Source organism: Paraburkholderia sp. SIMBA_030, from assembly GCF_046535245.1.
GTDB lineage: Bacteria > Pseudomonadota > Gammaproteobacteria > Burkholderiales > Burkholderiaceae > Paraburkholderia.
In genome coordinates, this window is the sequence record NZ_JAWRXB010000010.1 from 57,672 (window position 1) to 173,014 (window position 115,343).

Genomic DNA, 115,343 nt, shown 5'->3' on the forward strand with positions numbered 1-115,343 from the left:
CAACAGCTAACAATCGATTTCGTCTCCGATATCGCATGCCCATGGTGCGCGATCGGCCTGTCGTCGCTGCAGCTCGCGCTATCGCGCCTGGGCGAAGCGGTCGACGCTCGAATAGTCGTCCATCCCTTCGAGTTGAATCCGCAGATGGGGCCGGACGGCGAGGCCATTGTCGATTATCTCGGCAAAAAATACGGACGCACGCCGGCACAGATCGCCGAAACGCAAGCCATGATCCGGGAGCGTGGGGCGAGCGTTGGTTTTGCCTTCGGCCCGCGTACGCGCGTCTATAACACCTTCGATGCGCACCGCCTGATGCATTGGGCCGGTATCAAAGGCACGCAGTTGCCACTCAAACTGGCGTTGCTGCGGGCTTATCATTTCGAGGGTAAAGACCCGAGCGATCACGACGTTCTGGTCGAAGCGGCCCAATCCGTCGGGCTCGACGCTGTGGAAGCACGTGAAGTACTGCGCCGCGGCGACTATGCCGATGAGGTTCGTGCGGAAGAGCGGGAATACCAGGCGGCGGGTATCCAGTCAGTGCCTGCGATCATCTTTAACGGTCGCTATCTGGTGAGCGGCGGACAACCGGTGGAAACCTTCGAGCAAGTCATCCAGCAGATTCTGGCCGAAGCGTAGCGCGGCGACCGCGCCAACGCAGCGGCTCGGCAAGGTGGTACTTCATGCATGGGTCAAAAAAATCATTCAACCTTGTCCATGGCAGCCGTTCGCAAGCGTGTAGCGTCGCAGGCGATGGCTGTATGCTTCGGCCGGACAGCAGCCTGACCGGAACGTCCGCAATCGACATCCCAGCCCCAGCAGTCACAAGCGGGCATACTTTTTCTTTTAGTCAGGATGGCGAAAGCTTCCTGCTCGACGGCGAGCGTTTCCAGATCCGTAGCGGGGAGATGCATCCCGCCCGCGTCCCCGCCGAATACTGGCAGCATCGCATCCTGATGGCCAGGGCGATGGGGATGAACTGCATCGCCCTCTACATCATGTGGAATTACCACGAAACGAGTCCAGGCGTTTTCGATTTCCGCACAGAGAACCGCGACATCGAAGCATTCATTCGACTGTGCCAGCAGGAGGGGATGTGGGTGTTGCTGCGGCCGGGTCCCTATATCTGCGGCGAATGGGATCTGGGCGGCATTCCGTCGTACCTGTTGAGTTATCCGGACATCCAGCTCAGGACCGACTCCGCTAACGATCGTCGCTACATGTCGGCGGTCGCTAGCTACATCAAGGCGCTGAGCCCGCGCATCGAACCACTGCTGGCGAGTAACGGTGGACCGATCCTGATGATTCAGATCGAGAATGAATTCGGCTCGTACGCCGGCAACCCGGTTTACCTCGAAGAGATAAGGCAGCTCTGGCTTCAGGAAGGGATACAGGGGCCGTTCTATACCGAAGACGGCATCAGGCAGCTTGAACAGAATCGCACGAACGTCACCGGCGGCGCGATCGCATTGAGCAATGGCGATGCAGAGCAAATCGCGGCCGTCCGGCGGGAATTTCCGGCCGTCCCGGCGATGGCCGGCGAAGTGTATCCAGGGTGGCTCACCCATTGGGGCGACGAGACGCTCAAAGGCACGGCCGTCGATATCTCCGGCACGCTGGACGCGCTCATGCAATTGAAGCTGTCGTTCAACCTCTATGTCGTTCACGGCGGCACCAGCTTCGGCTTTTATGCCGGCGCAAACGTGGATGCCGATTCAGGCGAATATCAACCCGACATTACCAGCTACGACTACGCAGCGCCGATCAGCGAGCAAGGCGTGGCGACGTCGAAGTACATGAAGTACCGGTCCGCTATTTCTCGCTATCTATCGACGCCGTTGCCCGATATACCCGAACCTGTTCCGACGATCACACGCAAAGGCAGCCAGGCTTTGATGCCGGTTCTTTACGCGTCCATTTGGGACAACCTGCCTGCCGCGCTCCCAGCTGCACAAACCGTCCATCCGCAGCCGTTCGAGATGGTTGGGCAGGCGTTCGGTTTCGCGCTGTATCGCAAGAAGCTGCAGGGCCACCGCGGTGGTGTGCTGGATATCAGGCATGTTCACGATTACGCGACCGTTTTCGTCGGCGAGCAATATGTGGGCGGCGTGTCGAGAGCGCTCATGCCAGAGCGCTGTGCGCAGCCGCTGAATGTCACGCACCATGCGCCGCTTGCATTGCCGGTCCCGCCGTCGTCGCCGGACGGTGCCGTATCACTGGAGATTCTCGTGGAGGGCATGGGGCGTGTGAATTACGGCCACGCGATGATCGACCGCAAAGGCATTCTCGAACCGGTCACGCTGCAGGATGCGGGAGGCTCGAGCGACACGCTCACCGGCTGGGAAGTCTTCCTGTTGCCGATGGATCCCGCGTTTATCGCTAACCTGCGCGCCGTCTGTGCGAATCCACGCAAGGCCGGACTGTTCTTCAAAGCCACTTTGCCGTTGGACAAAGTCGGCGATACCTATATCGACATGAGCGGCTGGACCAAAGGCCTGGTCTGGGTCAACCGGCACAATCTCGGCCGCTACTGGAATATCGGCCCGCAAAAGCGTCTGTATTGTCCAGCACCCTGGCTGCGGCAGGGGGACAACGAGATCGTCATCTTCGATCTCCACCAGATCGAAGCGAAACCGGTCGAACTGGCGCGCACGCTATCGTAAAGAAGCCGCCGGAAGCCAACGCCGGGAAATCCATGGCCACCCCGATTACCCTTCGCCGTCGGCCGGCACCAGCTCCAAAGTGAGCACCTCGAAAGGCGAGAGCCGGATGGTCTGCCGCTGGTCCGCGTCCAGCACCGATGGACCATGCGAGGTATGACCGTGCCATAAGCTGCGTGTCTGGAATCGTCCCGCCGCGCCGGCCGGTAACTCCAGTTGCCGCTGCAAATCGAGCACGAAGCCCTTCGCCTGGCTGTCGGGATTGCGCAGCGTGACGATCGCCTTGACCGGCGACCATGCAGCCCAGCCGTACACCTCGAGCGCGTCCGGCGCACCGCCAATCCAGTGGCTGTCGCGCAGCACGTCGGCATTCGCCCGGGCCCACCTGGCAGACTCGGCGAGAACGTCCCAGTCGCCGTCGCTCAGCAGCGACGGTGTGATGTACAGCTCCTGCAGTTGTGTGCCGCTGCCGAAATACGAATGCACTTCATTGGCGAAGTCCTGGCCTTGAGCGGTGTTCAACCGATCGTTGCACTGCGCGTAGATGATGCCGTGGAGCATCAGCGAGTTGAGCGGAAACAACGGATTCCTGACTACGACGTTGCGGTAGGTCTGTGCGTCGCGATAGGTCATCCAGCGTTCGCGGTTGCTGCCTACGCCGGCCAGATCGTCATCCTTGCCGCCGCGCCAGATCGAGTCGGCGTAGCGCAGCCAGAACGGCGACGGATACGTGCCGACGGTGAGGTTGACGAAGGTATCGGGCCTGGCTTCGCGGATGTCCTCGATCAGCTGGATCGCCGCGTCCCAGTCGCTGCTGAAGCGGCTGCCCGGGACCACCTTGTCGACATTGCCGGCGCCGTCGAATTTGAACTGATTGATACCGTGCCGCGTGAGCAGTTCCATCACGACCTCATGGAAGCGTCGATAGTATTTCGGCCCGGACAGCGCGAAGCAACCGTCGATGATCTCGTATCCGGCGGCGTGGCCCCGCGTCACGCGCGCCTGCCGCGTCGAGCCATAGCCACCCCACGGTGACAGCCACACGCCGGGCGCCGCGCCGTACCGGGCGGCAGCGTCGCGCAGCGGCACGAATCCGTGCGGAAAATCCTTGCCGAAATGCCAACTGCCGCTGTAGTCGTCCCAGCCGTCATCGAAAAGGAAGGCGTCGAGTTGAACGCCGCGCTTGTCGTGCAACTCGCGGCCGATGTCGTCGATGCGTTCGAGCGCTTGCTGCTGTGTGTACGGTGTGAGGTAACCGATGTCGTACCAGCAGTTGTAGTGCAGGAACGGGCGGTACGGATGGGCTCGTTCGCGTTCGAGATAGGCCGCGAAATCGCGGCGTAGCTGGCCCTCGCGAGCCACACCCGCGACCGCCGAGAAGACATTGGTCTTGCCCTTTTCCAGCGGCAGGCCCCGCGACAGGATGAACCTGACGGTGTTGCCGCGTACCTGGCTTTCGGACATGGGAAGTTCGAAACCGAGGTAGACGTTGCCCGCGACCACAGGTGTTCCTTTGCACTCGCCGCTGGTTTGCGCACCGGACGCCCGCGTCTCCAGCAACGAAACGGTGGCAATGTGCTCGTCCTGGCTGATCGCGGTAATCGCCACCTGCAAGCGCAAGTACTGGGCGCTTTCGCGTTGCTCCACGCTCCACGCCACACGCAGGCGACCCTGTTCGTCACCGAGGATGGCGTGCACGCGTCTGCCTGCAATCCGTTCGGCCAGTCGAGACGCATTGGGATTTGCACTCAGCATTTCTTCGCGCGGCGGCGCAAGCAGCTTCAGGTCGGCAATGCCCAGTGTGCGACCGTCGGCCAGCGATAGTGCGAACGGCGCGGTGACCGGCAGCGTGCGCACGTGCATGCGGTCGGTCAGGGCGAAACCGGCCAGATGCTGGTGCCTGACGGTCCAGTTCAAGGCGATCGCCGCGTTACCGAAGGAATGCCTGTCACCGTTCGTCTGGAACACGGGCATGCCCGGATGCGTGGACGCAGTTTCTTTGGTGTGCATGGACGAAGTCCGGGATGGGGCAGGTGCGTGATCCATAGCGTACTTCGGGAGCACGGGTGTGCCACCTGCCTATTGTTCCGTCTGCTGGCGCTCGTATTCCTTGTATTTCATCTGGATATATTCCTGCCGGCCCACCTCGTGCAGTTGTCGCGGATACTGTTCAGTTGCATCGAACCAGTTAGTCAGGCGTTGCTCCAGACGCTTGTCGGGCGAGCTGGACAGCGCGCCGAGATAAGCGTCTATCGCCAGGTAGTAGCGCATCGTATTGCGTTCCACCAGGCCGCGAACCCCGCCTATGTATTCAGTCTGTTCGGAGGCTGGACCGTCGACGGCGGTAAAACCGACCTTGTCGCTGCCAATGGTCGCCAGATAGGTTTTCATGGCGATGCGTCCCGCCATGCCGTAGCCGTACGAGTAGGTCAGGTGCAGAAAGGTCTGGTTGCCACTTATGCCTACCGCTTCGAGCACGATACGGTAATCCTTTGTGCTCAGCGGACCGCTGTCGGCGTTGAGGTCAACCCGGAAGTATCCTGGGCTCGTGGCGGCTGTGCGGTAATGGAATTGCACGCGGTAGGTGTCGGCGAGTTTCTGTTCGACTTTTCTGCCGATATTCACGCTCACCATGTCGCCATTGCTGCTGGTCGAGGCGTGGCAATACTTGGTATTGAGGTGCAGTATCAGCACATCGCACCAGTTGGCAGGGCCGTGCGCGGGGTCATCGAGCGTGCCGCTGACGGTAGCGAACGGGTAGTCCACCACGGCGTAAATGTCGCCCTTGAGCGCGGAGGGTGACTCCGCCGATTCAAGATATAGCGGACGCCGGAACGGGTTATGTTTGAGCTGTTGCGCGAGGCTCTGGTATTTGTCGCGCAAGCTCGAAGCGTCGTCCGCGCCCAACGCGAGCAGGCCGTGGCACAGCCAGCACACGACCAGGATGGCTAACATCAGCCTCGATTTCCGGGGCCTGTCGTTGCCTATGCCTTTAGCAAGCGCGACCATCAACGTGCTTCGGCCTCCCGCCTCAGGTTGTTGGCACCTACCGTGCAGCATACTCCATCGATCGTTGCAGTATTCGCGACACCAATGCTGCCCACGCCGGGCTTTTCATCTAGGTTTGACCGAAACAAAGCTGCGTGCGTTGTTGCGCTGTATGAGCACCGCTATCTCCTTGCCTGCCTTTGCTTCCAGCGCTGCCACGTCCGCCTGAGTTTCGACTAGCGTGCCATTGAGCGAAAGGACGATATCGCCGGGCTGGATGCCAGCGCTTGCCGCCGGCCCCTCGACCCTGTCAACCATCAAACCGATGGGAAGGTCGCGGGCGTGCAGCTCGTCCTGACTCAGCGGATGCATGATCAAGCCCAGGCGATCCGTTGCGCCACCTTCGCTTTGTCGAGCCTGAGGGCTTTCCGCGGACGCGCCGACCATGACCTTCGTCGTCAGCGGTTTTCGATTGCGGATCAGCTTGAGTGTGGTTATCGTCCCGGGCAGCAGTTCAGTAGCCGCCTCGCCGAGTTCGGCCGAGCGATCAATCGTCTTGTCGCCGATCTGCGTGATGACGTCACCTGGCTTGAGGCCGCTCGAGGCGGCCGGTGTGCCGGGCGCGACGGAATTGACCAGCGCACCTGCCGGTCGCGGCAGGCCAAAGGCCACCGCCAACCCGGGGCCGACGTCCTGTACCTCCACGCCAAGGCCGCCCGGAGATGTCGCGCGCAGGGCCAGCACCTGCGATCGCACCTTGGCCGCCAGGTTGATCGGGATGGCGAAGGTCAGGCTGGGGTACTTGTCCGAGTCCGCATAAATCTGCACGTCGATGCCGATCACCTCGCCTGCACGGTTGAACAGTGGGCCACCCGAATTGTCCGGGTTGGCGGAGACATCGGTTTGAAAAAACGGAAAACTGCTCCCGTCCGGGAGTGTGCGAGAGGTGGCGCTGACTATGCCGGCGGTAACGGTATTCTCGAAGCTGTCGGGCGAGCCGATCGTCAGAACCGGTTCACCGACGCGTACCCGCGACGAGTCCCCAAGTTTGACGGTCGGAAGCTTCGTGGCATCGACCTGAATCACCGCGACGTCGCTCTGGGTGTCGACCGCCAGGACCTTCGCTTTGAATTCGCGTCGATCGGTCAGTCTGACCGTCACTTCGCCAGCTTGATCCACCACGTGAGCGGTAGTCAGAATGAGACCGTCGGGGCTAACGATGAAACCGGAGCCGGTACCCGTGATGGCGCGTGGCGAACTGTCCTGAGATGCCGGCGATCGCGGCACCATGCGCTTGACGAACGCCAGAAGGGGATCGTCAGCGTCGATTGCCGCGGGGGCCGTCAGCGACGATTGCTGCTCCGGGGCAGTCGCGCTGATATTCACGACGGCGGGTCCGTATCGCTCTGCGATGGTCGGGAAGTCGACCAGTGCCGAAGCGTTGGCCGATGAAACCCGCTTTTCCTTCGCAGGCGGCGCAGCCGCGCCCGCGGCGTGTGCCGCCGGCTGCAGGCAAGGAGAGCAAGAGATAAACACAGCTATCAAGGCAGCGTGGAACAAGATGCGAGCAAGGGTCTGGTCAAACACAGTGCGCCTCCGTGGCGGGTGTGATGCCCGCGCCGGGCGCGTGAAGCGCCGGTGCGAAAAAGCGAGACCCTCGCCTATTAGGATTTATAGCGGAGCAACAGGAAAATTGCACATAGCGCTATTCCTGGGGAGCGCTTGCGACTGGCGCAGAGACCCCCGCAACGAACGTTTGCGTCGAGCCCGGTGCTGTCGGCACATTTTCGAATCGACGTCAACTAAGTAGCACGTTGAAAGGACGACAATTTTTGACCGAAAACTTTCCGCGCCTTACGGGTGGCCGAGATGGGGGCGGAATCCACCCCTTACCAGGCATTTGGAAGTGTTGTCATCACTTACCCTGAGTGCTCAACCCGTAAGGAGATCAAGCATCATGAGCATACAAGGTGTAAGCGGTTCGCAAACCAGCACAACCCTGCGCATAGACTAGACTGGTAAATAACTTCTGGCGTCAATCGAAAGGAAGACATGAAAATGGCACGCGTCCGAGTTGAGGGCTTTACCATCTCGCTTGACGGATACGGAGTTGGTCCGAATCAGGACATCAGGAATCCGCTCGGCGTGGGCGGGACAGATTTGCACCAGTGGTTAGTCCCGACACGCACGTTCCAACGGACCCTATTTGGCGCCGACGGTGGCACAACGGGGATCGATGACGACTTCGCTGCGCGGGGCTTCAAGAATGTTGGCGCCTGGATTCTCGGAAGAAACATGTTCGGACCGATTCGCGGTTCCTGGCCCGACATGAACTGGAAAGGCTGGTGGGGGGACAACCCACCCTATCACGTTCCAACTTTCATCTTGACTCATCACGCGCGCCCGCCCATCCAGATGGAAGGCGGAACGACATTCTACTTCGTCACGGGCGGTATTCACGAGGCGCTTGACCGGGCGCGCGACGCAGCCAACGGAATGGATGTGCGCATTGGCGGCGGACCTGACACTATCCAGCAATATCTTCGTACGGGCCTCATCGACGAGCTGCACGTCGCTATCTCGCCGGTCCTGCTGGGCGGGGGAGAGCGACTGTTCGAGGGGATTGACGTGCGCGCTCTGGGATACGAATGCGTTCAGTTCGTTGCGTCGGAGAAAGCCACCCATGTTGTACTCCGTCGCCAAGGGCGCAACGACGCCTAACAACCATGAAGCGTCATTCGCTCGCGCCTTCGCTCGGACATTCAGACGTCGGCTCCGCCCAGCAAACGGCCATTCAATTCGCGAAGTCAAAAGTTGCGTTATCGGCCAGAGCCGCCATTCGCGAGGCTGCAAGTCTGGGCCTCCGCGAAAGTCCGCTATCCGGAAATTGGCTTTATTGTCCGTTTTTTGAAACGCCCCCTACATCTGCAGGATGTCGATCAGCGACTCGATTGTCGCGGGCAGATTACCGCCGTTAGTTGAACATTTCCGGCCGCAAATCGCTGACTTCGACGATCACATCGGCCGGCAGGTTCAAGCGACGTGCGGCAGCGCGGATGGCTTCGCCGTCGGGTGCCTCGTACAGGCAATAGGTTTTCTTCTTATCTGCGCTAAGAAAGGAGAAAAGCCATTTAACCCCCTCCTCGTCGTTGACCCGTTTGACGAGTTCTGCGGAATCTCCGGTAACCTCGAGCTGCCCGGCGAAGTTTCGTTCAATCATGAAACGCGGCATGGTGTTCTCCCATAATCGTGTCTGCTTGCTGGACTTCCGGCTGTGCAATATGAGTATGTAATACCCCTGTGCTAATTCCTAGGCCCTGAGCTGCTCGCGGCGCCGCCGATACGCTCCAGAAGTGCGAACATCTTTAATTCTTTAGCCGTCGCAGTCGCGGTGGCGAGCAGATCTGCCGCCCATGCGCGGTCTCCCTGGCGATTGCGGGCCGACAACATGACAGCGAATTCGTGCCGGCTATGCGCCAACCATGGCCAGGCTCGCAAGCGCTCATCCATACGCAACGCGTATTCGAAATGCTCTTCGGCGGCCGACCAATCGCCAAGGGCGCCGGCGAGCATGCCGAGATACCGTGCCGCCGATCCGCAGCACACGGTGAACACAGGAACGGTTACTACCTGATCCCGGAAAGGCAGAAGAAACGCATAGACGCGCTCGGCGTGCGCGGTATCGCGGAGCCGGGCAGCAACTTCCGCAAGGTAAGTCAACGTGACGAGCCGCCTGCTGTCCATGGGGATGCACGATTCGGATTCCGCCAGCCGATCGAGAATGCGGCGGGCCTGCGCCTCGAAGCCGAGATCGCTGGCAATCAACATCAGGCCTGGCCGCCAGGTCGCGTCCTGGGGATGTTCGTCGAGAAACCGCTTGAGCAGCGGCGCGACCTCAGCGAGCCGGCTTTGTTCGCGGCGTATCGTGAACATCTGCATGCCGTGGACGCCCGCCGCGAAGTTCGCATCGACGCTCTCCGCCATTGCTAAAGACTCTTCCGCCTTACGCTCCGCCAGCGCGAAGTCACCGGCGAGGATAGCCTGCATCGCCTGCGTACCAGTCACACACCACTTGTCCACGAAGTGTTGTCCACTTGTGGCAACTTCCTGATACCTTTCCAGGGCTTTCTCGAAGCCTTGGACCTCTCCGATCTCGAGGTAGCCCGTGAGACTTCGCGCGCATGCGTGACCAATGGAATGCTCATCACCGAGATCCTCGGCGATCTGACAGAGTTCCTCCAGCACGCTTCGACGCTCTGGGAATTTCGCCGCCGGCAAATCGCGGGCGCCGACATGCATCACCTCGCACAGCAAGGCGTCGAACAAGCTTTGTCGATCTCCCAGGCGTCTCGCGAGTGCGACTGCCTGGCGAGCCATTTCGCCTCCTGGTTGGAATGCACCGGTCATGTGATGGGTGCGGACCAGTCGGCTTAACAGGCGAGAACGCTCAACTGTTTCCTCGGTGCCGATCGAAGCGAGCGCCTCTTCCAACAAGGCAATCGATGCCGCTCCAGAGCCTGCGAGAAACGTCTCCGCAGTGTCGAACCCCAGCGCCGCCTGCACGAGATACGACGATAGCTTCTCTACTCGAGCAATTTGAGCGGCCTGCCTAAAGGTTTCAATCGCATCCCGGCGACCCAATCTTTGCTCCGCCGTGCCCCGTATCAGAAGCAGAGGCAACGTACGGGTGGCCCGATCGCGCTCACCGAGCGAGAGACCTTTTGCCAATTGAAGCCCGCGCTGCGCATGGGCGATAGCCTCTTCGCAGGCTGCGCGCGCAAGCGCCCGTTCGCCGGCACGCTGCCAATAGCTGACCGCGCGATCCGGCAGATCGGCGGCAGCGAGATTCTGGGCGATCAGTTCCGGCTGCCGCTCGACTATTTCCGGGTAATGGTGCTCGAGAGCAGCGGCAATCAGACCATGGTACTGGCGGCGGCGCGCAAGCAACAGAGATTGATATGCGATTTCCTGAATCAGCGCGTGACGGAACAGATACGCGCCCCCGTCCGCTGGCGCGCCTGGCGCCGGTAGAATAATTTCCGCAACAATCAGGCGATTGAGCGTTTCCTGCAGCTCATTTTCGGGCTTGGAGGCGATCAGAGCGAGGAGCCTCCGGCCGAATTCCCGCCCGACTGTCGCCGCAATCTGGGCGGTCTCCTTGACACTCGGCTCCAGTCGATCGAGCCGGGACAGCAGCGAGCCCTGCAGCGTGTCCGGAATCGCAATCGCCTTCGGCGCCTCTTTCAATTCGTAGCTTCTGCCGGCATCGTGCAATAAGTCGCCTTGAAGCACGGTCTTCGTCAGCTCCTCAACGAAGAGCGGCACGCCGTCCGTCTTTGCGACGATCTGATCCAGCACCAGGCGTGGAAGCGGCTTGCCATCGGTCAGCCGTTCGATCATCGCGATGCAGTCCCGTCGCGAAAGCCGATCGAGATTGACCTGCACGAAATGAGGGTAGGTCCATCCCGGCTTGAACTCGGGCCGCGCCGTGAGCAGCACCAGCAGTCGCGCCGCCACTAGTCGCTCCAGCATCAGCTGCACGAACTCCAGCGAGGACGGATCGATCCAATGCACGTCTTCGACGACAACGAGAACTGGCTGAAGATGCGTCTTCTTTTCGATCATGGCGACGAGCACATCGAGGGTTCGCCGTTTGAAGGAAGAGGAGGAAGCGTCGATCGACGGATACCGTTCGGCCGTCGGAATCCCGAGCAAGGTCGTGAGCACGAGGATCGTCTCCTCGATATCGACACCGAGCGTGCCGAGCCCGGCCCCCAGCCGGTCGACATCGGAAGCGGTGAGCGCCTTGGGATCCAGGTCGAAGGCGCGCTGTAGCTGTTGTAACACCGGCCAGAACGGGCTGTTGCGATAGTATGAGGAACAGTGGAACGAAACAACCTCATGCGCATCGGCACTGATGCTGTCGCGGAAAGCCCGCAGCATGCGAGATTTTCCGATCCCCGGTTCACCGGTCAACAGCACGCAGCGCATTTCGCCGTCGGAGCTCTGCGTCCAGCGCTGCCGAAGCATGTCGAGCTCGGCCGTTCGGCCGATAAGCGGCGTCATCCCGTGGCCCGCCCTGATTTCGAAGCGGTCTACAGCATCTGCCTGCGCCAGCACACAATGGACCTGGATGGGATTAGAGACACCCTTCAGCTGGCGCCAGCCGAGGTTTTCAAGCAAAAACAATCCTTGGATCAACCGCTCGGTGCCCGGGCCGACGACGATCGCGTCGGGCGGAGCCAGAGATTGCAGCCTTGCAGCGACGATCGGGGTCTCTCCGACGACCGCCTGGCGATCCAGCGAGGATCCGGCGCCGATTTCGCCGGCGACGACCAAACCGGTCTCGATCCCGATACGCAACTGCAGACGCACGCCGGTCTCGGCTTCGATACGATCATTAGCCTGACGAAGAGCTGAGATGACGGCGAGGCCGGCGAGTACCGCGCGCACGGCATCGTCTTCATGCGCATTGGGGTAGCCGAAATAGACGAGTAGCCCATCACCAATATACTGCGCAATATGGCCCTCATGGGCTTCGATCGCGCTGGCGCAGGCTTGGTGAAAGATCCCGAGCACGCGTCGCATGTCCTCGGGATCAAGCCGCTCTGTTAGCGGCGTCGAGTCGATCAGGTCGACGAACATCACGGTGAGCTGTCGCCTCTCAGCCTCGAGGGCCCCGGCCGCAGACAACGGAGGCTGTTCCTGCCGCTCAAATACGTGTTCGCGCGATGGAGTCCGTGCGTCGGTCAGCGCCGCAAGCGCTTTCAGCAGCCGCTTCCGGTCGCCCAGAGGCAGACCAAGCTCTTTTAGGTCATGTTCCGAGAGGTCGCCAAGCACATCCCAATCGATCCCTTGCGAGGCGAACGTCGCGGCGTGCCCACCGAGCCCAACCTGCACCAGCCATCTCGTCAGATCGTCGGCCATCGCGTGATCTCTTGTCGAACCACCACACCACCAGGGCGTGTCGTCTCGATCTACTCCATCGCGGTTCTTTGCCTGCCAGGGCTCACGGTCCTGGACGGCCCAATGCGTTGGGGCGCCCTCGCGGCAAATTGCTCGACGCATGGCTTCCACAGTCAGCCTTGGTCTTGCCTCTCGTCGCCTATACTCCCGTCCACGACTATGATCCGCGAGGTGGCGCAACTTGTCCAGGGCACTTGCACGCAGTGCACAATCCGCGATCGGAGTGCTTCCGCAGTCAGAACAACGTCTGCGCTCGACTCAAGTTGGCCCGAAGCGGCCGATCACGGATCTTGCGTGGATCGGCTCACATGGGTCGTCCCGAGCCGGCCGTCATCCATCTTGGCTTCGCCAGGAAGGCACGGTCGTCTCCACACCCTCTGCCGATTCAATCGTCGTACACATGCTCCGTCACCGGGCCGTTTTCCGCTAGAGCATTGCATCCTTCGGCAACTGTGCGTACGCAAACGCGCGTACATGTGCCACAAACTTCTTCACCAGCAACGAAGGCGGCCGTTGCGACGGCAACAGCACGGAGAAATCCGTCCCGATCACCGGCTCGAAGCGCCGGAACACGACATCCGTGCCGCGATACTCAAGCGCCGCGACCGGATCGATAATCGCGATCCCCATCCCCGCTGCGACAAAGGAACAGATGCCCGCGGACGTCTGCGTCTCCACCATCAGCTTGCGCTCGATACCATGCGAGGCGAACAGCGCGTCGATCTCATAGCGCGATTGCAGACCGCGCCAGTGCGACACGAACGGCTCGTTGCGAAAATCTTCAGGCACTAGCGTGACTTTCGCGGCGAGCGGATGGGCTGCCGGCAGCGCGCAGACCATGCGGGTCGACATTAATAGTTCGCCGTGTGCACTCGGTGTAGTCAACGCGAGAATCACGAAGCCGACGTCGCAGCGATGTTCGACCACCATGTCGAGCACGGTGCGCGACGCATGCGAGGCGAGCGATATTTCCACGCCCGTATGCAACGCGCTGAATTCAGCAATCGCGCGCGGCAGAAACGATAGCGCCAACGCGGGCGCACTCGCGATTTGCAGCATGCCGCGCTGCGATGCGCGAATCTCCAGCGCGGCGCGCTCGATCCGCTCCACGCCGACCAACGAACGCTGCACCTCCTCATGCAGCGCAAACGCCTCCGGCGTCGGCTGCAAACGCCCGTGCGTGCGGTCGAACAGCGCAAAACCGGTGCTCTCCTCCAGATCGCTGACGAGCCGAGTCACCGCGGGTTGAGACACGTGCAGCATTTCTGCCGCCCGCGTGACGGTGCGGCACACCATGACAGCGTTGAACGCTTCCAACTGACGGATCTTCATGAGGATTGCCGCTGAAAAGGCATAAGTGAATGTTATACGACACAGAAAAAATTCGATTTCACGCTGCTTTTTTTTCTCAATAAGCTGGCTCCACTGCCGGACGCGTAGCGTATTCGCGACACGGCAGGGCGATAACCTGGTGATATCCCCGATTGAGTTGCGTGCGCTATGGGCGCTGGTGAGGAGAAAATAGAATGGCTACACGTTTGTTATGGTTGCTGGGTGCTGTGGGCGGCCTCGCCGCCAGTTGCGCGTTGCCCGCGCTAGCGGCGCCGACGCTGTATCTCGGCTCATACGGCGGTTCCACGCAGGACCTGTTTCAGAAAAAAATCATCCCGGCGTTCGAAGCCAATCACGACGCCAAGATCGTCTACGTGCCCGGCAACTCGACCGATACGCTCGCGAAGCTGCAGGCGCAAAAGTCTAAAGAAGAACTCGACGTCGTGCTGCTGGATGACGGCCCGATGTATCAGGCCACGCAATTCGGCTTTTGCGACAAACTGCAGGATGCGCCGGTCTACAAGGACCTTTACGACATCGGCAAGATGAACGCGAATGCGACGTCGGTGGGCGTGGTCGCTACCGGCCTCGTCTACAACACGGAGGCCTTCAGGAAGGCCGGCCTGCCGAAGCCGGATTCGTGGGAAGTGCTAACCGACAAACGCCTGCGCCAGAAGATCGCGATTCCGCCGATCAATAACACCTACGGTCTGCAAACGCTGCTCACCTATGCGCGGCTGCGCAACGGCAGCGATCACAACATCGATCCAGGCATGACGGCGCTGGCGAGGGAAGTCGGCCCGAACGTACTGGCTTGGGAGCCGTCGCCGGGCAAGATGACGGAAATGTTCCAGAACGGCGACGTTACGCTGGGGGTGTGGGGCAGTGGCCGCGTCGCGGCGCTCAAGGCAACCGGCTTTCCGGTCGAATTCGTCTATCCGAAAGAAGGCTCCCCGGCGATGTTCACCGCGGCGTGTCCGGTCGTGCATAGCGATGTCGCCGCGCTCTCGCAGCAGTTCATCCAGTTTCTGCTGTCGCCGCAGGTACAAGCCTGGCTCGCCGAAGGGCAGGGCTGGGGCCCCGTCAACCGGAACACCAGGCTCACGCCGCAGGTTGCCGCGACCGTGCCATACACGCCGGAGCAGATCGGCCGGCTGGTGAAGACGGACTGGACCTTCGTCAACGAGAAGCGCTCCGACTGGACCAATCGCTGGAATCGCACCGTCGAACGGTAAGGCACGACACCATGAGCTTCCTCACTCTGGATGGCCTCGGCAAGGCCTACGGCGAATTCAACGCGGTCGAGAGCATCAATCTGTCGATCGAACGCGGTGAATTCGTCTCGCTGCTCGGACCGTCGGGCTGCGGCAAGACCACCACGCTGCAGATGATTGCGGGTTTCGTCGACCCCACGCGCGGCCACATCTTGCTGAACGGTGCGGATATCACGCGTGAGCGGCCGGAAAAGCGCGGCATGGGCATCGTGTTTCAGAGCTACGCGCTGTTTCCGCACATGACGGTCGGCAATAACGTCGGCTTCGGTCTGGACATGCGCAACGTGACGCGCGGCGAACGCGCCACGCGCATTGCCGAAGTGCTCGAGATGGTGCGGCTCACCGGCCTCGACAAGCGCTATCCGCGCGAGTTGTCCGGCGGACAGCGCCAGCGCGTCGCAATTGCCCGCGCGCTGGCGATTCGACCGCAAGTGTTGTTGCTCGACGAACCCATGTCGAACCTCGACGCGAAGCTGCGCGAAGACATGCACGTGGAACTGCGCGCGATCCAGAAGAAGCTCGGCATTACGACGATCCTCGTCACGCACGATCAGGTCGAAGCGATGACGATGAGCGACCGCATCGCAGTGATGCACGGCGGTCGTATCGTGCAGACCGGCTCGCCGTTCGATGCGTACGAGAAGCCGGAGTCGGTGTTCGCTTCGGGTTTTCTCGGCAAGACGAATGCATTACGCGGCACCGTCGAGCAGATGAACGACCGTTGCGCGGTAGTACGGGTCGGCGCCAGCGTGATGAAGGTGCCGCATGGCGGCCGCCGCTTCGAGGGCGACGTGCAGCTTTATGTGCGGCCCGAACGCGTCGCGCTTACCGATTCGTCCGCTGCCGATGCGACGTTGCAAGGCCGCGTGACGGCCTGTCTGTTCCTCGGCAACCACTGGATGCTGCAGATCGAGACGCCGCTCGGCACGGTGCGCGCGAGCCTGCCGAATCTCGGCACCGCGCCGCCGCCCGAAGGCGAAACGGTGGGCGTGCACTGGTCCGACGACGCCGTGCGTATCCTCGCGGAGACCGCACATGGCTGATTCCTCGCATTCCCCACTCCCGGCGCCGGTTCGGGCTGCGCCACGGTCGAACGCTGAGCGGGCCAACGCCGCGCCATGGCTGCTCGCCGGTCCCGCCTTGTTGCTGTTCTGTGGACTGCTGCTCGTGCCGTTGCTTTTGACGGCCGTGCTGTCCTTCCACGCATTCGACGGTACCCAGGGCGTGTTGCCGAGCTTCACGCTGTCGAACTACGTGGAAGTGCTGAGCGACGGCTACTACCACGAGATTTTTTTGCGCACGGGCGGTATGGCGCTTGCGGTGACGCTGCTGTGCGTGGTGCTCGGCGTGCCGGAGACCATTATCCTCGCGCGGATGAAAAGTCCATGGCGCTCGATCTTTCTGATCGTGATTCTGGGTCCGCTGCTGATTTCAGTCGTGGTACGCACACTCGGCTGGGCAATCCTGCTCGGCAATAACGGCTTGCTTAACGACGCACTGCAGGCGCTCGGCATCACCAGCGAACCGGTCAAGCTGGTGTTCACGATGACCGGCGTGATCATCGGCCTCACACACGTGCTGGTGCCGTTCATGGTGATCGCCGTGTGGGCCACGCTGCAAAAGCTCGATCTGCAAGTCGAAAACGCCGCGCGTTCGTTGGGTGCGCAACCGTTCGCGGTGTTTCGCCGGGTGGTGTTGCCGCAGTTGCTGCCGGGCGTGCTGTCCGGTTCGATCATCGTGTTCGCGCTGGCGGCGTCCGCGTTCGCTACGCCCGCGCTGCTGGGGGGCCGTCGTCTGAAGGTTGCAGCCACCGCGGCCTACGACGAGTTCCTCAACACGCTGAACTGGCCCCTCGGCGCGACCATCGCGGTGCTGTTGCTGATTGCGAATATCGTCATCATTCTCGGCTGCAACCGTTGGATCGAGCGGCGTTTCCGCGCGGTTTTCGAGGGCTGACGTCATGCGCAAAAACAACTGGCTCGCGCTGTGTTATCACACGCTCTTCGTGCTCTTCATCGTCGCGCCGCTGCTGGTGGTGATCGCGGTGTCGTTTACCGATAAGGGCTACATTTCGATGCCCACCACGGGTCTGTCGCTGCGCTGGTTCCGCGCGATCGCCGACGCGCCGGACATTCTCGATGTACAACCAGATCGCGCAAACCATCGATCCGCTCGTCGCCTCGGTGTCGACCGTGCTGATCGTGGGCACCGCGATTCTGATGGTGGTGATGGACCGCATTGTCGGCCTCGATCGCGTGCTGATCGGCAAAAACTGAAACAGATGATGAACTCTTCCGATGTACTGGTGATCGGCGGCGGCCTGGTCGGTACGGCCGTTGCCTATGGACTTGCCCGCGAGGGGCTGAAGGTCGGCGTACTCGACGAAGGCGACGACGCTTTCCGTGCTTCACGCGGCAACTTCGGCCTCGTGTGGGTACAGGGCAAGGGCTACGGCATGTCGCCGTACGCGAGATGGACGCGCGGTTCGGCGACGCGCTGGCCGATCCTGCGCGAATCCCTGCTCGACGAAACCGATATCGACGTCCAGCTGAAGCAGCCCGGCGGCTTCCATTTCTGCTTCAGCGAGACGGAATGGCAGGAACGCGCGGCGCGTCTGCAGGCGATCCGCGCCGATCTGAACGGCGACTATCCGTTCGAGATGATCGGTCACGCCGAATTGAAACGCCGCTTGCCGGCCATCGGCCCGCAGGTGATCGGCGCGAGCTATTCGCCGATGGATGGTCACGCGAATCCGCTCAAGTTGCTGCGCGCGTTGCATACCGCGTGCGGCAAGCGAGGTGTGAAAATGACGCCGGGTGTGCGGGCGCAGCGTATCGAACGCGATGGCAGCGGCTTTGTCGTCGAAGCAGGTGGACTGCGTTTTCATGCGGGACGTGTGGTGCTGGCCGCGGGGCTCGGCAATCGGGCGCTGGCGCAGCAGGTCGGCATTCATGCGCCGGTCGCGCCGAACCGCGGGCAGGTGCTGATCGCCGAGCGGGTCTCGCATTTCCTCGATTTCCCCACGACCTATGTGCGGCAGACCGATGAAGGGACCGTGCAGATCGGCGATTCGATGGAAGACGTCGGCTTCAACGACGGTGTGACCGCCGATGTCGTGAGCCATATCGCATGGCGCGGCGTGCGCAGTTTCCCCGCGCTGGGCGAAGTGAAGCTGGTGCGCGCATGGGGCGCATTGCGCGTGATGAGCCCCGATGGCTTGCCGATCTATCAACAATCATCCACTTGCCCGGGCGCGTACGTCGTGACCTGCCATAGCGGCGTCACGCTCGCGGCCGCTCATGCATTGCACGTCGCGCCGTGGATTGCGAAAGACCTCACGCCTGCCGGCATCGAACATTTCTCCGGCGAGCGCTTCTTGCAGACCGACAAGGTATTCACACATGGTCACTGACAGTCTTTTCAAAGTGCTGCCCGCCCAGGCCAAAGACGACACAACCGGTACCGTCACCATCTCGTTTGACGGAAAGGCGCTGCGTGTACCGCAGGGCGCGAGCGTTGCCGCGGCCTTGCTCGCGGCCGGGATCGAACGTTTTCGCACGACGCCGGTGAGCGGCACGGCACGCGCGCCGTATTGCATGATGGGCGCGTGCTTCGAATGTCTCGTCGAAATCGACGGCGTGGCGAACCGGCAGAGCTGTCTCGTGCCGGTAGCCGAAGGCATGATCGTTCGTTCGCAACTCGGCATGCGCGAATTGAACGACTTCATTACGTTGGCGGGAGGCACGCGCGATGAACGCTAATTACGTGGATCTGGTGATCGTCGGTGCGGGGCCGGCCGGCATGGCCGCCGCAACCGTCGCGGCGCAACGCGGTTTGAGCGTGACCGTGCTCGATGAGCAGGCCGCGCCCGGCGGGCAGATCTATCGCGCGATTACGCAGACCAATGCGCGGCGCCTGAACATTCTCGGTCCGGACTATGCCGCGGGCAGTGAATTGGCAAGCGCCTTCGCCACGAGCGGTGCGAAACACGAACGCGGTGCATCGGTATGGCAGGTGACGGCGGAACGCAGCGTCGATTACGTGCAGGACGGCGTGGTGAAATCGCTGCAAGCCGGCTCGATCATCCTTTGCAGCGGCGCGATGGAGCGGCCGTTTCCGATTCCGGGCTGGACGCTGCCGGGCGTACTGACGGCCGGTGCCGCGCAGATTCTGCTGAAGAGCGCCGAAGTCGTGCCGTCGCAGCCGGTCGTGCTGGCGGGCTGCGGGCCGCTGCTGTATCTGCTCGGCTGGCAGTATCTGCGCGCGGGTGTGCCGATCCGCGCCATCGTCGATACGACTGCGAGTGCCGACTATCGCCGTGCGCTCGTGCATCTGGGCGGCGCACTGAAGGGTTGGCGGCAGCTTGCGAAAGGGCTGAGGCTGATGCGCGCGTTGAAACGCGCTGGTGTGCCGTTTCATCAGGGCGCGACGAACCTCGCGCTCGAAGGCATGGACGTGCTCGCCGCGGTCCGCTTCACCGTCGACGGCAACGCGCGGCGCATTCCCGCCGAGGTCGTGCTGCTGCATCAGGGCGTCGTGCCGAATACGCAGATCAGCTGGTCGTTGCGCGCGCAACATAAGTGGGACGATGCGCAACTGTGCTGGGTACCCGTTACCGACGCATGGGGCGAACTCGACGTGCCCGGCATCTACGTCGCGGGCGACAGCCGCGGCATTGGCGGTGCGCAGGCTGCGGCGGAACAGGGCCGGCTCGCGGCGCTGGAGATCGTGCAGCGGACCGGCCGCATCGACCGCGCGACGCGTGACTCGCTGGCCGCACCTGTCGCACGGGCGTTGCGGGAGACGCTGCACCTCCGGCCGTTTCTCGATGCGCTCTATCGGCCGAAGGATGCCAATCGCATCCCGGCGGACGAGGTCACCGTTTGCCGCTGCGAAGAGGTGACCGCAGGACAGTTGCGCGGCCTCGTGAAGCTCGGCTGCCTCGGCCCGAATCAGGCGAAGTCGTTCGGCCGCTGCGGCATGGGGCCGTGTCAGGGCCGTCTTTGCGGGCTGACCGTTACCGAGGTGATCGCGGATGCGCGGGGCGTGTCACCCGCCGAGGTCGGTTATTACCGAGTGCGTCCGCCGATCAAGCCGGTCACGCTCGCCGAACTCGCGGCCGCGCATGAAGCGGCGCTGCAGCGCGCGGTGCAACCGGCCGGGACGTCCGCCGAAGCCCACGGCACCGCTGCACGATGAGCGGCACGGTCGGAGCCGCAGGTGCCGATGTCGTGGTGATCGGCGGCGGCTTGCATGGTTTGTCGAGCGCGCTGCATCTGACGCGGCGCGGCGCCCGCGTGGTCGTGCTGGAGAGCGACGTGCAATGGCACGGTCGTGATCGGCGGCGCGCTCGAATGCACCGCCGATATGAAAGCCAGGCAGTGCGTGCTCGATTTTCCGCAGTTGGGCAAAAGCGCGCGTACGGTCACGGATCTGTTTCCGCATTTGCGGCACGTCGTGGTCAATCGCGCATGGGCCGGTATCGAAGGTTTCATGCCCGATGGCATTCCGGTGATTTCCCGCAGCGGCACGCATGACGGTCTCGTGCACGCGTTCGGTTTCTCCGCGCATGGGTTCGAACTCGGACCGATTGTCGGCAGCGTGGTGGCCGATCTGGTGTGCGATGGACGCAGCACGCACGACATCGACGCATTCCGGATTGGACGCTTCGCGGCGGCGGCGCGGATTTAGTCGCTTCCATAAACTGAGCCGTGATATCCCGGCCATGGGAATTGCGATCAAGACATCCTTTCAGACGGCGATAGCGGTTATAGAAGCAGACGTTCGAGCTGCTTCGATACGGGTCCCATCCGTGCGACAATTTCAGGCGGATCGTGCGCCAGACCTCTCGCGCAAGCCGGCGAAGGGCAGCAGAAACGCGCCGTCCCATCTATTGAAAAACTTTCCAGCGGGAGCCAATCGTGATCAGCGTACCAGTCGAGGCCACAGCGCCGGGCGATACGGCTGTGTTTGTGGCGCGTCAACCGATCATGGATCGGACGGGTCGCGTTGTCGCGTACGAACTTCTGTTCAGGGATGGACCGACCGGGGTGGCCCGGATCGACGACGACCTGCGCTGTACGACAGCGGTGGTGGAGCGCGCGGTGGGTTCGATCGGTCTCGAGCGGCTTGTCGGGAACAAGGCCGCTTTCCTCAACTGCCCACATGATTTTCTGTTCTCGGACTACCCCGATGTGCTGCCGGCGTCGCGTTTCGTGCTGGAGATCCTGGAGTCGGTCGAACCGAGTTCGGTCCTCTCGCGACGATGCAGCGAATTACGAGGTGCGGGTTTCCAGCTGGCACTGGACGACGTCCGGACCATGACCGACGATATCCGGTGGTTTCTTCCGTGCGTCGACATCGTCAAGATCGACTGGCCGTTCGTGGAGCGTGCCGAGTTACCGGAACTGGTCGGCCAGCTCAAACGGGCGGGAAAGGTCGTGCTCGCGGAGAAGGTCGAGTACGCAGAGGATGCGGAGCTTGCACGGCAACTCGGTTGTGATTTGCTGCAGGGCTATTATTTCGCGAAGCCGCAGATTCTTTCCGGGAAGCGCTCGATGCCTCCGGTGAAGGCCATCCTTCAAGTATTCGACCTGGCCGGCAGCGATGCCCCCCTGGGCAGTATTGCCGGCGCGCTGAAAGAGACACCCATGCTGGTCGCTCAACTGTTGCGGCTTGCAAACAGCAGTGAACAGCTTAACGGCAAAACAGAGCGCGTTTCGTCGCTGAAGCAGGCGCTTTCGATAGCCGGCAGCCGCCGGCTGCTGCATTGGTGCGGACTGTTGCTTTACGCTAACCGGGACGGGCTTCCGGTTGAGGAGGATCCGCTCGCATTGCTCGCACAGCGACGGGCACTTTTCATGGAAGCGGCGATCGACGCGATGGCGGACGGACCGCCCTCGCTGGTGGCCACCGCGTATCTTACGGGCATGCTGTCGCTTCTACATGTTGCTTGTCACATGGAGCTTCGTGCCTTTGTCGATGAGTTACCCGTTTCTGATTCCATCCGCGAGGCCATCCTGAACGGCGGCGGCGTACTCGGCGAGTTGCTGTCGATTGCCGCGCTGCTCGAACGGGGCGATGCGGACGCGGCGGCTGCGAGGCTTCAACGGCTGGTGGTCACTCCCGACAAGCTTCAGAAGATCATCGAGTGTTATTGACATGATTCGCTAAGGAACCAGAGCAACAACGCTTTCTTGCATGGCGTGGCACAGTACCGGCAGGTCAGCTTCAGGCGAAGACGAACCAACAGGATTGAAAGTCATGAACGACAAGCGAGATGCAGCGCCGGACAGCACGGCAGCGCGAGTCGCCTTGTGGCGCGCTCTGCATGTCGAGGCCGACCCCCCGCCGCATGTGCTGGAAGACGACATCGGCCTCAAGCTGTTGGCCCCGGACAAGGACTGGCGCGACCGGGGGGACATGGACCCGCAGTTCACGCGGCCCTTTCGCGCCTCGATCGTGGCTCGTGCCCGCTTCATTGAGGATCTGGTCGTGGAACAGGCCGGCCGCGGGCTGAGTCAGTATGTCGTCCTCGGCGCCGGCCTCGACAGCTTCGCACAGCGGAGGCCGGAGATCGCCTCTCGACTCGCGGTGTTCGAGGTCGACCGGCCAGTTCCTCAGGCATGGAAGCGTCAGCGTCTGATCGAGCTCGGTTTCGGCGTCCCGGACTGGCTGCGCTTCGTGCCGGTCGATTTCGAGGCGGGGGGAAGCTGGCGGGACGGGCTCGTGATTGCCGGCTTCGATGACAGCAAGCCGGCAATCGTGGTCTCCACGGGCGTCAGCATGTATCTCACCAGGGATGCGAACGCGGCCACGCTGCGCCAGGTCGGAACCCTTGCCCCAGGATCGACGCTCGCCATGACGTTCCTGCTCCCGCTGGAGCTGGCGGACCCAGAGGTTCGTCCGGGGCTTGAGATGGCGGAGAAGGGCGCGCGAGCAAGCGGGACACCGTTCCTCAGCTTCTTCACCCCGCCGGAGATCCTGGCGCTGGCCCACGAAGCTGGCTTTAGAGAGGCACGGCACGTCTCGGCAGCCGATCTCACCCGGCGCTACTTCGCGGGCAGGACAGATGATCTGCGCCCGCCAAACAATGCGGAGGAACTGCTGGTAGCAAATACATAGCTGCCCGCACACTTTCCGGTCGACATGACCGCACGACACACGCGAGACGAAGCTATAGCTTCATGTTGTTGTACTTTTGGGTACTTTCGCTCGCGTACCCGCAGGCGCATTCTTCTTCAATGTGCTCTGGTTGTAATCGATAGCGGCGCGGACGAGATTTTTTAAAGCACGCGCATCAATCCTGTCGCCCTCGAAAAAATCGATCGCCCGTCTCATGTTGCCTTCGAGGCCCGCGTTGAAGAGCTTGTCAGGATCGGCAAGGCTCGCCCCGTGGGCAAAGGTCAGCTTCACCTTCCCTTTGTGGGCGTTGGCGACCGCGATCATGCCGTCGCGAGACCACACCGGGCTTCCCATCCACTTCCATTCCTCGATTATCTTTGGGTCGGCCTCGAGGATGATCTTGCGGATGCTGGCGAACGTTTTGCCACGCCAGTCTGTGATTTCTGCGATCAGCTGGTCAATACGTTCCGATGGATTCATTGGATCTTTTCGCATTGAATTCCGGTCTCGTTTCATGCGACCACAATGTGGTGCGGGCGGGCGCCGTTTCAGCAGGACCTAGATTACTGCCGGGATAGGTATGAGGCAAGCAGGAACGTGGAGCGCCGCAACGATTCCTGTCCTTACCAAGATAGGGAATATCGTTCGATATCGCACAAAAGATCATCCTGCCGTCCGGCTAGGATCGGAACACTTTCGCGGCTGGCGTTTGTTCAAGCTTTGCCGCTGGACAAGCCGATAGCCTCAACAGTCCTGAATATTCGCATTAGGCGCGGACGGAACAGCTAGACACGCTGTGCGATCGGTCAGCACCAAATGCATTTGAGTGGCCGCTTTTCGCAAGTTTGAGTACCTCTTCAGGGTCAAAAACTGAGGCGGTCGTCATCCGTCTCAGTGCGGCCAGCGGACCCCGCAGTGTCGATCGTTGACAACTGGTATCGTGTTAGACCGAACCAACGGAGCGTGCGATGAACAAATCGAAGAAATTCGCTCTTCTTGCCTTGGTATTCACGGTATGGGGTCTGTATAAATTGTTTGTCGTCTTTCAGGACGCGCAAACTGGTTGTATCCAGTTCCGAACTCATCAGACATGCAGCTTTGAAAATGCGGCGAATTTTCAAAGCTTGCTCGATCTCGAACTGATGTTCGCGTGCGGTTGGGCTGCGGGTGCGGTAGTCTGCTGGATGGTCGCTGCACAGGCGAAAAAGAAGGAGCGGTAATCGTCGCACGTCGGCCGAGAGCGGCAAAGTCCTGACGAAGGGTATCGCCAAACTGGTGGCTCAAGGTGACGGAGCAGTCGAAACAATGACCCGCGCTGGTGTTGCCAATATGTCGGACGCAGAACTTATACACCTCCTTTCGATCTATCGCGATCCAGTTCTCGTCAAATACGTGACTACCATGTCGACTCCTGTCGTTCAGACTCAAATTCGCAAGCCACCATGGCCACTGGACTCCGGGTGAGCGCCCTGATCAATCTGGGCCGACACGGGTCCTTGCTCCTTGTTGGATGATCGCGCGGCGGATCAACACTCAGGCGGGAGGCCGATCGCCAGTATCATTCCTTTTTCGTCTTCGGTTGTTGAGGTTGCTGCTGCGGGTCAGGTCCGCGTTGCGTCGGAGCCCTTGTACATGCGTCCGGGGGCGATACATAGCGCACGTCGTCGCAGCAGCACGCATAGACCGGAAATCCGTGCGCGTTCGTGCGGATGATGGTCGTTGGCCCGTGCAGCGGGCACACCGCTTTCATGGCGTCTCCTGAGACTCACCTGTGAACTATCTATCGTACACGCAGCTCGTCACTTCGACACGACCAAACACCGGTTCGGGCGTGTAGCAGCCGATTTTCCCGACCGACGGTGCATGTTAAGCGTACGCTCGACGCCTGCCATTAAATGCTCAACCAATCTGGAGGCAGGCAAGGTCATAGCTGTGCGATCGCGCACGCAGAGTACGAAGCCCCGTCGGCCCATGCTTCTGCAAGTGGAATGACTCCTGGATGCCTTGCCAGTCGTGTGCTTGCCGACCATGCAACAACTTTAGGCTTTCCACAGAAACCATAAAGAGGTATTTTGGAACCTCTATGTTTCCATTCTGGAAATTCAGGATCGGACGGACGTATGCGCGATATCGATCTCAAGACATTGCGGCTGCTGGTGGCCGTCTGCGAGCACCGCAACATGGCGCGTGCCGCTGAGGAAGAACACATCGAACCGTCGGCGATCAGCAAGCGGATCGCACAACTGGAAGCCGACCTCGGCGTGCCTTTGCTCACGCGATCGCGCCGCGGCGTGCAACCCACGCCGGCGGGCATTGCGCTGCTTGAGCACGCGCGTAATGTACTCTTTACGATGGACCGGATCGCGAGCGATGTCGCGGCGTTCGGAAGCGGGCTCAGGGGCAGCGTGAGTGTCTGCGCGTCGGCCTCGGCGATCGCGGAAGCCCTGCTGGATGACATTGCGTCGTTCATGCGAGAGCCCACCAATCAGAACATTCGCGTAGATGTAGAAGAGCGACTGTCTCTCGACCTCGTGCGACATCTGCGTGAGGGGGCCGCGTCTGTGGGGGTGTGCTGGGACAACGTCGATCTTGAAGGATTACAGTATCGGCCGTACCGGCACGACCGCCTGGCATTGGCAGTCCATCCAGGCCATCCGCTGGCGGGCAAGAAGTCGCTCATTTTCGAGCAGACGCTCGACCACGAGCACGTCGGCCTGCCGCCTTCGACCGCCGTTCATACGATGCTCCAGCGTGCGGCTGCGCGCGCTGGGCGTACCGTGTCGTACCGGGTGATCGTATCGAATTTTGACGCAGCGTTTCGCGTGGTCGCGGCAAAACTCGGCATCAGTGTCGTTCCCATTGAGGTCGGCGAGACTTATACGCGTATCCTCGACGTCGAGATCGTTCCGCTTACAGACTCATGGGCGCAACGCAGATTCGTTGTGTGCTTCCGTGACTTCGACATGTTGCAACCTGCGGCGCAGCGCATGGTCGATCACCTCGTGAATCGGGCGGAGCGGGGAGAACCGCAGACTTGACGCTTGCGAGTCAAGCAGCGTGGAAGACGCTTCCTCGAAAAACCACCGTGTTTCGCGCGCTACGAACTCACGTTCGTTGTCCATCGTAATGATGTGATAACAGTCGTCGAGAAAAATCTTTCGTTTAACCGTCGAGCCGATCCGATTGTGGACGAACTCGGCGTTGGCGATGGTCGATGTATCGTCGTCGATCGAGTGTATCAGCAGGCAGTTCGCTTTGATGTGAGGCAATCTTGCCTTGACGTGTTGTGCAAGTGAATGCGCTTCATAGATATGCCGCAAGGAAAGACGCGCGGCGCCGATCTCTGATTCGCCTTTCTGCCGCATGCTCTTCGCGACTTTCGCTCTTAGCGCCTTATTTTTCAGGCCGTAAGGCTCTCGTTCGCTGAAAGAGTAGAAATGGCGGAGCGGCGTATGATAGGCGAGATTGAGAAAGCATTGATACCACGGAATGGTCCAGCCGTCGTAAAAGAGCGTGACCGATAGCAGCGACAGCGCAGCGACGTCAGACTCTTCCGCTGCGAGCGCCAGCCCCAACGTGGCGCCGATACACAGTCCCGCAACGGAAACAGTCCGATAGCGTCGGCGCAGTTTGCTGTAGTGTGTCCGCACCTCTGCGAGCCATTCTTTCCACGATGTACAGGGACTGTCCAAGCCATAGCCTTCGATATACGGCGCCAATACCCCGAACCCGCCCTGACTCAAACGTCTGGCGATATAACCCATTTCCTGGGGTGTACCGCGCAATCCGTGCAGCAGTAGCACGGCGTGGTCGTTACCCGCGTAGCTGATATCCGTCGTCAGCGAATTGCGCGCCTTCATGCTGCATCCTCGTTCATCGATCTCATCACAACGTAGTCCCCGTCCGCGGTCGGGAAGGTCTCGACCTGACAGGCCAGATCGCCAAGACGTTTGTTTCTGCGCGGCAGACGCATTTTCAATACGCGACCGGTCGTCTCGCCGGCTGTTTGTAAGTGCAACGCCAGGCGCTTCGCGTCCTCCGGATAGAGCGCCGCCAGCAATCGTTCGGTTTCAGTCCCGGTGTCGCATGAATCGCCATCGAGTTCGCGGCTCAGTAGCTCGCTAACGTATTCGTAACGTGATCCGACTCGCCCGATATACAGCACATTGGCGTGATCCTCGGTAAGGTTGCGCAGCAGGCGATTCGAAATCGATATCGATTTTTCAGCGCGGACCCGGCGTTTTTCTGCGCGTAGCAACATGTCGTGCCGCGACTTCGCCACCTCGGCGATGAGCCGCGCTTCATATTGTGTTCTTCGCAGCCGTTCGATCATCATCAGAAACAGGAGCGTGACGGAGGGAAACGCGAGCATCAGGATTACGTCGTCTTTGTCGAGATAGGCGAGTTCTTCGAAAGGAGGAACGAAGAAATAGTCTGCCAGCGGCCAGCCGAGTATCACAACCACGATCGCCGGGCGAATGCCCAGGTTGAAACCTACAGCCACTGCCGCGATCGTGAAGAACAGCGCAGGCATGTGCGATTCAAGAAATGGATGGAGCAACTCGCGTGCACAAAAAGCGATAGCCGCGGCGCCTACTGCTACCCCGTATGGCCATAGGCCACGTGGTCCCCACCGTTTGGCATTGTTAACCATTTCATACCTTTCTTAGACAAGTGCCTCGACGACGTGTACTGCGTAACATAGCCAATTCCAATGCTCCGAAGATGGCTGCATTAGTCTCGAACTATTGCGCCTTTAGCCTTTGCTAATTGGTCGAAAGCAGCACCGGCCGGCAAATTCGGAAGCTTATTGTGGCCTGCGAAGCCCAGCATATTTGCTTCATTCGTATTGTCAATGTTCACCTCTGAAAACCACGTGGCGAGAAAATGTCCTTTTTGTCATAGAACGCTCGCGCGCGCGGCACCTGGATGCCGAAACGTTGCATACGGCATATACCAGAGCCTCTGGTTTCGACAGGTCTCTCCCAAAGCGGAGATGAAGTCTGCAGTGCGCCTTCATCTGTGCCGGCGATATCCTCCGCTAGCTGTCACAAGCGACGCCGGCTCAAACGCGCTTGGGAATAACTCGCGGTGGCGCCGTTCGTCGACATCCCCGATCCTTCAAGCGGTCCCGGAATCATCACTCAACTATGCGATCGGATCGAAGACAGGAGGCGAGAAATTAGGAGCAGTTTTAATGTGGCTTACAAACCGGTCGACGATTGGAGCCTCACAGCTATTCCAGATCAGACTCGTTTCGATTGAAACGGGCATATCTTCCACCTGCCGATACGCCACACCGGGGCGGGCAAAACGCGCGAAGACCTGGGGCACCCATGCAATGCCCATCCCCGCTGCCACGAGGCTCACGATAGTCTGCATCTCGATAGCCTCCTGCGCGATATGAGGGGTGATCCCCTTCAGGTGGTAGTACGACAGTAATGCATCGAAGAGCGACGGCATAATTTGGCGGGGAAAGATGACAACCGGGTCCGACGCGATGTCTGCGAACGAAACCGACCCACGGTTTGCAAGCCGGTGATTGACCGGAAGCGCAACGAGAAACGGCTCGACCAGCAATGTTAGCGCCGAAAATCCGACCGGCGCAGCGCCCAGAGCGTGCAGGATAAAACCGGCATCCACCTGGTCTGCGCCAAGCGCATCGAGCTGCACATCGAGCGTTGCCTCGCGAAGCTCCAGCAGAACGTCCGGGTTCGCGTGCCGGAAACTACTGACCCAGCCGGGCATCCTGCCATAGGCCACCGTTGAGGCGAAGGCAAGGCGTAGACGGCCGGTCTGTCCTTCCGCAGCCGCCTTGACGATCCTCGGCAGTTCGTCGGAGGCGCGAATCAGGTTCCGTGCATAGGCAAGAAGTGCTTCGCCGCCCGGCGTCAACGTCACCCTTTTCCTGGTGCGATCGAACAACGCCACCTCAAGAGACGCCTCAAGGCTGTGCATCGCCTGCGTAAGCGGAGGTTGCGTCATGTGGAGCCGCTCGGCTGCACGTCGAAAATGTAACTCCTCCGCAACGGCGACGAATTGGCGTAGCTGGCGTATGTCGGTCATTGATATGTGTCGCGTATCAAATATGCGTGTGCAATATATTGGACCCTCCAATTTTGATTCTCAATACTTTTCTCGGCGAGCGGGATTCAAGTCCGCGCCGATGTGCTGCCTGCGTGCCGTCTTTGCTGCAGTTGATTTCAACTAGCTGTCGGTTCGTGCGTTAAACCGTTACCTCGACTTTTGCCAACCTTTCAGGATCTGAAGATGACCAAGCTTTCAAAGGCCGTAGCCGCCCGACGCCGCGCTCTCGCCGCGATGTTGCTTCCCCTGGTTGCGTGGGCAACCATCGGCACTGCGCACGCAGCGTCCCTCGAGGAAATCCAAAAGCGCGGCTACATTGTCGTGGCCACCGAAGACGACTACCGGCCCTTTGAATTCGTCAAGGACGGAAAGCCCACGGGCTTTGACAATGAAATGGTCGATGCACTGCAGAAGTACGCGCCCTTCGAGGTCCGTCATGAAATTTTGCCCTTCACCGGCATCCTCGCCGGCGTCGCGACGGGCAAATACGACATTGCGATCACAGGGGCAACGATGACGAAGGAACGGATGCAATCGCTCGACTTTGCGAGCCCGATTGCGGACGCGACCGACTACTACGTCAAGCGAAAGAACGACGACTCGATCAAGTCGATCAAGGACCTGAGCGGCAAAACCGTCGGTGTTCAGGCCGGCAGCGCGCAACTCGCTCACCTGTCTCAACTGCAGGCACAGATCGAGAGGAGCGGTGGCAAAATGGGCAAGATCGTGCAGTACACCTCGTATCCCGAGGCATACCAGGACCTGGCGCTGGGCCGTACTGACTATGTCGTGAATACGATCGTCAACCTCGCCACGCTCGTCAACCAGAAGCCCGGTGTCTTCGCGCTGGGACAACCTGTAGCCGCTCCGTCGATGGCGGCATGGTCCGTGCAAAAGGGCAATGCCGACCTGCTCGCGTACATTAACCAGTTCATCGCCAAGGAAACGGCAAACGGTACGGTGACGACCCTGCAGAAGAAATGGTTCGGCCAGTCATTCAATCTGCCGGTAACCTTCAAGCCTGAATACTAAGCGAGCATGAGTTACTCCGACGTGCTCTCGATTTTTAGCGGAGCGTTGACCACGCTCCTGCTGTCGGTCGCCGGCATTGCTCTTGGCCTGCCTATCGGACTCGGCCTGGCGTTGCTGCGCTGGGGGCGCGTACCTGCCGTTGCGCGCTTCGTCGCCGTCTACGTGAGTTTGCTGCGGGCTTCCCCGTTGGTCACTCTTCTTCTGCTGCTGTTCTATGGATTGCCCGATATGGGCATTGAAATCGGTCCGATCGCCGCCGGAGTGCTTGCGCTCACGATGAACACGTCGGCGTTCTACTGCGAGATCTGGCGCTCTGCACTCTTCGCCTTTCCGCGGGAACAACTGGAGGCCGCGCGGGCGGTCGGCATGCGGCGAAGCATGTGTCTTCGCCGTATTGTGCTCCCGCAGATCGCACGCACGAGTCTGCCCGCGCTGGTCAACGAAATGTCGCAATTGATCAAGGTCACGCCGGTGCTCGCCATTGTCGGCGTGGTCGATATCACGCGAGCTGCGGTTCGCGTCGGCGCGGACACCTATGATCCGTTGCCGCCGTTCGGCGTCGCCCTTGCGATTTACATACCGATCATCTTCGCGCTCGTCAGCGTTCAGCGCTGGATCGAGCGCAGACAGGCTCGCCTGGAGGCATCGGCGTGATCCACGATTTCAGCATTGTCTGGTTGCACCGCGACCTGCTTTTGTCGGGGCTTGCGAACACCGTCGTTTTGTCGGTGTCGGCCGCATTGAGCGCGCTCGTAATCGGCGCGCTGATTTCGACGGTTCTCGTCCGGCGCGTGCGCACCGCCGGCAATATTGTCCGCGTCCTCATCGACGTCGCACGCTGTACGCCGTTCCTGCTATTTGCCTACGTTATCTACTACGGCCTGCCATCGCTCGGATTGCGTTTCGACAACTGGGGCGCAGGGGTGATGGCATTGATCGCCTACCACTCCGCCTACATGGCCGAAATTCTAGGGTCGGCCTGGCGTTCCCTGCCGCGCGACCCGATCGAAGCGGGCCATGCGTTCGGATATAGCGGCCTGCGTCTCTTTCACCGCATCGTGCTGCCGCCGCTCGCCCTGAATGCCGCACCGGTGATAGGCAACCAGATCATTCAGATCGTCAAGGACAGCGCGTTCCTCACGATCATTGCGCTACCGGAACTCACGCACGCGGCGAGCGCCATTCAGTCACAGTATTTCGTCCCGTTTGCGGCCTTTATCACCGCCATGTTGCTGTATTGGGCGCTTTGCCTCGTCGTCGAAGCCTGCGTATCGGCGCTAGGTCGGATGGCGGAGGCGCGCCGGTGAACATGATGCACTCCCCTACGAAAATGGATGATTCCCACGCCGTTCTGAACATTATTGGACTCTCGAAGAGCTTTGGATCTTTGCAGGTGCTCGACAACGTCAGTTTTAGCGTTGCCGCGGGAGAGACAGTTTGCCTGTTGGGACCATCCGGTTCAGGAAAATCGACGCTGTTGCGCTGCGTTAACTGGCTCGAGCGCCCAGACCAGGGGCGCGTTCTGCTGAATGGAGAACAGGTCGGCATCTCAAACGCCGGCGTCATCATGAGCGACCGCGATCTCGCCAGGATGCGCATGCGCATCGGCATGGTGTTCCAGCATTTCGCGCTGTGGCCCCATCTGACTGTTTTGCAAAATGTGATGGAGGCGCCAGTGCACGTGCAGCGCCGCCCTAAAGATATGGTGCGCGAAGAAGCAGAAGCACTCTTGCGCCGCGTTGGAATGCATGAGAAGAGAGACGCGTTTCCGGCGCGTCTTTCGGGCGGTCAAAAGCAACGGATTGGAATCGCAAGAGCGCTGGCAATGAAACCGGAACTGCTCCTCTTCGATGAACCGACCAGTGCGCTCGATCCCGAACTCGTTGGCGAAGTGCTTGCCGTTATGCGGGATCTCGCAAGCGAGGGTATGACCATGATCGTCGTTACCCACGAAATGGCTTTTGCAAGGGACGCCGCAAGCCGCATTGCCTTTATGGATCGAGGCTCGATTGTCGAAAGCGCGCCGCCTGACGTTTTCTTCTCCGCTCCTGCCACGGAGCGCGCACGCCAATTTCTGCAGCGCTATTCCGCTGCATCCGACCGTTCGTTGGCAACCAGTTGACCACGAGCACTGCTAATCCGCCACGCTAGGATCCCGAGCGATGACATCTACAGAACTGCTGGCATGACTATCCATTCGAATACCCCAATGGCCGAGCGCGAAGCGCATCGAGCTCGCTACGAGGCACTTCGTACCGAAGGGCAAGGCGCATCGGCGCAAGCGCTGCCGCCGCTTACCGCGCGCGATCAACCAGTGCATGACGATACCGTCCTGCACCGCGAACACGTGCCGGGCGGCTGGTACTGGACCACACGTCTGGCGCGTGGCGAAGCGCTGCGCATTGTGAACACGGCGGGCACCTCTGCTGTTTCGATGGTGGCGTGGTGCGAAACGGATCCCTCTGAGCGCCTGAATACCGCGGACACGATGAAAGTCCAGTGGAGCACCGGGCTGCGCAAGGGTCGCGTGATTTATACGGAAATGGGACGGGTAGCGTTCTCCATTGTCGAAGACACCTCCGGCGCCCACGACCCGCTCGTCGGGCCAACCACGAGAGAATCGATGGAGAAGGCACTCGGGGCCTCGGCGGCGAGGAATTCCCGCGATAACTTCTTCCTGGCCGCGGCAAAGCTTGGCTTGGCGCGTCGCGACGTGCCGGCCTGCATCAGCTTTTTCGCGCCAGTGGCGATCGCCGCCGACGGCCGGTTCCTCTGGCATCCCGAGCGGCGGACCCCAGGGGATTTTGTCGACGTTCGCGCGGAAATGGATCTCCTGGTCGTGTTGTCCAACGCCGGCCATCCGCTCGACCCGGCTGTGCAAGCCGTCCCCGCGCCGGTTGATGTGATCCAGTTTGTCGCACCTCAAGTTGGGGTCGACGACCCCTGTCGCCATACCTGCAGGGAAGTCGAACGGGCATTCGAACAAACTGAGCGGCACATCCGCCGCGGGAGCAGATCATGATGGAAACGTCCGCTTTTACCGACCTCGTGCTCGACGTGGTCATACCCGCCCGCTCGCCGTGGTCCCACGTGATGCGTCGCGGACAGAAGATGCGCCTTATCGACATTGAAGGACAGCAGGCAGTCGATGCCCTGTTTTACAGCGCCGTGGATACTGCGCAACGCTACAGCGCACAGGACACGGTGCGCGAGCAGGGATCGGCTTACATAGGATTCGGCACACGGCTCGTATCCAACCAGGGTGTCGTGATGGCGCGGGTTGTCGAAGACAGTTCGGGACGGCATGACACGCTGGCGGGTTGTTGTTCATGCGAGAGCAACGTGGTCCGGTTTGGCGAACCTACCCGCTACCAGCACGCATGTAGGGAGAACTTTGTGCTGGAGCTCGGGCGGTATGGGATGGGCAAGCGGGACATTGCACCCAACGTGAACTTCTTCATGAACGTGCCGATCGACGACGCCGGCAATTTCGCCGTGCTCGACGGCATATCGCCACCGGGAAGCTACATTGATCTGGTTGCAGAGATGGATCTGCTTTGTGTGTTCTCCAATTGTCCGCAGATCAACAACCCTAGCAATGACTTCAACCCGACGCCTGTACGCGTGATGATATGGGACGCCGCTCCACAGCCGGCATAGACGGGTGACATAATCTCACGGCCGTGCGGACGAGTTCGGGCAATCAGGCCGGCGGCCAGTCCGGACTCGTTTATCACTCGAATGACGAAATCGCAAGATAAAAATGATCTATCTGTACTGCTTAGCAAGAAGTAACCAGGGACAAAACACGGCTTTCTTCGCCATGTCTCACCGACGATCGCAGCCAAACGTGCGGGAACTTGAGGCATGAACTCTTCGAAACTCAATGAACTGGACGCATGGCAAGCTGCACGCCTGATAGCGAAACGCGAACTTCGCGCGGTCGATCTGCTGCATGCATGCCTTGACCGGATTACGGAACGCGACGACGAAGTACACGCCTTTGCGCATCTCGATCGCGCTCACGCGCTAGTGCAGGCAAACGCCCTCGATAAGGGCCCCGTGCGTGGGCTGCTGCACGGGCTGCCGATCGGCGTGAAGGACCTGTTCGACACCGTCGATTTCCCTACCAGCTACGGCTCGCCGGTCTACGGCGCGCACCGCCCGAGGGCAGACGCGGCTTCCGTCGCTCTGTGCCGCGAGGCTGGCGCTTTGGTGATGGGAAAGACAGTGACGACAGAATTCGCCTATTTTTATCCCGGAGCCACCCGTAACCCACATGACTTGACGCGTACGCCAGGCGGATCGTCGAGCGGCTCCGCAGCGGCGGTTTCTGACAACATGCTGCCGCTGGCGCTGGGTACTCAGACGGCCGGATCGGTCATCCGGCCCGCCGCGTATTGCGGCGTAGTCGGCTATAAGCCGAGTTCCGGGCGCGTTCCCCGTGCTGGCATCAAGAGCATCTCGGAGGCGCTCGATACGCCGGGAGGATTTGGACGTTGCGTGCGCGACGTGGCGCTGCTCGGTGCTGTGCTCACCGGCGACGCGCGGCTCAGTACCAGTCCGGACGACTCAGCCGCACCACGCATTGGCCTGTGCCGGACGCCTGAGTGGGCCTATGCAGAAGCGGACACGCAACGTGCGTGGGACACGGCGACTGCCGCACTAACGCATGTTGCGCCAGCGCTCGCAGACGTCGCGCTACCGGACGATGTGCCGGATCTGGTGGCGTTACAAAAGGAAGTCATGGCATTCGAAATGTTCCGCGCACTAAGCGTTGAGCGGCTGCATCACCGGGATCAGCTTAGCCTTCAATTGCAGGCTCAACTGGACAGCGGCAGCGTGATTTCCGGTGGCGCACACGCAGCGAACCTCGTGCGTACCGAACGCGCAAGACATCGCATTGACACCCTTTTCGACCGCTTTGACGTGCTGCTCGCGCCCAGTGCTGCGGGTGAAGCGCCAGTTGGCGTCGACGCAACCGGCGATCCGCTGTTTTGCCGCGGCTGGACTTTGCTAGGACTGCCCTGCGTGCATTTGCCGTTCACGCGTGGCAGCAACGGGCTCCCAGTGGGACTGCAGCTAGTCGGCCGCTGGGGCGAGGACCATCGCCTGCTTTCGAGCGCGCAGTGGATTTACGACAGACTGACGCAATGAGCACGGCTCGTAACGCGATTGCCTGTTCTCGCGGCCGCGCACCGTCAACCAGGAAAGTTTATGGTGCGGACCACTCAATAGAAGGAACACGATAGATGCGCGTCCACCTGGAAAATACGACCTCCAAGCCCCGCCCGTTCTGGCTTACACCTGAACTCGTCGACGCCGCCCGCTCGAGCAATGCCGCGCTGCCGGGCGAAGTGCGGTTCACCGTCGGTAGCGATCTGGAAGACTTCGCCAGCAGCTTATCGACTGCGACAGTGCTCGTTACATCGGCGGGCGTCATTTGCGATCCGCGGTTTCCGCGTGGTGATCTGGCCGCGGCTGCGCCCAATCTACGATTCATTCACCTGATCGATGCAGGCGTGGAAGACGTCATGCCGTTGAACTGGCTGCCGGCGAACGTCCAGCTAGTCAACAACAGCGGGGTACACGTAGAGAAGGCACGCGAATTCACGATCATGTCCTTGCTCGCACTCAACGCGCGTCTCCCGGAAATAGTGTGGCACCAGCGGCGGGCGCAGTGGGAGCAGGTTTTTACACCGCTTATTCGAGGAAAGTCTCTCCTGGTAATCGGGCTTGGTGACATGGGGCAGGCAGCAGTGGCGGCTGGCCGCACGCTCGGCATGACAGTCTTTGGCGTACGGCGTTCCGGCATGAGCGTACCCGGCGTCGAGCGTGTTTATTTGCCGAGCCAACTACACGAAGCGGTCAAATTCGCCGACTTTGTCGTGATCGCTACGCCGCTGACTTCCGGTACACGGAACCTCGTCAGCCGTTCGGTATTGGAAGCTGCGAAGCAATCGGCAGCATTGTTGAATATCGGGCGAGCGGACGTTCTGGATCACGGTGCGCTCGTCGACTTGCTAAAGAATGGCCGACTGAGCGGCGCGATATTGGACGTGCTGCCGCAAGAGCCGTTGCCCCCATCGTCACATCTATGGTCCTGCCCGAACCTGATGATCAATCCACATGTAGGTGCGGACGACCCAACCACTTACATGACAGAAACGATGCGATTGCTTTTCGCCAATTTGCAACAACACCTTACCGGTCGGCCGCTTCAAAATGTCGTGGATCGGATGAACGAATACTAGGAGGCTGACCCGCTGCCGTCGAAGGGGCACTTGGTCGACCGGCGGCAGTGGGTCGTGACATGTCCTGCGCATAGCGGAAACTGCCACAGCCCGGCGACAGCGGGCTGTGGCACAAGACATTCATCGTCGGAAGGACAGGCGTTACGCGTCAGATGGATGGAGGCGTCTTGACGGGCAAGCCAGAGGCCGGATCGAGGTAGAGCCTGGTCTCCCGGCGCTCATCGTGGCGGCGGTTGAAGTCGAACATACCCATGATACTGCCCGCCTTCGCGTCGAACGAGCCGCCGCCGATCCGGTTGCCATCGAGCCAGTTGTCTTCGATGAAGCGCACCACTGACGACTGATCGATCAGCGTATGGTCGATGTAGTTCTGTTTCGCCCATGGCGAAATCACAACAAACGGGATGCGGGTACCGGGACCGCACCGGCCGTTCACAGGTTTGCCGTTCAAACCATCGGGTGCAGTACCTGAGCCGCAGATACCTGGGCCGTTCAACTGATCCGCGACCGAGTCGAACGAGGCACTCGTCGGCAGCGCGTATGCGTGGTCGTACCAGCCGTCGGAGTCATCCCATGCCACGATAACGGCCGTGTCACGCCAATCCGGTTGCTGTTGCAGGAAGTTGACGACCTTCGTAACGAACGCCTGCTCGTCAAGCGGATCTGAGTACCCGGCGTGACCGTCCTGATAGGCAGGCGCCTTCAGGAAGCTAACCGCAGGGAAATTTCCAGCTTGAACAGCGCTATAGAAATCGTCGATATCGTACTGGTGATTCGCGGGATCGACGGTCGAGCGATTTGCCCCGTAGGTATGCCCGATGGCCGACACCGAACTGGGGCGCAGATGTTGCGGGTTTGACGTCGACGCGTAGTACTGGAACCAGTTGTGGTGCGGAATGTAGTCGGCCGTGGCGGCACCGATCACTTGTGACGTTGTGCTGCGTTTGCATCCTGTCGTTCCGTTGCTGTTCGTGGTCGACAGATTGAAACCACCCATGAAGCCGCCCCACGTGATGTTGCGCGCGTTGAGCAGGTCGCCGATGTTCCTACCGGCCATCTGCGCGGCATCCGTGGTGCTCGAGCACAGGTCGTAGGCAGGATCGACGTCGTTGATCATCGTGAATCCGCCTTGGCCGTCGTTGACATAATACGAGCCGGCCGTCGAGGGCTGCTTCGACGTCAGGACGACTTTCATGCCATCGGTCTGTCCTGAGACGACTTCGAGCGCACCTGGCGTCGACGGACCATATGTCGATGTATAGGCGTTATCGCTCATTGCGAAGTTCTGCGCATAGTTCCAGAGCGCCGTGACGGTATTGCCGTCGTAGTAACCCATCACCTGCCCAGTCGTGCCGAACGCGCCGGCGCCGCCGCTAGTGCCGTGGCCCGTGTATTTCGGAAAGAGGTCTGCGTTGCCGTTGTCGTATGCCTGCTGCTCAGCCGTGTACGCATGATTCTGGTCGGCTGTGGCCGCCTGCGTGCGATCGAGACGGAACGGATTGGTCGCGCCCGTGCCATTGGCGGAATTCGTATAGTTCGGGTTGGCCGTCAACAACGTGCCGGATAAACCGTTCACCTCCGGCGTGCCGGCTTGCGCTGCAAACGCCGGTTCTCCAGACGGGTTTGCCGCATGCGGGTAGGTCGCGAAGTAGTGATCGAACGATACGTTCTCGCCGTAGATCACTATCAGATGCTTAATGGGTGTGGCTGTATGGACATCATTGCGCCGGGAGTCATGCCGGTCCCCGTCGTGGTCTTCGCTGGCGCTCCATGCAGCCGTCGTCGCGAGCGCGACAGCCGTGAGCGAAATAAAGGCAATCCGATGCCAAAGCATTGTGTGGCTCCCAGTAGTGTTTGTTACCCAAAGATAACCGCGGCGCCCGGGATGGCTTATCTAAACTGCTTCACAACACTGATCCGATCCGACAACAGAGGGGCACGCGGTGGTTGCATTACAACAAGCGCCAATCATTCAATCACGCACGTATGAATGATTGGCGTCAGGAACCTTTCATGTTGTTTCGATTCGCGATCTGCGTATCGGGGCGTCAACTCGATCGTGGCCGGGAAGATCGGTTGAAGGAATGTTGGCAATGCCTGTCATGTTTCAGACAGCCATTGAAGCGGGAAGGGCCGCATGCACGCAATGTGAGTGCGACGCATCCGGCAAAACCCGACCCATAAGCGACCATCGCGCTGCCACTCGAACTGGCGGTTTTCGCTCCGACAACAGCCGTTCGTCAGTCGTCGCAGTTACGCATCTGCCGATCTGCGGCTGCTTGCCGAGGTCGACGCGCGAAACCCGACTGGGCACCCGGAATGAGCATCGGACCGCATGTGCGTTACGTCTCCGGCAATCGGCGTAGCATGAAGTCGTTGTTCGCGAGGGATGGGCCGAAGACAGCCGTCGGCGGCCCTTCAGGTTTAATAATTCACACTGCTGAAATAGATATCGGTGTTGCCAAACGCCTTTGGACACTGGGTGATGACGTTAGGCGCCGTCGCACTGCCCCCCGCCGCCAAAGCAGCGCGATACGCGTCTACTGCAGTGCAGGGGCTGGCGTTACGTGCGTCTGTCCATACGGCGAACACTCGCCCGCCCTGTGAATCGGAGACGGCAGATATCGGTGCCGGGCCATTTGTTCGGCTGGGTCTTGCAGCAAACGTCACAATGACCTCTATGGCGAGGTGTTGGTGATGGGGCCTATGCCGTGAGCGAATCTTCCCGCAAAGATTTCGCCGAGACACGCAAACACCGACGCGTCGATTGCACCGGACGCTAGCCAAGCCTGAGCATTAACAGGCGACGCGTGTCGGCCGGAACAAGCGGACGATTGCCGCGCAGCCCACGAGTATCCGACCGACCTTCGCCAGCGATCAGCCAGTCAGCATCCGTGAGAGCCAGTTCCAACCCGATCGGCTCCCGGTTCGCGTTAAGCGCCGATGATGTTGCTCAGACGATCTCAATTGCCAGCGCCGTGGCCTCGCCGCCGCCGATGCACAGACTCGCCACGCCTCGCCTCTCGCCGCGCTGCCGGAGTGCGCCGAGCAGCGTCACGATAAGGCGCGCGCCGGTAGCGCCGATCGGATGACCCAGCGCGCAAGCACCGCCATGCACGTTCACGCGCTCATGCGGAAGCGCCAGCTCGCGCATCGCGGCCATGACTACCACGGCGAATGCCTCGTTGATTTCCCAGAGGTCGACATCGCTCGCCTGCCACCCCACTTTGGCTAGCAACTTCTGGATCGCAGCCACGGGCGCAGTGGTGAACCAGGCTGGCTCCTGAGAGTGTGTGGCGTGCCCACGGATAACGGCCAGCGGCGATAAGCCACGCTCGCGCGCGGTCGACTGGCGCATTAGAACCAGGGCCGCTGCACCGTCGGAGATGGAACTGGAGTTCGCCGCGGTGACTGTGCCGTCCTTTCCAAAGGCGGGTTTGAGCTTCGGGATCTTGTCCAGTTGTGCTTTCGCTGGCGCCTCATCCTGGTCGACGAGTATCTCGCCGTTGCGACCCGGCACGTCCACCGGCGCAATCTCCCACTGGAACAAGCCGTCGCGCTGCGCCTGCTGCGCGCGCAGCGTAGAGGTGGAAGCAAAGGCGTCTTGCGCCTCGCGCGTGAAATCGAAGTGGCGCGCGCAGTCCTCGGCGAAAGTGCCCATGAGGCGGCCGCCGGAGGCGGGGCTGTAGTGATCCTCCAGCCCGTCGAAGAACATGTGGTCCAGTACGTGACCGTGTCCCAGACGCTGGCCCGAGCGGGCCTTGGGCAACAGGTAGGGTGCGTTGCTCATGGATTCCATGCCGCCGGCCACGATCACCTGTTGACTTCCACTGAGCAGCAGATCGTGCGCCAGCATCGTTGCCTTCATACCCGAGCCGCAGACCTTGTTGATCGTGGTGCAGCCCGCTGATACCGGCAAACCCGCGCCGAGCGACGCCTGGCGCGCGGGCGCCTGGCCAAGGCCTGCGGGCAGCACACAGCCCATGAGCACCTCATCTACGGCGTCGGGTTGCAGCCCGGCACGTTGCACTGCGGCCCGGATGGCGTTGGCGCCCAGCAGAGGCGCCGTCAGTGAAGCGAAGTTACCTTGGAAACCACCCAGCGGCGTACGGGCAGCAGCGACGATCACGACGGAATCGTTTGAATTCGAAGAGGCAGGCATGCGAGTCTCCATCCGCCGCTTCGTGGCGGCGTTGCAAGGGGTGAGGAAAGTGTCGTTGTGCATGAATCACCTGAGCCAGTCGGATTCGGCGACTCGGGCAACTCGAGCACGGCGGCAGCAGCAATAGCGATGTGCACTCCAGGCGCTGAGTTCACCTGGCCGCCATGCGGATGGCGCCATCAAGGCGAATCACCTCGCCGTTGAGGTAGGTGTTTTCGAGAATATGCAGCGCTAGGCCCGCGAATTCTTCTGGCCGACCAAGGCGCGCGGGAAAGGGAACCATCTTCCCAAGGGCGTCCTGGACTTCTGTTGGCATGCCTTTGAGCATCGGCGTCTCCATGATTCCGGGCGCGACGGCGATCACGCGAATGCCATGACGGGCCAATTCCCGCGCGACAGGCAGCGTCATCGCCACGACACCGCCTTTGGAGGCAGCGTAGCCTGCTTGCCCAATCTGGCCATCGAAGGCCGCAACCGAGGCGGTATTGATGATGACCCCGCGCTCGCCATCGGTCTCGGGCATGTTCCCGGCCATGCAGGCTGCGGCCAGCCGTACCATGTTGAAGGCGCCGATCAGGTTGATCTGAACGGTGCGCGCGAAACTCTCTAGCTGGTGCGGGCCTTCGCGTCCGAGCACTTTCTCGGCGGGGGCAACGCCTGCGCAATTGATCAGGCCATGGAGTGGGCCGAAGGTGTCGCAAAACGCGGCCAACGCACGCTCAGCGCCGGCTGCGTCGGATATGTCAGCCCTGGCGAAGTGGGCATTGCCGCCCAGTTCCGCCGCCAGCGCAGTACCGGCGTCGTCGTCGAGGTCTATCAGCAGCACGCAGGCGCCGCCCGCCACCAGACGGCGCGCCGTGGCTGCGCCGAGCCCTGAGCCGCCACCTGTGACGACGAAACCTTTCCCTTGAATCTGCACTTCTGTCTCCTGGAAGTGACCACCCTGACGCGCAAGGCTCCGGGCCCGTGCTTCGCTGTGAGCACTGAATGCCGCAGACATGCATCCAGTTGGACGGTCATGTGATGGGACCGGCACGTTGCATGACCCCGGCCGACAAAGCCATATTCGCGACGATCAACTGGCTGGTCATAATAAGCGGCACGCGAAAGTATGCCCATGCCCATAGACCTCTTCATGCGTGCGCCTTTCGGACATATCGTGCGGGGATTGCGTCGCTCACCAGCGCTCCTCGGCCGATGACTGCTCGTGCTCAGTCATACCGGGTTTCACTTGCGCGCGGCAGCGATTAACATCAGTGCACTTTCTGTAGGTGGACCCTGACCATGAATGACGCTCAAGACAAGGGCACAACATCTATTGGCCTCGTGCGCGAAGCAATTTTCGTTGCCACGCAACGTAATCTCGATGTGTCGGCGGTTCTCCAGCACGCTGGAATCGCGGCGGAATTGTTGAATGCGCCGAGAGCCCGTGTGCCGGCGTTAGCCTTTTCGCGCCTGTGGGCGGCTCTGGCCGACTTGATGGACGATGAGTTCTTTGGTCTCGACAGCCACGCACTGCGGCGGGGCAGTTACGCTCTGATGTGTCACGCCGTGCTGCATGCCGAGAATCTGGAACACGCGCTGCGTCGCATGCTGAAGTTCCTGCGTGCCGTTCTCGACGACATTCATGGGGAGTTGCGCTGCGAAGGCGAGCATGCACTGATCATCCTGCATGACGATGGGCGGACGCGCCGCCTCTTTGCCTACGGGACGTGGTTCATCCTCGTGCACGGCCTTGCGTGCTGGCTCGCACGCAGACGGATTCCGCTGATCGAGATGAGGTTCCGCGCTTCGGCGCCAATCGACGACAGCGACTACCGGATGCGCTTCTGCGAGGATGTGACGTTCTCCGCAGAGGAGACCCTGATCCGGTTCGATCGCAGTTTCCTCGACCTGAAACTGTCCGAGACGGAAGAGAGCCTGCGTGCATTTCTGCACAACGCACCAGCCAATATCCTGGTCAAATATCGCAACGAATCCAGCACTACGGCCCTGGTAAGACGCCGATTAAGAAACCAGGCCCCCGACGACTGGCCTGACCTCGACGCGCTATCGCGATTGCTGAATCTGTCCGCGGCCACGCTGCAACGCCGCCTGCTGGCCGAAGGCACGAACTATCGGCAACTGAAAGACGAATTGCGCCGTGACATCGCCATCGAGTTGTTTTCCAGCAGTTCTCTCACGGTCGCCGAAGTCGCTGTGCGGACTGGATTTCAGGAAACCAGTGCTTTTCACAGGGCCTTCAGGAAGTGGACGGGGGCCAGTCCGGGAATGTACCGGCATGGCAGGGTGAACTCTTAACGTTGGAACTCATAGCGTTGTCCGAAGCGGCATTCCACTGACATTCACTCGATTCTCCGGGTGATGGAGAGGTCGAGCACGAAGCGCAATGAAAGCACCGCGTGTCCACACACCTCACGCAAACTGAGGTCGGCGGACATGGATTGGTGTCCCAACCAGCCTGACACTGCAGTCGCGTTCGGCAAATCAGAACAAGCCTCGCGCCCGGTTGCGCAAAGTAACCGGAGTTGGCTCCGCGAGAGCCCCGGACCTGAAAACGCGGGTGTTCCGCGACCTCATCCATGTTGAAGTTAATGGACATGGACTGCCAGCAGCCTCGGCCCGACACTGGTTACAGCCCAGCAGCGACGGTCAACCCGGGCGCGCCAGGGCAACCTCGTCGACGACGCCATTAGAGCCCGCGTGGACTTCGCCCACGACATTAAACCAAAGGAGACAAACTTGAACCACATCGATGTTCATTCACTCGCGGGCCAAGCCAGATTCAATGGTTTGCATAGGCTGGTCCTGTTCTGGTGCATGTTGATGCTGATAGTCGACGGCTACGATCTCGCCGTAGTGGGTGCAGCGCTGCCATCGATCATGAAGGGCATGCGCATCGACGCGACGAGTGCCGGCATCATGGCCGGATCGGCACTTTTTGGCGTCATGCTCGGGGCGATTTTCCTTGGCACGCTGGCTGACCGTTTCGGTCGACCCATGATGATGTGCGTTTGCGTGGCCTTGTTCAGTCTTTTCACCGCAGTCGCCGGGCTGACGAACGATCCCCTCAGTTTCAGCGTAACGAGATTCATCGCTGGCGTCGGCATCGGTGGAGTCTTGCCGATTGTCACCGCGCAAATGGCGGAGTTCTCGCCTAACGCGCTGCGCACACGATTGGTGACATTAGTATTCGCGGGATATTCCGTTGGCGGAATTCTGGTGGCGCTGACCGCAAAACAGCTTATCGGCAGCTATGGCTGGCAATCCGTCTTTTTTGCCGCGGGCCTGCCTCTCCTGCTGATTCCGTTCATCGTTAAAACGATGCCCCATTCGATGACCTTTCTGGTCAAAAGTGGCCGACACAACGAACTGCGCACGCTCCTGAAGCGCCTGGTGCCCGACTATCCGTTGAGTGGACAGGAGCAGTTTGCAGAACCTTCGTCGGACAAAAGCAAGGACGCTTCGGTGCGACGACTGTTCCAGGATGGGCGAGCTTTCAGTACCACGATGATGTGGGTCGCATTCATGACCGGCCTTTTCATGGTCTACGCACTCAGCTCCTGGTTGACCAAGCTGATGGCAATGGCTGGATACAGCCTGGGTTCAGCTTTGAACTTCGTGATCGTCTTCAATGTCGGCGCCATCGCGGGTGCGATCCTCGGCGGCTGGCTGGGCGACAGGGTCAACATCAAACGGGTGCTGATCGCGTTCTACGTCGTCGGGGCGGTTGCGCTGTCACTGATGGGGTACACGAAATCGACAGTGTCGTTGTTTGTCGTTGTGTTCGTTGTGGGCGCATCGACGCTCGGCACTCAATTGCTTGCCTATGCTTATGCAGGTGGCTTCTATCCTCATGCGATCCGCTCTACCGGTGTTGGCCTTGCTTCTGGCGTGGGCCGGATCGGCGCGATCGTGGCCCCCGTGCTCATCGGGTGGCTCGTCTCCTTGAAGCTGCCGCTGGAACAGAACTTCATGGCAATCGGCCTGGCTGGCCTTATCGGTGCAATGGCCGTGACGCTGATCGATCACGCGCGTGCCGATTCCTACCACGAAGAGAGCGCGCCTATCGCCGGAGTTCAAAGCAGCGCAGGGCGCTGAGGTGTCTGTCGCACGCTGCTTAATGGGCGAGCTTCGTTTGTTCGAAGAGGACCACTATTGCAGGTCTTCACTCGAAAAAACCAAGTCCACGCCGCAGTAAATTCTCAACATGCAGAAAAAAATGGACCGTCTATCTCCTCCTCCTTTCAGCTCGCTTATCGACGTAAGTCGAGCCGTCGACTGGGCGCTCGTCACCCGGCGCAGCGTCCGTGCCTTCTTGCCCACACCCGTTGCCCGCGAGGACATCGAGTCCATCCTGGAGGTCGCCCGTTTCAGCGCCACCGGCGTCAACATCCAGCCATGGCATGTGCATGTAGTGACAGGCGCGATGAAGTCGCGCCTGTCTGCCGCCATCAACGAGATCAATGACGATCCCGCCCGCAGTTCAGACCTTGACGAGCCCTACGACTACTATCCACGAGAATGGATCGCGCCGTATGTGGGCCGCCGGCGCGAGGTAGGTTGGAACCTGTACGGGTTGCTGGGCATCGAGAAGGGCGACAAGGAGCGAATGCACATCCAGCACGGTCGCAACTACCGCTTCTTTGATGCGCCCGTCGGCCTGTTTTTCACAGTGGACCGGGTCATGCGTGAAGGAAGTCTGCTGGACACGGGTATGTTCCTGCAAAGCGTCATGCTTGCTGCCCGGGCGCGGGGCCTCGACACCTGCCCGCAGGCGGCTTTCAACAAGTTCCACCGCGTCATCGCCGACGAACTGTCGATTCCCGACAACCAGATGCTGGTCTGCGGAATGAGCCTCGGCTATGCCGATCACGACTGTATCGAGAATTCGCTGGTGACGGACCGCGTCCCAGTGAGCGATTTCAGTACTTTCTATAATGAATGAACGGAGACAAAGTCATGAGTGCAAAGGCCTATTCTCGAGGACTCGAGAAGAACCCGGCAAATCACGTTCCGTTGACGCCATTGACCTTCCTGGATCGAACCGCCGACGTCTATCCGCAACGAACCGCGATCATTCACGGCGAATTCCGGCAGACGTGGGCGACGACCCGCGAGCGTTGCTATCGTCTCGCGTCGGCGCTCGTTCAGTTGGGGATCGAACCGGGCGATACGGTGTCGATCATCGCACCGAATACGCCAGCCATGCTCGAGGCCCACTTCGGCGTGCCGCTCTCTGGAGCCGTGCTCAATGCCATCAATTGCCGCCTCGATGCTGACGGTGTCGCGTTCATTCTGCGCCACGGCGAATGCAAGCTCCTGCTGGTGGACCGCGAATTTGCTGCGCTGGTCGAAAAAGCGTTGCAGTCAGTCCCCAATCCGCCGCGTCTCGTCGACATCAACGATCACGAAGCGCCTGAGGGCACCGCTATCGGCGAAACTGATTACGAGTCGTTGCTGGCCAGCGGCGACCCGGCGTTTGCCGGCTGCGGCCCCGTGGATGAGTGGACTCCGATCGCCTTGAACTACACCTCGGGTACAACCGGGGATCCGAAAGGCGTCGTTCCGAGCCACCGCGGCACGTATCTGATGAGCCTGCTGCAGATGACGAACTGGCCTCTTCCGCGTGCGCCGATTTACCTGTGGACGCTTCCCATGTTCCATGCGAACGGCTGGTGCTTCACATGGGCGATTACTGCCGCGGCGGGAACGCACGTATGCCTGCGAAAGGTCAATGCGGCAAATGTTCTTTCTGCGATCGCGAACCATGGCGTCGACCATTTTTGTGCGGCACCGATTGTCCTCGCAGGCATCGCGAGTATGCCGGAATCGGAACGGCAGCCGCTGCCGCGTCGTGTGCGCGTCCTTACCGCCGGCTCGCCGGCGCCGGCAGCGGTTCTGGAAGCCGTTGGCGCGATGGGTTTCGACGTCGACCACGTGTTTGGAATTACCGAGATCTCCGGCACACCCATCAGCTGTGCATGGCACGACGAGTGGGATACGTTGCCGCCGGAGCAGCAAGGGAAATTGAAAGCGCGACAAGGCGTACGTGCAGCAGCGTTCGAGAAAATGTCGGTCGCCGATCCTGCGACGCTCGAACCGGTACCGGCCGATAGCCAGTCCTGCGGCGAAGTTCTGGTCCGGGGCAATACTGTGATGATGGGATACCTGAAGAATGCCGACGCAACGGAAAAAGCTTTTGCCGGCGGTTGGTTCCATACCGGAGATCTTGCCGTAGTTCATCCCGATGGCTATATCCAGATCACAGACCGCTCCAAGGACGTCATCATCTCGGGTGGAGAAAACATCTCATCTGTAGAGGTGGAAGAGGTCATCTATCGCATGTCGGGCGTGCTCAACGCAGCCGTGGTCGCGCAGCCAGATGACAAATGGGGTGAGACGCCTTGCGCCTTTATCGAACTGAAGCCGGATGCCCCCGACATAATGGAGCAGGACGTAATCTTGTTCTGCCGGGAGAGACTGGCCCATTTCAAATGCCCGCGTCGCGTAATTTTCGGCGAATTGCCCAAAACCGCTACAGGGAAGATCCAGAAGTTTCGTCTGCGCGAGCAAGCGGGCAGCCGAGTAGCGATTACCCGATTGGCCGGATGACGCTGGTTGTCTTCCGAACCCGCCATGCGCTGTACGCTGTGCTGGCAACATTTGACCGCGGTAGGCGCGGGAAAATCGTCGTGCTTCCCGGAGCGGCCGTCGGTGCTAGCCCCGCTGGCTGACGCATGCGCTCGATGCCGGGGAGTGTTCCGGGCAGCCGCGCAATCCTTTCCTTAATCTTCGTCTGGATTCACGATTCGTATTGGACGTGTCCCGATCCTCGCCCCGGTGACCTCATCGACCGCAACGGCCTTGATCTCCGTTCCTGTTTCGGCATCCAGGAAGCGAACCAGCTTGCCATGCCCGCGGTGTTGCCGTCCCCATGCACCGATCATGAACAGCACCGGCAGGAAATCCCGGCCCGCAGCCGTCAGCACGTATTCGTCGCGCGGCGGGCGCTCGGAATAGCGGCGCTTCTCCAGCAGACCTTGTTTCGCCAGCGCGGCCAGGCGCCGCGTCAGCATCGTCGGCGCAATCCCCAGACTTTTGCGGAACTGGTCGAAGCGCGTCAGACCTGAGTGGGCGTCGCGCAGGATAAGGATGCTCCACGCGTCGCCTGCGACAGCCAGGCTGCGCGCAATGGGACACGGGTCATCGCACAAATTAATGTCGTCCATACTATTTTGATAGTGACATGGCTTCGATTTGCCAGTATAGTCGATTTCAATTTGATAGTGACGCGAACGTGCCGCACATGGAGCTTGAAATGACCGACAAAAAGCATTTGGGTATCGCGCTTGTGACAGGGGCGTCTTCGGGTATCGGACAAGCCGCCGCGCAGCGGCTGAGCGAGGCCGGTTACAAGGTTTTCGGCACCAGCCGGCGGCCAGGCCCCACGGGCCGCCATCCGTTCGACATGCTGACGCTCGACGTCACCAGCGATGAATCCGTCGACGCCGCCGTCGCCCAGGTTTTGCGACGAGCCGGCCGCATCGATCTGCTCGTGAACAACGCCGGCTTCGGCCTCGCGCCGGCCGGAGCCGAGGAAAGCTCGATTGCGCAAGCCCAGTCGATCTTCGATACCAACTTCTTTGGCGTCGTCCGCATGACCCGCGCGGTTGTGCGTTACATGCGGCGGCAGGGAAGCGGCCGCATCATCAACATCGGCTCCGTGCTGGGCTTCGTGCCCATGCCGTACGGCGCGCTCTACGCCGCAACGAAGCATGCGATTGAAGGCTATTCCGAATCGCTCGATCACGAATTGCGCGGGTGGGGCATCCGTGTGTCGGTGATCGAGCCGGCTTATACGAAGACGCCGTTCGACGCGAACTTCCTCGAACCGGACGCCAGGCTCGATGCGTATCACGAAGCCCGCGCGGTCGTCAGCAAGCGGATCAATGAGGTGATGGCGACGGCGACGGAGCCTTCGGTCGTGGCTGAAGTCGTGTTGAAGGCGGCAGTTGCAGCGAAGCCGAAGCTGCGCTACCCAGCCGGTGCGCTCGCGAGCCGCCTGCAAATGCTGCGCAGATTCGCGCCGGCTGGTCTCGTGGATGCCGGGCTTCGTAAAGATCTGCGACTCGACACGATACCTGCGTCGCAGTCGGTGAACGCTCTTTTGCAAGAGTGAAGAGACATCGAACGCCAGCTCATATCAGGGGATCAGAAAACATCATGAGAGCATTCATTCTTGAACGCTACGGACAGAAGGATGGCGCGCGTATCGGCGAGGTGCCGGAGCCGCAACTACGCGACGACGACGTCTTGATCCAGGTCCACGCCGCAAGCGTGAATGTTCTGGATTCCAAAATACGCGACGGCGAATTCAAATTCATTTTGCCCTATCGCTTGCCGCTCATTCTCGGCAACGATGTGGCCGGCGTCGTTGTGCGAGTTGGACCGCGCGTGCAGCAGTTCAAGGTCGGCGACGAAGTCTACGCGCGGCCGGATAAAGATCGGATTGGCGCGTTTGCCGAGCTGATCGCAGTGAAAGAAGCGGACTTGTCCAGCAAGCCGGACACACTTACCATGGAAGAGGCCGCCTCGATTCCGCTGGTTGGCCTCACTGCGTGGCAAGCGTTGATCGAAAAAGCGCAGATCCGAAAAGGACAAAAGGTTCTCATCCATGCAGGCTCCGGCGGCGTCGGAACGTTTGCGATCCAACTGGCGAAGCATCTGGGTGCGTTCGTCGCGACGACAACGAGCACGGCGAACGTGGAATGGGTGAAGCGCCTCGGTGCAGACGTTGTCATCGACTACAGGAAGGACGACTTCGAAAAGATGCTTGCCGACTATGACGCGGCGGTAAATAGTCTGGACGCGGCGACGTTGCGCAAATCCCTTCGTGTGCTGAGACCCGGCGGACGCCTCATCTCCATCTCGGGGCCGCCGGACGCTGACTTCGGAAAGGAGCTTGGTCTGCCGCGCTTCCTCAGACTGGCGATGCTTCTACTGAGTTACCGAATCAGGAAAGAGGCTAAACGCCTCAAAGTCAGCTATTCGTTCCTGTTCATGCGGGCAAGTGGAGATCAGCTACGGCAGATCACGTCGCTCATCGATGCCGGGGTTATACGCCCAGTCGTGGATCGGATCTTTCCGTTCGATTCGATCAGAGAGGCGATGGCCTACGTCGATAGTGGACGGACCAAAGGCAAGGTGGTTGTCAAGATGAGGTGATTGGCGTGCTTGGCGCTGGACCAGTACACTACCCGCTCCAGCAACAAACCAGAACCCCCGCTCTGCCACATGCGCCAGGTCTTTCGCGTAAAGACTTCAGCGGGTTCCGAACTTCACGTCGTGAAGTCCTTTTCAGAACACTCGATTCGCGCCAGAAACGCCATGGACTATTTTGCAGCGGTACGCGCCTTCGTTTGCGCAGCGGACCTGCAGAGCTTCAGCAAGACCGCGCATGAAATGGCGGTCAAAACCTCGACCGTCTCGCGCTACGTGAGCGAGCTCGAAAAGGATCTGGGCATTGCCCTGTTCAACCGGTCGACGCGAGGTCTCGTGTTGACTGAGGGCGGCAGGGTATTTCGTGAGCACGCGCTGCTCGCACTACAGGCGCTCGATGACGCACGTCAGCTCACGTCGTCGCTGAATCGCACACCGCAAGGTCTACTGCGCGTCACGATCCCCGCCGCATTTGGGCGCCGGCACGTCGTGCCGCATCTCCCGGCATTCATGAAGCGCTACCCGGACATCGACCTCGATATCGTGTCGACCGACGAAACGCTCAACATGATCGAAGCCGGTATCGACGTTGCGATTCGCATCGGCGTGCTGCCTGATTCGTCATTGATGGCCAAACGTATTGCCTCGCACCGGCGCGTCGCTTGCGGCAGCCCCGACTATTTCGAGCGGAACAGGATGCCTTCCGTCCCCGAAGATCTGGCCGCGCACGATTCGCTTCGCTTGTCCCTGCTGCCGGACGACAAATGGTCGTTCACCCGCGTGGGGAATACGCACACAGCGCCGGAGCACGTGCTGGTGGAATTGAAAGGACGCTTCCGCGGGGACGACTCCGAGGCGGTGCTGGATCTCGCGCTGGCCGGCTGCGGCGTTGCATTGCTGCCGACCTGGCTGGCGGGCACGGCCCTGCGTGAGGGACGCCTCGCGCACGTGCTGCCTGAATGGGAGGCACGCACGGGGCGCGCCGAACCGGCGATCTGGGCAGTCTATCCGCCGAAGAAAATCGTTTCGTCGAAGGTGCGCGCGTTCGTCGATTTCTATGCCGGCGTGATTGGCGAGCCGCCGTACTGGGACGACGGACTCGCACTGAAGCTTCAGGCTTAGCGGGCGAACCGGATGTCGAGCGTGCGCAGCCAGGTCTGCAAGCCGGCATCCTGGATCGGAATCACATAGGCGTTGTCGTTCGTTTCATTGAAATGTGCATGCCAGTACCCCGGCGGCGTAACAAACGTCATCCCGGTTTCCCAATCGACACGGGTTGGATTCACGATATCGCCGTTCTCATCCAGTTCGGTACCGACCAGCGTATAGACGCCCGGGTTGCCCCCGGCGATGAAGTCGAGCGCAATCGACTGGTGGCGGTGCGGTTTCTGCATTGAGTTGGGCGGCACGATGCCGAACATGGCCCACAGAACATGCGTGACCGTACGCGTCTGTGGAAAGTTGACGTTGCCCATCAGCACACTGATGCGATTACGCCGGCCTGCATTGGCTTCGTCTGAGACCTTGCGCAATTCGGCCTGCGCCCGTGCGGCTGGATACAGCGTCGGTGCAAAACGTGCGCGGACACCGGTTGTCCCGAGATAGGTCAAAAGAGGGGCGTCGTTGACGTAGTAGAGCGTGGCGCTCGCGTCGGCCGACAGCACAGCCGCTTCTCCGCCAGGCAGCGTAAAAAAGTCGCCCTGCGCGAACGGGAATGTCGTCTCGCGTTGTGTCACGCTGCCGACTCCGCTGATCACGTAAAAAATCTGCGACGTCGCATTCGGATCAAGCGTCAACTCGTCGCCCGTGTTGATGCGCAGAAAATTGGCGCTCAAGCCGGGACCGGTCGCCGGGCCCGGGCAACCCAGTTCTGCCGAAAGGTCAAGCGGCACGACACGCGTTGCGCCGTTCGAGTACAGCGAAGGCGGGAAATTGCGGAACGGCACGCGCGAGATGAGCTTCGCGCCAATCGGATTGGCTGACGAGGTGTACTCGAAGTATTGCGAGTCCCTGGTTGCAGGAGACGATTCAGCGAGGGTGTCCGCGGACGTTCTGTTCAACATGGTCTGCTCCAGTGAATGAGGAAAGCTTCGCGCAGGGCCGTCATGCGGAGTGGCTTGCGCCGGAAAGCTGGACTCACTTTAGGTGCGCGTCGCCGACCACGGAAGTGCCCAACATCGAAATCACTGTTGCATAAAGAGGTGTACCGTGCATTCGCGTTTGAACGCGCGGGTGGATCACGCCTAACTCGAATGCTCGGACATGCAACGGTCCGGTCTCAGTTCATCGTTGTCCGCATCGCCCGATATTCGCGTCGCACGATATCCATCAGCTCCTCGACCGACGTGCTGGCCGCCTCCCGCTGGTAAGTGACCCGTCCGCGCTGCATCAGCATCACACGATCCGCGATGTCGAGCGTCTGCGCGTAGTTGTGCATGATCATGACGATAGACAGACCCCCTTTGTTCTTGAGCCGAAGAATCAGGTCGATGATCAGTCCGGCCTCGCGGGCGCCCATCGCGGCGAGCGGTTCGTCGAGCAGCAATATCCTTGCATTCGAATTGACCGCGCGAGCGACCGCGATAGCCTGTCGCTGCCCGCCGGAAAGCTGCTCGACGGGCAGGTCGACCGAAGGCACATGCACGCCGATTTCTTCAAGACACTCCGCGGCGCGCTCACGCATTGCGCGATTGTTCAACAGACGAAACGGCCCGCGACGTATGATTTCCCGGTTCAGGAACATGTTGTGATAGATGCTCAGCGAATTGGCGAGCGCCAGATCCTGGTAGACGCATTCAATGCCGAGCGAACGGGCGTGATCAACGGAGCGAAGCATCGTCTCCTCGCCGCCTACAAAAAGCTTGCCGCTGGTCTGCTGATGAAAGCCAGTCAGAATCTTGATCAGCGTCGATTTGCCTGCGCCATTGTCGCCAAGGATGCCAAGGATTTCGCCCTGTCTTAGCGTCAGCGTCACGCCGTCGAGCGCGGTGACCGCGCCGAAACGCTTGACAATATCTTCGCCGCGCAGCACCTCCAGCGCCTCGGACATCACAACTCCCCCTTGCGCGCGAGACGAACCACGTGGATGTTGAAGATCATGGCCCCGAGGATCGCCGCGCCGAGAATCATGTTGAAGGTGAAGGCGTTGATGCCGATCAGCGTGAAGCCGTCGTTGAGGATGCCGAGCACCGCCGCACCGATCAGCCCGCCAATGATCGTGCCCGATCCACCGGCGAGGGGCGTGCCGCCAATCACGGCAGCGGCAACTGCAAGAAACATGATCTGGTTGCCGCCCGCTTGCGGATCGATCGACGTGATACGAAAACCCTCCAGAATCCCGGTAAAGCCGGCAAGCAGCGCGGCGAGAATGAAGTTGCCGAGCTTCAGGCGCCTGACCTGTATCCCCGCTTCGCTCGCGCCCAACTGATTCGCTCCCGACGCGATCGTATGCAAACCCCAGCGTGTATGACGAAGCAACACGTGCATGACTGCGGCAATGGCAAGCGTCCAGATGATCTCGCTGTAACCCCATTCGCCCATGAACGCTGCAAACGCTGAATTCTCCGGTGGCGAAACCGGTGTACCGCGTGAGATCGTCAGCGTGAGGCCGTTCACGAAGAACAACGTGCCGAGCGTCGTCACGAAGGATGGGATGCGCAGGTACACCGTCACGGCACCGTTAATCAGCCCGACGAGGCCTGCTGCAATGACGCCGGTGAGCATCGCAAGCCATGCGGGCAAGCCTGCCTCGACGGCAAAGTGCATGATGAAAGGCGCAAACGCAAAGACCATCCCGGCGGAGAGATCGATTTCTCCACCGATCATCAGCATGATTTCGCCAAAGGCAATGATTGCCACCGGGGCGATGAACTGCGAGAGATTCTGAAGACTCGCGCTGGTCAGCAGGAAGTCATGGTTGACTGTCTCGAAGTAGATGCTGAGGATCAGCGCAACCGCAAAGATGCGCGTCTCGCTGGAACGCCCGAGCGCGCTTGACCAGCGCCTCGGACGCCTGGCGGATTTTTGAGCGTCCGTCACGGAAGACGTCACCCTTTGATCGCACCTGTGCGTGGCACGATCTGGGCTTTCGTGCTCTTGCCTTCATAGCGCGTCGACGTGCTCAGGTACGGATCGACGGTGCCCTTGGTGACGAACTTCAGGCCCGTGTTGACATTGGCCGGCCCAACGAGCCCGCCGGAGGCGAGAAAGATAAACGCCTCGAGCACCGTATAAAAACCCTGCACGTACGGCTGCTGGTCGATCGTGAAATCGAGGAAGCCTTCGTGGATCAGATCGACCGTGCGCGGCAACAGATCGAAGCCGCCGCCGTGGACGCCTTTAGACGGCAGGTTGGATTCTTTCATCACCTCGGCAACGCCCTGGGTGCTGCCCGCGTCCACCGCAAACATGCCTTTGAGATCCTGGTGGCCGAGATAGAAGGACTTGATCTTCGATAGTTCTTCGTTGACCGTCGCGCCGGTTGCGATGGTCTGCACGTCGATCTTCTTGCCCGATTTCTTGATTGCAGCCGCTGCACCGTCAAGCCGGGGCTGAATGTTGAGCTGGCCCGGCGTTGCGATAAAGAGCGCGACGAGGCCGCTATCGATGAGGTTCGCGATTCGCTCGCCCATCTGGTAGCCGGACAGATAAAGATCCTGGCCGATATAGGCAAGGCGCGGATTCGAGGAACCCGAGGGTGCGTCGGCGTTATAGGCGAACACCGGAATGCCGGCGTCGAGCGCGGCCTGGATGGGTTTGTCGAATGCCTTGGGGTCGACGATCGGTACGGCGATTGCGTCAGCTTTCCCGGCAATCGCCGCGTTGACCGCGTTCACCATTTCGCCGATGTCGGCATTGGCCGAGCCGGTCCATTGAAAGTCCATCCCCAGCAAGGCGGTCGCGTCCTGAATGCCGTATTGCGTTGGAACGAAGAACGGATTCGTTGTGACATGGTTGACGAATACGATCTTCCATCGCTTGTGCGCCGGGAATGGACCGGCTTCCGCCGCCTGGGCCGGCGTGATCATTCCACCCATTAGCGCCAGTGCTGCGGACAGGCCCGCGCCCTGCAGCAATCCCCGACGCATCCCCTGCACTTCGTCCTTGTCTTCCTTCGCTTGCGCCATCTCGATCTCCCGTCTCTTCGTTGTTGAACACTTCACTGTCCATGACGGCGCAAGCAGGAAAAGCCCCGGCAAGAAAAGCACCGGAGCCGGGCATCATTCCTTTCATGAAACCCACGTGCACGCGCGTACGCACGACTACCCTCCAGAAAATCCTATATCACGCCCTTTTACCTATTAATCGATGTATACCCTTAACTAGTCGGACTAATTAATTTGCGCGGTGCAGCGCGGCTTTTCGTATCCGCATCCGGCGGTACAGGGCAACACCATGACGGGACTGGTCTGGCTCGCTGGCCGCAGGTTATACGTTGTCGAAATGATCTGCGCGATGTGGCGCTTTAATAGTATTACTATCGAGTTGGCGTCTGGAAGGAGAGGGACATGGCGAACGGAAGGCGCCCGCTACGTTCTGCCCAACGGTTCGGCTCAGCCGCCGCGTCCGGGTGAGGGTTACGCCGGGTACTGGCTGCCGGCTTCCAGAACGCTCTCGGCGTCCGCGCGCGCATTGTCGAGCTGGACCAGGCTTGCATGTCGCGCGCCCAGCGGGTCGCGGCTCTGGATCGCAGTGAGAATCGCCTTGTGACGCGGCAACGAAAGCGCATGCGTCTCGGGATGTCGGCTCGTCAGCTTGATCGATTCCGACAGGGCAAGAGACAGCATGTTGCCGATATAGGACAGCAGGTCGTTGTGTGTGGCCGCCATGATTGCCCGGTGAAACTCGAGGTCGGGAGCCAGTAGCGCGCTTGCGGTCTCCGCACGTTCCATCTGGTCGTAAGCCGATGCAATGCGCGCAAGATCGTCGCTTGTCGCTGCGGTGGCGGCGAGCGCCGCCGCCGAGGGTTCGATAATGCGGCGCACGATCAGGAGCGAACTGAAGAACTCGCCTTCCGGAACACTGTTGATCGTCCAGTACAGGACATCGGGGTCAAGCATATGCCACTCCGCGCGAGGCTTCACGACACTGCCGACACGCGGTTTCGACACGACCAGTCCTTTTGCCACCAGCACACGCGTCGCCTCGCGCAGTACGGGGCGGCTAACGCCATAGCGCTCGCACAGCACAACCTCAGCGGGCAACCGCTCGCCCGGCTGTACCTTGCCGCTCACGATATCCATGCCGAGTTCCCTCACGATGCGGCCGTGCAGGCTCTTGCGCTGTTGCAGATGACGGTAGTCCATGGTCAGCGATCGCGGTCGTGTCCGGCTCGGTCCCGTGCCGAACGGTGCAGCGTTTTGGACGGCACTTACCTTGTCGTCGACACGGATACAGGTCTGTTTCGTGGAGATCCGTTGGCGGTCCAAGCATAGCACGCGACATCTGGCGTGGCCCGGACGCCGACGCCGATCCTGCATTCGACCGATGCTGTGGCGTTGCCGCGGTCGCGCCTTTTCGCGGCGAGGGTGTTGCCGTCCTTCGGACGTCAAAGACGCTTGCAACGGACGAGAACGTGCTCAACATTATCGGCCACGAGCAGCGTGTCCCGGGTGGGGATCCAATGGCAGCTCCCGGAGCCCAAAAGGGCATCGGGCTACCGCCGGCGCGAGCGTTTGCGTGATTGAATTCCGGGTTGCGTGTCCACGGCGGCGAGGAGATGCTGGCGGCCTTCGTCAAGAATTTCATCCGCGAGCGCCGGGTCGATGTCTGCAACAGCACGCGAAAGCAGCAGCGCACCGACCATCTGACTGAACAAAGTGATCGCCTTCCCGCGGCTGCCTTTGCTGAGCCCCTCCGTCTCCTCGATGACCTTGGCGAATCGTTCCAGGTTCGCCGCGAGACCTTGTGCGTAAGAGTCGCGCGCCACGTCGCCGAACCGGCGGGCGTCGCCTACAAAACCTGACAAGGGGCAGCCCGCCTCGATATCCGCGCGATGCTCGGGGGACAGGTACCACTGAATGTTTTGCCTGACCGGGTCAGCGTCAACTGACCTGGCGTCTTCGATTTGGGAGGCAAAAGCCTCTCCCCCTTCTTCCATCGCCTTTTCCATCACGGCGGCAACCAGCGCGTCTTTTGATTTGAAGTGGTTATAGAAACCGCCCTGCGTAAAGCCCGCCGCCTTCATCAGCTCGGCGAGCCCGACTGCATCGACGCCGCGCTCGCGAAACAGCTTCTCGGCGGCTGCCACGATCGCGCGCCGGTTTTCAACCGCCTGCTGCCTGGAAACACCCATTTCCCCTCTCTTCGGCCGACAACGAGCCAATAAGATCCATCGAAAAATACAATGTCGATCACCATTGACATTGCCGGGGCGGGCGCCCACAATCCGTCGCAATGACAATGTCATTCACCATTGTCTTAAGTATAGCCTTCTTTACCTGAGCGTTCAGGCAGCAGGGGGCACAACGGCTTATCCGACGCCTGACCGCGTCGCCACCTGAATCTTCAAAGAGGACCTCGACATGATGAAGACAACTCCTGAACAGAACAAGACGCTCGTGCTGGAAGCATTCGACACCCTGTTCAACAAGCGCGACTACGCTGCAGCTGAGCGCTTCTGGTCCGATCGCTACATTCAGCATAGCGCCCATATCGTGCCGGGACGCGACGGCCTGTTCGACCTGGTTCGCGCGCTGCCCGACACCGCGCGCTATGAGAACCAGCTGATCGTGGCCGAGGGCGACTATGTCATCGCACATGGCCGCTTCTCCGGGATCGGCAGGCCCGCCGCGTGGATTGCAGCCGACATCGTCCGCTTTGAAGACGGCAAGCTCGCCGAGCACTGGGACGTCCTTCAGGACGAAGCGACGAGAGCCGATTCCGCGAGCGGTCTGCCAATGTTCGGCGACCGCTTCCCTGCCTGACCACGCAAACCCACCTACAGCAACCTCAACAGGACAATGATCATGAAACTCACCGGAAACACGATCTTCATCACGGGCGGCGGTTCGGGCATTGGTCGCGGGCTAGCCGAGGCGCTCCACAAGCGCGGCAACAAGGTCATCATCGGCGGCCGCCGGCGCAGCCATCTCGACGAGGTGGTGGCGGCGAATCCCGGTATGGCTGCAATCGAGCTCGACATTGCCGACCCGGCCAGCATCGAGAGGGTGGCGGCGCAACTGATCGGGGACTATCCCGATCTCAACGTGCTGATCAACAACGCAGGGATCATGCAGCCTGACCAGGCGGGCGGCCACATCGACGATGCACTGATGGTGTCCACCATCACGACCAACCTCATGGGGCCGATCCGCATGACGTCGGCGCTGATCGATCACTTCAAGACCAGGAACGACGCTGTCGTCGCCTATACCAGCTCGGTCCTGGCTTTCGTTCCGCTGGCCGTGACGGCAGTGTATTCGTCGACCAAGGCGGCGCTGCATTCGTACATCCTCTCGCAACGCTTTATGCTGCGGGACACGAAGGTTCGCGTGCTCGAGATCGCACCGCCCTGGGTGCGCACGGACCTCATGAACAGCCGCGAAGCCGAACAGGCGATGCCGCTTGATGCCTTCATCGACGAAACGATCGCTGTCCTCGGAACCGACGTGGATGAGGTTCTGGTTGAAGGTGCAAAGCTGTTCCGCGGGAATCCTGGTCCCGGTGAGCACAGCTTCGTCAATGGCTTGAATGCCCAGATGATGGACGTGCTAGGTGGGTGAATCGCTGCCTGCCGACATGATTATGCGGTGGACGTGCTCGGTGGGACGTTTGGCGCACACCACATTCACAACTATGTCGAAGCGATGCGCTCGTCGTCGCGGCGCGGCGGCCGTTCCGTCAGCCTTTTTTTGGCTACATCCACGTCGAAAACGGAAAAATCAAGCAGTTACGCGAAGCGCTGAACATCGTAGCGACAGCGCGCGTTGTTCTCCGACGGATTGGCTGACAAAAGAGACTAGATACCCTGTCCGACAGTGCGCAGAAAATCGCTGGCTGACGTCCGCGTATTGATCGCATTGATGATATCGGTGAGGAACCACGGCAGGATCAGCTGCGTGTTGGGATCGCTCACCCCGACGCTAATAACTGGCGCATTCGCGGGTGGCGCGGTGTGTTTCCGGTCGTTCACGGCGACTGGCGCGGGCACGAGCGTATCGGGTTGCGCCGTTTGCCGGAGATGAGTGCTGGCATCCGGCCACGCTGGCGAACACGCGGCGGTGAGCAGGATAAGGGGCACGGTAAAACGAAGGGCGGTCATAGCGTGATCTCCAGAGAAGGGTCGGGATTTGCTTGCCCCGGGCGATCGCCGACATCGGCCATTTCAAGGCGCGCGCCGGCAAAGGGCTGTGCGACGATTGGAATGTGGCGCCGCCGTCACTTCTATTGAAGCGAGGGATCCGCGTAGTCCGGCAACTTGTCGGCGTCACTCGATTTCGTCGAGAGCATGCGGCGCCTTTGCAGGTACAGGTCGCGAGTGAACGAATAGGGATCGATCGCGGCCTGCGAAAGCAGACTCGACGCGCTCAGCAGATCAGCGCGGGCGCTGACAAAGCGGGTGCCGGCCACGGATGCCTGGACAGCAACCGGTGCTGCTGCGAACGGGTTGAGGAAGCTGTCGACGGCGACGTTACTCACATCCCGCACGCTGCTCGGCCCGAACAACGGCATCACCAGATATGGCCCGATCGGTATGCCATAGTGAGCAAGCGTCAGCCCGAAGTCCTGATGGTGTTTGGGCAGACCCGCGGGTGTCGCCCAGTCGATAAGACCGCCTATCCCCAAGGTGGAGTTGAACGCAAAGCGTATTGCATCCTCGCTCGCGTCCGTCGCTTTCAGTTGCAGCAGGTCATTGGCAAAGTTGCCGATATCGTCAAGGTTGGAGAAGAAATTGCGCACTGCGGTTTGCACCAGTGACGGCATCACCTTCTGGTAGGCCTTCGCGGTGGGCTTGGCCACATAGGTGTCGACCTTGTCGTTGAACGAGTAAATGGTCCGGTTCATCGGTTCAAGCGGGTCGCCGGCGATACGCCCGGGCTCCGTAGCGCATCCCGATGAAAGAAGCACCGTGGCGGCGAGCGCCAAAGTATTCAGATCGCACCGTTTCATCGCGGGACTCCAGGTACAGGAATGACAAAAGGGGTACCAACCATGCGGCGCAGTGGCGGCGGCGAAGGACAGTCGATGCGATGGTGCGACCGGAAGACTTACCGGCCACTTACTGCCGGTGCGTCTTTTGCACTGGCGCACATGCGTCGGTGCGCTTGAATTGATGTAACGCGCAACTCGTCGAGCGGAGCGAGGTCTGGGACGGTAAGTGGCGGGTAAGTCGGTAGCCGCCATGATGCAGCATCTCCCGTGCGGGAATTGTCCGGCCACGCGGCCGGCACGATCCTGGGTGCGGGCTCTACACGACCGACGAGCGTTATGGCGATGACCGATGAGCATGGCACCCAACTGACGATTATTTTCCTCGCGTTGCCCGTCATATCCCAGTCGGGTTGCGTTCATCGGCGGGGTCGAACTGGTGCTCGCTGAACGTTTTGTTTATGAAGCCGCGCGTGCTGTTACGTGCTGCGTGCTTGCCGCTACCACTGCGTGTTCGACCCAGTCGCCCTACGTGCCGGCGCATTTCAACGATCACCCGGTATGGGCGAATCAGTCGGGCAATCCGGCGTTTCTGCTGCCACCGAGCGAAGACTGGTGGTCCGCGCTCGACGATCCCGTCCTCAGCGGCCTGATCGAGTCCGCGTTGACCAGCAGCCCGTCGCTGGCGCTGGCCAGCGCCCATCTCGCCGAGGCGCGTGCCACGCTGGGCCTGGAGACTTCGTTCAGTCATCCTCAGATTAACGTGAATGGCAGCAGCGGCCGCGCCCGCATCCAGTCGAGCAGTGGCGCGAGCACCACCCAGGTCGGCAGTTCGATCACGGGCGGTCCCACTTTCGCATGGGAAATCGATCTGTTCGGACGGTTGCGCGGCGCACAGGATGCCGCGGCGAGCCGGCTCGACGCCCGCAACGCCGATGCGCAGTCCGCGCGGCTGCTGTTGTCGAGCCAGGTTGCGGGCGAGCTGGTGTCGCTGCGGGCGTGCCGCTTCGGCCTCCGAGTGAAGCGCGACGACATTGCGTCGCGTGAACGCGATCTTGCATTGACGCGTCGCCGCGTCGCGCTCGGCTTCGCGCCTCCGGTCGACGGGAGCCGCGCGATCAGCGGCCTCGAGGATGCCCGTGCGAGCCTGATCTCGCAGGACGAAAGTTGCGTGAAGGACCGTGACGCGCTGGTCGCGTTGAGCGGTTTGACGGCGACGGAGATCGACGCGCGCATCACGTTGACGGGCTTTGCCACAGATCAGCACAAGGAGCCGGGTTATCCGCGCGTTCCGCAAGTCGCGCTGGCCTTGCCCGCGACAGTGCTATCGCGTCATCCGGCCGTGATCGCGGCGGAGCGTGAAGCCGCGGCGACGTATGCGGAGATCGGCGTCGCGCGCGCCGACCGTCTGCCGGTCATCAATCTCACATCGGCACTGACGGGCAACTGGATCTCGGCGTCGGGCAGCACGCTGTCGTTTCTGGGCTGGTCGCTAATGTCAGGTATCAGCGCGCCCCTTTTCGATGCGGGCGGTGGCGCGGCTTCGGTCGACGCCGCCACCGCGCGCTATCTCGCCGCGCTCGCGTCCTTGCATTCGACCTTGCGTAATACCGCCCAGGACATCGAAGACGCGCTCGCCGAGCAGTCCCATGCAAGCGAGCGACTCGCGGCAGCGATCCGTGCCCGCGATGCCGCGCGTGCCACGCTCGATGCAACCGAGTCGCAGTGGCGGGCGGGTGCGGTCAACCTCTTCCAGCTGGAAGACACGCGCCGTCAACGCGAGGCCGCCGACCAGACCGCCATCGATGCAGCGCGCGCCAGCATCCAGGCATGGATCGATATCGTGCGCGCGTCGGGCAACGCGGCCGCGTTCGTCACCACACCAATGCACCCGGAGTAAAAGGATATGTCACAGCCGTTCAATCGCCGCGTCGTACGTTGGCGCGGCATGTGGGCGACCCGGCGCAACGTGATTCTTGGCGCGCTCCTGAGTGGTCTGCTGGCTGCGGGTCTTGCGGGCGTAGCGCTACATCGCCGTCCGGCTACGCAAGCGCAACCGCCAGCTGCGAGCGCGCTTACGGTCTCGCTTACCGCCCCTTATCGTGCGCGCCTACCGGACAGCGCGGCCGTGTCCGGCTCGATCGCGCCGTGGCAGGAAGCGTCGATCCGCTCGCTGCTGGCCGGTGCGCGTCTCGCCGAGATTCGCGTCGATACAGGCAGCACGGTCAGGCGCGGTCAATTGCTGGCCCGCTACGACACGACGATGCTCCAGGCGGATGTCGCGCAGGCGGCTGCGGCGCTGGCTCAGGCCAAAGCGGCGGCCGAGCAGGGGCGTGCGAACGAGGCGCGCGCGCTCGAGATGAAGGACAGCGGCGGCATCAGTAAGCAGGACCTGCTGCAATACCGGACCACGGCTGCCGTGACGCGCGCGCAGGAGCAAGCCGCGCGTGCGCAATTGCAGGCGCGTCAGGTCGACCTGCATAACGCGGACGTAATTGCGCCTGACGACGGCACGATCAGCGCCCGTAGCGCGACGCTCGGATTGGTCGCGCCGGTGGGCCAGGAACTGTTCCGACTGATCCGTCAGGACCGGTTGCAATGGCAGGCCGAGGTGGCGCCCGCCGAGGTGGCGTCGATCGCGGCCGGTCAGCGGGTCGTGGTGCGCTTGCCGGACGGCAGCAAGGCGGGCGGCACGGTCGTGTCCATCGCGCCGGCGCTGGATACGCAATCGCATGTGGCGATCGTGTACGCGGACCTCGAAGCGGGTTCGCACGCTCGCGCCGGCATGTATGTGTCGGGCCAGATCGTGCGTGGTGACAGCGACGCGCTACTGGTGCCGGGATCCGCACTGGCGATGCATGACGGCCGCAGCCACGTCGCGGAGGTGGTCGGGCGCGGCGGCGTGCAACGCGTCACGCTGCGCGAGGTGCAAACCGGCCGGCGCGATGGCCGCGCTGTCGAAATCGTGAGCGGGCTGTCAGGTAGCGAACGGCTTGTCGCCGACGGTGCGTCCCTGCTCAACGAGGGCGACGTTGTCACGGTCATCCCAGGCGACGCAACGCTGCCCGCTACGCTTACCGGAACTGTCCAATGAACTTCGCCTCCTGGCCGATTCATCATCGGATTCCGGTGATCGTGCTGTTTATCTTCCTGTCGCTCGCGGGATTGTGGGGGTTCCAGAGTCTGCCGGTGCAGGACATGCCGGATCTCGACCTGCCGACGCTGAACGTGGTGTTGTCGTTGCCGGGCGCCGCGCCCGCGCAACTTGAGACGGACGTCGCGCGCAAAGCCGAGGATGCGCTCGCCACCTTGCAAGGCATCAAGCACCAGACCACGGCGATCGTCGACGGGCAGGTGCATATCGAAGTGAAGCTGTTCATCGGCCGCAACCTGTCGGATGCGCTCAACGAGGCGAAGGACGCGCTCGATCGCATCCGCACGGACCTCCCGGCCGACATGGACCCGCCGGTCGTGACCGCGGTGCGCAGCGATTCGCAGCCGATCATGACGTTCGCGGCGAGCTCTTCCCGGCTCAGCGAAGTCGATCTGTCGTGGTACGTGGACGATACGGTGAGCAAGGCGGTGCTGGCAGTGCCCGGTGTCGCACGGATTGAGCGGGTGGGCGGCGTGTCTCGCGAAGTGGCGGTCGTGGTGGACCCGGCGAAGCTCACGTCGGCGGGGTTGACGGCAGTCGATCTGTCGCATGCGCTGCGTCTGATGCAGATGGACGCGTCGGGCGGCCGCGGCCGGCTGGGCGAGGGGGAGCAGTCGATGCGCGTGGTCGGCACGGTGCCGCAAGCGTCCAGCCTCACGCGTTTTCCGATCGCGCTGGCCGATGGCCGCTGGCTCACGCTGGACCGTGTGGCGAGTGTGCGCGACAGTGTCGCCGAACCGCTCGAAGCCGCCACGCTTGGCGAACGCCGGGTGGTCGGCTTTCGCATCTACCGCTCGAAAGGGGCCGACGAGACCCGCATCTCCGCCGGCGTCGACGAGGCGCTGCGCAGTCTGCACGCGGCGGATGCGACCTTCAGCGCGCAACTGATCTCGAGCACGGTCGACTATACGCGCGAGCAGTACCGCGGCTCGATGGACATGCTCTACGAGGGCGCGCTGCTTGCCGTACTGGTGGTGTGGTGGTTCCTGCGCGATCGCCGTGCGACGCTGGTGGCCGCGACCGCGTTGCCCTTGTCGATCCTGCCGACCTTCGCGACGATGCAATGGCTCGGCTACTCGCTGAACACGTTGACCTTGCTTGCGCTGGCGGTCGTGGTCGGCGTGCTGGTCGACGATGCGATTGTCGAGATCGAAAACATCGAGCGGCACGTGCGAATGGGCAAGCCGCTATTGCGGGCCGCGACGGATGCTGTCACCGAAATCGCACTGCCGGTGACGGCCACCACGTTGACGCTGGTCGCCATTTTTCTGCCGACTGCGCTGATGGGCGGCGTGCCGGGACTGTTCTTCAAGCAGTTTGGCTGGACCGCGGTGGTGGCCGTGCTGATGTCTCTGCTAGTGGCACGCCTGCTCACGCCGATGATGGCGGTGGCCTTTCTCAAACCGATACCGTCGCACGATGACGCGCCGTCGCGGGTTATGCGGCGATACCGGCGGATGGTCGGCTGGTGTCTCGCGCACCGAAAGACGACGCTGCTGCTGACGCTGGCATTCATGATCGGTTCGGTTGCGCTGGTGCCGTTCATTTCCAGGGGTTTCGTCCCGGCATCGGATCGCGGCTATATCACCGTCAACGTCGAGCTCGCGCCGGGCAGTTCGCTCGACGATACGCTCGCCGTGGAGCGCAGCGCGCGGCAGCGTCTGAACGGATTGCCGGGCATCGAGACCATCTTCAGCGTCGCCGGCAACAATGCGAGCACGAGCTTCGAGGCGGTGCAGACCACCGGTGTGCGCTTCGGCATGGTGACGCTCGAGCTCGCTGCGCGAGGTGGCCGACCGGATCAGGCAAGCATCGAAGCGGAGGTGCGCGAGCGCCTGTCGACCGTGCCGGGTGCGCGCTTTTCGGTGAGCGGTGGTGGCCTGGGTCAGAAATTCCAGATCATCCTGAGCGGTAACGATACATCGGTATTGACCGAAAGCGCACGCCGCGTCGCCAACGAGATGCGCGGCGTGCCGGGCCTCTTCAATGTCGCGTCGACGGCGAGCATCGAGCGTCCGGAGATCGTGATTCGTCCCGACATGGCGGCAGCGGCGAATCGGGGCATCAGCACGGCGACCATCGGCGAGGCCGTGCGCATCGCCACCGCCGGTGACTTCGACACTCAACTGGCGCGGCTCAATCTCGACGACCGGCAGATCTATCTGCGTGTGCGCCTCGGCAATCACTCGCTGGAGGATATCGGCGCGGTGTCCGATCTGCGGCTGAAGGGACGCGACGGCCTCGTGCCGCTCGGCTCGATTGCCAATGTGTCGCTCGGTAGCGGGCTTGCACAGATCAACCGCTTCGACCGCCAGCGATATGTCACGATATCCGCCGATCTGGGCAGCGCGTCTCTCGGCGACTCATTGCTGGCAGTCAAGGCGCTGCCGGCGGTCCAGAGTTTGCCTGCCGGCGTCCAGTTGCTCGAAGACGGCGATGCGGACACGATGGCCGAGTTGTCGTCCAGTTTCCTGATGGCGATGGTGACCGGCGTGTTCTGCGTCTACCTGCTGCTCGTTCTGCTGTTCAGGGACTTCCTGCAGCCGGTGACGATTTTGTGCGCACTGCCGCTATGTCTCGGCGGATCGTTCCTGCTTCTGCTACTCACGCGCAGCGAGCTGGACGTGCCTTCAATGGTCGGTCTGATCATGCTGATGGGTATCGTCACGAAGAACTCGATCCTGCTGGTCGACTATGCGATCCGCGACCTCGACGCGGGTCTTCCGCTCGCGAGCGCGATCGTGGACGCCTGCATGAAGCGTGCGCGAGCCATTGTGATGACCACGGTCGCGATGACCGCGGGCCTGCTGCCGATCGCGCTCGGCTTCGGCGCGGACGCCAGCTTTCGCCGGCCCATGGCATTTGCGGTGATAGGTGGGCTGTTGACGTCCACGGCGCTCAGCCTGCTCGTCGTGCCGGTGGTGTTCATGTATTTCGAACGCCTGCGCAACGCCTTGAAACGCCGTTTCGAACCGTCCAAAACCAGTCAGACCGACTCGCGGACCGCACTGTGACAGATGCGATGCAGCTCCCGGTAGCGAATTCCTGAAACGCCTATTCCGGTAAGTGGGCAGTAAGTCGACGCGCACTAAAGTTTGCCCGACGCTGACCCCACCACAAGGAACGACTGTGAAAATAGCTTATCGCCGTGAACTCCAGCTGTTGCTGGCCGTTGCGTCAGTCTGCCTGTATTCGGGGGCGGCCTGGGCCGACGGCCAGAGCCCGGAGCCGCCCACGGCGGACGACACGGGCTTCACCGTGCTGAACAATTCGACCAATGTGACGCATTGGGGCCTGGGCGTGGGAGCGGGCATCGAGCAGGCGCCTTACAAAGGCTACGGCACGAAATACACGCCGATTCCACTGATTTCATTCGACAACAAATGGGTGCATGTTTTCGGTACCGCCGTTGATCTGAAGCTCGGCAAGTGGAGCAACGTGAGCCTTGCGCTGCGCGGACAGTACGCGATCGGCGACGGCTACAAGGCGTCCGACGCGCCGATTCTGAGCGGCATGCAAAATCGCAACGGCGCGTTCTGGTACGGCCCGGCACTCGCATGGCACACCGCCTACGGCACGCTGTCGGGCGATGTTCTGGAAGGCGGCAACAAGGGACAGAAAGCCAGTATCGACTTCAGCAAGTCCTTCGAATACGGCAAATTCGAGTTCGAACCGCACGCCGGCGTGGATTGGCTGAGCAGCAAATATGTCGATTACTATTACGGTGTGCGTTCATCCGAAGTGCGTGCCGGGCGCCCGGAATATACCGGTAAGGCGACCTACGACATCTCGGTGGGAACGCGTATCAACTACAAGTTCACACGCCATCAGATCCTGATCCTGGACGTCGGCGTCGCGCACCTCGGCAGCGGCATCACCGACAGCCCGCTGGTGGGCAAGCGCTATATTCCGCAAGCCAAGGTCGGCTACCTTTACGAGTTCAATTGAGCACCACCGCATGTCGCGAGTCGCACTGATCGAAGACCACGAACGCCTGGCCGGCATGATCCGCCAGGCGCTTTCCGCTGCGGGCATCGAGACCGATGTATTCGGCACCATTTCGGAGGCGCATTATGGCGTGAGCCGCGCCGACTACGCCGTGCTCATCATCGATCGCGGTTTGCCGGACGGCGACGGCCTGACTTTGCTGCGGACATTGCGTGCGGCAGGGCAAATGACGCCCTCGCTCATGCTGACGGCGCGCGACGCGCTGCATGACCGCGTCGACGGACTGGAAAACGGCGCGGACGACTACGTGACCAAGCCCTTCGCCATGAGCGAGCTGGTTGCGCGGGTGCGTACGCTGATGCGCCGTCCGGTGACGCTGACGGAACTGGTGATCTCGTTCGGCGACATCACGGTCGATCCGCAGCAACGCGCGATGCGCTGCGGCGCGCAGTCTGTTCTGCTTGCGCCTGCCGAGTTGCAGATCGTGCTGTGCCTCGTGAAGGCGGCGGGCGCCACCGTGCGGCATGCGGCGCTCGAACATGCTGCGTGGGGACTCGGCGAAGCCGTCACGCCCAACGCGCTCGAAGTCACGCTGCATCGTCTGCGCAAGAAGCTGACCGCGGTCGGCGCGACAACGCGGCTTGCCAATATTCGCGGCGCGGGATTCGCGCTCCAGGTTGCCACCGGTTCTGCCGGGTAGCACTAAATGAACGGCCCATTGCTCGCTATGCTCAATCACTGGATTCGCAGTCTGTCCGCGCGGCTTTGGGTGACCAGCATTGTTGCGCTTGCGATCAGCCTGACCGCGCTGGCGACGGCCGCCACCTATGCGTTCAATCATTTCCCACAGCAGATGCTCGGGCGGCACGAGGAGATGGAAAGCGCCACGGCGATCGCGAGTGGAATCCGATTCGACGGTGCCGGCCGTCCGGTTTCCGTGCAGCTTCCCGCGCAGACGGCCTGGCTTTTCGAGGTGGTGCCGACAGAACTGAAGTACCGCGTGCTCGACGAGCGCGGCAGCGTGTTGCTGGCTTCGAAGGGGGCAGAGGGGCGTGAAGCATGGATTGCGGGCGATCTATCCGGGGCCGTTGGCAATGTTCAGCGGGCGGAGATAGGGGCGAAGCCATTCGAAGTGCTGACGCTGCGGGTTGCGCATGGCCCGGCGGTTTTCTATACGCAGACCGCAACGTCGGCGCGCTTCGTCGACGCGCTGATCGACGCCAAGGTCAGGCCGATGCCGGCGATCATCAAGACGATTATTGTCGTCGCCACGGTCATTTTTGGCCTGTCTTTACCTTTTACCGTGCATCGGTTGCTCAGGCCGCTTAGGGATGCATCGCGCGCGGCTGCACGTATCACGCCGCGCAATCTCACGACGCGGCTCTCCACCGGGGGCGTTCCGAGTGAAATCAGGCCGCTGATTCATGCCTTCAACGAAGCGCTCGACAGACTCGAGAACGGCTTCGCCGTGCAGCAGCAGTTTCTCGCGTCAGCCGCGCACGAGTTGCAGACGCCGCTCACCTTGATCCGTGGTCAAATCGAACTGCAGCCCGGGATCGACGACAAGGACCTGCTGTTTCGCGAAATCGATCTGATGTCGCGTCAGGTTCGGCAACTGTTGCATCTCGCCGAGGTCAGCGAGTCGCAGAACTTCAATTTTGGAGCGGTAAGCAGTGTCGATGTCGCTCAGGACGTCGTCTCGTATCTAGCGCGCAAGGCCGACAGGAATCATGTCACGCTTCAACTCGAGGCCCCGGTTGCGCTGCAGTCGATCTGGGCCGACCGAGGCGCGTTGTTCATTCTGCTCAAGAACATGGTCGAAAATGCGGTCAATGTTTCGCCGCCCAACAGCGTCGTGTGGCTGATTCTCGATAACAGTTCGATTCAGGTTCGGGACGAGGGGCCAGGCATTAAGCAGGAGTACCTGCCGTTTCTTTTCGAGCGGTTCTGGCGGGCACCGGATGCCCGCCATGATGGCGCCGGGCTCGGCCTCGCGATCTGCAAGGAAATCGCAACTGCTCATGAATGGCGATTGACTGTCAGCAGTTCGTTTTCTGGAACTGGATTCATTGTCTGGCTGTAGCGGCCGTCGGCGCTCAGGGGCGTGATATGCACTGCGCATAGCAGCGCCTGTCGGCGATATCCCCATCGGTACCATGCTGGCGCGACCAGGGCACAATGACCAAACCCACGGGTGCCTGCACTGCAGGTGTGAAGGTGCGCGTCACTCGCCAGCGTATGGTCGGAAAAATCGCCCGACACAGTGGCGCGGACATAGCAGCTGGAGTAACGCCCGGCCGCCCGTGGCATTCCACTCCACGCCCCATGGAGTGTACTTGACCGTAAGGAACACATTGAATCGTACGAAGCTCTGGGGTACATGCGAAATTTGATCTAAAAATGAGGAGACGCGAGTCGTCCGCTATTCGTCTCGAGTTAAAGAAGTCATTCATGTGAATGGTCGCGACATTCAGGAGAACAGCAGTCATGGTCGAAATAAAACGAATTCATGCTGCGCTCCTCGCCGCAGCGATCGCCGCGATTGCGCCGGCCTGTCAGGCGCAAAACGCCACCGACTGGCTGGCGAACAGCTATGGCACCCTCGCCGCCCACGTGGGTAACACCGCGCGTTCCATGTGGGTCGCGCCCGAGGGCGTCATCTATACGGCCTCCATGTGGGACGAGTACGAGGGTGGCGTCGCAATCTATCAGAACGGCAAGAGCTTCGGCTCGATCGGCGCGCACGGCGAGTTTCAGGGCGGCGCGATCACGGGCAACGCGACGTCGATCTTCGCGGCACTGCAGCCCGGCGGGTCGTACGGAAGCGGCGCGGTGGGACGATACAAACGCACCACCAAGGCTCGCGATCTTTTGATTCAGGTCAGTGCGGTGAGCAACCAGCCTCGGGTCGACGTCATCACCGGACTCGCCACGGCGGGCTTGCTCCTCTATGCGAGCGACTTCTATGGCAATCGCGTCCGGATCTTCACTACCAACGGTGTCTGGCAGCGGGACATCAACGTCTCGGGCCCGGGCGCGCTCGCCCTGGATGGCGCAGGCAACGTCTGGGTCGCACAGAAGAGTGAGGGCTCGATCGTCGGGTTCAGTCCAACCGGCGCCCTGCTGAACACCATCCGGATGCCCAGCGGGTCACAGCCGTCGGCGCTCTATTTCGATGCGTCGTCGGGGCAGCTCATGGTCGGGGACGAGGGCCCCGACATGAACATCAAGCGCTACAAACTCTCGGGCACGCCGACGCTGGCCGGTACATTCGGCATTCAGGGCGGTTATCTCGACGCCACGACGGGAATCAAAGGTCAGGTCGGCGCGAAGCGCTTCACCCGCGTCACTGGCATCGGCAAGGACACCGCAGGTAACCTCTATGTGCTCAACAACCCGTGGGGCGGCAGCTGGGACCTCGGCCGCAACGGCGGCACCGACATTCATGCGTATAACAGTGCCGGCAACCTGCGGTGGACGCTTCAGTCCCTCAACTTCGAGGGCATCGCCGCCCCGGACCCGGCCACGGATGGTGCCTTGTTCTATAGCGGCACCAACATCTACACCGGCAGCGCTGGGGGCACCTTCGTCGCGAACACCGTCAATCCGATCGACTATCCATCCGATCCACGCATCAACATGAACGATCGCTCACGGGATGAGCACTTCAGTCAACTTGCCAGCGTCGGCGTCAACCGGATCCTCGTGGCGTTCGGCCAGAACCCCGATATCTTCTACTTCTTCCACTTCAATGCTGCGAATGGCTACATCGCAATACCGGACGCCACGCTTCCCGGTACGGCGTTCAAGACGACCGCATCGGTCAGGGACGGATTCTGCATCGACAGCAAGGGAGGCGTGTGGGCCGGCTTGGACAAGACCGGTTACATCTACCACTACCCGCTGACCGGCTTCGACGCCAGCGGCAAGCCAACATGGGGACCCGGTATCCCGATCCGCATTCCCGATAGCATCAAGCCGTTGACGCGCATCGTCTACCTCGCGGACAGCGACACCATGATTCTCGGACAGGGCATCGTCGGGAGTACGGACTGGACGTCGATAGGCACGCGGATCGAGGTGTATCACGGCTGGAGCGCGGGCAACACCACGGCGCCCAATCCGGTGATCAACCTCATCCACGCCGGCGCCAAGTCGATTGACGCTGCCGGCAACTATCTCTTCGTCGGCTACTGGTTCAGCGGCAGCGGGCAAGCCTGGCCGAACATCGACGCCTTCAATCTCGCTACAGGCAACCTCGAGACCACGCTGGTCAACACCAGTAGCGGTACCGTGGACGCCAGCAGCGCCATCGATTCGATGTACGGCATCAGGGCATACCTTCGATCGACGGGCGAGTACGTGGTCACGAAGAACAACGTCAAGGGCTCCAGCATCACCGTTTATCGCTGGACGCCCTGATCGTGCGATCAGCCACCGAAAGAGGGCGCCGGGCACCGAGACCGCGTAGGCGGCCGAGCGCGGCGACAACGCGTCTTGCTGGACAAGCGTCTGAACGATGCGAAATAAATGTGACACCGGCCCACGCGAGGACACATGAACTCTGTTCTACCGAACGTGCCGCGACGTTTCGCATCGGGTCACGCCACATACGCGTGCTGATCGAAACATTCGATCAGCATTTCGGTCAGGACCCGGATTTTCGCCGGGGGATTTTGCCCGGGCGGTCGCACAACGTAGATACCCGCCGTAGGTGGTGGAAAACGACACATGACCGGCACAAGCGCTCCAGACGCAATATATTGGTCTTTCACGCCGTCAGGGAGCCATGCGAGGCCGAGCCCCGCTACTGCGGCGGCGGCGATAGCGATGGCATTGTCAATCGGTCCAACGCGCTTCGCGATGAGATTTGAATCCTGAAGGTAGCCGATCCGAATAGCGCAGTCATATCCTTCGCCAACCAGGTCGACTACGCGGTCACTGTAGCAGGTGTGGATGTGCAGCAGCGGGTGACGCCGCGCCATTTCTGCCAGAACCGGTGATAAATGAGTCGCGCCGAACGTGAGCGGGAGCAGCAGCTTCTCAACACGTAGCCGGTGTGATTGCCTAGCACAGCGCGGGGGCCCATGTCGCATTGTCAGCATTGTTCAATTTTTCAGACCCGCTCAGAATGTCTGCCAGTCGGAAGCGCCGGTTTCGGCCGCGATGACGGTTTCCCTGTTTGCGGTAGTCACTGGCGTGCTCACGGCCGACGTTGCACGAAGGGGCGTGCGAACTGCCGGTGCCGGCCGATGCGGTTCGCTCCGCGACGCAATTGTGTGTGACGCGGATGGCCCCCTATCGGCAATCGTGAAAACAGCCACGGCCTCGCGCAACCCCTGCGCCTGCTGGGCCATCGACTGCGCCGCTGCCGCCGCTTCTTCCACGAGGGCGGCGTTCTGCTGGGTCACCTGGTCCATCTGGGTGACGGCCTGATTGACCTGCTCGATGCCGGTGCGCTGTTCTTCCGAGGCCGAGGAGATTTCGCCCACAATGTCGGCAACACGCTTCACTGACTGGACGACCTCGCTGATCGTGCTGCCTGCTTGCTCGACGAGCTTTGAGCCTTCGTCCACCCGATTCACCGACTCGCCAATCAGGTCCTTGATTTCCTTGGCCGCGCTTGCACTGCGTTGGGCTAGCGTGCGGACCTCGCCCGCCACCACGGCAAACCCCCGCCCCTGTTCACCGGCGCGAGCCGCTTCGACCGCTGCGTTAAGTGCAAGAATATTCGTCTGGAATGCGATGCCCTCGATAACGGCGATGATCTCTGACATTTTGGCCGAACTGCCGGAGATCCCATGCATCGTCTCCACCACACGTCGGACCACGTCGCCGCCACGCTGTGCGATTTCCGACGCCGTGCTGGCCAGCGTGGTTGCCTGCCGTGCGTTGTCCGCGTTATGACGGACGGTGCTGGTCAACTCTTCCATGCTTGAAGCGGTTTCCTCCAGCGACGCCGCCTGCTCTTCGGTGCGCTGGGACAGATCGGTGTTGCCTTGGGCGATTTCGCCGGCAGCGACCGAGATTGACTCGCTGGAGGTCTGGATACCCCGTACGATTGTCGTCAGCTGGTCCTTCATGACGCCCAGCGAGAACAACAGGCTGCTGTGATCGCCCGCCTTCAACTGGACCGCCGTGTGCAGGTTCCCGGCTGCGATGTCGCTAGCGAGTGCCGCAGCGTCGCGTGGCTCACCGCCAAGCTGCCTTGCGAGGCCGCGCGCGATGAGCAAAGCCAACGACAGCGCAATTGCCGATGCAGCGACGATCAGTCCGATCACAAGGGCAACAGCATGCGAATACGCCTGGCCTGCCGCCGTGCCTTCGCGGACCGATCCCGCCACATTTACGTCAACGATGGTGGTGATGTCCTTTTCAATTGCGGAGCGAATTGTGGTCGCCCGACCTTTCAACAGCGATATGGCGTCCGCCCCCTTGCTCTCTTTCGCCAGGGCATGGATCTGTTGATCGATCTGCATGTATTGCGGCATCAGCGTCTGGATGTCCGCGAACGCCACCTTTTCCTCCGGCTCCGACATGAGTTTCTCGTATTCGGCGACCGCGCGACTATAGCTCGCAATACGGGCCACGCTTTGCGACTCGGCCTCCTGAATGTCAGCGGGGGTCTGTGCAGTGGCAAGGCGATATTCGGCAAGGCGGATGTCGCGCAGGCCAGCCTGCATCTGCAGGCTGCTGCGAACGGACGGTAACCAGTTGTCGCGCAGTTGTGATACGTGATCGTTTTCGGCACTGATCTCGAAGAGGCTGAAGCCACCTAGTCCGATCATAAGGACGGTCACGACAGAGAAACCAAGCATCAGTTGGGTCAACACCCTCAGATTTTTCAGAAACGGCACGGCAAATTCCCCCGATATTAGAGATCCGACGGACAACTTGGATATTGCGTTATGAATGCAAATTCCTAACGCGTATAACGACCGGGTCCTTGTCATTCTTTAGCGATATAGGATTCATCTCCGTTGCCATATATTTCCGGAGGCATGGCAAGGGCAACAATGTAAGATTTGTCCCCGAACTTAAATGCTGCGCCGGTCCGACGAAGACGGCCTGACATTTTCGGCTTTACCCTGTTGACGCTGCCGCGCCAGCGTGGCGACTAACGCACGAGCATCGGCCGGTATCGCCAACGTTCAGAAAGGCGCTGCCTCGCGATGATGCTGCTCCACTTCGCGAACAAGCGGATCAAAGCGGGAAATCCGTCGACCGCGACAATTCTTCCCACTTTTCGGTTTCCGCGGTGACGTACGCATTCTTGTCGGCGATGGCCTTCAGCGTGTCTGTGCCGAGCGGAAGACGCAGAGGCGGCGTTTGCGCATCGGCCAGCGTGACGAGGGCCGTCGCGAGCTTTTCCGGGTCCCCGGGCTGATTGTGATTCATCTCGACAGCCAGGCGTCGCACAGTGCCCGACGTCTCGACATAGTCGTCGATGACTTCCTTGCCGACGACGAGCGACGACGCATCGAGGAAATCGGTGCGGAAGTAGCCCGGTTCGACAACGGTGGCATGAATGCCGAGCGGCTCGAGCTCTGCGTGAAGAGCTTCGGTGATGCCTTCGACAGCGAACTTCGTCGAGCAGTACACGCCGAACCCCGCCGCCGCACGATAACCGCCAATCGACGACAGATTTATCACGTGCCCCGAGCTCTGCTTGCGCATGACCGGCAACACCGCGCGAGTTACATTCAGCAGGCCGAAGACGTTGGTGTCGTACATGCGACGCACGTCCGCGTCGCTCGATTCCTCGACGGCCGCGAGTAGGCCGAAGCCCGCGTTGTTGACCAGCACGTCGATGCGACCGAACTTCTCGATGGCTGCGGCGACGGCGGCTCTTGCTTGCGCCTCGTCGGTTACGTCGAGCGCCACAGGCAACAGCGCGTGCGACTCGCCGAGACGCTCGGTGATCGCGGTGATGTTGCGTCCTGCTGCGACGACTGCATTGCCGTGTGCAAGAGCAGCTTGCGCAATCAGCGCGCCAAGACCGCGCGACGCGCCCGTGATGAACCAGACGCGCTTGAACTGCTGTTTCGTGATGTTGCTCATGATGCGCTCCTAAGTTTGCGATTAAGACGAACGAAACATATGGCGGGAGATTCGCGCGCGCCGGATTCAGGTTCCGACGCGCTGGTGCGAACAGCCTCCCTCGCTCAGGTGGACAGAATCGTGACAAGAGCGACAGCAGAATCGCCGGCGAGCTGACCACCGTTGTTTTCGGCAAGCGCTACCTTCGCCCCATGACGTTGTCGCGCGCCCGCTCTACCGCGCAGTTGCTGCGTGAGTTCGACGATTTGCGCCACGCCCGTCGCGCCGACGGGATGACCTCGCGACAGCAATCCGCCGCTCGGATTCACGGACACGCGTCCACCGATATCCGTATCGCCAGAGCGAATGAGCTTCGGCGCATCGCCGGAGGCGCAGAGGCCGAGGTTCTCGTAATGAATCAGCTCGGCGGGCGCCGATGCATCGTGCAGTTCGACGACATCCACGTCTTCCGGTCCGATGCCGGCCGCCTCATACGCTTCTCCGGCTGCGCGCACCGCGACGAGTTCGCCCGAGCCGTCGGCCCTGGCAGAGACAATCGAACTCGCACGGATGAACACCGGCGGTATGTCGCGCTTGCGTGCATAGTCTTCCGAGCAGATGAACAGGGCCGCGCCTCCATCGCCGATCGACGAGCACATGAACAGCGTCAACGGATCGCTGACCATGCGGCTCCCCAATACTTCATCGATGGTCGTTTCCTTGCGAAACTGGGCGAGTGGATTCAGCGACCCCGCGCGGCGGCTCTTGACGACCACGCGTGCGAAATCGCTTGCATCGGCTCCGGTTCTTTCCATCCACTTGCGGGCTTTCGCTGCATAAAGATCCATGAAGAGCGATCCGGTGCCCGTGGTGACGCCTTCGGGCAGCGGCTCTTCGAGATCGACGGCTTTCGCGAATGCGCCGAATGAAATCGCCTTGTCTTCGTGCGAAAGTTTCTCCACCCCGACAACCAGCGCCGTCTCCGCCTGCCCCGACGCAACCGACCACCACGCGAGATTGAGCGCTGAACTTCCCGAGGCGCACGCGTTCTCCACGTTGAACATTGGCTTTCCATCGAGTCCGGTATTGCGCAACGAAGATTGCGCGCGAATCATTTCCTGTCCCGTTACGACGCCCGCCGCGGCATTGCCAAAGAAGATGCGGTCCACGTCGTTCACGCTCACGCGCGCATCCTTCAGCGCGAGCGCGACTGCTTCCTCGGAAAGCGACTTCAGATTGCGTTCGAGGAACTTCCCAAATGACGTCATGCCGACGCCGCCGATGACTACTTTTCGCATTGCTGTCTCCAGAGAAAAAGCGTTAATCGAGGAACTTTCCGCGCGTTTCCGGCATGCGCGCATATACGACGAAGCCTACAACGCACACAGCCGCCACGTAGACCCACAGGTATTGCGACAAACCCGAGTTGGACATCGCGGTGACGATGTAGGGCAGCGTGCCGCCAAAGAGCGCCGCCGATATCGCATAGGGCAGTGCGACGCCCGTTGCGCGCACGTGCGCGGGAAACTGTTCGGCCATCACGGTCGCGCACGTCGCGGCGAAGCCCGATGACAGCATCATGCCGATGGTCACGATGACGGTCGCGTTCCAGAAGTCATTGGAAAGCAGGCTCAGTGCGGGCCACGCAAAGAACGCCGACCCGCCGGCGAAAACGAGCAGAACCGGCTTGCGTCCGATGCGATCCGACAACATGCCGATGAACGGGATCGCGATGAGCGATACGACGATCGAAATCACGCTCGCCCGAAACGCGGCGGAAAGCGGCAGACCGGTTCTCAGATGCGCGAGCGTCGGAAACAGCACGAGCCAGAGATAGATGCAGAGATTGCCCGCCATCGCGATGCCTACCACGCGCAGCGCAGCGCGACGGTGATCGCGCACGATCGAGATGAACGGATGCCGTGCGTGCCCGTGCTTCGCGACCTTCTTGAACGCGTCGGTTTCGGCGACCGCGAGCCGCACCCACAGTGCGACGAGACCCATCACGCCCGCGATGCCGAACGCGATCCGCCAACCATATTCCGCCATGGCGGACGGCTCGATGAACGAAGTCAGAAGCGCGCCGATAGACGCAGCAACGAGCACTCCCGCGTTGACCGCGAAGTGCTGCCACGAGCCGGCGAAACCGCGCCGCGAAGGCGCGGACGATTCGATTAGAAAAGTCGATGCAGAGCCGAACTCGCCGCCCGCCGCAAAGCCTTGCACGAGCCGGGCGAGAACAAGAATGACGGGCGCCGCGAAGCCGATCGACCGATAGCCGGGGCACGTCGCGATGACGAGTGAGCTGCCGGCCATCAGCGCCACCGACAATGCGAGGCCGTTCTTGCGCCCATGTCGATCGGCGTAAGCGCCGAGCAGTGCGCCGCCGATGGGACGCATGATGAAACCGACTGCGAATACCGCGAAGGCCGATAGCAACGACACGTGTTCGTCGTGGGCAGGAAAGAAATGCCGCGAGAAAAGGGCCGCGAATGTGGCGTAAATGATCCAGTCCGTGAACTCGACGATGGTGCCGAGCGTCGCCGCGACGATCGCTCGTTTCTGAGCGCGCGTGAGCGTCGCGGCGGACGGCGCTGCGACGCCCGGAAGGGTGGTATCCATGCTTGTCTCCGTGTCTATCGATGTGAACATGCCGGCGGCATATGAACGCATCCTAGTTTTCGAGGTGCGCGCCGGACAAACGACTTTTTCTGCGGTTTCGATTGATTTTTTTTGCATCGAAAACGCGCGTTGTCGATTGACCGCAAGTCAATCGAAGTCCCGAAAAAAGTCGTTTGAAGCGGACGGGCCGCGCGCCCTAGCATGGAATCCACGGATTGCGGACTGGATTTCACGGAGACATTTCATGAACGCTTCACTTCATTCACGCGACGCCGATATCGCCGAAGTCGCGATCGTCACCGGCGGCGCGAGGGGCATCGGCTTCGGCATCGCGCAGGCACTGGCGCGTCAAAGTCGGCGCATCGCGTTGTTCGATCTCGATCGCGCGGCGCTCGATCAGGCGTCCGCCGAACTCGCGGCTTCAGGCGTCGAGGTCATCGGCTTGCCAGTCGACGTGACGAACGGCGGGTTCGTCAATCAAGCCGTCGACACCGTGATCGAGCGCTTCGGGCGCGTGGACATACTGGTGAACAACGCCGGCATCGTGCGCGACAAGCGCATCACGAAAATGAGCGACGAAGACTGGGACATTGTCATCGGCGTCAATCTGAAGTCGCATTTTTTGTGCTGCCGCGCGGTTCTCCCGCATATGTCGACTGCGCGCTATGGGCGCATCGTCAACATCGCGTCGCGCGCCTGGCTCGGCGGCGTGGGGCAGTCGAACTATTCGACGTCGAAGGGCGGCGTGGTCAGCCTCACGCGCAGCCTTGCGCTCGAATGGGCCAGCGCAGGCGTCACGGTCAACGCCGTCGCGCCGGGCATCGTCGATACGCCGCTTTTCCGCACCTTCGATGCCGCGCTTCAGGAGCGTTTGCTGAAGTCCGTGCCCGCGCAGCGCATTGGCACGCCCGACGATATCGCACAAGCCGTGTCGTTTTTTGCGCAGCGGGAGGCGTCGTACATAACCGGGCAAACGCTCTATGTGTGCGGCGGGCGTTCGCTGTCCTCGCCCAGCGTTTGACGGAGCGCATCATGACCATTCACTACAGCAAGTCGGAGCATGTCGCGATCGTCACGCTGGATCGCCCGGAGGCGCTCAACGCACTCGACCTCGACAGCCTCAAGGCGCTGCGCGCGGCGCTCGCCACGGCGCGCGATGACGACGACGTGCGCGCGATCGTGCTCACGGGAGCAGGAAGTAAGTCGTTTTGCGTGGGGGCCGATCTCAAGAACACACTGCCGCCGGAAACGAGCTTTGCCTCGTCTTTCGTGAGGCCAGTCGATCGCGCTGCCGCCGAAGGCATTTACGTGCGGATGATGGACCTGACATCGCTGCGCCTTTTCAAGCCGCTCATCGCGGCGATCAATGGCTATTGCCTCGGCGGTGGACTCGAACTCGCGTTGCAATGCGACTTGCGGGTCGCGTCGGACAACGCGGTGTTCGGCTTGCCCGAGCCGGTCGTCGCGAGCATTCCCGCGGTGTGCGGCATACAGGCGCTGCAGAAGGCCGTTCCTTCCGCCATCGCGATGAAAATGCTGTACACCGGCGCCCGGATCGACGCGGCTTACGCAGAACGCGTGGGTCTCGTTTCCGATGTCGCCGCGCCAGCCGCGCTCCTCGACAAGGCGCGTCAGATAGCGAGCATGATCGCGGCGAATGGCCCGCTCGCCGTGCAGATGATCAAGAAGATCGTCGAGACAAGCAGCAATGTGCCGCTCGCGCAGGCAATCGAATTCACGGAACTCGCCTGGGGTGCGATGCGCGATTCGGAAGATCGCGTCGAAGGGCGTATGGCGTTCGCTGAAAAGCGCAGTCCGCGCTTCAAGGGACGTTAAGCGTGGGGCGATGCGGCGCTCACGGAGAGAAGCCAGTCTCTAAAGGAGGCGAACTCAGGCTTCTGCAGATGTTCGTGCGGATACACGAGGTAGTAAGTGAACGCGCCGAGATCGAGCACGAATGAGAACGGCATGACGAGCGCGCCTTCGTGCAACTGATCGGCAACGAGCACACGCTGCGCGATCGCGACGCCGTGTCCCTGCATCGCCGCGGCGTACGCGAGCACCGAGCTTTCGTAGCTGAGGCCGCCAAGCGGATTAACGCCGCGCACTTCGGCTGCATCGAGCCATTTCGCCCAGTCTTCGCGACGCGCCAGCGAATGTAGAAGTGTCACGTTCGAGAGCGTATCGGGCGTGGCGTCGTTGAGATCGGGATGCGCGCGCAGGAAGTCTGGACTGCACACGGGCACGAGTTCGTTGGGCACGAGGCGATCAGAGCCGATGTCGGACGACGGCGCATGCGAGAGCCGAATCGCGGCATCGACATCTTCGGTCTTGAAGTCAACCGGCTGCAGCGACGTCGTAAAGACGACCTCGACATCGGGATGGTCGCGATGAAATGTGGAAAGACGCGGCAGCAGCCAGTTCATCGCGAAGGTCGTGTAGCCGCGAATCTTGAGCTTGCGGCGGCGACGCACCTCGGTGAGATTAATGGTCGCGGTTCGCATCGTTTCGAAACCACGCACGATGTCAGCGAGATAGCGCTCGCCGATCGCCGTCAACGTGATCGAACGATGGCCGCGCTCGAACAGCTGCACGCCGAGCTGGTCTTCGAGCAGCTTGATCTGCCGGCTGACGGCAGCAGGCGTGACGTTCAGCTCGTTGGCCGCGAGCTGCACGCTGAGCAGACGGCCGCAGACCTCGAAGGCTCGCAGCGCATTGAGTGACGGAAGGGTTCGCATAGAAAAATGGTAGCACGCAGTGAACGCGCCGGATGCGGGGATTGATACGTAGGCGGCCGTGTTGTTCACATCAGCAAATCTCAAGCGAATGCGCAGGAAATGTCGTTTGTCGGCGAATTGCTCGCGCCATATCGTCGATGCAAGGAAACGCAGACAGACTCAAGGAGACAATCATGTTGAACGATATGCGGATTCTGGCGTCCGGCGCGAGAGAGGCCGTCGAACTGAGCGCGACGATACTCACGCAGGCCGGGGCTCAGATCGCGTCTTCGAAATCGGTGACGATTGACGACTTCGCGTATGACGTGGTGATCGTATCGTCGGACACATGCACTGCAGCGGAGAAGAATGTGATTGCGCGGCTCAAGGCATCGGGCGATACGATCGTCTGCGACATCACCGCGATGGGGCAGCAGCGTGCGGGCGAGAACACCGCATATGCGGATACGGAGATTCAGGCGATGAGCGGCCTCATGGACACGACCGGCTTTTCGCATGGCGGGCCCGTGCGTATCGGCGTGCCGTTCACGGAGATCTCGGCGGCGCTTTACGCTTCGGCGGCGATCGCTGCGACGCTACGCGTCAGGCGCATTTGCGGTTTGAACCAGAACATCGACGTGAGCTTGTTCGGGTGCGCCGTTGGTGCGCTCACGACGTTTCTGCCCGCCGCATTTGCGGGCGATCCGGTCGGACGTGTCGGAAACCGGCACCCTTCCTGCGCGCCCTGGAACGCATACAGAACACGCGACGGCTGGATCGTCATTTGCACGAGCACGGAGGATCAATGGCGCAAGATCAAGGGCGCGGCCAGCAAGCCCGATCTCGAGGATGCGCGCTTTTCGACCTTGAGCGAACGCGTGCGCCACGTCGAAGAACTCGATGTCTTGCTCGAAAAGTGGACTTCCAGGATGACTACGGCAGAAAGTTCTTCGCTTTGCGAGCGCCTCGGGATACCGGCGGGACCGATCGTATCTGTCGAAGGACTTGCACATGAGCCGAACTTCGCCTTGCGTCATGAAGACGCGGCGGCGCGGATGAGGACAGGGGCTATCGATAGCGAGACTTATCGCCATGTTTCGTTGTTTCGCGAGTCCCCGTTGTCGGACGGAGCGCGTGCTGCCGCCAGCACGCGCGACGACCTGAACCCGGACGCAGGTCCGCTTACTGGCATGAAGGTGATCGAAATCGGTCAATACACGACCGCTCCGCTCGTCGGCAAACATCTTGCGGCCCTCGGCGCGGATGTCGTGAAAGTCGAGGCGCCGGAGGGCGAGCTCTCACGCACGTGGTCACCGGGACAGCGCGGGACCAGCTATTTCTTCGCGCTCAACAACACGGACAAGCGAACGGTATCGCTCGATCTGAAAAAGGAAGACGACCGTGCGTACTTGAGGACGCTGCTCGCCGATGCAGATGTGCTCGTCGAAAACCTGCGGCCCGGCGCGCTCGTCAAGCTGGGGTTCGATCGCCACGCTCTCTCCCATATCAATCCACGCCTCACTTACTGCTCCATTTCTGGATTTGGCGTCCGTACCGCGTATCCTGCCAGGCCCGCGTTCGATACGGTGATTCAGGCGATGAGTGGTCTGATGGACCTAACGCGCAGCGATGGTGAACCGGTCAAGATCGGCGCATCTGCTGCGGATATTCTCGGCGGCCAGGCAGCGCTCTTTGCAATCGTCGCGCGTCTTGCGGCGCCGTCGAGCGACGAGGGCAAGTTCATAGAAATCGCCATGCAGGATGTGGCGGCATGGTCTGCGCTTTTCGCAGCAGGAAATCGGCGGTCAGCGCGCGCGACCGAAAGCGACGTGGCGAGGGTGCAAACGTTGATAAAAGATCCCGCATTTCGCGATGATGCGTTGAGTACCGCGATTGACCCAAGCGGCCATGCATGGCCCGTGCTCAAGCTTCCGTATCGACTCTCGCGGACAGCGGCGAGCGTGCGACGCGTGCCCGGCGCGCCAGAGCGGCCGACGCGTCCGGGAACGGCACAGCTCTCTTCGATTTAGGGAGATTCACGCGGACGTTCGGAGATCCGCTGCGCCCCCAAGAACGGACTCACACTCCTGATCATGCGATCGACGCTCGGCCTCCCTGGGCAGCCATGATCATGTTGGTGGCGTCGGTGTCCGCCCGCATCGCGAGCACCAGCGGCCGCCGCGCCGTATCGCGAGGGGTCGGGAGGCGACCCAATCGTCAGGCCGAAGGCGCGGGAATTAAAGGACCAAAAACCTGCGCCAAAGGTCGGGCTCAGCGCCGCTCATGGCAAGCATCTTAGCGAGCGTGAGCCCATCTGGGACTCGACTAGCGGAAGCCGTAGACCACGACTTTTTTCCCCTCGAAACTTTCTTGCACAGCTTGCTCGCAAAACTGTGGACACGTCACCATGCGGTCCCCGCTCGTGCCTGACACGGTGACCGCCCTGTAGACAACGGATTCGATGAGCGTCCCGTCGGCAGCGACGACGATGTTCAGATCAGTCTCGACGCCGGCCGGCACGGCTCCGCCGGCGGTATAGACGATTTTCATGGTACCGGTGCAATCGGAGTTCACCGTGTAGGTTCCGTTCTGGTTCGGATTGAATGTAGTCAACCCGCCTTTCGGCAGCCCGCCGATAACCCCGAAGTCGGTGCGCGTAAAACCGCCTGCGCCGTCGAACGTCACCAGGGCGACGTCATCAAGGATCGACGTAGCGCTGTACGGATGAACCTTATTGTCCGGTCCTATCAACCCAAGAATTTCTCCGTGACCGGTAAACCCGTACGGTCCCTTGAGGGTTGCGTTCGAGCAAAGGCCGCGGGAGCCGCCGTGGCCGCCAGGGCCGTCGGCCTGCGCGGCGCCACTGAGCAAGAGAAGTGCAACGGCGGTTGCTGACAGAATGCTAAATTGCTTGATCTTCATGATCATCTCCTTGCCACCCAGCCAGGCGTGTAACATCACGGCGCGCAGGAGCCCATTGCCTGGCGGGATAAGGCGCCCAATTCAAACAAATGAAATTAAAAAATTGGTGCAGTAATACCCGGCTGCCGCTGTTTGCGGAAACGAGCGATAAGCGAAAGAGGGGCCGTCGATGCGATCGGCTGTTCCCGCGTGGGATGCGAGAAAGCCTCGGCGTGGGCCAAAGTAATTAACCGACGAAACGCTTCACCAAGCAGTCGTTTTTTGCTCGGCGTCGGCAGGCACGTGCAGAAGGGATGCACGAAAGTCCGCGCAATTGTGACTTCGTGAGTCAGCCACGCTTTAAAGTCGCATAGCAAAAAGCAGCGTAATCCACAATATCTGCAGATGCCAAATGAATATCGGACAAAAGGCAGGCGCATTCAGAATCGCGCCGTGCGAATGATGGACTATCGAGCGATAGCCGATGACTGCGAAGGCCTCACCGGTCGGCCAGCACTGGGGACAGGATGACGGTTGCGCGTTGGAACTGCCGTTGATGCAGCCTCCGGATCATCGTGTGCAACGGGTCGGACCGAGCATCGACTGTTGCCGGGTGCGCCGGCCGCCGTCATAAATCAACGGTCGAAAGCGTTATCCGTTCGCCAGTGCCCGGCAACGCTTTCTGCTCTACGACCTGCAAAAGCCGACGCTTGCCAAGCTCGAAGGCAAGCATCAATTGTTTCGGGGACTCGTTCGCAGCGCCGAGTTTTTCACAAACCGTTTCAGCAGGGAGCGCAAAAGCGCAGTATCCCCAACCAAAACCGTAGGCCGAAAACCATAGTGTCGAGTCGACGGTAAGGAGCGGTGCCGTAAGGTTCGCATGGGGCTGATCCATGGCTGTCACTTCCTGACCGATAGGGGTAGATTTTGATTTTCGCATAGCGGACTTACAAAAGTCCTTCACCTGCGGTCTCGGTGGCGAGTCGCTCGCGGGTTCGTTATCCGCCAGGTTGATCAACGCTTGCCCCCCGTCCGTGCGGCGTCCTCAACCGGGAAGGTGTTCTCACTGAAAGCAATGAGCTTGAACCCGCTCCCCCTTACACGCGGCTTAGACTACCGCTATTCTGCTGCGCTGCAATATGGTCATCGTGGTAAAAATGTCAAATCATGAAGCGTCACAATTTTGAAAAGATTCGCCTCCAGTGGAGATGTGCGAACATGAGTCGACGAGCTTTTGATCTGACATGATTCACGGGGGGCTCCATGGCTAGCCATTCGCTCATCTGGGCAGCGGTGCCACACAATAGTGACGGCGTCGTCTTTCAGATTCGTATTGTCCGCGGTCTTCAACGTTTCCATGTTTCGCGCCGCGTGCTCGAGGATGTATTCGACCTCGAAGCCGCAGCTTCGGACGCGAGACAGCTCGAACACTTCTATTTGTATCTGAATCGCATGCTGGCTCAAGCCGGCACGAAGCGTTCAAGTTCAGGCACGGTTCCGCTTCAGGCAACCGATTTCACTTCGACGAGCAAGGAGCAACGCGGGTCAAATCGGCATGTAGTGGCACAAAGCGCGGCCTGAGCGACAGCATTGGATAGGGTTATCAGTCGTACTTCTACGGTCTCAATGCTTCGAAAGATCACCGCCTCGGCTTGTGTCCGACCCGCCCCTTTGCAAGTCGACCACGAACTTCAGAGTTCGTTAAGGGTTGTCGAGAGGAGCGAAAGCGCTCCTCTCGAGTGGGGTTCAATGGCCGAGGTGCTTGTCGAAGAATTGAGTGATTTCTGCGAATGCCGCTTTGTCCTCGGGCACGCGATCATCCATCTGGTACTGAGCGTGCGACATTCCGTCGAAAACTTCGAGTTGTGCATCGACACCGGACTGCTGAAGCTTCTGGTGCACACGGACCGTGTTGCTGAGCAGCAAGTCGCGTGTTCCCGTGGTCAGGATCGCCGGGGGAAAGCCATGCATATCTCCGTAGACAGGTGAGAGCAGCGGGTCCTTCAGATCATGACCGTGCGCGTAGACAACTGCCGCGGCATTGCAGAACCCATTGGGCGACACCAGGACGTTGTCCACCTTTTCGTTCGTGTAGAACGAGTCGCCAGCCTTCGTCAGGTCGGACATCGGCGTACCGGGCGCGATCGCACCCGGCATTTTCAGCCCTTCCTGCTTCGCGCGCAGCATCAACTCGAGCACGAGCGCGCCGCCGGCCGAGGTTCCGAAAACGCCCACATTCTTCGGGTCGTTCGTCTGGAGCACCGACTTATACACAGTCTCGACGTCGTCGAGCGCTGCGGGGAAATACGCTTCGGGCGGCATGCGGTAGTCGACCGAAATGACCTTGTAGTGTCCGAGACCCGCCATGATGATGGCCTCGCCCGTACCCGATTCGCCAGGGTAAAGTTCGTAGCAGCCGCCGTGGATATGAATCAGCACCTTGTCGCGATGTTCGGGCGGAACATCGTTGGGCGTCACGATGTGCACCCTCACACCGTTGATCGTCGATGCCTGCACCGTCACGTCCAGACGCTCGCGCATGGCCGGGAGCGTTTGCATGACCTTTGCGGCCTGTGCGTCGGCAGCCGTTCTCCATTGCTCGCCCGTCGTCCACAAGACATTCCATGCAGGGTTGAGTGGCGCCGCGATGAGCTTTTGCAACTGGGGGCTGACTTCCTTCGGCACCGGAATGGCCTTCGCGGGCACCTGGCGGGGCGCTAGCGCACCGTCGTCCGCAAGCGCCACGCCGGAAACTGAGGCGAAGGCGGCGCACGCGAGCAGGAGGAATTTAGTGAGCTTCATTGTAGAACTGTCTCCGGTTCTGGCTTAAACAGCCACATGCGCATCGAGCGCGGCAATCTGGCCTTCGCCGAAAATGATCTTCGTGGGGTGATGAAACGTGAAGTTTTGCATGAAATACCCTTCCTTTAAGATAGATGACCGGTCGTCTTAAACTTGATGAAAGGATGTGGCCGGTCGAGACACAACGAGGTCAGGAGGATTGAGAGGTTAGGGGGCGGATTTGAAGAACAGATCGAACATCAAGTACACACAGGCTTTCAGCGGTTCGATCGAGTTTTCCAGTTTCATTCGCAGCAGACTACCTTCCCACGCGTTCCAGAAGAAGTCCGCCAGCGCGTCTGCGGACAGATCGTTGCGCACGGAGCCGTGGTTCTGGCCGCGGCGAAGGTACTCGGCAAAGCCTACGCGCCATTCGTCGACTGTCTGGCGCGCGGTCGTCCGGCAAAGCTCGCTCGACTGAGCAATTTCGCCGGCGAAGTTGCCGAGCAGGCAACCGCAGCGGTCGTCGCAAGCCTCGTAGTCGGCGACGATCCGTCCATAGATCGTGCGAAGCGCCAGCAGCGGGTCGGGTGAATCCGCTTCGCGCGAATACTGCTGCCATTCGGCTGCCTGCAAGTCCGCATAGTGCCGCAGGATCGCTGCACCGAATGCTTCCTTGCTTTCGAAGTAGTTGTAGAACGAACCCTTGGGTACGCCAGCGCGCTCGACGATATCCTTCACCCCAGTGCCGTGAAAGCCCTTTTCGGCAAACAGCGTGACCCCTGCCTCAAGCAGTTTTTCGAGAAAGTCTTCGGTATGGCGAGCGCACATGGTGAGAATTATATGACCGGTCGTCTCAAATGTACAACCCGGAGGGCGACTCGGGATGCCTGTCTCAGTTGTCCACAAGCTCCCGCCGACTCGGTATCGGGCGCATCAGCAATCGGCTGCGAGGTAGGTAGAGAAGCCAGGATTGCCGGCCATACGAACCGTCAGGACTTTACCGCAAGTCTGCCGTGAGCTCGGGAGTAGCGGCTTTTGATCGGCTCAGTTCGGCCGATACTGTTGAAACCTTCCGTTCGCCGGATGAAATATGCAACGGCAAAGATGCGGCGGCCGCGGAAACTCATAGTGCGGCCGGCAGGACCAATCAATAAGCGGGACGCCTGGCAGCTCTGCTTGCTGTAACCGTTGCCTTGATATTCCTTGAACTTATAGCCAGAAACCAGGCATGTTGAAATGCCGATGGGGGTTCGTTCAGCGGCGGTCACTCTGAACAAGTTCGCCAGTTATTGACCTGATTATGTCTTGCACTCCAAAGCGGTCTATTTTTGTTAGATCGTCGAGGCATTTCGCTCAGTTCGATTTATAAAATCGTCAGTCCGCCAGTCAATATAAAAAATTTTAAAAGGTATCTTTTCAAAAAATCCGTGTATGCACCCGGCATGGCGAAATTATGTTAAATGATCGTCATGACGGTTTTTATTGTTACTGGATGGATTAATATGCCGGGTTTGAAACGGCTAACCAGATAACACGATCCATGTCGCAGAATCGCAAGAAACGGTCCGCAGCGAGCCAGTCGCGCCGAAAGCCGCCTGGCAAGATCATATTATTGCCGCACAAGGCCACTTACGTGCGCGAACAGTCGAGAACTTTATCTTGAGGCAGAACGCATCCTGGACAGCGCCGCCAGAGACGCAAGCAAAAACATCTGGCTCATCGAAGCAGCCGATTGTTTGCCGATCATCACGATTCTCGATTTGCACGAAGCGCAACTATTGTCCGCACCGGTCTACGCGGTCGGCGAGGCCAGGCAGCGCTTGCTGCATTTCGGAAAGAGCAACAAGCGCTCGCCGTGGTAAGCGGCAAATGCCGGAAAGGGATATGGCCGGCAACAGACGGTCATTCGACGAGATTCAAGGTCCGGATGTCACCTGCTGCGCATCTGTGAGAGAGCGCGAGGCACGATAAGGGTGACAGGCATCATCCGTCATAATGTCGACCGTCGATAACAATGGCGGTTATCGGCCTCCAAATCGCACGCACCGAGCTACCTTGCGATCCTTTCATCGGGAATGTCGCAGGATGAAGTAACGTATTGGGGACGCAGTTTCTCGCCAGTTCAAAATGAGGTTTGAGGCGCTTATGTCCACGAACGCAGACACAATCACGGATGAACGGATCGCGGGAATCGCAGATCGGATGGTCGAGGAAGGCCGGAAAGTTTCTCCCGTGACCATTTGGCCGGAGATTCCTGGCGGTTCGATCGTTGCCATAGCGGCGGCCTTGCAACGTTGGCGTGAAGCGCGGCAGCCCCTCACGCCCCACATGCAGGTCCAGGCCGGGTTGCCGGAGCACATTGCCGAAACCATGATGAGTGCCGCGGACCGGCTCTGGATGGCCGCTCAAGGCGAAGCCGACAGGGCGGTCAGTCAGCACCTGAGTGCCGTGAATCAGCACCTCGACGCTGCCCGCGCGGAACGGGATGAGGTCTTACTCGAGTACCAAAAGACGGCGGAAGAAGTTGCGGCCGAGCGTGAGCGGCACATTGCTCTGACGAATGCGCTGAGCGCTTCTGAGGATGCGTCCACGCGCCTCACCGCGGAACTTGCTTCGGCGACCGGCCGCGCCGAAGCGGCCGAGGCTCGAGCGGAGGAACTGGCGCAGCGTGTGTCGGTGGAAGAGGCAGCGCTGGAACACACCAAAGCGGAACTTGGCGACGAGCGCAAGGCGCGTGAAGAGCTGGCCGCTGCTGTTTCGAGCAAAAACGATGAGATCGCGCAGATGAAGCAGGAGCTCGATGAGGCGCGGCAGGAGATCGCCTCGTTGGGCTACGACTGTCAGGTGCAGTTGGCCGAAGCGGATAGAGCGTTGCAGGAGGCTGGCGCGGCGTCGTCGCGCGCAGAAGCCGCTACGGCGCAGGCGAACGAGAGCCTCGCGCGGGTCGCTGCGCTGGAGGCCGAGCGGGACGAGGCGCGCATTGCGCTCGAAGCAGAGCGCCAGACAAGCGCAGCGCGGAGCGAGGAAGCGTCGATTCAGTTTGACGAATTGCAGCGCGTCGGCCGGGAACTTGAGGCGGCGCGGGAACAGATCGGCGCTATGACCGAGGCGAAAGCGGTTGTGAGTGCTGAACTCGCTCAGGTTTCGCACGACGCGTCTGTCGCGAGCGCTGAACTGGCCCGGGTTTCACAAGACGCCTCTGCGGCGAAGGAGCGGGCCGAGGCCGCCGAGCAGCATGCGGCGACGTTGGAGCAGCGCCTCGTAGAAGTCGAGAGGGCTCGAGCGGAAGAAGCGCGACGCAGCCTTCAACTTGCCAATCAAGCGGGCAAATCTGCGACGGCGGAGGAAGTCGCCGAGTTACAACGCCAGATCTCGGCACAGGCCAAAGCACATGAGAAGGCCTTTAACGAGCTTCGCACGATTGCTGAACAGTGGGTGGCACACGCCAAGGACCTCAAAGAACGACTCGGTTCGGCAAACGAGAAGTTATTGTTCATCGACTCACGCAGCACAGGAGAAGTGGCGCTCATCCGGAAGCTCTCGTCTGAACTTGAACGCCTTAAGCCGGATAGCGAGTTGATATCCCGGGACACGCAGCAAAAGCTGATCGGGGCGACGATGGCCGAGCGACTTTCGCAGAAGGGCTACCGGTATGACCCGGCGACGGCGGTTATGTCGAAAGTAGAGCGCTGATGTACTTATTTCTCGGTTCGAGAGATGGCGTCGCCACTGCGGAGAGGGGAGGCGGTGCAGTGGCCGCCTCTGGTAGCGGTTGTCCCGCTCTCTGCTCGGTCGTTTGTTGACGCGGCACGTTGGCCGCGTTGAACGGTTAGCGCCGCACGGGAACTAGATGCTGTGTCGTGTCTGCTTCTACGTTCGTCGCAGCTTTGGCTGTAACGGAGCATGTCGGCACCATAGGTCGCGACGATCGCACTGGGGGCGCACAATCAATGATACGTCGTCAGACCTTGGTCTGTTCCGCCGTCTCGAGCGCATCGTCGCGATCGTCGCATTCGCCCCGAGAATGTCCCCGCTCATCCATAGACCGGACGCTCGCAGACAACTGTCGCTTATCCGGCCAGCGGCGTTCATTCCGGCCGACGCATCAGAGGAGAGCCTACAATTTGAGTCTTTGTTTTGGGCTGGAACCTACTCCCAGTCCGATTAGCCACGCATTAACAGCGGCGCCGATGACCTCGGGATGATCCTCCTGCAGGTAGTGAATGCCAGCGCCAAGCTCAATAATTCTGCAGTCCTTAAGTTTCTTCGCAAAACTTTCAGCGAGGATCGGCGAGACCAGAGCGCCCGGATTGGCAGTGAAAAGCAGCTTTGGATAAGACGACTGTGCGAGAGCGCGATGTGCCTTCTCCAAGGTCGAGTACACATCCGCCGGTTCCCCAGCGATCGGCAATTCATTCGGAAAACGCCAGGTCGGTCGACGCGACTCGGGAGTTGGAAATGGTGCTCTGTATACAGACATTTCCTCATCCGTCAGCTTTCGTACGGTTGCCGCTGGAAGAACCTGCTCCACGAATGCATTGCCTTCAAGAATCATCTGTTCACCCACTCCGGGCGTCCTGAACTTCTGGAAGATTTCGCGTGCATCCGCGTGAAAATCCTCCCAGGTAGGCATCGGCCAGGTGAACTCCATAAAAACAAGGCCACGGATAAACTCGGGCCGGCGGGCCGCAAGGTGAAATGCCAGCGCGGTTCCCCAGTCCTGCGCTATGACGAATGCCGATGAGATTCCAGCGTTTGCGAGGAACGCATCGAGGTACCGGACATGATCGGCAAACCTATACTCGATATCCGGCTTTCCCGATTGGCCGAACCCAATGAGATCCGGCGCGATGCAATGCGCCACCGGTGCAATCAGCGGAATGATATTCCGCCATATGTACGACGACGTCGGATTCCCATGCAGAAAAAGCGCCACCGGTGCTTCGGGATTTCCGGCTTCCCGGTATGCCATGGTGGAACCCAGCACATTCACTTGCTGCAATACAACGTCAGAAAGGACGGTCATTTCTGCTCCTTGAATATGGTCTGGAAAACGATGTTCTTGAAGCGATCGAGCGGGGCAGGGCCACGTTCCACCTTCATACGGAGAATTGCGCCTTCCCAGGAAGCCAGGAGAAATTCGGCCAGTTCCAGCGGATCGAACGTTGAGTCGATTTCACCGGCGGTTTGAGCCTCGGCGATGCATGAGGCAAATGGAGCGCGCCATTCCTGGAATATTGCCTCCAGCCTTTTGCGCAAGAGCTCGCTTTGAGAGGTGGTCTCAAGACTGAAATCGCCGATCAGACAACCGCGATTCCATTTGTCGTCTGCCAGTACGCCGCTGACGATGTCCAGATACCGCTTCAGTCGCGCCCGCGGAGTAAGCGACTTGTCGCCCAACGCCTCTTTGACTAACCCCTTGGTGTGAGCAAAATAGCGGTCCAGTACTTCCTCGGCAAACGCCTCCTTGGATCGGAAATGATTCGTGAAGGAGCCATGTGGAGCACCGGCGGCTGCGCAGATATCGCGCACGCTCGCTCCCTCGTACCCCGCCCGGAGCATCACCTGAAGGCCGGCTGCAAGAATATCTTGACGAAAGGATGGTTTGCTCATGATGGAAATACAGTCGTGCGTATTTGGATAAAATACAGTCGTGCGTATTCTGAGTCAAGTCCTATTTCGACCGACCGGGAACTCGCTATCGCATGCGCCAATACCCCGTCATGCGTTAGATGCATCGAGCCGCACATTCCAGGGAGCCCGCTGCCCAGGCGTTAGTAACTCGGTGATCGCAGCCGGTTGGTGAATCAAAAAATCCGGACGGATACGGGTTTTTCCTGGCTTAGCCAATGTCGATACCGGTGTCGCCGAATCGTCGTGGGAGTATGTTCAACTTCTCCAGTGAAAGCGAGCACACCATGGCTACCGGAACCGTCCGTCTCCAACGCGTCTTGCGCGCAACGCCCGAACGCATCTATCGAGCCTTCCTCGAACCCGATGCGATAGCGAAGTGGCTTCCTCCCTACGGGTTCACCTGTCAGGTCCACCACATGGACGCCCGCGTTGGTGGCACTTACAAGATGTCCTTCCGTAACTTCAGCACCGGCAACAGCCACTCGTTCGGCGGCGAGTACGTCGAACTGGTGCCGTTCGAGAAGATCCGCTACTCGGACCGCTTCGACAACCCGAACCTGCCTGGCCAGATGCACGCCACCATTTCATTGCGGCAGGTGTCCTGCGGAACCGAGCTCACCATCGTGCAGGAGGGCATACCCGAGGTCATTCCTGTGGAGATGTGCTACCTCGGCTGGCAGGAGTCGCTTGTTCAGTTGGCAAAGTTGGTCGAGCCCGAGATCCCTGACTGACCACGCCGGCACAGGCGTGCACTCCGTTGCTCGGGGTCGCCGTCAATGGGGGGCTTTGCGCGCCGGAGCGCGGTTCACTTCCGCGCATCGCAGCACAACGCCGTCCTTCTCTGGATCGCCTCTTGCGCTGCCGCCAGCGATCCTCGACGGAGGCGAATGCTTAACGCTGGTGCGCCGTCCGCGATTTTTTCGACGCCGCCTGTCCGTCAGCATGCGGCCCGAGCGTCATTGTGATGGCGGCCCGATGTAATTCACCCGCCTTAACCCCATGACGGAGGTTCATATGCAATACCTATTGATGATCTATTCGGAAGAAAACCGCTGGAACCAGATGACCGACAGCGAGCGGCAGCAAGGGGTTGCCGCATATCAGGCGTACACCGAGTCGTTGAAAAAAGCGGAGGCGCTGGTGGGCGCCAACCGGTTGCAGCACACGAGCACGGCCACCACGGTGCGGCTCGTCGACGGCAAGCCGCAGGTGCTTGACGGACCGTATTCCGATTCGAAGGAGCAGCTCGCCGGCTACTACCTGATCGACGTGCCCAACCTGGACGCGGCGATCGCGTGGGCGTCGCGTTGTCCCGGCGCGGCGCACGGCCTCATGGAAGTGCGCCCGGTCTGGACTGCCCCGTACGACGCGCCATCTGCTGGATGAGTCCGTCCGGCGGCGGCCGCGACGCTGACGGCACCGCGCATTCGATTGCCGAGGCGGTCGCGCGCCGCAGTTATGGCAAGCTCGTCGCGCTGCTGGCGATGCGCACGCGCGACGTCGCCGCGGCCGAGGACGCGCTGGCCGACGCGTTTGCGGCCGCGCTCGCGGACTGGCCGGAGCGCGGCTGCCCCGCGAATCCCGAAGCGTGGCTGATGACGGTTGCGCGCCGCCGGGTGCTCGATGGCGCGCGTCATCGCCGTGTCGGCGACGAAGTGGCGAACCAGCTCGCGATCCTCGCCGACGAGATCGACGAGCGTGAAGCAGGCATGTTGCCCGACCGGCGGCTTGCGCTGCTGTTCGCGTGCACGCACCCTGCGCTCGAGGCCGCGATTCGCACGCCGCTGATGCTGCAGGTGGTGCTGGGGCTCGAAGCGAAGACGATTGCATCCGCGTTCCTGATGTCGCCCGCCGCGATGAGCAAGCGCCTCGTGCGTGCGAAGAACAAGATCCGCGAAGCTGGCATTCCGTTCAGCGTACCGGAGCGCGAGGAGTTGCCCGGCCGGCTCGTTGCGGTGCTGGAAGCGGTCTATGCGGTGTATGCGCAAGGGTGGACCGATCCGGTCGGCGGCGATACCGGGCGGCGCGATCTCGCCGGCGAGGCGCTGTTTCTTGCACAACTGCTCGTCGAGCTGCTGCCCGAGGAGCCGGAGACGCTTGGTCTGCTCGCGCTGATGCTGTATGCGCAGGCGCGGCGCGATGCGCGACGCGATGCGGCCGGCGACTACGTGCCGCTGTCGGCTCAGGATCCGGCGACATGGGACGCGCCGATGATCGACGCAGCCAACGCACTGCTGCGGCGCGCGAACGCATTCAACGCAATCGGACGCTTTCAGCTCGAGGCCGCGCTGCAGTCGGCGCACGTCCACCGCTGCCGGACGCATCGCCCGAACTGGGACGAGATCGTGCAGCTCTACGATGCGCTGCTCGCGATTGCAGCGTCGCCGGTGGTCGCGGTGAACCGCGCGCTCGCGCTGGCGGAACGGGACGGCCCGCAGGCGGCGCTCGATGCGCTCGAGCCGTATGCGGACGATCCGCGGCTGGCCGACTACCAGCCGTACTGGGCCGCGCGCGCCGATCTGCTCGCGCATGCCGGCGCGACGGCCGAAGCGCTCGGCGCGTACGATCTCGCGATCGGACTCGAGCGCGATCCGGCCGTGCGCCGGTTCCTGCAGCGCAAGCGCACCGAGAGGCTCATGCAAGCATCCGGAGACGGCAAGGCACACGGGATACCTTGGAACAGGGCAAGCTGATTGGACAGAAGGTGCCCTTCAAGCTGAAGGAAATCTGGGCGGTTCCTATTCGTCCTGCACGGTCGCCGACACGCGACTTCGATCGGCTCAGTCGGCCGCAGCTGCCTGAACGAGCGCGCCAATGCCGTCGATGGGTTTCATCAGTTCTGCAGGCGCACCATGCCGCGCTTGCAGATAGCCCGCAGAGTTGTACGAGAGCCAGACGCGGCCGTCGCCGTCCTCCCACACCAACACCTTGAGTGGCAGATCGAGCGCCGCCGTCGGCACGGCTTGCATCAACGGAGTCCCGGCCCGCGGATTACCAAACACGAGCAACTGCGACGGCTGCATCGCAAGCCCCACGCGCTGCGCATCCGCCGCAAAATCGATGCGGGCGAACAGGACGATGTGCTTCGCTTCGATCAGGGTTGCGAGTCTGTCGGCAGCTTGCTCGACCGAGCGGTGCGTGGGCACAGTGACGATGCCGTTATCGGCTGCTTGAGGAGGCATGGACTTCTCCGGAGATCGTTGCCAAGAAGGCAAATGTGCCGGCAATGCATTGATTGCTTTCTGGTACCGATTGACACTGCACCGGCACAAACATTGATGCGGCATTGCAAATTGATGCCTTACAATCCAGCGGGCTTCATACGATATGTGGCAGCTCACAATCAGCGGCAGTGGTTTTCACAGCGGTGATACCCTTTCTCCAGGTCGCACTTCTAGACCCGCGCGCGATAATCATCATCGTTCACAACCATCCTTGCTGGGCGGCACTTATGTCGCGATATGAGCAGCCACACTTCGATTTCGGTCGCGATTCGAGCAGGGCACGCACCAATCACCGTCCCCGTCACGAACAGAGTACGGAGCACCTCAACGTGCCCGACACCCGCCTCAAACGCTTTGAAAGAGCGGTCTGGGCACGGACCTCGCGGCCCTTGTCGACATTCTCGCTCGTCTTGTTGATCTTCACACCGGGGCTGTCATCCACCGTTGCCGCCGAGGAGCGCATCATGACCCTAACCCTAACGTCGCAAGCATTCCGACAGAACGGCGAGATTCCCGCGCAGCACACCTGCCAGGGCGCCGACGTGTCGCCGCCGCTCGCGTGGTCCGGCGTGCCCGCGAACACAAAAAGCCTGGCGCTGATCGTCGACGACCCTGACGCGCCGGACCCGGCCGCGCCAAAAATGACCTGGGTACATTGGGTGCTCTACAACATCCCGCCGACGGCAACCCGCCTGCCCGAAGGCGCTGCTGCGCAGGCGTTGCCGGGCGGTACGCTCGAAGGTACCAATGACTTCAAGCGTGCCGCTTACAACGGCCCGTGTCCGCCCGTCGGACGTCACCGCTATTTCCACAAGCTATATGCACTCGACACCGTACTGCCTGATCTGAAGGGCCCCAGTAAGGCGGCGCTTGAAAAGGCCATGCAGGGGCACGTGCTAACGCACGCGGAACTGATCGGCACCTATCAGAAGCGGTGAACGATGCGTCGTTGTATGGATTGGGATTGAAGGCAAATAAATCCAGTCGCGCCGATTTGATACACGCGTCAGGCAGAGGTCGGCCAAGAAGCGACGTTCGCTTCTTCCGCCCTGGCATTCACCGCGCAATGCCGAACCACGCCGGCTTCAGATTTGGGAGCAGAACCCATTGGACGTCCTTCCGAAAAGCGAAATTAACCCTTGCGAACAATGCGCTTAATTATCAGCGACCGCTTTCCTAGACTTGTCGTTACCTGCGTTTACATCAAAATTCCAGTCCAATCTAGGAGGAACAGGTCATGAACAAGGCAACCAGCACATTAATCATCGCGGCTGTCGTCGCACTCGCACTGTCGGGCGGGGCCTATGCACAAAGCAACAACACGCTGGCAACCCCGAGCGTAGTGTCGCCCGCCGCCGTGTCGCCGGCCAATGCAACGAGCGGCTACGGCACGCTTGGCGCCACCAACTCGGACAGCGGCATGAGCGCTGGGTCGGCGAACTCGGGCCTGCAGCAGACCACGAACACTAGCTCGACGTCCAATGCCAGCGCTTACGGGGTCAACAACACGCTGGCAACCCCAAGCACAGTGTCGCCGGCTGGCAAATAACGGCAATTAATAACGCACCAAGGCGCAAGGACAGAGCGAACAAGCGCCCTCATTCACCAGTCGTTGTAAGAAAAGCCGCTGCCCTCACGGACGGCGGCTTTTTGTTTCTCCCTAAGCTCTTCCTGACAGCGGCTCGCGCCACACTGAATCCGGCCAATTTGAGTCGTTCGACAACATTCGGTGAATCGTTGAAAGTCGAGATTACTTCGCCAGCAACGAGCGCGCTGACACTGAACACCACCAAATTGCTCAGGAATCACCTTTCCGTGCCGATAATAGTTTGGAGGGCAAGTGCCCGTTCACAGATATTTTGGCTAAGTCATGAAGCGAGCGCTATTGTCCCCGATTCTGTTCCTGTTCACCTCGGTGGCACACGCTGGACTCGATGTCACCGCGTACAGTGGGTTGACTGTGGTTGATTCGCCGGTCCTGTCATCCGACGGCGAAATGAACGGGCCAAGCTCGCCGGATATCCGCCAAGCGTGTCGTTTCGGAACAAAGCCATCGAAGTGAGATACGACGAAACGGCATGGAAAGTCAATCATGGACCATTTTGGGAGCTAATCGATTTCTCTGACTCGGAAGGCGTGATCGGCCCAGAGGTGTGCCGAAAGGTCTACCAGGATTTCGTCCAGTATCGCAATCAGGCGGCCCAAGTACCTGATAAATACTTTTGCCAGTCCTACAGTGACTGGATGAAGGCCTTTGAGATGTGCTCGAACAATGGCGCAATCGTGTTTCACTAAGTCCATCGTCGGGCCGATCGCGCCCGCCTGAACTTCGGCGAATCAGACGGGGCGGTGCACGAATCCAGAGTCGTGCTATCTTTTAAGCGGCCCGGGAACCTGCCACCCAGGAGGGATCGTGGACATCGCCGCGTGGCTGCGCAGCCTCGGAATGGAACGATACGAGACGGTGTTTCGCGAGAACGCCATTGACGAAGACATTCTGCACAGTCTGACTGCGGACGACCTGAAGGAACTCGGCATCGCTTCAGTCGGTCATCGCCGCAAACTGCTCGATGCATTGGCTGAGCTGCGCGCGCGAAAGGATTCCGGGCACGCGGCTGTGAGCCTGAGCCAGGCGAAGGGCGAACGACGGCAGGTTGCGGTGCTCTTCGCCGATCTGTGCGGTTTCACGGACATGAGCCGGGAAGTCGATCCCGAGGAAGTGCTCGCTGTGCTCGATCAATACTTTGAGCAGGTCGATCGCATTATCGAGCAGCATGGCGGGCACGTCGACAAGCATGTCGGTGACTGCGTCATGGCGGTTTTCGGTGCACCTCTTTCGCACGGGAACGATGTTGAACGCGCCGTGCGGGCTGCGCTCACAATCGGCGACGCGATGCCCGGTCTGTCCCGCACCCTCGCACGCTCACTGTCCGTCCATATCGGCGTTGCCGGTGGCCAGGTCGTGGCAAGTGGCACCGGTAGCGCGACCCACAGGGAGTACACCGTAACCGGCGAGACGGTGAACCTCGCCTCCCGTCTCACCGACGCGGCCGGGCCGGGCGAGATTTTGATCTCAGAAGCTGTGCGGCGCCCCCTGGTTGACCGCCTCGACTGCGCGGAGCGTGGCGCGCTTGCCGTCAAGGGTTTCACGGAGCCAGTTCCGGCGTGGTGTCTTGCCGGTCTTCGGCGCTCGGCGCCGGGCCGACCGTTCGTCGGCCGTCGTGACGAGCTGCGCCAGTTTCGGGCAGTGCTCGAATCCTGTCGCGAGACCGGGTGTGGGCACATTGTCCATGTTCGCGGTGAGGCCGGCATCGGCAAAACCCACCTTGTCGAGGAATTCCAACGCGAAGCACGAGATCTGGGATTCGCTTGCCACGGCGGCCTCGTGCTCGACTTCGGCTCGAGAACCGGACGGGGCGCAATCCAGTCTCTCGTGCGCGGTCTCCTGGCGCTCGACGACGCGAGTGATGGGGATGTCGGCACGACCGCCGTTGCACGGGCGATCACCGACGGCTTGATCGATGCTGGCGACGCGCTCTTCCTCAATGACCTGGTCGATGTGCCCCAGTCCGTCGATGAGCGAGCGGTCCACGAGGCAATGGATAACGCGATGCGCGTTCGCGGCCGACGGAACGTCCTGACCCGGCTTGTGCAACGCGCGAGCCGCCTGCGACCTCGAGTGCTTGCCGTCGAAGATATTCACTGGTCAGATGGATCGACGCTTCAGGACCTCGCCGGACTCGCCGCAATGGTGGCGGGGTGTCCAGCCGTGCTGGTGCTGACAGCACGGACCCAGGGCGATCCGCTCGAGCAGCCATGGCGCGCGGCGGCCGGCACGCCGTACTCGATCTTCGATCTTGGTCCCCTGAATGTCGGCGAGGCGCGACTCATGGCCGAATCGTTTCCTGGTGCAGAGGAGGCTCTGGCGGAGCGCTGTATCGAACGGGCCGCGGGCAACCCGCTGTTTCTCGAGCAGCTGCTGCGCAATGCGGCGGAGAATGCGGGAACTGGCGTGCCGGGTTCGGTGCAAAGTCTCGTGCAAGCGCGGCTGGATCGACTTGATCCCACGGACAAAACTGTCTTGCAGGCTGCCTCTGTACTCGGCCAGCTCTTTGAGAAGGAGGCGGTAGTTCACCTCCTCGACGGCGCAGATGCAGCGTTGGAGCGCCTTGTCATGGGTCTCCTTCTGCGACGCCAGGGCAGCGGATTCATTTTCCATCACGCGCTCATTCGCGACGCCGTCTATGACGGGCTGCTGAAAAGCCGGCGCCGCGAGTTGCATCGAGGCGCCGCGCAGTGGTATCGCGAGCGTGACCCCGTCCTGCGTGCCGAACATCTCGATCGGGCGGCGGACTCTGCGGCGGCGCTCGCCTATTGCGACGCAGCGCACTCACAAGCGGCTGGATACCGCTATGAATTCGCGCTCCGGCTAGTCGAACGAGGGCTCGCACTAGCGGCCACGCGTACCGACCGCGTCGCGCTCGAGTGCCTGCGTGGCAACGTCCTGCATGACGTTGGTGACATGACGTCGGCACTCGGCGCGTTCGAAGCCGCCCTCGAGGTTGCCGCTACGGAAGCTGAGCGTTGCCAGGCATGGATCGGGCGTGCCACCGTGAAGCGGGTCATTGACGATCTCGATGGGGCATGGGCCGATCTCGACCGCGCCGCCGCAGCAGCCACTGCCCTGGGGCTCGTGCGCGAAGAGGCGCGCATCCACTTCCTGCGCGGCAATCTGTGTTTTCCGCGCGGCGATATTGACGGCTGCGCGCGTGAACACGGGCGCAGCCTTGCTCTCGCGCGCGAGGTGCACGACCACGAACAGGAGGCGGCCGCGTTGGGCGGGCTAGGAGATGGAGAGTACATGCGCGGCCGGATGATCAGCGCGCACGACGCCTTTAGTCGTTGCATCGAAGTGTGCCAACGTCACGGGTTCGGACGAATCGAGGTCGCCAACCTGCCGATGCGCGCCATCACGGCCTGGTTTGCAGGCAAGGCGAGGGATGGACTCGACGCCGCACTCGCCAGCGTCACCGCGGCCGAAAAGGTCGGTCATCGCCGGGCGCTTGCGATTGCCCATCATGCCGCGTATCACTGCTTGCACGATCTCGCGGAATGGGATCGAGCCTGGGAGCATGTCGACGCGGCGTTGCAGCACGCGCGCGAGTTGAAGGCGAGGCGCTTTGAAGGGGAGGCTCTCGCGTATCGCGCCGAGTTGCATCGGGTCGCAGGGCGCCAGAATGAAGCACTTGATGATATCGGGGCGGCTCTGGCGATCGGTCGGGAAACGGGCATCGTCTATATGCAGCCGTTTTATCTCGGTGTCCTTGCGCGCGCAACCGACGATCAGACTGTCTTCGAAACTGCGCTCGCAGAAGGCGAAGCGCTGCTCGCCGCCGGGGCGGTGAGCCACAATCACTTTCTCTTTCGACGTGACGCGATAGACGCATGCATCGACCGTGGACTGTGGGATGCGGCCGCGGCCCAAGCGGCGGCCCTTGAGGATTACGCCCGCCGCGAGCCGTCGCCCTTTTCCGCCTTTGTCGTGGCGCGGGCACGCGCGCTCGTCTCGTACGGAAGAGGTAATCGAGACCTGGCATCGCTGACCGAACTCCAGCGGCTCGAAGAAGAGGGGCGTAAGTTAGGTTTCCTTCACGCTCTCCAGGCGATCGACGCCGCGCTCGTGGGCCAGGCGAACAAAGCCGAATAAGATCGAAGCGAGAGCGGCGATCGTCTCACGTCGAATTCGAGCCGCAAAATCTCGCTTGCGTGAAAGACTTGTCCTCGTACATGTAAACCGCAAAACCGCAGGCAACGTGAACTGGTACCGGCTGATCGTTCGGCGAGTGCCGCCGGCACCTCCGGATAACCTCGTCACGCTGCTGCTCTACTTCGGTCTGGGCGGCGCACTGTTCTTCCTGCCGTTCACGCTGATCCGCGCATATGGCTACATCGCAACCGAAGCGGGCGCGGCGCTGCTGCCGGTGCCGGTCATCATCGGCTTGTTGTCGCGCTTCACCGGCGGGCTGACGAGCCGCTTCGGTTCGCGGGTCCTGTTGAGCGCCGGCCCGGGCAGACAAACCGAACCTACTGCTACCGCGCCACATCTCGACCCGACTTGCGCCGGTCGTTTCGACAGCGGCCTCAGAGCGTTAGACGCTGGAAGCATGCCGCTCCCGCTGTGTCGTCGAACGGGTCGATTTCAGTCCCGCAATCGCGATCACTACGCCTGCCGTCATGACAGCCCCGGCCAGCATCGCGGCTGCGTGCAAGCCACTGACCAGGTTGCTGCTCGCCCCGACAACAAGCGATCCGAATACACCCACGCCCAGTGCGCCGCCGATTTGACGTGCCGTATTCAGCACGCCTGATGCGACACCGACGAATCGCGTATCGATGTTAGCGAGAAGCGCAGTATTGATCGACGGTACGGCCAGCGCGACGCCGACGCCAATCGCTAACAACGGCGCCGTAATCGTCAGGTAACTGCTACTACCTTTGATCAACCCAAACGAGAGGAAGCCAACCGCCGCCAAAGCCTGCCCGACAACCATTGGAAGACGGTAGCCGAATCGTGCCGTCATGGCCCCGGAGACGAGATTGGCCACCGTCACAACGGCTGTCATCGGCAGAAAGGCCAGACCAGTCTCGAGCGGCGTATAACCCCGTACGCTCTGGAAGAACAAACTCATCGCGAACATCAACCCGTAGTAGCCAAAGTTGAGCGAGAGCCCTATCAGCGAACTCACATTGACGACCGGATTCCGGAACAGTGAAAGCGGCAACATCGGATGTCGTTGCCACTTTTCCACCAGCACGAACAGCACGCCGAACACAACAAAAAAAGCAATGCATGTCCGGACGGCAGGACTGTCCCATCCACGCCTGCCGCTTTCGACGACGCCGAACATCAGCGCTGCAAGCGAGACTATCGCCAGCATCTGTCCCGGCAGGTCAAATCGGCGCGCTGCGTTGCGAACGGTATCGGGCGCGTGGGCCAACGTCAGCCAGATTCCGGCAACGCCGAACGGCACGTTGATCAGAAAGATGCTTGGCCAACCAAAACCGTCGACCAGCAAGCCACCCACGACCGGGCCTGCCCCGAGGGCCAGCGCGGCCGTCCCGGCCCAGATACTCACTGCCTTTGCTCGCGATCGAGGGTCGGGGAAGCTCGCATTGAGCAGGGATAGCGACGACGTCACGCATAATGCCGCGCCCACACCTTGCGCGATCCGCGCGGCGACGAGCGTGGCCGCACCTGGAGCAAGGCCGCACGCGACCGATGCCAACGTAAAGATCGCAAAGCCGCAGGCGAACACGCCTCTCGCGCCCAACCGATCACCGAGCGCGCCCGCGCTCAGCAGCAGGGAGGCAAAGGCCAGGGTATAGGCATTGAGCACCCATTCGAGTTCCGTGGAACTGGCGGATAGGGTTTCCCGAATGCGACCGAGCGCGACGTTCACGACTGTGACATCGAGACAGATGATGACAAAGCCAAGGCTGGCAGCGAGCAAAGCGAGGCGCGGTGATCGCGCGGATTGTGTGTGCATGATGAGCGGTCCGGGTTGGGTCCGATACGAACGAAGCGTTCGAGCGTTGGCCACGGTCGCACTCTAATCCCTCAGCAATTGTTGATAAATGGCATGCGGATTGGCACAGAATCAATTAATATTTTGGAATGGACCTTCTCAAAGCGATGACCGTTTTTGTGCGTGTGGTCGAGACCGGAAGCCTGACGGCGGCTGGGCTTGCGTGTGACCTGTCGCCTACGATGGTCGGCAATCACCTGCAGGCGCTGGAGGCCAGACTTGGCACGCGACTGATCCACCGCACCACGCGCAAGCAGCAGATCAGTGCGTTTGGACGGGCTTACTACGAACGATGCGTGGAAATCCTGGGCCTCGTCAGCGATGCCGAGCGACTAGCGCTCGATCATCTCGTGACCCCTCGCGGACGCCTGCGCATTACAGCACCGGTGATCTTCAGCAACGAATGCCTGATTCCCGCAATCGTGGATTATTGCGGGCGTTACCCCGACGTCCAGCTGGATGTTGTTGCCACTGATGCGTTGTCAGATTTGGTTGAGGACGGGTTGGAAGCTGCGATTCGGATTGGTACGCCGGCCAATCCCGATCTCGTTGCGCGTCCACTGCAGCCGTACCGCCTCGTGCTTTGTGCGTCACGCGCCTACCTGGTATCGAACGGTGTGCCGGCGACGCCGGAGGAGCTGGGATCTCACCAATGCCTCACTTATGCGTATCCACCGCGTTCCGAAATGCGTGCAGCGCAACCCGAATGGATGCTGTCCGGCCCGAACGGGCGCGTAAGTGTCCCGATTGATGGACGCCTGAAGGTCGACAATGCGGATACGCTGCGCAGAGCTGTACTCGCTGGCATGGGCATCGCGTTGCTACCCGCAATTCTGGTGGATGCAGATCTGAAGGCGGAGCGATTGGTCGAGGTACTGCCAAAATATGCGCCCCCCGCCCGGTCGGTCAATCTGCTTTATTTGCGCGATCGTCAGATGACCCCGAAGCTTCGCAGCTTCATCGATTTTATGGTGGAGCGCTTCGGGAAAGTCTCCGACTCGGAAACCTGAGGATAAGTGCAGAGCATCTGACCGAGTGCGGCCAGGTGCGGCCTCTCGAGCCTGATTTTGGTACGGCCAGTTGCGACTCATAAGCCGTCGTTCGCTCCGCGCCATAGGACCGGCTCCGATCAATCAGCTATAGAGTGGCATAGTCGCTCCTGAACCGCGTCGACGCATTCCAGCGCCGCCGGCAACACGGAATTCATGGACGAAGTGCTATAGAACAATTGCACGGTCTCGAGAAAGCTCGCGCCAGGCAGCGCGAGGATGGCGAGACCGGCACGGCCCGCTCGCTTGCGCGCGACGGCCAGCGGCATCAGCGCAAGGAACGGATAGTTCGCCAGCATGGTCTCGTTGGTCGGCAACGAAATAGACTGCACGCAGCCATCGGGGAACGCGAGTCCCGACTGGGCTAGCCAGCTTTGCAAAGCGAGGTAGGTCGGAGCCTCCTTCGGGGGCAGGATCCAGGGCGAACCGGCAAGGTCTCCCGGTACGACGTTTCTGCGGCTCGCCAGCGGATGATCTCGCCCGCACACTACCACGATCGGATCGTCCATGATTGCGCGCGACGCAAATTCGCTGTCGCCGAAACCTGCCGGCTCGGTGCGGCTCAACACGAAATCGAGCGATCCAGTCGCGAGCAAGGGAAAGAGACGGTCGCTAGTCGCTTCGTGCAACGCAACGTTGACGTGCGGCGCGCGCCGCTTTAACTCAAGTATCCACTCCGGCGCGAACACCGGCAGCACGGTGGCGACCGCACCCACGGAAATCTTGCCGGAAAGGCCACTGGTGAGCGCGTCCACTTCGTAGCGTGCCTGCTCGAGTTGATGGAACACCTCTCGCGCGCGCCTCGTGAGCGTCTCGCCGACGGCCGTCAACTGGAGCCGGTTGCCGACCCGCGTCATGACCGAAACGCCGAGGCCGGCCTCGAGTTCGGCAAGCTGTTTCGATATGGCGGGCTGCGTCACATTCAGCTTTTCGGCAACCAGCCGGATTTGCCCAAGACTGTCGAACAAGGTCAGCAGCCTGAGGTGGTTCAGTTTCAGTCCGGCCTGAAAAAACCGCTCGATCGGGTCCACGGCGTTCCTCATGACGAATAACTTATGGTTATGCGCTTTCGACAAAATGTCAATTGCTTGTCATGCGTCCACGTACCATGATTAGTCTCAGGAGACCGCCGCACCCACAGCGCGCCCTGACACACCCACCATGAATGCCACGAACGTACTGTTCATTCTGTCGGACGAACATCAGCACGACCTGATGGGCTGCGCCGGCCACCCGTTCATTCACACGCCCAATCTGGATGCGCTCGCTGCTCGCGGCACGCGCTTTCGCAACGCCTACACGCCGTCGCCAATCTGCGTCCCGGCGCGCGCAAGCCTCGCGACGGGACGCTATGTGCACGACATCCGCTGCTGGGACAACGCCATCGCGTACGACGGGAGCACGCCGGGCTGGGCGCAATATCTGACGGCGAGCGGCATGGTGACCGACTCGATCGGGAAATTGCATTACAGGAGCGAGGAGTCGCCCGTCGGGTTCCGTCATCAGCATCATCCCGTACATATCCTTGATGGGATCGGTCAGGTTTGGGGCTCGGTGCGCAATCCGCTGCCGCAAACCATGGGGCGCTCGCCGCTTTACGACAAGATCGGCGCGGGCCTGTCGAACTACAACCGCTTCGACATGCGTGTGGCCGATACGGCTGTCGAATGGCTCGGCGAGCAGGGCGACAACACGAAGCCATGGGTGTTGTTCGCGGGCCTCGTCGCGCCGCATTTTCCGTTAGTGGTGCCACAGGAATTTCTCGATCTGTACGATCCCGACACCATCGAGCTGCCACTGTTGCATCCATCGAGCGGTTATGTGCGGCACCCATGGGTCGAGCGGCAGGCGGTCCACATGGATCATGACGCTGCGATCGGCAGCGACGAGCGGCGTCGGCTGGCCACGGCCTGCTATTTCGCGCTGGTCACTTTCCTCGACGCCCAGCTCGGCAAGATTCTGGCTGCGCTCAAGGCCAACGGTCTCGACGAAACGACCACGATCATCTACAGCAGCGATCACGGCGACAACCTCGGCAAGCGCGGCATGTGGAACAAGTGCCTGATGTACCGCGACTCGACCGGTGTACCGATGATCGTCGCTGGACCGGGCATTCCCAAAGGCAAGGTATGCGAAACGCCGGTGTCGCTGATCGACATTCAGAATACGATCCTGGAGTGTACGGGTTGCGCGGCACTCACCAACGCGAGCCGAGGCGAGTCGCTGGAGAAACTGGCCAATGAGCCGGATCAGCGCGAGCGTCTTGCGTTCAGTGAATACCATGCGGTGGGCTCGGAGACTGCGGCTTACATGCTCGCGGATGCTAACTTCAAGTACCACCATTACGTTGGCCTGCCGCCCGAACTGTTCGATTTGCGCCGCGACCCGGAGGAGTTGCATGATCTCGCGGCACTGCCGGACTATGCGGGCGTCGTAGACCTGTTCGAGCGGCGTCTGCGCGAACTGCTCGATCCCGAAGGCGTGGACCGGCTCGCGAAAGCCGATCAGGAACGTTTGATCGAGGCATTCGGCGGACGGGAGGCGGCTCTGCGAACCGGTACACCCGCGGCGACGCCCGTGCCGGTCGAATAGGATCCGGTTCGACGGACGGCGGAACAGACAAGACAATAAATAGCTGGAGACAATGCGATGGCCTCAGCAGAACTGGCAGCGGCGGGGCATGACCCCGCGCGCCAAACCCGATGGAAAACGGTCATCCTCGCGAGCCTCGGCGGCTCGCTGGAGATTTACGACTTCATCGTCTACGGCGTGTTTGCCCGGGAAATTGCGCGGCAGTTCTTTCCGGCTGCGGACCCGATCGCCTCGTTGATCAGCACCTTCGGCGTGTTCGCGATCGGCTATGTGTCGCGGCCGCTCGGCGGCATCGTGCTCAGCAGTCTCGGCGACCGCTTCGGGCGACGGCTGGTGTTTCTCGTCTCCGTGCTGGCAATGTCGGCCTCGACCGTCGGCATCGGCCTGATTCCCGGGTACGCGTCCATCGGTGTGATGGCGCCAGTGCTCCTGATTCTGCTGCGCCTCGCGCAAGGGTTTTTTCTCGCGGGCGAACTGCCTTGTTCGATCACCTACGTGGTGGAGGAAATCCCGCAACGCGCGAGCTTCGTGAGTGGCCTCGTCATCTTCTGTCTGAACTCGGGTGTGCTGACGGCCACGCTGATCAGCCTCGCGCTGCATGCGGGCTTGAGCGCCGAGGCCGTGTTGTCGTTCGGCTGGCGGATCGCGTTTATTTTCGGCGGCGTGATCGGGCTCGTCTCGTACTGGTTGCGCACCTCGCTCGAGGAGTCCACGGAGTTTCAGCGCTTGCGCAGCCATAAGGTCAAGCGGCCGTTCCGTATCGTGCTGACGGCGTATCCGAAACAGGTGGCGGTGGGCGTCGGCGTGGCGGGTATCGTGAATGCGTCGAACAGTCTGCTGTTCGTGGTGTTGCCGTCATACATGACAACGGTGCTACACATCTCGCCAGGTCTCGCCAGCGCCGGTCAGAACATCGGCATCGCGACCATGTCGGCGTCGCTGTTGTTCTTCGCGTGGATTGGCGATCGTGTGGCGTCGCGCCATTGGCATCGCATCGGCTCGATCCTCATGTTGCTCGGCAGCTATCCGTTTTACCGGTTGATTGCCGCGCATGAAATCGATCCGGTCTTTGCGTTCGTCGTGATCGGCTTTGTCGGCGGCCTGGTCAACGGTTCGTATGCCTATCTGCTCGCGGATCTGTTTCCGACTAATGTGCGCTTCAGCGGCATCGCGTTGTCACTCAATCTTGCCACCGTGATCTTCACGGGCATCACACCGCTCGTCGTGACCCAGCTATTGCACAAGACAGGTTCAGCGGCGGCTCCGGGATTGTTTCTGGTCGGCGTTGCCGTGATCGCGATGGTGGCCGGATTGGGCCTGAAGCGCTTCGGCGGACAGATCGGCTGCGTCGCGGAAAGAGGCTGATCGATGCATGACACAGCAGACACACGATATGACGGACTTGCAACGGACACTCATCGAACAACTGGGCGAGCAGTGCGTGTCGCTCGACGCGGGCGTGCTGGATGCGCACGCCGGCGACTGGAGCGATGTCGAAAAGCGGCGCCCGCAACTGGTGCTGATGCCGCGCACGCCTGACGAAGCGGCGAAAGCGCTCGGAGTGTTGTCGAAGCTCCGCCAGAAAGTCGTCGTGCACTCATGGGCTGCGGACAAGGGCAGGCATCGAACAACGCTTAACGCGGAACAACGCTTAACGCGTGCTGCCGATCGCAGCCTTGCGAGGTTCAGGCCGCGTATGCTCATTGCATGAGGCTGCACCCGGGCCAGTAGCTGTCGTTGGCTGCGTCGGTGATGTCGCCATTCGAGCGACGGCAGATATTCAACCCGCTTGTCATTGAGCCCGCCCGTTTGCACGCGATTCGACACCGGGCCACTATCGAGCAGAGCACGGTCTTCACTCAGCCATGCAAGTGCTTTCCCCGGCAAAGGCGTCGCCGTTGAGAACATAACATTCTTGTTCTCAAGGCGCGCCAGTGCAGTCAAAGGATGCGGTTGGACTCAAACATTAATGTCCTTCTTCGTTGCCGGGCTTCAGGGGCGTTGCGAACGTGTCAGGGCTTGAAGAGCTGGCTGTCAGCATCTAACGTGCCCTGTACGACCTCGGGAGACAGCCATGGCCAAAATCGAAGCGAAGTTGGCGGAAATGGGATTGGTGTTGCCGCAGCCACTACAGATGCCGGCCGATGTGCGCATGTCGCTGCCGTTTGCATGGGTGCGTGTGAAACAGCCTGGTTGCGCGTTCTCGCGATGATCAACGTCGCGCCGGGTTTCGACCAGACGCCGCGGATCGCGAATGGTTTCTCGGATCTCATCCTTGAGCTATTCGGCCCAGACATCGGGGCACATGCTCGCTCCGCAGTCGGCATGACGTTACCTCTCAGTGTGCCCGTCGAATGCGAGGCAGAGGTTGAGTTCGACTGACCGTACTGATCGTTATATCAAGGTCATTGAGTTTCTAGCGCAAGTCTTGCGGTTGACATTACGTTAGGCGTCAATCGAAAGGAAGGCATGAAAATGACACGCGTCCGAGTTGAGGGTTTTACCATCTCGCTTGACGGATACGGAGCTGGTCCGAATCAGGACATCAGGAATCCGCTCGGCGTGGGCGGAACAGATTTGCACCAGTGGTTAGTCCCGACACGCACGCTCCAACGGACCCTATTTGGCGCCGACGGCTACCACCGCAGTATTGGCGATATGCCATGCACTGGGAGTGGTTGGGATATCCGGCGTTCGTGGCGATGCTGGCGGTGTACTGCCTGATGGTGTTCAAGCCGGCTTTGTAGGCGATATAAGAGGCACTCCGGTTTGCGGGTTACCCGCCCAGGCGCGCACGTCCAATCGGACATTGCCTGCACGCAGCGCGTGTAGTCCGGCCAGCGCCAAGGGATCACTTCGGGGCAAATCGGCCAGTTGCAGATCTTCGACGTGTCGATCAAAATTGACGACAATGTTCCCAAGGAACGATTGCGAGTCGTGCTCCGTCGTCGGAGACGCCGCTGAACCTAAAAGGCAACATGAGACGACTGTTCGCCGCTGCGCTCGCAGCCGCCTCTTTCGCGACTTGCGTTCATGCGCAAAGCAAGGCGTCCGGCCCGCTCGGCACGCCCTCGGGCAAACTGCAATTCGTGCGCGTCGACCACGATTTTGCGGCTATGCTCGACAAGGAAATTTTCGATCGCTTCAGCGCGAGCACGCTCACGCATTTCGATGACGTCGGCAATGCAAATGACAGCGTCACGCGGACGCTCGTGCAGACTGATTCCGGCCCGATGCTGTACGACTTTCGCCACCAGCCGCCACTTGTGCAACGCTCGGGTAAGCGCGTGACGGTCAAGCGCGTGTTCTGGCAAGGCGATGAAGTCGTGATACAAAGCTCGCAAGGCTGGTTCCGATTCAAGCGCGGCGTGTTGACGAAGCTGCAGTCGTCTACAACGACATACCACTGATTACGCGCGTACCCCGAACACACGAGCCAGCGATGACATACATCGTCTCGCCGTGCACGCCGTTGTTTTTTCAAGTTGCCTTAACCTCTTGTGGGTCTAGCTGAGCCCGTCGTAGCAGGACAGGTTTCGGCCAGGAGCAGCCGGTCAATCGTGCATCTCCAAAACAGCCATTCACGAAGATTTTGACCCGCAGAGCATTGCTATACTGGTGGCGAATATTCCAGGCGACTCAAAGGTACGGTCAATAAAAATCATGAATAACCTTGCCAAAGATTTACTCGCACATACTGCCGTTTTGCTGGTTCCGACAATGATTTCGTGCGCCGCGACCGCCGCAGATGCGCAACGCGATCCTACGGCCGTCCTCAACTCGCTGGCGGACCGCATATACGTTTTGGGAGAAACGACCGGCAAAGTCGACGATATGGTCGCCGCCGAAGCAAACGCGGCCAAGGAAGTCCGCCAGTATGTAGCGGGGGGCTCGACCGACGGACTTCTCGCAAAAGAAAAAGGCAAGCAGTCCCCTCTAGCGGCCGCTGCCTACATGGGCTATCCAAACGTTGTAGCGGCGCTGCTTACTTCCAGTCTTGTAAAGGCCCATATCAACGACGCCGATGAAATGGGTGTGACACCGTGGATCGCCGCGAACTTGTCTATGAGGCAGAGTTTGTGGGCATGCAATCCTGCAGTAGTCGACAATCCGTTCAAGTTTGTGCCGATGTTAGTTACACAGCCTTATTACATATCTAATCCAACACCTCCGTATAAGAAAACGCGTGAGCTGCTGGAAGAAGCGGGAGCGTCCTCCGACATGGCTAAGGCAAAGGAGGTGTGGCTCGCAAACTGCAAGAGCCAAACAGAAGAGACAAAGACCAAGGTGCAAGCCAGCACTGACGTGCAACAGACTGTTCAGGAGCTTGGCGCGGCTGATTTGACCTCCCTGATGATCAAGCTTCGGAAGAAGGCCGCAGAAGCGCAAAAAAGCAGTGACCGGTCCCACCGGACGCTACTGACCGTCCGCTTTTCCAAGCTGGGTATTTCCGCTATGGGTCGACAGCGCCTATTCGATTTCTCCGAGACCGGTCATTCAGGAATGACCAAGTGCGGGGAGACTCGGGTGACTGACGTGCACTGAACTCCCGCCGCAAAGGGCGTCGTCCACGTTGCCGTCACCATCCTTTCAATCAGCGGTCAACATGAAAGGCAACGGCCACACGGTCCAACGAATTCGGTATACGGGCGGCATCATCATGCCAGTGGAGGGAGTTCGAAGAGATCATCGTACCCGTCTGAGGCACTGGAAGCGCCGTCGACAAAGCCCGTCGCACGTAGGGACTGTTGTGCACGGTGGCCATCGCGCAAACGGCGGCGTCGCGGGACTCCGAATCGGCGCCGCATCGGTGCTGCACGCGATGCCGCGCTGCCGGTTAACATCATCAGTGGCGTCCGGACTCGATGCATGTCTGGGCTGGGTCATCCGATCGACATGGGGCGGGGCCGTGACTTGCCGCAAGCTGAGCGTTCACGCACTCGTACTCTGCGCCGTGGGTGCATTACTGGGCAGCGGCGCGGCATCGGCAGATGAAGTCAAGGTGATGATTTCGGGCTGGTTTGCGTCAGCCTATCGCGATCTGGGCGCGCAATTCGAGGAAGCGACCGGCGATACGCTGGTCACCGTCTGGGGGCCCGCGGTGGGCACGGCCGCGAATGCCATCCCTGTGCGACTTGCGCGCGGCGAGTGGGCCGACGTGCTGATCGTGGTCGGCTATGCGCTCGACGATCAGATCAACGCTGGCAAGGTCGTGTCTGGCAGCAAGGTGGACTTCGCACGCTCGGCAATCGGCATGGCGGTTCGCGAGGGGGCGCCGAAGCCGGATATCAGCTCGGTCGACGCGTTGCGGCGCACGCTGCTCGCAGCGAAGTCAATCGTCTATCCGGACGACGCGAGTGGAGTCTATATCGGCAGCGAACTGTTCAGGCGTCTCGGTATCGAGGGGCGGGTTGAGAGCAAGAGCCGCATGATCCCGTCCGAGCGGGTCGCAAGTGTCGTCGCGAACGGCGAAGCGGAGATCGGATTTCAGCAGGTCGTCGAACTGTTGCCGGTGAAGGGGGTGACGGTGGTCGGCAGTTTGCCCGCGGAGGTACAAAGGTACATGGTGTTCTCCGGGGGCATCGCCACCAATGCGAAAAATCCAGCCGGCTCAGAGGCGCTGATCCGTTTTCTGTCGTCGCCGGACGCGGCGCCCGCAATTTCGAGGACCGGGCTCGAACCGCTTTCGGCGACGCCTGCGAAATGAGCGAAAACGCGTGTCCTATGCGCCGGTCGACCTGAGTGGCCGGCGACTTTCCGGGAACGGCCAACTGCGGAAATCGGTGCAGGGCCGACCATCGCGATGCCCGGCCAGATCAGCACTTGCGAACTTGGCCATTAAGCCCGTTGCTCGGCTCCGCAGTAGTCGCAGCGTGGAAAAACCGATTGCGCTCGGGCACCGGAGTGATCCATAAGCGAACGTCTATGATGTTGCAAGCAATGTCTGATTATCGTGAAAGTACGTGCGGCTCTATGCTCGCTTCTTGCAGTCAGAAAGTTTGGGGCGGGGTGATGAGGCGCACCACTACCGCGTTATGCACTCTCGCAGCGCTGCGAGTGCGCGGCAATAAGGAGACGACGCGGTCTGCGCCGCGTATCAATGTAAATGACGACCACCATTATTTTTTCCCATGCTGCCTGTCTGGATCATCGCCCGGGCCCTGACCATCCGGAATCGCCGGAACGTCTGAAGGTCGTGTTGCGCGCGTTGCAGTTGCCGGAATTTGCGGCGCTGGAATGGCGCGATGCGCCGATGGGCACACTCGATCAGGTGCAATTGATCCACGACCAGGCCTTCGTCGATGAAGTCATGGAGACCGCCCCGCAGCATGGTTATGTGCCGCTCGATGCGGGCGACACAGTGATGTCGCCAGGCTCCTGGGAAGCCTTGATGCGCTGCGTCGGCGCGGCTTGTGCCGGCGTCGATGCGGTGATGAACGCGCAGGCGCGCAACGCGTTTTGCGCCACGCGTCCGTGTGGTCATCACGCCGAGCCAGCGAGGGCAATGGGTTTTTGCATTTTCAATCAGGCTGCAATCGCTGCGGCTTACGCTCATGAAGTACACAAGCTGGAGCGCGTCGCGGTCGTCGACTTCGACGTCCATCACGGCAATGGCACCCAGGCAGCATTTTTCAATCGCCCGGAGCTGTTTTACGCCTCCAGCCACCAGTCGCCTTTGTATCCCGGTACGGGCGCCGCATCCGAGACCGGCGTGAACCACAACATTGTCAATGTCCCGTTGCCCCGTGGGTGTGATTCGGCACTCTTCCGTGCACGGATCGAGTCCGACATGTTGCCGGCGCTACGCCAGTTCAGCCCCCAACTCATCGTTATTTCGGCAGGCTTCGACGCGCATCGACTGGACCCGCTCGCAAGCCTGAACCTCGAGGACAGCGATTTTTGTTGGATTACCAGTGAGTTGATGCGCATTGCCGATGCGACGTGCGAGGGGCGCATCGTTTCGATTCTGGAAGGGGGTTATAGCCTGGAGGCCCTGGCCACTGGCACGATGGCGCATGTCCGCGCCTTAATGAATGCTGGACACAAGAAACTTCGCCTGAAGATGCTGTATCGTGAACGCCTCCGCGTGTGCACAGAGCCCACGATCTCCGTAGAGATGCCTTAGATGACCCCACTCCACCGCAATCCAGCTTTCTACCAGTTGCTTACCGATAGTTACGCTCGGGCGCTGGGTCTCCCCCTAGTGCCGCAGGCCATGACCGTGGCCGAAGCTTCCGAATGGCTCTATGAGAGTGCACCGTTCGCAGTACTTGCGCACAACACCGACCCCGACCCGGTCTTTATTTATGGCAATAAGGCCGCGCAGCGCCGCTTTGAATATAGCTGGGATGAAATCACCCGACTGCCGTCCAGGCTCTCAGCTGAGGCCCCGAATCGCGAGGAGCGGCAGCAGTTCCTCGCACGCGTACAGCGGCTCGGCTATGAGGCAGGCTACAAGGGCGTGCGTGTCACCAAGTCAGGCCAGCGCTTCATAATCGAGGAAGCAACACTGTGGCAACTTCTCGATGCGGAAGGCAAATTGCACGGCCAAGCAGTTGTTATCCCGCGCACGCGTGACATTTGATCGCGCATACCAATCGTTTATGTATGAGAGCCCTAAGGAGGTAGCTGCGAGGGGGAGCAGATCCAAAGTGGTGGCGTCGAACAGCTGCGGGAACTTACATGTCAAATCCGCCCATTCGGGCGAATTTCCGAAATGGCCGAAGTCCGGCCCGGGCGCCAGTCAATGGCAACGGCCGTTGCCCCTCCGGAACCCGCCGTTTGCCGGGCAACTTGCCGAATGTCTCAGAAGGGTCGGCTACTGCCGGTCGCGGCAGGCAGCAGGCGCATTGAGCGTGGCAATGCAGCCATAGAGCGGCGCGTTATGTCTTAGCTAAGCTTGCAAACGTCCAATCTGAGAGTCGTCTATCGGATATATTCGAACACGTGATAGCCCGACTCCAATTCTTCGGAGGATCGTCAAAATTGGCACAGAGCAACTGCGACGTCGTCATCGTAGGTGGCGGTCTGGGCGGAGCGACGCTCGGGCGCTCATTGGCGATCCGGGGAATCCGCACACTGGTGGTAGAGTGCGAGGCAGTGTTTAAGGACCGCGTACGCGGGGAAGGAATGCACCCGTGGGGCGTCGCGGAGGCACGTGCGCTGGGGATCGATGGCCTGCTGCGCGACAGCGGTGCTCATGAGGTGCGCTGGTGGAAGCGTTACTTCGGACCTGTGCCGCGCGACTGCCGCGACCTGGTCGAAACAACATCGGCGCACTGCGGCTGCCTCAATTTCTACCATCCTTCGATGCAACGCACACTGCTCGACGCGGCCGAAGCAGCCGGCGCGATAGTACGCCGGGATACGGCAGTCGTCGGGGTCGAGCCTGGGGATGCGCCCGCCGTGCGGATGCGGACGGTTCACGGCGAGGAGCGTGTGTCGGCCCGCCTGGTGGTCGGCGCAGACGGTCGCCGGTCGGTGGTCCGCAGTTGGGCGGGCTTCATCGTGAACCAGGACCCGCCACGGCTAGTCATTGCCGGCGTATTGCACGAAGGGCTCCGTGCGCCGGAAGATGCGGTCCAATACTTCCAGAATCCGTCGTGCGGGCAGGGAGCCTTGATCTTTCCGATCGGCCAGCGACGGTTCCGGTCCTATTCTATATCTGGGGTCCCACAGCGGCGTCCTCTTAGCGGCAGCCGGCACATCGCCGAATTCGTCGATGCCTGCATCACAACCGGCGTGCCCTGCGATTGGTACGCTGGTGCAAGCGTCGCTGGCCCGCTCGCGTCTTATCCCGGCGCCGACTGTTGGGTCGGTCATCCGTATCGTGACGGTGTGGCATTGATCGGCGATGCAGCCGCCGCCAGCGACCCGTCGTGGGGATGCGGGTTGTCGCTGACGC

General features: G+C 61.0%; 98 protein-coding genes and 5 pseudogenes (2 of these 103 cut by a window edge). 66 read left to right on the forward strand and 37 right to left on the reverse strand.

What is annotated here, in order from left to right:
* Together SB772_RS18310 and SB772_RS18315 are read left to right on the forward strand one after the other, a co-directional pair.
* A protein-coding gene (locus SB772_RS18310; protein ID WP_410834636.1) for a DsbA family oxidoreductase crosses the window boundary here: on the forward strand, positions 1-636 show its 3' portion. 6 nt of this gene lie to the left of the window's left edge; only the last 636 of its 642 coding nucleotides appear in the window; the start codon falls outside the window, past its left edge; its stop codon occupies positions 634-636.
* A gap of 122 nt (positions 637-758) precedes the next feature.
* Positions 759-2,660 carry a beta-galactosidase gene (locus SB772_RS18315; protein WP_410834637.1) on the forward strand — a complete coding sequence of 634 codons (1,902 nt, stop codon included), beginning with the start codon at positions 759-761 and terminating at the stop codon, positions 2,658-2,660.
* A 45-nt stretch (positions 2,661-2,705) separates the two neighbouring features.
* On the opposite strand, the gene SB772_RS18320 is transcribed toward SB772_RS18315, so the two are convergent.
* The 3 genes from SB772_RS18320 to SB772_RS18330 form a co-directional block, all read right to left on the reverse strand.
* Complete coding sequence (locus tag SB772_RS18320) at positions 2,706-4,667, reverse strand: enterotoxin (RefSeq protein ID WP_410834638.1); 1,962 nt, start codon at positions 4,665-4,667, stop codon at positions 2,706-2,708.
* A 69-nt stretch (positions 4,668-4,736) separates the two neighbouring features.
* On the reverse strand, positions 4,737-5,666 hold the full coding sequence (locus SB772_RS18325; RefSeq protein WP_410834848.1) for a hypothetical protein: 930 nt from the start codon (positions 5,664-5,666) through the stop codon (positions 4,737-4,739).
* 105 nt (positions 5,667-5,771) lie between these two features.
* Entirely contained in the window at positions 5,772-7,232 is a 1,461-nt protein-coding gene (locus tag SB772_RS18330; protein WP_410834639.1) for a trypsin-like peptidase domain-containing protein, read from the reverse strand.
* Between the two features lie 471 nt (positions 7,233-7,703).
* On the opposite strand from SB772_RS18330, the gene SB772_RS18335 reads away from it, so the two are divergent.
* Entirely contained in the window at positions 7,704-8,366 is a 663-nt protein-coding gene (locus SB772_RS18335; RefSeq protein ID WP_410834849.1) for a dihydrofolate reductase family protein, read from the forward strand.
* A 253-nt stretch (positions 8,367-8,619) separates the two neighbouring features.
* Here SB772_RS18335 and SB772_RS18340 read toward each other — a convergent pair whose 3' ends face one another.
* From SB772_RS18340 to SB772_RS18350, 3 genes are all read right to left on the reverse strand, one after another.
* Positions 8,620-8,877 carry a DUF4242 domain-containing protein gene (locus SB772_RS18340; protein ID WP_410834640.1) on the reverse strand — a complete coding sequence of 86 codons (258 nt, stop codon included), beginning with the start codon at positions 8,875-8,877 and terminating at the stop codon, positions 8,620-8,622.
* A gap of 71 nt (positions 8,878-8,948) precedes the next feature.
* Positions 8,949-12,572, reverse strand: a complete 3,624-nt coding sequence (locus SB772_RS18345) for an AAA family ATPase (protein WP_410834641.1) — start codon at positions 12,570-12,572, stop codon at positions 8,949-8,951.
* Between the two features lie 465 nt (positions 12,573-13,037).
* Positions 13,038-13,943 carry a LysR substrate-binding domain-containing protein gene (locus SB772_RS18350; RefSeq protein ID WP_410834642.1) on the reverse strand — a complete coding sequence of 302 codons (906 nt, stop codon included), beginning with the start codon at positions 13,941-13,943 and terminating at the stop codon, positions 13,038-13,040.
* Between the two features lie 194 nt (positions 13,944-14,137).
* Here SB772_RS18350 and SB772_RS18355 point away from each other — a divergent pair, with 194 nt between their 5' ends.
* The 11 genes and pseudogenes from SB772_RS18355 (at position 14,138) to SB772_RS18405 (ending at position 23,341) form a co-directional block, all read left to right on the forward strand.
* On the forward strand, positions 14,138-15,178 hold the full coding sequence (locus SB772_RS18355; RefSeq protein ID WP_410834643.1) for an ABC transporter substrate-binding protein: 1,041 nt from the start codon (positions 14,138-14,140) through the stop codon (positions 15,176-15,178).
* Positions 15,179-15,189: 11 nt separating this feature from the next.
* Positions 15,190-16,260, forward strand: coding sequence for an ABC transporter ATP-binding protein (locus SB772_RS18360; protein ID WP_410834644.1), 1,071 nt, complete (start codon positions 15,190-15,192; stop codon positions 16,258-16,260).
* Positions 16,253-17,173: an ABC transporter permease gene (locus SB772_RS18365; protein ID WP_410834645.1), complete on the forward strand. Its 921-nt coding sequence runs from the start codon at positions 16,253-16,255 to the stop codon at positions 17,171-17,173. Before SB772_RS18360 ends, SB772_RS18365 begins: the two co-directional genes overlap by 8 nt.
* A 179-nt stretch (positions 17,174-17,352) precedes the next feature.
* Positions 17,353-17,493: pseudogene (locus tag SB772_RS18370) on the forward strand (ABC transporter permease); the annotation flags it as partial.
* Between the two features lie 8 nt (positions 17,494-17,501).
* Positions 17,502-18,629, forward strand: coding sequence for an NAD(P)/FAD-dependent oxidoreductase (locus tag SB772_RS18375; protein ID WP_410834850.1), 1,128 nt, complete (start codon positions 17,502-17,504; stop codon positions 18,627-18,629).
* Positions 18,619-18,978: a (2Fe-2S)-binding protein gene (locus SB772_RS18380; protein WP_410834646.1), complete on the forward strand. Its 360-nt coding sequence runs from the start codon at positions 18,619-18,621 to the stop codon at positions 18,976-18,978. The genes SB772_RS18375 and SB772_RS18380 overlap by 11 nt, the downstream gene beginning before the upstream one ends.
* The gene (locus SB772_RS18385) at positions 18,968-20,416 is read left to right on the forward strand and encodes an NAD(P)/FAD-dependent oxidoreductase (RefSeq protein WP_410834647.1); all 1,449 of its coding nucleotides are present in this window, start codon (positions 18,968-18,970) and stop codon (positions 20,414-20,416) included. The genes SB772_RS18380 and SB772_RS18385 overlap by 11 nt, the downstream gene beginning before the upstream one ends.
* Positions 20,413-20,496 (forward strand): annotated as a pseudogene (locus SB772_RS18390) (hypothetical protein); the annotation flags it as partial. The gene SB772_RS18385 and the pseudogene SB772_RS18390, both read left to right, overlap by 4 nt.
* A gap of 49 nt (positions 20,497-20,545) precedes the next feature.
* Positions 20,546-20,908 (forward strand): annotated as a pseudogene (locus tag SB772_RS18395) (NAD(P)/FAD-dependent oxidoreductase); the annotation flags it as partial.
* Between the two features lie 230 nt (positions 20,909-21,138).
* On the forward strand, positions 21,139-22,377 hold the full coding sequence (locus SB772_RS18400; RefSeq protein WP_410834648.1) for an EAL and HDOD domain-containing protein: 1,239 nt from the start codon (positions 21,139-21,141) through the stop codon (positions 22,375-22,377).
* A gap of 103 nt (positions 22,378-22,480) precedes the next feature.
* On the forward strand, positions 22,481-23,341 hold the full coding sequence (locus SB772_RS18405; protein WP_410834649.1) for a class I SAM-dependent methyltransferase: 861 nt from the start codon (positions 22,481-22,483) through the stop codon (positions 23,339-23,341).
* Positions 23,342-23,401: 60 nt separating this feature from the next.
* Here the strand turns inward: SB772_RS18405 and SB772_RS18410 are convergent, their stop codons facing one another.
* Positions 23,402-23,821, reverse strand: a complete 420-nt coding sequence (locus SB772_RS18410; protein ID WP_410834851.1) for a DUF1801 domain-containing protein — start codon at positions 23,819-23,821, stop codon at positions 23,402-23,404.
* Between the two features lie 488 nt (positions 23,822-24,309).
* Between SB772_RS18410 and SB772_RS18415 the strand changes: the two genes are divergently transcribed.
* Positions 24,310-24,561 carry a hypothetical protein gene (locus SB772_RS18415; protein ID WP_410834650.1) on the forward strand — a complete coding sequence of 84 codons (252 nt, stop codon included), beginning with the start codon at positions 24,310-24,312 and terminating at the stop codon, positions 24,559-24,561.
* Positions 24,562-25,461: 900 nt separating this feature from the next.
* Positions 25,462-26,379, forward strand: a complete 918-nt coding sequence (locus tag SB772_RS18420; protein ID WP_410834651.1) for a LysR family transcriptional regulator — start codon at positions 25,462-25,464, stop codon at positions 26,377-26,379.
* Here the strand turns inward: SB772_RS18420 and SB772_RS18425 are convergent.
* From SB772_RS18425 to SB772_RS18435, 3 genes are all read right to left on the reverse strand, one after another.
* Complete coding sequence (locus SB772_RS18425; protein WP_410834652.1) at positions 26,260-27,201, reverse strand: alpha/beta hydrolase; 942 nt, start codon at positions 27,199-27,201, stop codon at positions 26,260-26,262. The genes SB772_RS18420 and SB772_RS18425 overlap by 120 nt on opposite strands.
* A complete protein-coding gene (locus SB772_RS18430) occupies positions 27,198-27,995 on the reverse strand; it encodes a DUF4118 domain-containing protein (protein WP_410834653.1) in 798 nt (265 codons plus the stop codon). The genes SB772_RS18425 and SB772_RS18430 overlap by 4 nt, the downstream gene beginning before the upstream one ends.
* Positions 27,996-28,489: 494 nt before the next feature.
* A complete protein-coding gene (locus tag SB772_RS18435) occupies positions 28,490-29,407 on the reverse strand; it encodes a LysR family transcriptional regulator (protein WP_410834654.1) in 918 nt (305 codons plus the stop codon).
* Positions 29,408-29,611: 204 nt separating this feature from the next.
* Between SB772_RS18435 and SB772_RS18440 the strand changes: the two genes are divergently transcribed.
* The 8 genes from SB772_RS18440 (at position 29,612) to SB772_RS18475 (ending at position 36,714) form a co-directional block, all read left to right on the forward strand.
* Complete coding sequence (locus tag SB772_RS18440; RefSeq protein WP_410834655.1) at positions 29,612-30,460, forward strand: transporter substrate-binding domain-containing protein; 849 nt, start codon at positions 29,612-29,614, stop codon at positions 30,458-30,460.
* Positions 30,461-30,466: 6 nt separating this feature from the next.
* Positions 30,467-31,114: an amino acid ABC transporter permease gene (locus SB772_RS18445; protein ID WP_410834656.1), complete on the forward strand. Its 648-nt coding sequence runs from the start codon at positions 30,467-30,469 to the stop codon at positions 31,112-31,114.
* Positions 31,111-31,767: an amino acid ABC transporter permease gene (locus SB772_RS18450; RefSeq protein WP_410834657.1), complete on the forward strand. Its 657-nt coding sequence runs from the start codon at positions 31,111-31,113 to the stop codon at positions 31,765-31,767. Before SB772_RS18445 ends, SB772_RS18450 begins: the two co-directional genes overlap by 4 nt.
* A gap of 2 nt (positions 31,768-31,769) precedes the next feature.
* Positions 31,770-32,582 carry an amino acid ABC transporter ATP-binding protein gene (locus tag SB772_RS18455; RefSeq protein ID WP_410834852.1) on the forward strand — a complete coding sequence of 271 codons (813 nt, stop codon included), beginning with the start codon at positions 31,770-31,772 and terminating at the stop codon, positions 32,580-32,582.
* A gap of 87 nt (positions 32,583-32,669) precedes the next feature.
* On the forward strand, positions 32,670-33,482 hold the full coding sequence (locus SB772_RS18460; RefSeq protein WP_410834658.1) for an urea amidolyase associated protein UAAP1: 813 nt from the start codon (positions 32,670-32,672) through the stop codon (positions 33,480-33,482).
* The gene (locus tag SB772_RS18465) at positions 33,479-34,120 is read left to right on the forward strand and encodes an urea amidolyase associated protein UAAP2 (protein ID WP_410834659.1); all 642 of its coding nucleotides are present in this window, start codon (positions 33,479-33,481) and stop codon (positions 34,118-34,120) included. Before SB772_RS18460 ends, SB772_RS18465 begins: the two co-directional genes overlap by 4 nt.
* Before the next feature lie 207 nt (positions 34,121-34,327).
* Positions 34,328-35,617 carry an amidase gene (locus SB772_RS18470; RefSeq protein ID WP_410834660.1) on the forward strand — a complete coding sequence of 430 codons (1,290 nt, stop codon included), beginning with the start codon at positions 34,328-34,330 and terminating at the stop codon, positions 35,615-35,617.
* 95 nt (positions 35,618-35,712) lie between these two features.
* Positions 35,713-36,714 carry a D-2-hydroxyacid dehydrogenase gene (locus SB772_RS18475; RefSeq protein WP_410834661.1) on the forward strand — a complete coding sequence of 334 codons (1,002 nt, stop codon included), beginning with the start codon at positions 35,713-35,715 and terminating at the stop codon, positions 36,712-36,714.
* Positions 36,715-36,862: 148 nt separating this feature from the next.
* Here the strand turns inward: SB772_RS18475 and SB772_RS18480 are convergent, their stop codons facing one another.
* The 3 genes from SB772_RS18480 to SB772_RS18490 all read right to left on the reverse strand — a co-directional run bounded on the left by SB772_RS18480 (position 36,863) and on the right by SB772_RS18490 (position 41,795).
* The gene (locus tag SB772_RS18480; RefSeq protein WP_410834662.1) at positions 36,863-38,548 is read right to left on the reverse strand and encodes a phospholipase C; all 1,686 of its coding nucleotides are present in this window, start codon (positions 38,546-38,548) and stop codon (positions 36,863-36,865) included.
* 1,119 nt (positions 38,549-39,667) lie between these two features.
* Positions 39,668-40,876, reverse strand: a complete 1,209-nt coding sequence (locus SB772_RS18485) for an acetyl-CoA C-acetyltransferase (protein WP_410834853.1) — start codon at positions 40,874-40,876, stop codon at positions 39,668-39,670.
* Positions 40,877-41,027: 151 nt separating this feature from the next.
* On the reverse strand, positions 41,028-41,795 hold the full coding sequence (locus tag SB772_RS18490; RefSeq protein ID WP_410834663.1) for an SDR family NAD(P)-dependent oxidoreductase: 768 nt from the start codon (positions 41,793-41,795) through the stop codon (positions 41,028-41,030).
* A gap of 365 nt (positions 41,796-42,160) precedes the next feature.
* On the opposite strand from SB772_RS18490, the gene SB772_RS18495 reads away from it, so the two are divergent.
* The 4 genes from SB772_RS18495 (at position 42,161) to SB772_RS18510 (ending at position 47,491) form a co-directional block, all read left to right on the forward strand.
* Positions 42,161-43,177: an AraC family transcriptional regulator gene (locus SB772_RS18495; RefSeq protein ID WP_410834664.1), complete on the forward strand. Its 1,017-nt coding sequence runs from the start codon at positions 42,161-42,163 to the stop codon at positions 43,175-43,177.
* 441 nt (positions 43,178-43,618) lie between these two features.
* Positions 43,619-44,977 carry an MFS transporter gene (locus SB772_RS18500; RefSeq protein ID WP_410834665.1) on the forward strand — a complete coding sequence of 453 codons (1,359 nt, stop codon included), beginning with the start codon at positions 43,619-43,621 and terminating at the stop codon, positions 44,975-44,977.
* Positions 44,978-45,098: 121 nt separating this feature from the next.
* A complete protein-coding gene (locus SB772_RS18505) occupies positions 45,099-45,824 on the forward strand; it encodes a nitroreductase (RefSeq protein ID WP_410834666.1) in 726 nt (241 codons plus the stop codon).
* Positions 45,825-45,838: 14 nt separating this feature from the next.
* Positions 45,839-47,491, forward strand: a complete 1,653-nt coding sequence (locus tag SB772_RS18510; protein WP_410834667.1) for an AMP-binding protein — start codon at positions 45,839-45,841, stop codon at positions 47,489-47,491.
* A 173-nt stretch (positions 47,492-47,664) separates the two neighbouring features.
* Here SB772_RS18510 and SB772_RS18515 read toward each other — a convergent pair whose 3' ends face one another.
* Positions 47,665-48,108: a winged helix-turn-helix transcriptional regulator gene (locus tag SB772_RS18515; protein ID WP_410834668.1), complete on the reverse strand. Its 444-nt coding sequence runs from the start codon at positions 48,106-48,108 to the stop codon at positions 47,665-47,667.
* An 89-nt stretch (positions 48,109-48,197) separates the two neighbouring features.
* Between SB772_RS18515 and SB772_RS18520 the strand changes: the two genes are divergently transcribed.
* From SB772_RS18520 to SB772_RS18530, 3 genes are all read left to right on the forward strand, one after another.
* A complete protein-coding gene (locus SB772_RS18520; RefSeq protein ID WP_410834669.1) occupies positions 48,198-49,058 on the forward strand; it encodes an oxidoreductase in 861 nt (286 codons plus the stop codon).
* 44 nt (positions 49,059-49,102) lie between these two features.
* Positions 49,103-50,104, forward strand: a complete 1,002-nt coding sequence (locus tag SB772_RS18525; RefSeq protein ID WP_410834670.1) for an NADP-dependent oxidoreductase — start codon at positions 49,103-49,105, stop codon at positions 50,102-50,104.
* A gap of 162 nt (positions 50,105-50,266) precedes the next feature.
* Positions 50,267-51,220, forward strand: a complete 954-nt coding sequence (locus SB772_RS18530; protein ID WP_410834671.1) for a LysR family transcriptional regulator — start codon at positions 50,267-50,269, stop codon at positions 51,218-51,220.
* On the opposite strand, the gene SB772_RS18535 is transcribed toward SB772_RS18530, so the two are convergent.
* From SB772_RS18535 to SB772_RS18560, 6 genes are all read right to left on the reverse strand, one after another.
* Positions 51,217-52,161, reverse strand: a complete 945-nt coding sequence (locus SB772_RS18535) for a cupin (RefSeq protein ID WP_410834672.1) — start codon at positions 52,159-52,161, stop codon at positions 51,217-51,219. The genes SB772_RS18530 and SB772_RS18535 overlap by 4 nt on opposite strands.
* A 215-nt stretch (positions 52,162-52,376) precedes the next feature.
* Positions 52,377-53,147, reverse strand: coding sequence for an ATP-binding cassette domain-containing protein (locus tag SB772_RS18540; protein ID WP_410834673.1), 771 nt, complete (start codon positions 53,145-53,147; stop codon positions 52,377-52,379).
* Entirely contained in the window at positions 53,147-54,148 is a 1,002-nt protein-coding gene (locus SB772_RS18545; protein WP_410834674.1) for an ABC transporter permease, read from the reverse strand. The genes SB772_RS18540 and SB772_RS18545 overlap by 1 nt, the downstream gene beginning before the upstream one ends.
* A complete protein-coding gene (locus tag SB772_RS18550; protein ID WP_410834675.1) occupies positions 54,145-55,224 on the reverse strand; it encodes a sugar ABC transporter substrate-binding protein in 1,080 nt (359 codons plus the stop codon). Before SB772_RS18550 ends, SB772_RS18545 begins: the two co-directional genes overlap by 4 nt.
* Before the next feature lie 450 nt (positions 55,225-55,674).
* Positions 55,675-56,403, reverse strand: a complete 729-nt coding sequence (locus SB772_RS18555; RefSeq protein WP_410834676.1) for a FadR/GntR family transcriptional regulator — start codon at positions 56,401-56,403, stop codon at positions 55,675-55,677.
* Positions 56,404-56,753: 350 nt separating this feature from the next.
* The gene (locus tag SB772_RS18560) at positions 56,754-57,392 is read right to left on the reverse strand and encodes a TetR/AcrR family transcriptional regulator (protein WP_410834677.1); all 639 of its coding nucleotides are present in this window, start codon (positions 57,390-57,392) and stop codon (positions 56,754-56,756) included.
* Positions 57,393-57,621: 229 nt separating this feature from the next.
* Between SB772_RS18560 and SB772_RS18565 the strand changes: the two genes are divergently transcribed.
* A complete protein-coding gene (locus tag SB772_RS18565; RefSeq protein ID WP_410834678.1) occupies positions 57,622-58,023 on the forward strand; it encodes an ester cyclase in 402 nt (133 codons plus the stop codon).
* A 42-nt stretch (positions 58,024-58,065) separates the two neighbouring features.
* On the forward strand, positions 58,066-58,821 hold the full coding sequence (locus SB772_RS18570; RefSeq protein ID WP_410834679.1) for an SDR family oxidoreductase: 756 nt from the start codon (positions 58,066-58,068) through the stop codon (positions 58,819-58,821).
* 236 nt (positions 58,822-59,057) lie between these two features.
* On the opposite strand, the gene SB772_RS18575 is transcribed toward SB772_RS18570, so the two are convergent.
* The gene (locus tag SB772_RS18575; RefSeq protein WP_410834680.1) at positions 59,058-59,360 is read right to left on the reverse strand and encodes a hypothetical protein; all 303 of its coding nucleotides are present in this window, start codon (positions 59,358-59,360) and stop codon (positions 59,058-59,060) included.
* 122 nt (positions 59,361-59,482) lie between these two features.
* Positions 59,483-60,208, reverse strand: a complete 726-nt coding sequence (locus tag SB772_RS18580; protein ID WP_410834681.1) for a VacJ family lipoprotein — start codon at positions 60,206-60,208, stop codon at positions 59,483-59,485.
* Between the two features lie 418 nt (positions 60,209-60,626).
* Here SB772_RS18580 and SB772_RS18585 point away from each other — a divergent pair, with 418 nt between their 5' ends.
* The 7 genes from SB772_RS18585 (at position 60,627) to SB772_RS18615 (ending at position 71,711) form a co-directional block, all read left to right on the forward strand.
* Positions 60,627-62,087, forward strand: a complete 1,461-nt coding sequence (locus SB772_RS18585) for an efflux transporter outer membrane subunit (protein ID WP_410834682.1) — start codon at positions 60,627-60,629, stop codon at positions 62,085-62,087.
* A gap of 6 nt (positions 62,088-62,093) precedes the next feature.
* A complete protein-coding gene (locus tag SB772_RS18590) occupies positions 62,094-63,281 on the forward strand; it encodes an efflux RND transporter periplasmic adaptor subunit (RefSeq protein ID WP_410834683.1) in 1,188 nt (395 codons plus the stop codon).
* Positions 63,278-66,355: an efflux RND transporter permease subunit gene (locus SB772_RS18595; RefSeq protein ID WP_410834684.1), complete on the forward strand. Its 3,078-nt coding sequence runs from the start codon at positions 63,278-63,280 to the stop codon at positions 66,353-66,355. The genes SB772_RS18590 and SB772_RS18595 overlap by 4 nt, the downstream gene beginning before the upstream one ends.
* Positions 66,356-66,470: 115 nt before the next feature.
* Positions 66,471-67,289, forward strand: a complete 819-nt coding sequence (locus SB772_RS18600; protein WP_410834685.1) for a MipA/OmpV family protein — start codon at positions 66,471-66,473, stop codon at positions 67,287-67,289.
* Positions 67,290-67,299: 10 nt separating this feature from the next.
* Positions 67,300-67,989 carry a response regulator transcription factor gene (locus SB772_RS18605; protein ID WP_410834686.1) on the forward strand — a complete coding sequence of 230 codons (690 nt, stop codon included), beginning with the start codon at positions 67,300-67,302 and terminating at the stop codon, positions 67,987-67,989.
* A 6-nt stretch (positions 67,990-67,995) separates the two neighbouring features.
* Positions 67,996-69,372 carry an ATP-binding protein gene (locus tag SB772_RS18610; protein WP_410834687.1) on the forward strand — a complete coding sequence of 459 codons (1,377 nt, stop codon included), beginning with the start codon at positions 67,996-67,998 and terminating at the stop codon, positions 69,370-69,372.
* A gap of 404 nt (positions 69,373-69,776) precedes the next feature.
* Positions 69,777-71,711, forward strand: coding sequence for an SMP-30/gluconolactonase/LRE family protein (locus tag SB772_RS18615; protein WP_410834688.1), 1,935 nt, complete (start codon positions 69,777-69,779; stop codon positions 71,709-71,711).
* Between the two features lie 179 nt (positions 71,712-71,890).
* Here SB772_RS18615 and SB772_RS18620 read toward each other — a convergent pair whose 3' ends face one another.
* From SB772_RS18620 to SB772_RS18640, 5 genes are all read right to left on the reverse strand, one after another.
* A complete protein-coding gene (locus SB772_RS18620) occupies positions 71,891-72,394 on the reverse strand; it encodes a LysR substrate-binding domain-containing protein (RefSeq protein ID WP_410834689.1) in 504 nt (167 codons plus the stop codon).
* Positions 72,395-72,415: 21 nt separating this feature from the next.
* Positions 72,416-74,146, reverse strand: coding sequence for a methyl-accepting chemotaxis protein (locus SB772_RS18625; RefSeq protein ID WP_410834690.1), 1,731 nt, complete (start codon positions 74,144-74,146; stop codon positions 72,416-72,418).
* Between the two features lie 346 nt (positions 74,147-74,492).
* Complete coding sequence (locus SB772_RS18630) at positions 74,493-75,350, reverse strand: oxidoreductase (protein WP_410834691.1); 858 nt, start codon at positions 75,348-75,350, stop codon at positions 74,493-74,495.
* A 104-nt stretch (positions 75,351-75,454) separates the two neighbouring features.
* Positions 75,455-76,627, reverse strand: coding sequence for a thiolase family protein (locus SB772_RS18635; protein WP_410834692.1), 1,173 nt, complete (start codon positions 76,625-76,627; stop codon positions 75,455-75,457).
* Between the two features lie 22 nt (positions 76,628-76,649).
* Positions 76,650-77,951 (reverse strand): MFS transporter, encoded by a 1,302-nt coding sequence (locus SB772_RS18640; protein WP_410834693.1) that lies wholly within the window; start codon positions 77,949-77,951, stop codon positions 76,650-76,652.
* Between the two features lie 244 nt (positions 77,952-78,195).
* Here SB772_RS18640 and SB772_RS18645 point away from each other — a divergent pair, with 244 nt between their 5' ends.
* On the forward strand, positions 78,196-78,972 hold the full coding sequence (locus SB772_RS18645) for an SDR family NAD(P)-dependent oxidoreductase (RefSeq protein ID WP_410834694.1): 777 nt from the start codon (positions 78,196-78,198) through the stop codon (positions 78,970-78,972).
* Positions 78,973-78,983: 11 nt separating this feature from the next.
* Positions 78,984-79,787, forward strand: a complete 804-nt coding sequence (locus SB772_RS18650; protein WP_410834695.1) for an enoyl-CoA hydratase/isomerase family protein — start codon at positions 78,984-78,986, stop codon at positions 79,785-79,787.
* On the opposite strand, the gene SB772_RS18655 is transcribed toward SB772_RS18650, so the two are convergent.
* A complete protein-coding gene (locus tag SB772_RS18655; protein ID WP_410834696.1) occupies positions 79,784-80,689 on the reverse strand; it encodes a LysR substrate-binding domain-containing protein in 906 nt (301 codons plus the stop codon). The two genes, SB772_RS18650 and SB772_RS18655, sit on opposite strands and share 4 nt — an antisense overlap.
* A 173-nt stretch (positions 80,690-80,862) precedes the next feature.
* Between SB772_RS18655 and SB772_RS18660 the strand changes: the two genes are divergently transcribed.
* A complete protein-coding gene (locus tag SB772_RS18660) occupies positions 80,863-82,698 on the forward strand; it encodes a CoA transferase (RefSeq protein ID WP_410834697.1) in 1,836 nt (611 codons plus the stop codon).
* A gap of 295 nt (positions 82,699-82,993) precedes the next feature.
* On the opposite strand, the gene SB772_RS18665 is transcribed toward SB772_RS18660, so the two are convergent.
* Together SB772_RS18665 and SB772_RS18670 are read right to left on the reverse strand one after the other, a co-directional pair.
* A complete protein-coding gene (locus SB772_RS18665) occupies positions 82,994-83,590 on the reverse strand; it encodes a hypothetical protein (RefSeq protein ID WP_410834698.1) in 597 nt (198 codons plus the stop codon).
* A 607-nt stretch (positions 83,591-84,197) separates the two neighbouring features.
* Positions 84,198-84,464: a hypothetical protein gene (locus tag SB772_RS18670; RefSeq protein WP_410834699.1), complete on the reverse strand. Its 267-nt coding sequence runs from the start codon at positions 84,462-84,464 to the stop codon at positions 84,198-84,200.
* 368 nt (positions 84,465-84,832) lie between these two features.
* On the opposite strand from SB772_RS18670, the gene SB772_RS18675 reads away from it, so the two are divergent.
* On the forward strand, positions 84,833-85,150 hold the full coding sequence (locus tag SB772_RS18675) for a hypothetical protein (protein WP_410834700.1): 318 nt from the start codon (positions 84,833-84,835) through the stop codon (positions 85,148-85,150).
* 165 nt (positions 85,151-85,315) lie between these two features.
* Here SB772_RS18675 and SB772_RS18680 read toward each other — a convergent pair whose 3' ends face one another.
* Entirely contained in the window at positions 85,316-86,371 is a 1,056-nt protein-coding gene (locus tag SB772_RS18680; RefSeq protein ID WP_410834701.1) for an alpha/beta hydrolase, read from the reverse strand.
* A gap of 207 nt (positions 86,372-86,578) precedes the next feature.
* On the reverse strand, positions 86,579-87,181 hold the full coding sequence (locus SB772_RS18685) for a TetR family transcriptional regulator (RefSeq protein WP_410834702.1): 603 nt from the start codon (positions 87,179-87,181) through the stop codon (positions 86,579-86,581).
* A 908-nt stretch (positions 87,182-88,089) separates the two neighbouring features.
* On the opposite strand from SB772_RS18685, the gene SB772_RS18690 reads away from it, so the two are divergent.
* Together SB772_RS18690 and SB772_RS18695 are read left to right on the forward strand one after the other, a co-directional pair.
* Entirely contained in the window at positions 88,090-88,215 is a 126-nt protein-coding gene (locus tag SB772_RS18690) for a hypothetical protein (protein ID WP_410834703.1), read from the forward strand.
* Between the two features lie 283 nt (positions 88,216-88,498).
* A complete protein-coding gene (locus tag SB772_RS18695) occupies positions 88,499-90,046 on the forward strand; it encodes a DNA-binding protein (protein ID WP_410834704.1) in 1,548 nt (515 codons plus the stop codon).
* Positions 90,047-90,470: 424 nt separating this feature from the next.
* Here the strand turns inward: SB772_RS18695 and SB772_RS18700 are convergent, their stop codons facing one another.
* Positions 90,471-91,379: a haloalkane dehalogenase gene (locus SB772_RS18700; RefSeq protein WP_410834705.1), complete on the reverse strand. Its 909-nt coding sequence runs from the start codon at positions 91,377-91,379 to the stop codon at positions 90,471-90,473.
* The gene (locus SB772_RS18705; RefSeq protein WP_410834706.1) at positions 91,376-91,966 is read right to left on the reverse strand and encodes a TetR family transcriptional regulator C-terminal domain-containing protein; all 591 of its coding nucleotides are present in this window, start codon (positions 91,964-91,966) and stop codon (positions 91,376-91,378) included. The genes SB772_RS18700 and SB772_RS18705 overlap by 4 nt, the downstream gene beginning before the upstream one ends.
* A 305-nt stretch (positions 91,967-92,271) precedes the next feature.
* Here SB772_RS18705 and SB772_RS18710 point away from each other — a divergent pair, with 305 nt between their 5' ends.
* The 3 genes from SB772_RS18710 (at position 92,272) to SB772_RS18720 (ending at position 94,680) form a co-directional block, all read left to right on the forward strand.
* Positions 92,272-92,718 carry an SRPBCC family protein gene (locus SB772_RS18710; RefSeq protein WP_410834707.1) on the forward strand — a complete coding sequence of 149 codons (447 nt, stop codon included), beginning with the start codon at positions 92,272-92,274 and terminating at the stop codon, positions 92,716-92,718.
* 283 nt (positions 92,719-93,001) lie between these two features.
* Positions 93,002-93,373, forward strand: a complete 372-nt coding sequence (locus tag SB772_RS18715) for a YciI family protein (protein ID WP_410834708.1) — start codon at positions 93,002-93,004, stop codon at positions 93,371-93,373.
* Complete coding sequence (locus SB772_RS18720; RefSeq protein ID WP_410834709.1) at positions 93,370-94,680, forward strand: RNA polymerase sigma factor; 1,311 nt, start codon at positions 93,370-93,372, stop codon at positions 94,678-94,680. The genes SB772_RS18715 and SB772_RS18720 overlap by 4 nt, the downstream gene beginning before the upstream one ends.
* An 87-nt stretch (positions 94,681-94,767) precedes the next feature.
* Here SB772_RS18720 and SB772_RS18725 read toward each other — a convergent pair whose 3' ends face one another.
* Positions 94,768-95,169 (reverse strand): DUF302 domain-containing protein, encoded by a 402-nt coding sequence (locus SB772_RS18725; protein ID WP_410834710.1) that lies wholly within the window; start codon positions 95,167-95,169, stop codon positions 94,768-94,770.
* Between the two features lie 506 nt (positions 95,170-95,675).
* Here SB772_RS18725 and SB772_RS18730 point away from each other — a divergent pair.
* The 4 genes and pseudogenes from SB772_RS18730 to SB772_RS18745 all read left to right on the forward strand — a co-directional run.
* Complete coding sequence (locus SB772_RS18730; RefSeq protein WP_410834854.1) at positions 95,676-96,149, forward strand: YbhB/YbcL family Raf kinase inhibitor-like protein; 474 nt, start codon at positions 95,676-95,678, stop codon at positions 96,147-96,149.
* 299 nt (positions 96,150-96,448) lie between these two features.
* Positions 96,449-96,760 (forward strand): hypothetical protein, encoded by a 312-nt coding sequence (locus SB772_RS18735; RefSeq protein ID WP_410834711.1) that lies wholly within the window; start codon positions 96,449-96,451, stop codon positions 96,758-96,760.
* Between the two features lie 864 nt (positions 96,761-97,624).
* A complete protein-coding gene (locus tag SB772_RS18740) occupies positions 97,625-100,918 on the forward strand; it encodes an adenylate/guanylate cyclase domain-containing protein (RefSeq protein ID WP_410834712.1) in 3,294 nt (1,097 codons plus the stop codon).
* A 157-nt stretch (positions 100,919-101,075) separates the two neighbouring features.
* Positions 101,076-101,282, forward strand: a pseudogene (locus SB772_RS18745) (MFS transporter); the annotation flags it as partial.
* Between the two features lie 78 nt (positions 101,283-101,360).
* Here SB772_RS18745 and SB772_RS18750 read toward each other — a convergent pair.
* Positions 101,361-102,758: an MFS transporter gene (locus tag SB772_RS18750; protein ID WP_410834713.1), complete on the reverse strand. Its 1,398-nt coding sequence runs from the start codon at positions 102,756-102,758 to the stop codon at positions 101,361-101,363.
* Positions 102,759-102,886: 128 nt separating this feature from the next.
* Here SB772_RS18750 and SB772_RS18755 point away from each other — a divergent pair, with 128 nt between their 5' ends.
* Positions 102,887-103,807 (forward strand): LysR family transcriptional regulator, encoded by a 921-nt coding sequence (locus SB772_RS18755; RefSeq protein ID WP_410834714.1) that lies wholly within the window; start codon positions 102,887-102,889, stop codon positions 103,805-103,807.
* Positions 103,808-103,926: 119 nt separating this feature from the next.
* Here SB772_RS18755 and SB772_RS18760 read toward each other — a convergent pair whose 3' ends face one another.
* Positions 103,927-104,877: a LysR family transcriptional regulator gene (locus tag SB772_RS18760; protein WP_410834715.1), complete on the reverse strand. Its 951-nt coding sequence runs from the start codon at positions 104,875-104,877 to the stop codon at positions 103,927-103,929.
* Positions 104,878-105,007: 130 nt separating this feature from the next.
* Here SB772_RS18760 and SB772_RS18765 point away from each other — a divergent pair, with 130 nt between their 5' ends.
* The 12 genes and pseudogenes from SB772_RS18765 to SB772_RS18820 form a co-directional block, all read left to right on the forward strand.
* Positions 105,008-106,438, forward strand: coding sequence for a sulfatase-like hydrolase/transferase (locus tag SB772_RS18765; RefSeq protein WP_410834716.1), 1,431 nt, complete (start codon positions 105,008-105,010; stop codon positions 106,436-106,438).
* Positions 106,439-106,495: 57 nt separating this feature from the next.
* Positions 106,496-107,803 (forward strand): MFS transporter, encoded by a 1,308-nt coding sequence (locus SB772_RS18770; protein WP_410834717.1) that lies wholly within the window; start codon positions 106,496-106,498, stop codon positions 107,801-107,803.
* 7 nt (positions 107,804-107,810) lie between these two features.
* Positions 107,811-108,149 carry a hypothetical protein gene (locus SB772_RS18775; protein WP_410834718.1) on the forward strand — a complete coding sequence of 113 codons (339 nt, stop codon included), beginning with the start codon at positions 107,811-107,813 and terminating at the stop codon, positions 108,147-108,149.
* Positions 108,150-108,512: 363 nt separating this feature from the next.
* A complete protein-coding gene (locus SB772_RS18780; RefSeq protein WP_410834719.1) occupies positions 108,513-108,650 on the forward strand; it encodes a hypothetical protein in 138 nt (45 codons plus the stop codon).
* A 263-nt stretch (positions 108,651-108,913) separates the two neighbouring features.
* Positions 108,914-109,096: pseudogene (locus tag SB772_RS18785) on the forward strand (dihydrofolate reductase); the annotation flags it as partial.
* A gap of 5 nt (positions 109,097-109,101) precedes the next feature.
* Entirely contained in the window at positions 109,102-109,185 is an 84-nt protein-coding gene (locus SB772_RS18790; protein ID WP_410834855.1) for a hypothetical protein, read from the forward strand.
* 231 nt (positions 109,186-109,416) lie between these two features.
* Positions 109,417-109,848, forward strand: a complete 432-nt coding sequence (locus SB772_RS18795) for a hypothetical protein (RefSeq protein WP_410834720.1) — start codon at positions 109,417-109,419, stop codon at positions 109,846-109,848.
* Between the two features lie 253 nt (positions 109,849-110,101).
* Complete coding sequence (locus SB772_RS18800; protein WP_410834721.1) at positions 110,102-110,983, forward strand: hypothetical protein; 882 nt, start codon at positions 110,102-110,104, stop codon at positions 110,981-110,983.
* Positions 110,984-111,347: 364 nt separating this feature from the next.
* Positions 111,348-112,145 (forward strand): substrate-binding domain-containing protein, encoded by a 798-nt coding sequence (locus SB772_RS18805; RefSeq protein WP_410834722.1) that lies wholly within the window; start codon positions 111,348-111,350, stop codon positions 112,143-112,145.
* Positions 112,146-112,544: 399 nt separating this feature from the next.
* Positions 112,545-113,564, forward strand: coding sequence for a histone deacetylase family protein (locus SB772_RS18810; RefSeq protein WP_410834723.1), 1,020 nt, complete (start codon positions 112,545-112,547; stop codon positions 113,562-113,564).
* Positions 113,565-114,023 (forward strand): MEKHLA domain-containing protein, encoded by a 459-nt coding sequence (locus SB772_RS18815; RefSeq protein WP_410834724.1) that lies wholly within the window; start codon positions 113,565-113,567, stop codon positions 114,021-114,023. It begins immediately after the preceding gene.
* A 401-nt stretch (positions 114,024-114,424) separates the two neighbouring features.
* Positions 114,425-115,343, forward strand: the 5' portion of a protein-coding gene (locus SB772_RS18820) for an FAD-dependent oxidoreductase (RefSeq protein WP_410834725.1). 308 nt of this gene lie beyond the right edge of the window; 919 of the gene's 1,227 nt are visible here — the first part of the coding sequence; the start codon lies at positions 114,425-114,427; its stop codon lies off the right edge, out of view.

Excerpts from the sequence above, each read along its gene's own strand:
- SB772_RS18715 (WP_410834708.1), top strand. The coding sequence starts at position 93,002 with ATGCAATACCTATTGATGATCTATTCGGAAGAAAACCGCTGGAACCAG.
- SB772_RS18705 (WP_410834706.1), bottom strand. The coding sequence starts at position 91,966 with ATGAGCAAACCATCCTTTCGTCAAGATATTCTTGCAGCCGGCCTTCAG.
- SB772_RS18510 (WP_410834667.1), top strand. The coding sequence starts at position 45,839 with ATGAGTGCAAAGGCCTATTCTCGAGGACTCGAGAAGAACCCGGCAAAT.
- SB772_RS18560 (WP_410834677.1), bottom strand. The coding sequence starts at position 57,392 with ATGGGTGTTTCCAGGCAGCAGGCGGTTGAAAACCGGCGCGCGATCGTG.
- SB772_RS18685 (WP_410834702.1), bottom strand. The coding sequence starts at position 87,181 with ATGTGCGCTCGCCATACCGAAGACTTTCTCGAAAAACTGCTTGAGGCA.
- SB772_RS18775 (WP_410834718.1), top strand. The coding sequence starts at position 107,811 with ATGACACAGCAGACACACGATATGACGGACTTGCAACGGACACTCATC.
- SB772_RS18540 (WP_410834673.1), bottom strand. The coding sequence starts at position 53,147 with ATGTCCGAGGCGCTGGAGGTGCTGCGCGGCGAAGATATTGTCAAGCGT.
- SB772_RS18735 (WP_410834711.1), top strand. The coding sequence starts at position 96,449 with ATGAACAAGGCAACCAGCACATTAATCATCGCGGCTGTCGTCGCACTC.
- SB772_RS18595 (WP_410834684.1), top strand. The coding sequence starts at position 63,278 with ATGAACTTCGCCTCCTGGCCGATTCATCATCGGATTCCGGTGATCGTG.
- SB772_RS18780 (WP_410834719.1), top strand. The coding sequence starts at position 108,513 with ATGGCCAAAATCGAAGCGAAGTTGGCGGAAATGGGATTGGTGTTGCCG.
- SB772_RS18550 (WP_410834675.1), bottom strand. The coding sequence starts at position 55,224 with ATGGCGCAAGCGAAGGAAGACAAGGACGAAGTGCAGGGGATGCGTCGG.
- SB772_RS18605 (WP_410834686.1), top strand. The coding sequence starts at position 67,300 with ATGTCGCGAGTCGCACTGATCGAAGACCACGAACGCCTGGCCGGCATG.
- SB772_RS18340 (WP_410834640.1), bottom strand. The coding sequence starts at position 8,877 with ATGCCGCGTTTCATGATTGAACGAAACTTCGCCGGGCAGCTCGAGGTT.
- SB772_RS18815 (WP_410834724.1), top strand. The coding sequence starts at position 113,565 with ATGACCCCACTCCACCGCAATCCAGCTTTCTACCAGTTGCTTACCGAT.
- SB772_RS18350 (WP_410834642.1), bottom strand. The coding sequence starts at position 13,943 with ATGAAGATCCGTCAGTTGGAAGCGTTCAACGCTGTCATGGTGTGCCGC.
- SB772_RS18660 (WP_410834697.1), top strand. The coding sequence starts at position 80,863 with ATGTTGAACGATATGCGGATTCTGGCGTCCGGCGCGAGAGAGGCCGTC.
- SB772_RS18535 (WP_410834672.1), bottom strand. The coding sequence starts at position 52,161 with ATGTTGAACAGAACGTCCGCGGACACCCTCGCTGAATCGTCTCCTGCA.
- SB772_RS18670 (WP_410834699.1), bottom strand. The coding sequence starts at position 84,464 with ATGGATCAGCCCCATGCGAACCTTACGGCACCGCTCCTTACCGTCGAC.
- SB772_RS18810 (WP_410834723.1), top strand. The coding sequence starts at position 112,545 with ATGACGACCACCATTATTTTTTCCCATGCTGCCTGTCTGGATCATCGC.
- SB772_RS18635 (WP_410834692.1), bottom strand. The coding sequence starts at position 76,627 with ATGCGAAAAGTAGTCATCGGCGGCGTCGGCATGACGTCATTTGGGAAG.
- SB772_RS18695 (WP_410834704.1), top strand. The coding sequence starts at position 88,499 with ATGTCCACGAACGCAGACACAATCACGGATGAACGGATCGCGGGAATC.
- SB772_RS18675 (WP_410834700.1), top strand. The coding sequence starts at position 84,833 with ATGGCTAGCCATTCGCTCATCTGGGCAGCGGTGCCACACAATAGTGAC.
- SB772_RS18525 (WP_410834670.1), top strand. The coding sequence starts at position 49,103 with ATGAGAGCATTCATTCTTGAACGCTACGGACAGAAGGATGGCGCGCGT.
- SB772_RS18645 (WP_410834694.1), top strand. The coding sequence starts at position 78,196 with ATGAACGCTTCACTTCATTCACGCGACGCCGATATCGCCGAAGTCGCG.
- SB772_RS18770 (WP_410834717.1), top strand. The coding sequence starts at position 106,496 with ATGGCCTCAGCAGAACTGGCAGCGGCGGGGCATGACCCCGCGCGCCAA.
- SB772_RS18570 (WP_410834679.1), top strand. The coding sequence starts at position 58,066 with ATGAAACTCACCGGAAACACGATCTTCATCACGGGCGGCGGTTCGGGC.
- SB772_RS18555 (WP_410834676.1), bottom strand. The coding sequence starts at position 56,403 with ATGGACTACCGTCATCTGCAACAGCGCAAGAGCCTGCACGGCCGCATC.
- SB772_RS18365 (WP_410834645.1), top strand. The coding sequence starts at position 16,253 with ATGGCTGATTCCTCGCATTCCCCACTCCCGGCGCCGGTTCGGGCTGCG.
- SB772_RS18665 (WP_410834698.1), bottom strand. The coding sequence starts at position 83,590 with ATGAAGATCAAGCAATTTAGCATTCTGTCAGCAACCGCCGTTGCACTT.
- SB772_RS18580 (WP_410834681.1), bottom strand. The coding sequence starts at position 60,208 with ATGAAACGGTGCGATCTGAATACTTTGGCGCTCGCCGCCACGGTGCTT.
- SB772_RS18795 (WP_410834720.1), top strand. The coding sequence starts at position 109,417 with ATGAGACGACTGTTCGCCGCTGCGCTCGCAGCCGCCTCTTTCGCGACT.
- SB772_RS18445 (WP_410834656.1), top strand. The coding sequence starts at position 30,467 with ATGAGTTACTCCGACGTGCTCTCGATTTTTAGCGGAGCGTTGACCACG.
- SB772_RS18615 (WP_410834688.1), top strand. The coding sequence starts at position 69,777 with ATGGTCGAAATAAAACGAATTCATGCTGCGCTCCTCGCCGCAGCGATC.
- SB772_RS18465 (WP_410834659.1), top strand. The coding sequence starts at position 33,479 with ATGATGGAAACGTCCGCTTTTACCGACCTCGTGCTCGACGTGGTCATA.
- SB772_RS18475 (WP_410834661.1), top strand. The coding sequence starts at position 35,713 with ATGCGCGTCCACCTGGAAAATACGACCTCCAAGCCCCGCCCGTTCTGG.
- SB772_RS18420 (WP_410834651.1), top strand. The coding sequence starts at position 25,462 with ATGCGCGATATCGATCTCAAGACATTGCGGCTGCTGGTGGCCGTCTGC.
- SB772_RS18790 (WP_410834855.1), top strand. The coding sequence starts at position 109,102 with ATGCACTGGGAGTGGTTGGGATATCCGGCGTTCGTGGCGATGCTGGCG.
- SB772_RS18590 (WP_410834683.1), top strand. The coding sequence starts at position 62,094 with ATGTCACAGCCGTTCAATCGCCGCGTCGTACGTTGGCGCGGCATGTGG.
- SB772_RS18380 (WP_410834646.1), top strand. The coding sequence starts at position 18,619 with ATGGTCACTGACAGTCTTTTCAAAGTGCTGCCCGCCCAGGCCAAAGAC.
- SB772_RS18680 (WP_410834701.1), bottom strand. The coding sequence starts at position 86,371 with ATGAAGCTCACTAAATTCCTCCTGCTCGCGTGCGCCGCCTTCGCCTCA.
- SB772_RS18360 (WP_410834644.1), top strand. The coding sequence starts at position 15,190 with ATGAGCTTCCTCACTCTGGATGGCCTCGGCAAGGCCTACGGCGAATTC.
- SB772_RS18460 (WP_410834658.1), top strand. The coding sequence starts at position 32,670 with ATGGCCGAGCGCGAAGCGCATCGAGCTCGCTACGAGGCACTTCGTACC.
- SB772_RS18495 (WP_410834664.1), top strand. The coding sequence starts at position 42,161 with ATGAATGACGCTCAAGACAAGGGCACAACATCTATTGGCCTCGTGCGC.
- SB772_RS18750 (WP_410834713.1), bottom strand. The coding sequence starts at position 102,758 with ATGCACACACAATCCGCGCGATCACCGCGCCTCGCTTTGCTCGCTGCC.
- SB772_RS18320 (WP_410834638.1), bottom strand. The coding sequence starts at position 4,667 with ATGCACACCAAAGAAACTGCGTCCACGCATCCGGGCATGCCCGTGTTC.
- SB772_RS18405 (WP_410834649.1), top strand. The coding sequence starts at position 22,481 with ATGAACGACAAGCGAGATGCAGCGCCGGACAGCACGGCAGCGCGAGTC.
- SB772_RS18655 (WP_410834696.1), bottom strand. The coding sequence starts at position 80,689 with ATGCGAACCCTTCCGTCACTCAATGCGCTGCGAGCCTTCGAGGTCTGC.
- SB772_RS18755 (WP_410834714.1), top strand. The coding sequence starts at position 102,887 with ATGGACCTTCTCAAAGCGATGACCGTTTTTGTGCGTGTGGTCGAGACC.
- SB772_RS18415 (WP_410834650.1), top strand. The coding sequence starts at position 24,310 with ATGAACAAATCGAAGAAATTCGCTCTTCTTGCCTTGGTATTCACGGTA.
- SB772_RS18710 (WP_410834707.1), top strand. The coding sequence starts at position 92,272 with ATGGCTACCGGAACCGTCCGTCTCCAACGCGTCTTGCGCGCAACGCCC.
- SB772_RS18565 (WP_410834678.1), top strand. The coding sequence starts at position 57,622 with ATGATGAAGACAACTCCTGAACAGAACAAGACGCTCGTGCTGGAAGCA.
- SB772_RS18765 (WP_410834716.1), top strand. The coding sequence starts at position 105,008 with ATGAATGCCACGAACGTACTGTTCATTCTGTCGGACGAACATCAGCAC.
- SB772_RS18485 (WP_410834853.1), bottom strand. The coding sequence starts at position 40,876 with ATGCCTGCCTCTTCGAATTCAAACGATTCCGTCGTGATCGTCGCTGCT.
- SB772_RS18575 (WP_410834680.1), bottom strand. The coding sequence starts at position 59,360 with ATGACCGCCCTTCGTTTTACCGTGCCCCTTATCCTGCTCACCGCCGCG.
- SB772_RS18375 (WP_410834850.1), top strand. The coding sequence starts at position 17,502 with ATGAACTCTTCCGATGTACTGGTGATCGGCGGCGGCCTGGTCGGTACG.
- SB772_RS18725 (WP_410834710.1), bottom strand. The coding sequence starts at position 95,169 with ATGCCTCCTCAAGCAGCCGATAACGGCATCGTCACTGTGCCCACGCAC.
- SB772_RS18700 (WP_410834705.1), bottom strand. The coding sequence starts at position 91,379 with ATGACCGTCCTTTCTGACGTTGTATTGCAGCAAGTGAATGTGCTGGGT.
- SB772_RS18345 (WP_410834641.1), bottom strand. The coding sequence starts at position 12,572 with ATGGCCGACGATCTGACGAGATGGCTGGTGCAGGTTGGGCTCGGTGGG.
- SB772_RS18515 (WP_410834668.1), bottom strand. The coding sequence starts at position 48,108 with ATGGACGACATTAATTTGTGCGATGACCCGTGTCCCATTGCGCGCAGC.
- SB772_RS18440 (WP_410834655.1), top strand. The coding sequence starts at position 29,612 with ATGACCAAGCTTTCAAAGGCCGTAGCCGCCCGACGCCGCGCTCTCGCC.
- SB772_RS18455 (WP_410834852.1), top strand. The coding sequence starts at position 31,770 with ATGATGCACTCCCCTACGAAAATGGATGATTCCCACGCCGTTCTGAAC.
- SB772_RS18430 (WP_410834653.1), bottom strand. The coding sequence starts at position 27,995 with ATGGTTAACAATGCCAAACGGTGGGGACCACGTGGCCTATGGCCATAC.
- SB772_RS18620 (WP_410834689.1), bottom strand. The coding sequence starts at position 72,394 with ATGCTGACAATGCGACATGGGCCCCCGCGCTGTGCTAGGCAATCACAC.
- SB772_RS18610 (WP_410834687.1), top strand. The coding sequence starts at position 67,996 with ATGAACGGCCCATTGCTCGCTATGCTCAATCACTGGATTCGCAGTCTG.
- SB772_RS18520 (WP_410834669.1), top strand. The coding sequence starts at position 48,198 with ATGACCGACAAAAAGCATTTGGGTATCGCGCTTGTGACAGGGGCGTCT.
- SB772_RS18720 (WP_410834709.1), top strand. The coding sequence starts at position 93,370 with ATGAGTCCGTCCGGCGGCGGCCGCGACGCTGACGGCACCGCGCATTCG.
- SB772_RS18640 (WP_410834693.1), bottom strand. The coding sequence starts at position 77,951 with ATGGATACCACCCTTCCGGGCGTCGCAGCGCCGTCCGCCGCGACGCTC.
- SB772_RS18335 (WP_410834849.1), top strand. The coding sequence starts at position 7,704 with ATGGCACGCGTCCGAGTTGAGGGCTTTACCATCTCGCTTGACGGATAC.
- SB772_RS18385 (WP_410834647.1), top strand. The coding sequence starts at position 18,968 with ATGAACGCTAATTACGTGGATCTGGTGATCGTCGGTGCGGGGCCGGCC.
- SB772_RS18470 (WP_410834660.1), top strand. The coding sequence starts at position 34,328 with ATGAACTCTTCGAAACTCAATGAACTGGACGCATGGCAAGCTGCACGC.
- SB772_RS18505 (WP_410834666.1), top strand. The coding sequence starts at position 45,099 with ATGGACCGTCTATCTCCTCCTCCTTTCAGCTCGCTTATCGACGTAAGT.
- SB772_RS18425 (WP_410834652.1), bottom strand. The coding sequence starts at position 27,201 with ATGAAGGCGCGCAATTCGCTGACGACGGATATCAGCTACGCGGGTAAC.
- SB772_RS18530 (WP_410834671.1), top strand. The coding sequence starts at position 50,267 with ATGGACTATTTTGCAGCGGTACGCGCCTTCGTTTGCGCAGCGGACCTG.
- SB772_RS18315 (WP_410834637.1), top strand. The coding sequence starts at position 759 with ATGCTTCGGCCGGACAGCAGCCTGACCGGAACGTCCGCAATCGACATC.
- SB772_RS18800 (WP_410834721.1), top strand. The coding sequence starts at position 110,102 with ATGAATAACCTTGCCAAAGATTTACTCGCACATACTGCCGTTTTGCTG.
- SB772_RS18410 (WP_410834851.1), bottom strand. The coding sequence starts at position 23,821 with ATGAATCCATCGGAACGTATTGACCAGCTGATCGCAGAAATCACAGAC.
- SB772_RS18650 (WP_410834695.1), top strand. The coding sequence starts at position 78,984 with ATGACCATTCACTACAGCAAGTCGGAGCATGTCGCGATCGTCACGCTG.
- SB772_RS18355 (WP_410834643.1), top strand. The coding sequence starts at position 14,138 with ATGGCTACACGTTTGTTATGGTTGCTGGGTGCTGTGGGCGGCCTCGCC.
- SB772_RS18630 (WP_410834691.1), bottom strand. The coding sequence starts at position 75,350 with ATGAGCAACATCACGAAACAGCAGTTCAAGCGCGTCTGGTTCATCACG.
- SB772_RS18730 (WP_410834854.1), top strand. The coding sequence starts at position 95,676 with ATGACCCTAACCCTAACGTCGCAAGCATTCCGACAGAACGGCGAGATT.
- SB772_RS18435 (WP_410834654.1), bottom strand. The coding sequence starts at position 29,407 with ATGACCGACATACGCCAGCTACGCCAATTCGTCGCCGTTGCGGAGGAG.
- SB772_RS18480 (WP_410834662.1), bottom strand. The coding sequence starts at position 38,548 with ATGCTTTGGCATCGGATTGCCTTTATTTCGCTCACGGCTGTCGCGCTC.
- SB772_RS18325 (WP_410834848.1), bottom strand. The coding sequence starts at position 5,666 with ATGGTCGCGCTTGCTAAAGGCATAGGCAACGACAGGCCCCGGAAATCG.